This window comes from Steroidobacter cummioxidans (genome assembly GCF_003104955.1).
Window position 1 is genome coordinate 1 of record NZ_LSRW01000018.1, and the last position, 115,343, is coordinate 115,343.

At 62.0% G+C, this 115,343-nt stretch carries 105 protein-coding genes, 1 pseudogene and 3 riboswitches (1 of these 109 running past the window's edge); of the genes and pseudogenes, 41 read left to right on the plus strand and 65 right to left on the minus strand.

Annotated features, from left to right (window positions below):
- The first annotated feature begins 16 nt into the window (after nt 1-16).
- Both D0550_RS36815 and D0550_RS36660 read left to right on the plus strand, forming a co-directional pair.
- The gene (locus D0550_RS36815) at nt 17-175 is read left to right on the plus strand and encodes a lasso peptide biosynthesis B2 protein (RefSeq protein WP_349770714.1); all 159 of its coding nucleotides are present in this window, start codon (nt 17-19) and stop codon (nt 173-175) included.
- A gap of 12 nt (nt 176-187) precedes the next feature.
- Nucleotides 188-2,176, plus strand: a complete 1,989-nt coding sequence (locus tag D0550_RS36660; protein ID WP_116809329.1) for an asparagine synthase-related protein — start codon at nt 188-190, stop codon at nt 2,174-2,176.
- A 19-nt stretch (nt 2,177-2,195) separates the two neighbouring features.
- Here D0550_RS36660 and D0550_RS11455 read toward each other — a convergent pair.
- The 4 genes and pseudogenes from D0550_RS11455 to D0550_RS11470 form a co-directional block, all read right to left on the minus strand.
- Nucleotides 2,196-4,307: pseudogene (locus D0550_RS11455) on the minus strand (Atxe2 family lasso peptide isopeptidase); the annotation flags it as partial.
- The gene (locus D0550_RS11460; RefSeq protein WP_153067123.1) at nt 4,246-6,951 is read right to left on the minus strand and encodes a TonB-dependent receptor; all 2,706 of its coding nucleotides are present in this window, start codon (nt 6,949-6,951) and stop codon (nt 4,246-4,248) included. The pseudogene D0550_RS11455 and the gene D0550_RS11460, both read right to left, overlap by 62 nt.
- Nucleotides 6,952-7,049: 98 nt before the next feature.
- Nucleotides 7,050-8,102 (minus strand): FecR family protein, encoded by a 1,053-nt coding sequence (locus D0550_RS11465; protein ID WP_116809332.1) that lies wholly within the window; start codon nt 8,100-8,102, stop codon nt 7,050-7,052.
- On the minus strand, nt 8,099-8,581 hold the full coding sequence (locus D0550_RS11470) for an RNA polymerase sigma factor (RefSeq protein ID WP_116809333.1): 483 nt from the start codon (nt 8,579-8,581) through the stop codon (nt 8,099-8,101). The genes D0550_RS11465 and D0550_RS11470 overlap by 4 nt, the downstream gene beginning before the upstream one ends.
- 206 nt (nt 8,582-8,787) lie before the next feature.
- Between D0550_RS11470 and D0550_RS11475 the strand changes: the two genes are divergently transcribed.
- Both D0550_RS11475 and D0550_RS11480 read left to right on the plus strand, forming a co-directional pair.
- Entirely contained in the window at nt 8,788-10,905 is a 2,118-nt protein-coding gene (locus D0550_RS11475) for a S9 family peptidase (RefSeq protein WP_206606213.1), read from the plus strand.
- 31 nt (nt 10,906-10,936) lie between these two features.
- Nucleotides 10,937-11,866: an aldo/keto reductase gene (locus tag D0550_RS11480; protein WP_116809334.1), complete on the plus strand. Its 930-nt coding sequence runs from the start codon at nt 10,937-10,939 to the stop codon at nt 11,864-11,866.
- 58 nt (nt 11,867-11,924) lie between these two features.
- Here the strand turns inward: D0550_RS11480 and D0550_RS11485 are convergent, their stop codons facing one another.
- From D0550_RS11485 to D0550_RS11495, 3 genes are all read right to left on the minus strand, one after another.
- Complete coding sequence (locus D0550_RS11485) at nt 11,925-12,530, minus strand: hypothetical protein (RefSeq protein ID WP_116809335.1); 606 nt, start codon at nt 12,528-12,530, stop codon at nt 11,925-11,927.
- Between the two features lie 154 nt (nt 12,531-12,684).
- Nucleotides 12,685-13,941, minus strand: coding sequence for a type II toxin-antitoxin system HipA family toxin (locus tag D0550_RS11490; RefSeq protein ID WP_116809336.1), 1,257 nt, complete (start codon nt 13,939-13,941; stop codon nt 12,685-12,687).
- Complete coding sequence (locus D0550_RS11495; protein WP_206606214.1) at nt 13,938-14,300, minus strand: helix-turn-helix domain-containing protein; 363 nt, start codon at nt 14,298-14,300, stop codon at nt 13,938-13,940. Before D0550_RS11495 ends, D0550_RS11490 begins: the two co-directional genes overlap by 4 nt.
- A 151-nt stretch (nt 14,301-14,451) precedes the next feature.
- On the opposite strand from D0550_RS11495, the gene D0550_RS11500 reads away from it, so the two are divergent.
- The gene (locus D0550_RS11500; RefSeq protein WP_116809338.1) at nt 14,452-15,345 is read left to right on the plus strand and encodes a rhomboid family intramembrane serine protease; all 894 of its coding nucleotides are present in this window, start codon (nt 14,452-14,454) and stop codon (nt 15,343-15,345) included.
- A 2-nt stretch (nt 15,346-15,347) separates the two neighbouring features.
- On the opposite strand, the gene D0550_RS11505 is transcribed toward D0550_RS11500, so the two are convergent.
- Nucleotides 15,348-16,439 carry an energy transducer TonB gene (locus D0550_RS11505; protein WP_116809339.1) on the minus strand — a complete coding sequence of 364 codons (1,092 nt, stop codon included), beginning with the start codon at nt 16,437-16,439 and terminating at the stop codon, nt 15,348-15,350.
- Between the two features lie 148 nt (nt 16,440-16,587).
- On the opposite strand from D0550_RS11505, the gene D0550_RS11510 reads away from it, so the two are divergent.
- Both D0550_RS11510 and D0550_RS11515 read left to right on the plus strand, forming a co-directional pair.
- Complete coding sequence (locus D0550_RS11510; protein ID WP_116809340.1) at nt 16,588-17,232, plus strand: hypothetical protein; 645 nt, start codon at nt 16,588-16,590, stop codon at nt 17,230-17,232.
- A 21-nt stretch (nt 17,233-17,253) separates the two neighbouring features.
- Entirely contained in the window at nt 17,254-18,168 is a 915-nt protein-coding gene (locus D0550_RS11515; protein ID WP_153067124.1) for a hypothetical protein, read from the plus strand.
- A 2-nt stretch (nt 18,169-18,170) separates the two neighbouring features.
- Here the strand turns inward: D0550_RS11515 and folD (D0550_RS11520) are convergent, their stop codons facing one another.
- The 5 genes from folD (D0550_RS11520) to D0550_RS11540 all read right to left on the minus strand — a co-directional run bounded on the left by folD (D0550_RS11520) (nt 18,171) and on the right by D0550_RS11540 (nt 23,812).
- Nucleotides 18,171-19,055: a bifunctional methylenetetrahydrofolate dehydrogenase/methenyltetrahydrofolate cyclohydrolase FolD gene (folD, locus tag D0550_RS11520; protein WP_116809342.1), complete on the minus strand. Its 885-nt coding sequence runs from the start codon at nt 19,053-19,055 to the stop codon at nt 18,171-18,173.
- Entirely contained in the window at nt 19,052-19,900 is an 849-nt protein-coding gene (purU, locus tag D0550_RS11525) for a formyltetrahydrofolate deformylase (RefSeq protein ID WP_206606223.1), read from the minus strand. Before purU ends, folD (D0550_RS11520) begins: the two co-directional genes overlap by 4 nt.
- Before the next feature lie 121 nt (nt 19,901-20,021).
- Nucleotides 20,022-21,440 carry an adenosylhomocysteinase gene (ahcY, locus tag D0550_RS11530; protein WP_116809343.1) on the minus strand — a complete coding sequence of 473 codons (1,419 nt, stop codon included), beginning with the start codon at nt 21,438-21,440 and terminating at the stop codon, nt 20,022-20,024.
- A gap of 17 nt (nt 21,441-21,457) precedes the next feature.
- A riboswitch (S-adenosyl-L-homocysteine riboswitch) is annotated at nt 21,458-21,548 on the minus strand.
- 125 nt (nt 21,549-21,673) lie between these two features.
- A complete protein-coding gene (gene metK, locus D0550_RS11535; RefSeq protein WP_116809344.1) occupies nt 21,674-22,861 on the minus strand; it encodes a methionine adenosyltransferase in 1,188 nt (395 codons plus the stop codon).
- Nucleotides 22,862-22,906: 45 nt separating this feature from the next.
- A complete protein-coding gene (locus D0550_RS11540; protein ID WP_349770715.1) occupies nt 22,907-23,812 on the minus strand; it encodes a carbohydrate kinase family protein in 906 nt (301 codons plus the stop codon).
- A gap of 327 nt (nt 23,813-24,139) precedes the next feature.
- Here D0550_RS11540 and D0550_RS11545 point away from each other — a divergent pair, with 327 nt between their 5' ends.
- The 3 genes from D0550_RS11545 to folD (D0550_RS11555) all read left to right on the plus strand — a co-directional run bounded on the left by D0550_RS11545 (nt 24,140) and on the right by folD (D0550_RS11555) (nt 27,674).
- Nucleotides 24,140-25,165 (plus strand): diguanylate cyclase domain-containing protein, encoded by a 1,026-nt coding sequence (locus D0550_RS11545; RefSeq protein ID WP_153067125.1) that lies wholly within the window; start codon nt 24,140-24,142, stop codon nt 25,163-25,165.
- Nucleotides 25,166-25,238: 73 nt separating this feature from the next.
- A complete protein-coding gene (locus D0550_RS11550; protein WP_116809347.1) occupies nt 25,239-26,765 on the plus strand; it encodes a malonate--CoA ligase in 1,527 nt (508 codons plus the stop codon).
- A 15-nt stretch (nt 26,766-26,780) separates the two neighbouring features.
- Entirely contained in the window at nt 26,781-27,674 is an 894-nt protein-coding gene (gene folD / locus D0550_RS11555; RefSeq protein WP_116809348.1) for a bifunctional methylenetetrahydrofolate dehydrogenase/methenyltetrahydrofolate cyclohydrolase FolD, read from the plus strand.
- A 101-nt stretch (nt 27,675-27,775) separates the two neighbouring features.
- Here the strand turns inward: folD (D0550_RS11555) and D0550_RS11560 are convergent, their stop codons facing one another.
- A complete protein-coding gene (locus D0550_RS11560) occupies nt 27,776-28,336 on the minus strand; it encodes a MarR family winged helix-turn-helix transcriptional regulator (protein WP_161965775.1) in 561 nt (186 codons plus the stop codon).
- Nucleotides 28,337-28,734: 398 nt separating this feature from the next.
- Here D0550_RS11560 and D0550_RS34610 point away from each other — a divergent pair, with 398 nt between their 5' ends.
- On the plus strand, nt 28,735-28,947 hold the full coding sequence (locus D0550_RS34610; RefSeq protein WP_153067126.1) for a hypothetical protein: 213 nt from the start codon (nt 28,735-28,737) through the stop codon (nt 28,945-28,947).
- A gap of 6 nt (nt 28,948-28,953) precedes the next feature.
- Here D0550_RS34610 and D0550_RS11565 read toward each other — a convergent pair whose 3' ends face one another.
- Entirely contained in the window at nt 28,954-31,668 is a 2,715-nt protein-coding gene (locus D0550_RS11565) for a phosphoenolpyruvate carboxylase (protein ID WP_116809350.1), read from the minus strand.
- A 48-nt stretch (nt 31,669-31,716) separates the two neighbouring features.
- Nucleotides 31,717-32,289 carry a nitrogen regulation protein NR(II) gene (locus D0550_RS11570; RefSeq protein ID WP_116809351.1) on the minus strand — a complete coding sequence of 191 codons (573 nt, stop codon included), beginning with the start codon at nt 32,287-32,289 and terminating at the stop codon, nt 31,717-31,719.
- Nucleotides 32,290-32,512: 223 nt separating this feature from the next.
- Here D0550_RS11570 and D0550_RS11575 point away from each other — a divergent pair, with 223 nt between their 5' ends.
- Nucleotides 32,513-34,330 carry a monovalent cation:proton antiporter-2 (CPA2) family protein gene (locus tag D0550_RS11575; RefSeq protein ID WP_116809352.1) on the plus strand — a complete coding sequence of 606 codons (1,818 nt, stop codon included), beginning with the start codon at nt 32,513-32,515 and terminating at the stop codon, nt 34,328-34,330.
- Between the two features lie 6 nt (nt 34,331-34,336).
- On the opposite strand, the gene D0550_RS11580 is transcribed toward D0550_RS11575, so the two are convergent.
- Nucleotides 34,337-34,831 (minus strand): ClpX C4-type zinc finger protein, encoded by a 495-nt coding sequence (locus tag D0550_RS11580; protein WP_116809353.1) that lies wholly within the window; start codon nt 34,829-34,831, stop codon nt 34,337-34,339.
- Nucleotides 34,832-35,019: 188 nt separating this feature from the next.
- Between D0550_RS11580 and D0550_RS11585 the strand changes: the two genes are divergently transcribed.
- On the plus strand, nt 35,020-35,499 hold the full coding sequence (locus D0550_RS11585) for a GNAT family N-acetyltransferase (protein WP_116809354.1): 480 nt from the start codon (nt 35,020-35,022) through the stop codon (nt 35,497-35,499).
- 53 nt (nt 35,500-35,552) lie between these two features.
- Here D0550_RS11585 and D0550_RS11590 read toward each other — a convergent pair whose 3' ends face one another.
- From D0550_RS11590 to D0550_RS11645, 12 genes are all read right to left on the minus strand, one after another.
- Complete coding sequence (locus tag D0550_RS11590) at nt 35,553-36,470, minus strand: AgmX/PglI C-terminal domain-containing protein (protein ID WP_116809355.1); 918 nt, start codon at nt 36,468-36,470, stop codon at nt 35,553-35,555.
- A gap of 3 nt (nt 36,471-36,473) precedes the next feature.
- Nucleotides 36,474-37,034, minus strand: a complete 561-nt coding sequence (locus tag D0550_RS11595) for an ExbD/TolR family protein (protein WP_116809356.1) — start codon at nt 37,032-37,034, stop codon at nt 36,474-36,476.
- Nucleotides 37,031-37,537, minus strand: a complete 507-nt coding sequence (locus D0550_RS11600; protein ID WP_116809357.1) for an ExbD/TolR family protein — start codon at nt 37,535-37,537, stop codon at nt 37,031-37,033. The genes D0550_RS11595 and D0550_RS11600 overlap by 4 nt, the downstream gene beginning before the upstream one ends.
- 40 nt (nt 37,538-37,577) lie before the next feature.
- A complete protein-coding gene (locus D0550_RS11605; protein ID WP_116809358.1) occupies nt 37,578-38,282 on the minus strand; it encodes a MotA/TolQ/ExbB proton channel family protein in 705 nt (234 codons plus the stop codon).
- Between the two features lie 111 nt (nt 38,283-38,393).
- Nucleotides 38,394-38,813 (minus strand): hypothetical protein, encoded by a 420-nt coding sequence (locus D0550_RS35275; RefSeq protein ID WP_174842487.1) that lies wholly within the window; start codon nt 38,811-38,813, stop codon nt 38,394-38,396.
- 22 nt (nt 38,814-38,835) lie between these two features.
- Nucleotides 38,836-39,381 carry a tetratricopeptide repeat protein gene (locus D0550_RS11615; protein WP_161965776.1) on the minus strand — a complete coding sequence of 182 codons (546 nt, stop codon included), beginning with the start codon at nt 39,379-39,381 and terminating at the stop codon, nt 38,836-38,838.
- 118 nt (nt 39,382-39,499) lie between these two features.
- Nucleotides 39,500-42,325, minus strand: a complete 2,826-nt coding sequence (locus D0550_RS11620; RefSeq protein ID WP_116809360.1) for a tetratricopeptide repeat protein — start codon at nt 42,323-42,325, stop codon at nt 39,500-39,502.
- On the minus strand, nt 42,322-44,265 hold the full coding sequence (locus tag D0550_RS11625) for a tetratricopeptide repeat protein (protein ID WP_116809361.1): 1,944 nt from the start codon (nt 44,263-44,265) through the stop codon (nt 42,322-42,324). The genes D0550_RS11620 and D0550_RS11625 overlap by 4 nt, the downstream gene beginning before the upstream one ends.
- 3 nt (nt 44,266-44,268) lie before the next feature.
- Nucleotides 44,269-44,886 (minus strand): AraC family transcriptional regulator, encoded by a 618-nt coding sequence (locus tag D0550_RS11630; RefSeq protein WP_206606215.1) that lies wholly within the window; start codon nt 44,884-44,886, stop codon nt 44,269-44,271.
- An 87-nt stretch (nt 44,887-44,973) separates the two neighbouring features.
- Nucleotides 44,974-45,519: a TlpA family protein disulfide reductase gene (locus tag D0550_RS11635; protein WP_116809362.1), complete on the minus strand. Its 546-nt coding sequence runs from the start codon at nt 45,517-45,519 to the stop codon at nt 44,974-44,976.
- Between the two features lie 70 nt (nt 45,520-45,589).
- Nucleotides 45,590-45,675, minus strand: a riboswitch (cyclic di-GMP riboswitch).
- Nucleotides 45,676-45,931: 256 nt separating this feature from the next.
- Nucleotides 45,932-46,168, minus strand: coding sequence for a hypothetical protein (locus D0550_RS11640; RefSeq protein ID WP_153067127.1), 237 nt, complete (start codon nt 46,166-46,168; stop codon nt 45,932-45,934).
- A gap of 47 nt (nt 46,169-46,215) precedes the next feature.
- Nucleotides 46,216-46,983, minus strand: coding sequence for a hypothetical protein (locus tag D0550_RS11645; RefSeq protein WP_116809364.1), 768 nt, complete (start codon nt 46,981-46,983; stop codon nt 46,216-46,218).
- Nucleotides 46,984-47,382: 399 nt separating this feature from the next.
- On the opposite strand from D0550_RS11645, the gene D0550_RS11650 reads away from it, so the two are divergent.
- From D0550_RS11650 to D0550_RS11675, 6 genes are all read left to right on the plus strand, one after another.
- Nucleotides 47,383-47,964, plus strand: a complete 582-nt coding sequence (locus D0550_RS11650) for an ECF-type sigma factor (protein ID WP_206606216.1) — start codon at nt 47,383-47,385, stop codon at nt 47,962-47,964.
- Entirely contained in the window at nt 47,961-50,735 is a 2,775-nt protein-coding gene (locus D0550_RS11655; RefSeq protein WP_116809365.1) for a serine/threonine-protein kinase, read from the plus strand. Before D0550_RS11650 ends, D0550_RS11655 begins: the two co-directional genes overlap by 4 nt.
- 84 nt (nt 50,736-50,819) lie before the next feature.
- The gene (locus D0550_RS11660) at nt 50,820-51,659 is read left to right on the plus strand and encodes a lipid-binding SYLF domain-containing protein (protein WP_116809366.1); all 840 of its coding nucleotides are present in this window, start codon (nt 50,820-50,822) and stop codon (nt 51,657-51,659) included.
- A gap of 179 nt (nt 51,660-51,838) precedes the next feature.
- On the plus strand, nt 51,839-52,294 hold the full coding sequence (gene gspG, locus D0550_RS11665) for a type II secretion system major pseudopilin GspG (RefSeq protein ID WP_116809367.1): 456 nt from the start codon (nt 51,839-51,841) through the stop codon (nt 52,292-52,294).
- 54 nt (nt 52,295-52,348) lie between these two features.
- Nucleotides 52,349-52,669: a thioredoxin family protein gene (locus D0550_RS11670; RefSeq protein WP_116809368.1), complete on the plus strand. Its 321-nt coding sequence runs from the start codon at nt 52,349-52,351 to the stop codon at nt 52,667-52,669.
- Between the two features lie 81 nt (nt 52,670-52,750).
- A complete protein-coding gene (locus D0550_RS11675; RefSeq protein ID WP_116809438.1) occupies nt 52,751-54,130 on the plus strand; it encodes a DHA2 family efflux MFS transporter permease subunit in 1,380 nt (459 codons plus the stop codon).
- 19 nt (nt 54,131-54,149) lie between these two features.
- Here D0550_RS11675 and D0550_RS11680 read toward each other — a convergent pair whose 3' ends face one another.
- The 3 genes from D0550_RS11680 to D0550_RS11690 all read right to left on the minus strand — a co-directional run bounded on the left by D0550_RS11680 (nt 54,150) and on the right by D0550_RS11690 (nt 57,705).
- A complete protein-coding gene (locus D0550_RS11680) occupies nt 54,150-55,607 on the minus strand; it encodes a M20/M25/M40 family metallo-hydrolase (RefSeq protein ID WP_116809439.1) in 1,458 nt (485 codons plus the stop codon).
- Nucleotides 55,608-55,669: 62 nt separating this feature from the next.
- Nucleotides 55,670-56,728 carry an ATP-dependent DNA ligase gene (locus D0550_RS11685; protein ID WP_206606219.1) on the minus strand — a complete coding sequence of 353 codons (1,059 nt, stop codon included), beginning with the start codon at nt 56,726-56,728 and terminating at the stop codon, nt 55,670-55,672.
- Nucleotides 56,729-56,808: 80 nt separating this feature from the next.
- Complete coding sequence (locus tag D0550_RS11690; RefSeq protein ID WP_116809369.1) at nt 56,809-57,705, minus strand: LysR family transcriptional regulator; 897 nt, start codon at nt 57,703-57,705, stop codon at nt 56,809-56,811.
- Nucleotides 57,706-57,816: 111 nt separating this feature from the next.
- Here D0550_RS11690 and D0550_RS11695 point away from each other — a divergent pair, with 111 nt between their 5' ends.
- On the plus strand, nt 57,817-58,980 hold the full coding sequence (locus D0550_RS11695; RefSeq protein ID WP_116809370.1) for an MFS transporter: 1,164 nt from the start codon (nt 57,817-57,819) through the stop codon (nt 58,978-58,980).
- Here the strand turns inward: D0550_RS11695 and D0550_RS11700 are convergent.
- Complete coding sequence (locus tag D0550_RS11700; protein WP_116809371.1) at nt 58,977-59,837, minus strand: DMT family transporter; 861 nt, start codon at nt 59,835-59,837, stop codon at nt 58,977-58,979. The two genes, D0550_RS11695 and D0550_RS11700, sit on opposite strands and share 4 nt — an antisense overlap.
- On the opposite strand from D0550_RS11700, the gene D0550_RS11705 reads away from it, so the two are divergent.
- Nucleotides 59,832-60,416, plus strand: a complete 585-nt coding sequence (locus D0550_RS11705; protein WP_241520786.1) for a DUF1203 domain-containing protein — start codon at nt 59,832-59,834, stop codon at nt 60,414-60,416. The two genes, D0550_RS11700 and D0550_RS11705, sit on opposite strands and share 6 nt — an antisense overlap.
- A gap of 2 nt (nt 60,417-60,418) precedes the next feature.
- On the opposite strand, the gene D0550_RS11710 is transcribed toward D0550_RS11705, so the two are convergent.
- The gene (locus D0550_RS11710) at nt 60,419-60,814 is read right to left on the minus strand and encodes a hypothetical protein (protein ID WP_116809372.1); all 396 of its coding nucleotides are present in this window, start codon (nt 60,812-60,814) and stop codon (nt 60,419-60,421) included.
- Nucleotides 60,815-60,894: 80 nt separating this feature from the next.
- Between D0550_RS11710 and D0550_RS11715 the strand changes: the two genes are divergently transcribed.
- Nucleotides 60,895-61,296, plus strand: a complete 402-nt coding sequence (locus tag D0550_RS11715; protein ID WP_116809373.1) for a GFA family protein — start codon at nt 60,895-60,897, stop codon at nt 61,294-61,296.
- Between the two features lie 50 nt (nt 61,297-61,346).
- Here the strand turns inward: D0550_RS11715 and D0550_RS11720 are convergent, their stop codons facing one another.
- The 9 genes from D0550_RS11720 to D0550_RS11760 form a co-directional block, all read right to left on the minus strand.
- A complete protein-coding gene (locus tag D0550_RS11720; RefSeq protein ID WP_116809374.1) occupies nt 61,347-63,146 on the minus strand; it encodes an ABC transporter ATP-binding protein in 1,800 nt (599 codons plus the stop codon).
- 204 nt (nt 63,147-63,350) lie between these two features.
- On the minus strand, nt 63,351-64,130 hold the full coding sequence (locus D0550_RS11725) for an alpha/beta hydrolase (protein ID WP_206606220.1): 780 nt from the start codon (nt 64,128-64,130) through the stop codon (nt 63,351-63,353).
- 3 nt (nt 64,131-64,133) lie between these two features.
- Entirely contained in the window at nt 64,134-64,715 is a 582-nt protein-coding gene (locus D0550_RS11730) for an NnrU family protein (protein ID WP_116809375.1), read from the minus strand.
- Between the two features lie 21 nt (nt 64,716-64,736).
- Nucleotides 64,737-66,422, minus strand: coding sequence for a thiamine pyrophosphate-binding protein (locus D0550_RS11735; RefSeq protein WP_116809376.1), 1,686 nt, complete (start codon nt 66,420-66,422; stop codon nt 64,737-64,739).
- Nucleotides 66,423-66,472: 50 nt separating this feature from the next.
- Nucleotides 66,473-67,264: an HAD hydrolase family protein gene (locus D0550_RS11740; protein WP_116809377.1), complete on the minus strand. Its 792-nt coding sequence runs from the start codon at nt 67,262-67,264 to the stop codon at nt 66,473-66,475.
- 78 nt (nt 67,265-67,342) lie between these two features.
- Nucleotides 67,343-68,626, minus strand: a complete 1,284-nt coding sequence (locus D0550_RS11745; RefSeq protein ID WP_116809378.1) for an Hsp70 family protein — start codon at nt 68,624-68,626, stop codon at nt 67,343-67,345.
- A 66-nt stretch (nt 68,627-68,692) separates the two neighbouring features.
- Nucleotides 68,693-69,433 (minus strand): NIPSNAP family protein, encoded by a 741-nt coding sequence (locus D0550_RS11750; protein ID WP_161965777.1) that lies wholly within the window; start codon nt 69,431-69,433, stop codon nt 68,693-68,695.
- A 42-nt stretch (nt 69,434-69,475) separates the two neighbouring features.
- Nucleotides 69,476-69,955, minus strand: a complete 480-nt coding sequence (locus tag D0550_RS11755; protein ID WP_116809380.1) for a DUF1579 domain-containing protein — start codon at nt 69,953-69,955, stop codon at nt 69,476-69,478.
- Between the two features lie 494 nt (nt 69,956-70,449).
- Nucleotides 70,450-71,073, minus strand: coding sequence for a TetR/AcrR family transcriptional regulator (locus tag D0550_RS11760; RefSeq protein WP_241520787.1), 624 nt, complete (start codon nt 71,071-71,073; stop codon nt 70,450-70,452).
- A gap of 80 nt (nt 71,074-71,153) precedes the next feature.
- On the opposite strand from D0550_RS11760, the gene D0550_RS11765 reads away from it, so the two are divergent.
- Complete coding sequence (locus D0550_RS11765; protein ID WP_116809382.1) at nt 71,154-71,759, plus strand: DUF2946 family protein; 606 nt, start codon at nt 71,154-71,156, stop codon at nt 71,757-71,759.
- A gap of 18 nt (nt 71,760-71,777) precedes the next feature.
- On the opposite strand, the gene D0550_RS11770 is transcribed toward D0550_RS11765, so the two are convergent.
- Nucleotides 71,778-72,167: a VOC family protein gene (locus D0550_RS11770; protein ID WP_116809383.1), complete on the minus strand. Its 390-nt coding sequence runs from the start codon at nt 72,165-72,167 to the stop codon at nt 71,778-71,780.
- A gap of 376 nt (nt 72,168-72,543) precedes the next feature.
- On the opposite strand from D0550_RS11770, the gene D0550_RS11775 reads away from it, so the two are divergent.
- The gene (locus D0550_RS11775; protein WP_116809384.1) at nt 72,544-76,149 is read left to right on the plus strand and encodes a LysM peptidoglycan-binding domain-containing protein; all 3,606 of its coding nucleotides are present in this window, start codon (nt 72,544-72,546) and stop codon (nt 76,147-76,149) included.
- A gap of 85 nt (nt 76,150-76,234) precedes the next feature.
- Here D0550_RS11775 and D0550_RS11780 read toward each other — a convergent pair whose 3' ends face one another.
- Nucleotides 76,235-77,065, minus strand: a complete 831-nt coding sequence (locus D0550_RS11780) for an AraC family transcriptional regulator (protein ID WP_116809385.1) — start codon at nt 77,063-77,065, stop codon at nt 76,235-76,237.
- A 103-nt stretch (nt 77,066-77,168) separates the two neighbouring features.
- Here D0550_RS11780 and D0550_RS11785 point away from each other — a divergent pair, with 103 nt between their 5' ends.
- Nucleotides 77,169-77,597: an organic hydroperoxide resistance protein gene (locus D0550_RS11785; protein ID WP_116809386.1), complete on the plus strand. Its 429-nt coding sequence runs from the start codon at nt 77,169-77,171 to the stop codon at nt 77,595-77,597.
- A gap of 7 nt (nt 77,598-77,604) precedes the next feature.
- On the opposite strand, the gene D0550_RS11790 is transcribed toward D0550_RS11785, so the two are convergent.
- Nucleotides 77,605-78,060: a VOC family protein gene (locus D0550_RS11790; RefSeq protein WP_116809387.1), complete on the minus strand. Its 456-nt coding sequence runs from the start codon at nt 78,058-78,060 to the stop codon at nt 77,605-77,607.
- A 36-nt stretch (nt 78,061-78,096) separates the two neighbouring features.
- Nucleotides 78,097-78,948 (minus strand): helix-turn-helix domain-containing protein, encoded by an 852-nt coding sequence (locus tag D0550_RS11795; RefSeq protein WP_116809388.1) that lies wholly within the window; start codon nt 78,946-78,948, stop codon nt 78,097-78,099.
- 203 nt (nt 78,949-79,151) lie between these two features.
- Here D0550_RS11795 and D0550_RS11800 point away from each other — a divergent pair, with 203 nt between their 5' ends.
- From D0550_RS11800 to D0550_RS11810, 3 genes are all read left to right on the plus strand, one after another.
- Nucleotides 79,152-80,360, plus strand: a complete 1,209-nt coding sequence (locus D0550_RS11800) for a multidrug effflux MFS transporter (RefSeq protein WP_116809389.1) — start codon at nt 79,152-79,154, stop codon at nt 80,358-80,360.
- Between the two features lie 60 nt (nt 80,361-80,420).
- Nucleotides 80,421-82,412, plus strand: coding sequence for an alpha-amylase family glycosyl hydrolase (locus D0550_RS11805; protein ID WP_116809390.1), 1,992 nt, complete (start codon nt 80,421-80,423; stop codon nt 82,410-82,412).
- A gap of 65 nt (nt 82,413-82,477) precedes the next feature.
- Nucleotides 82,478-83,854 (plus strand): erythromycin esterase family protein, encoded by a 1,377-nt coding sequence (locus tag D0550_RS11810; protein WP_116809391.1) that lies wholly within the window; start codon nt 82,478-82,480, stop codon nt 83,852-83,854.
- Between the two features lie 15 nt (nt 83,855-83,869).
- Here D0550_RS11810 and D0550_RS11815 read toward each other — a convergent pair whose 3' ends face one another.
- On the minus strand, nt 83,870-84,610 hold the full coding sequence (locus D0550_RS11815; protein WP_161965779.1) for a carbon-nitrogen hydrolase family protein: 741 nt from the start codon (nt 84,608-84,610) through the stop codon (nt 83,870-83,872).
- Nucleotides 84,611-84,725: 115 nt separating this feature from the next.
- On the opposite strand from D0550_RS11815, the gene D0550_RS11820 reads away from it, so the two are divergent.
- Nucleotides 84,726-85,193 (plus strand): putative toxin-antitoxin system toxin component, PIN family, encoded by a 468-nt coding sequence (locus D0550_RS11820; RefSeq protein WP_161965780.1) that lies wholly within the window; start codon nt 84,726-84,728, stop codon nt 85,191-85,193.
- On the opposite strand, the gene D0550_RS11825 is transcribed toward D0550_RS11820, so the two are convergent.
- From D0550_RS11825 to D0550_RS11850, 6 genes are all read right to left on the minus strand, one after another.
- Complete coding sequence (locus D0550_RS11825) at nt 85,190-88,294, minus strand: response regulator (protein ID WP_116809394.1); 3,105 nt, start codon at nt 88,292-88,294, stop codon at nt 85,190-85,192. The genes D0550_RS11820 and D0550_RS11825 overlap by 4 nt on opposite strands.
- 5 nt (nt 88,295-88,299) lie before the next feature.
- The gene (locus D0550_RS11830) at nt 88,300-89,508 is read right to left on the minus strand and encodes a hypothetical protein (RefSeq protein ID WP_153067128.1); all 1,209 of its coding nucleotides are present in this window, start codon (nt 89,506-89,508) and stop codon (nt 88,300-88,302) included.
- The gene (locus D0550_RS11835) at nt 89,501-89,998 is read right to left on the minus strand and encodes a type 2 periplasmic-binding domain-containing protein (protein ID WP_174842488.1); all 498 of its coding nucleotides are present in this window, start codon (nt 89,996-89,998) and stop codon (nt 89,501-89,503) included. Before D0550_RS11835 ends, D0550_RS11830 begins: the two co-directional genes overlap by 8 nt.
- A gap of 7 nt (nt 89,999-90,005) precedes the next feature.
- The gene (locus D0550_RS11840; protein ID WP_116809396.1) at nt 90,006-90,392 is read right to left on the minus strand and encodes a response regulator; all 387 of its coding nucleotides are present in this window, start codon (nt 90,390-90,392) and stop codon (nt 90,006-90,008) included.
- Between the two features lie 8 nt (nt 90,393-90,400).
- Nucleotides 90,401-91,573: a sensor histidine kinase gene (locus D0550_RS11845; protein WP_116809397.1), complete on the minus strand. Its 1,173-nt coding sequence runs from the start codon at nt 91,571-91,573 to the stop codon at nt 90,401-90,403.
- A gap of 158 nt (nt 91,574-91,731) precedes the next feature.
- Nucleotides 91,732-92,286, minus strand: coding sequence for a mechanosensitive ion channel family protein (locus D0550_RS11850; RefSeq protein WP_116809398.1), 555 nt, complete (start codon nt 92,284-92,286; stop codon nt 91,732-91,734).
- Between the two features lie 125 nt (nt 92,287-92,411).
- On the opposite strand from D0550_RS11850, the gene D0550_RS11855 reads away from it, so the two are divergent.
- Together D0550_RS11855 and aqpZ are read left to right on the plus strand one after the other, a co-directional pair.
- Nucleotides 92,412-93,143, plus strand: coding sequence for an NADPH-dependent F420 reductase (locus tag D0550_RS11855; RefSeq protein ID WP_206606221.1), 732 nt, complete (start codon nt 92,412-92,414; stop codon nt 93,141-93,143).
- 96 nt (nt 93,144-93,239) lie between these two features.
- The gene (aqpZ, locus tag D0550_RS11860; protein ID WP_116809399.1) at nt 93,240-93,965 is read left to right on the plus strand and encodes an aquaporin Z; all 726 of its coding nucleotides are present in this window, start codon (nt 93,240-93,242) and stop codon (nt 93,963-93,965) included.
- A gap of 20 nt (nt 93,966-93,985) precedes the next feature.
- Here the strand turns inward: aqpZ and D0550_RS11865 are convergent, their stop codons facing one another.
- Entirely contained in the window at nt 93,986-94,588 is a 603-nt protein-coding gene (locus D0550_RS11865; protein WP_161965781.1) for an outer membrane beta-barrel protein, read from the minus strand.
- A 329-nt stretch (nt 94,589-94,917) separates the two neighbouring features.
- Here D0550_RS11865 and D0550_RS11870 point away from each other — a divergent pair, with 329 nt between their 5' ends.
- Complete coding sequence (locus D0550_RS11870) at nt 94,918-96,921, plus strand: hypothetical protein (RefSeq protein ID WP_116809401.1); 2,004 nt, start codon at nt 94,918-94,920, stop codon at nt 96,919-96,921.
- Nucleotides 96,922-97,014: 93 nt separating this feature from the next.
- Here the strand turns inward: D0550_RS11870 and crcB are convergent, their stop codons facing one another.
- Nucleotides 97,015-97,392, minus strand: a complete 378-nt coding sequence (gene crcB, locus D0550_RS11875) for a fluoride efflux transporter CrcB (protein WP_174842489.1) — start codon at nt 97,390-97,392, stop codon at nt 97,015-97,017.
- An 82-nt stretch (nt 97,393-97,474) separates the two neighbouring features.
- Nucleotides 97,475-97,537, minus strand: a riboswitch (Fluoride riboswitch).
- Between the two features lie 33 nt (nt 97,538-97,570).
- Nucleotides 97,571-98,032, minus strand: a complete 462-nt coding sequence (locus D0550_RS11880; protein WP_116809402.1) for a nucleoside deaminase — start codon at nt 98,030-98,032, stop codon at nt 97,571-97,573.
- A 163-nt stretch (nt 98,033-98,195) separates the two neighbouring features.
- Here D0550_RS11880 and D0550_RS11885 point away from each other — a divergent pair, with 163 nt between their 5' ends.
- From D0550_RS11885 to D0550_RS11905, 5 genes are all read left to right on the plus strand, one after another.
- Entirely contained in the window at nt 98,196-98,762 is a 567-nt protein-coding gene (locus tag D0550_RS11885; RefSeq protein WP_116809403.1) for a hypothetical protein, read from the plus strand.
- 10 nt (nt 98,763-98,772) lie between these two features.
- On the plus strand, nt 98,773-100,107 hold the full coding sequence (locus D0550_RS11890) for a Dyp-type peroxidase (protein WP_116809404.1): 1,335 nt from the start codon (nt 98,773-98,775) through the stop codon (nt 100,105-100,107).
- 18 nt (nt 100,108-100,125) lie between these two features.
- The gene (locus tag D0550_RS11895; RefSeq protein WP_116809405.1) at nt 100,126-101,175 is read left to right on the plus strand and encodes a hypothetical protein; all 1,050 of its coding nucleotides are present in this window, start codon (nt 100,126-100,128) and stop codon (nt 101,173-101,175) included.
- Between the two features lie 5 nt (nt 101,176-101,180).
- Nucleotides 101,181-102,587 carry a dihydrolipoyl dehydrogenase family protein gene (locus D0550_RS11900; protein ID WP_116809406.1) on the plus strand — a complete coding sequence of 469 codons (1,407 nt, stop codon included), beginning with the start codon at nt 101,181-101,183 and terminating at the stop codon, nt 102,585-102,587.
- Nucleotides 102,588-102,698: 111 nt separating this feature from the next.
- Complete coding sequence (locus tag D0550_RS11905) at nt 102,699-103,670, plus strand: nitrilase family protein (protein WP_116809407.1); 972 nt, start codon at nt 102,699-102,701, stop codon at nt 103,668-103,670.
- Nucleotides 103,671-103,701: 31 nt separating this feature from the next.
- On the opposite strand, the gene D0550_RS11910 is transcribed toward D0550_RS11905, so the two are convergent.
- Nucleotides 103,702-104,193, minus strand: a complete 492-nt coding sequence (locus tag D0550_RS11910; RefSeq protein ID WP_116809408.1) for a GNAT family N-acetyltransferase — start codon at nt 104,191-104,193, stop codon at nt 103,702-103,704.
- Nucleotides 104,194-104,326: 133 nt separating this feature from the next.
- A complete protein-coding gene (locus D0550_RS11915) occupies nt 104,327-104,944 on the minus strand; it encodes an HD domain-containing protein (protein ID WP_153067129.1) in 618 nt (205 codons plus the stop codon).
- Between the two features lie 185 nt (nt 104,945-105,129).
- On the opposite strand from D0550_RS11915, the gene D0550_RS11920 reads away from it, so the two are divergent.
- Nucleotides 105,130-107,145 (plus strand): LTA synthase family protein, encoded by a 2,016-nt coding sequence (locus tag D0550_RS11920; protein ID WP_116809410.1) that lies wholly within the window; start codon nt 105,130-105,132, stop codon nt 107,143-107,145.
- 86 nt (nt 107,146-107,231) lie between these two features.
- Complete coding sequence (locus D0550_RS11925; protein WP_116809411.1) at nt 107,232-108,473, plus strand: S41 family peptidase; 1,242 nt, start codon at nt 107,232-107,234, stop codon at nt 108,471-108,473.
- Nucleotides 108,474-108,519: 46 nt separating this feature from the next.
- On the opposite strand, the gene D0550_RS11930 is transcribed toward D0550_RS11925, so the two are convergent.
- The 4 genes from D0550_RS11930 to D0550_RS11945 all read right to left on the minus strand — a co-directional run bounded on the left by D0550_RS11930 (nt 108,520) and on the right by D0550_RS11945 (nt 111,090).
- Nucleotides 108,520-109,035, minus strand: a complete 516-nt coding sequence (locus D0550_RS11930; protein WP_153067130.1) for a hypothetical protein — start codon at nt 109,033-109,035, stop codon at nt 108,520-108,522.
- Nucleotides 109,022-109,657 carry a hypothetical protein gene (locus tag D0550_RS11935; RefSeq protein ID WP_116809413.1) on the minus strand — a complete coding sequence of 212 codons (636 nt, stop codon included), beginning with the start codon at nt 109,655-109,657 and terminating at the stop codon, nt 109,022-109,024. The genes D0550_RS11930 and D0550_RS11935 overlap by 14 nt, the downstream gene beginning before the upstream one ends.
- Nucleotides 109,658-109,803: 146 nt before the next feature.
- Nucleotides 109,804-110,475 (minus strand): DUF1345 domain-containing protein, encoded by a 672-nt coding sequence (locus D0550_RS11940; RefSeq protein WP_116809414.1) that lies wholly within the window; start codon nt 110,473-110,475, stop codon nt 109,804-109,806.
- A gap of 45 nt (nt 110,476-110,520) precedes the next feature.
- Complete coding sequence (locus D0550_RS11945) at nt 110,521-111,090, minus strand: lipid-binding SYLF domain-containing protein (protein WP_116809415.1); 570 nt, start codon at nt 111,088-111,090, stop codon at nt 110,521-110,523.
- 221 nt (nt 111,091-111,311) lie between these two features.
- Here D0550_RS11945 and D0550_RS11950 point away from each other — a divergent pair, with 221 nt between their 5' ends.
- Nucleotides 111,312-112,538 (plus strand): GNAT family N-acetyltransferase, encoded by a 1,227-nt coding sequence (locus D0550_RS11950; protein ID WP_116809416.1) that lies wholly within the window; start codon nt 111,312-111,314, stop codon nt 112,536-112,538.
- Between the two features lie 24 nt (nt 112,539-112,562).
- On the opposite strand, the gene D0550_RS11955 is transcribed toward D0550_RS11950, so the two are convergent.
- Nucleotides 112,563-113,570 carry an NADP-dependent oxidoreductase gene (locus D0550_RS11955; protein WP_116809417.1) on the minus strand — a complete coding sequence of 336 codons (1,008 nt, stop codon included), beginning with the start codon at nt 113,568-113,570 and terminating at the stop codon, nt 112,563-112,565.
- 359 nt (nt 113,571-113,929) lie between these two features.
- Here D0550_RS11955 and D0550_RS11960 point away from each other — a divergent pair, with 359 nt between their 5' ends.
- Complete coding sequence (locus D0550_RS11960; RefSeq protein WP_116809418.1) at nt 113,930-114,733, plus strand: outer membrane protein; 804 nt, start codon at nt 113,930-113,932, stop codon at nt 114,731-114,733.
- Nucleotides 114,734-114,799: 66 nt separating this feature from the next.
- On the opposite strand, the gene D0550_RS11965 is transcribed toward D0550_RS11960, so the two are convergent.
- Nucleotides 114,800-115,343, minus strand: partial view of a polysaccharide deacetylase family protein gene (locus D0550_RS11965; protein ID WP_116809419.1) — the 3' end only. 554 nt of this gene lie beyond the right edge of the window; 544 of the gene's 1,098 nt are visible here — the last part of the coding sequence; the start codon falls outside the window, past its right edge; the stop codon is at nt 114,800-114,802.

Below are 115,343 nucleotides of genomic sequence, written 5' to 3' on the forward strand. Positions count from 1 at the left end.
GTTCGACTCGCTGGCGCTGGTCGAATTCCTGGCCCGTTATGACGTCTTTCCGACCTGGGTGTTTGGCGTGCGGCTGGAGCCGTGGGGTGCACATTGCTGGATTCAGCATGGGCCCTTCACGTTCAACGAAGGCGTCGAGAAGGCAGCCAGCTACACCCCCATCATGGCGGTCTGAGAGAGAGCTCCCATGTATCGCTACATTGCTGCCGTTTGGCAGCCACGCGCTGTCGCGGGCCTGTGCGCCGCGGATTGCCTGCAGCGTCTGAATACGGCGCTGCGTCGCTGGTCAGTCGCATTCGACGAACCCGGCATTCTCGTTCTGCATTCCAGGTACAACCAGAGCGCGCCGGACAAGTATCCGTTGCACCGGGACGCCGGCGTGATCGTCGGTCGGTTGTTCGACCGACGCCAGGAGGACTACTCGCGCCCAGCCGACATCCGCTTCGGCGAGAGTGAAACGAGCAACCTCATCGCCACCGCCGGGCAACATCTGATCGATCACTACTGGGGCTCGTATCTGGCGATACTGCGTGATGGCAGCAGCGGTCGGCTGCACATCTTCCGCGATCCGATCGGCACTCTGCCGTGCTATCACGCGCGCCATGCGGGCATCGATCTGTTCTTCTCCCACTTGGAAGATTGTTTGCAGATCGCGCCGCTGCCCCTGGCAATCAATCAACTGCACATTGCTCAATGGCTGCTCTATAGCAGCGTACGGACCGACGCGACCGGATTGCAGGAGGTGACGCACCTGCCACGCGGCGAGCGCTTGACGATCTCGCACGCCGAGCGATCACGCACACTCATCTGGGATCCCATCGCGTTCGCTGGCGCCCCCAGGTTCCATGAGCCCGCCGCTGCCGCACGCGCGGTGCGTTCAACGGTCCAGCACACCGTCGATGCCTGGACGTCACGTTACCGACGAATCGCGCTGAAACTTTCCGGCGGCCTGGATTCCGCCATTCTCGCCGGGTGCCTGGCCCATGCACCTTCCGACGCTGAGCTCGTTTATCTGAACATGGCCAACCTCGATTCGGAGCGCCGAACGATTTACATGCCGGGCGTCGATGCCAGGTTGGCCGTGAAGCTGCGCTCCGTGGCTGCAAGTGGTGACGAGCGTTACTACGCGCAACTGATAGCACAACGATGGCACAGAGCACTCGTGATCCGACCGCGCAATGTTTCAATGGATCTGCAGCGTCTGCAGTTGCCGCCCCTCGGCGTCGCACCTTCGCTGTACTTCAGCGTATTGGAAATGGACGACGCGGCGTTGGAGTTGATCGCCAGCCACGGCACGGAAGCATTCTTCTCCGGTCAGGCGGGCGACTCCGTCCTGCTCGCGACGTTACAACCGCTGGGCGCAATCGATCACGCTTACAGGTACGGCGTAACTGGCGATCTGTGGCAACACATCACCACCAGCAGCGCGCTGAGTAAAGAATCGGTGTGGTCCGTGCTCGGCAAGAGCATCAAGCACGGACTGCTGCGTCGACCGTACCTGGAGCCCATCCGAATTCTCGATCGGCCGACGCTGCTGAGTCGGGATCTGATCGAGCGCTTGAGTGACGAAGACTTCGACAGCGGCGTGGCGCGCCTGGCGAGACGGTCGTCGCTGCCGCCCGGCAAGAAGAACCACGTGCGAGGCATCGCCAGTGCGTACTACAACTTTGTGTTCGCCGCCGGCGAGCGGGCCGAGCACATCGACCCGCTGAATTCACAACCCATCTGGGAGCTCATGCTGAGCATTCCTACTGAAACGCTGCTGATGAACGGCATGAATCGGGGACTTGCCCGGCACGCCTTCGCCGAGTTGCTGCCGCCAGCAATCCGTAAGCGTCAAAGCAAGGGCACGGGCACGCAGTTCTATCAAGACGTGGTCCGACGCAATCGACACCAGCTGCTGGAGCGACTGGAGAGCGGTTTGTTGGTACGCGAGGGTTTACTGGATCGTGCCCGGCTCACGACGTGTCTCAGCGCGGAGGAGCCTTCCGTCATGATCGCGCCGGCCATCATTCTCGCGTACCTGTCGGCGGAGATCTGGTTGCAGCAGGTGAAGAGCCAGCATCCCGCAGCTCGCGCAGTTTGCGCCAACGCGAATATTGTTCCGCTTTGCCCGGATCAGGATCCTCGTACGACTGCAGCCAGAAGCGAAACCAGTCCAGGTTACGGCGCATGATGGCGTCCAGGTGCGCCGCCTGCCATTTCAGATGGGTCTCCTCGGCAAACACATAGGCATCGTAGGGCTTGCCGGCCTCGGCCATGTGATTCAGCAGACGCGTGAGGCCGTACGTTTCCTTGGCGATCGCGTTGATGAGTAGCGGCGCTTCGATGCTCTGGACATGGTCCGCAAGATCGATCTGTTTCCAGAAGTCCAGACCGGCGCCGACCGGCTTCACCATCCAGCTGCCCATTGCCCCCAGCTGGGCCCGGCCCCGCGGCGTATAGGCATAGTATTCATCCTGACTCCAGCTGCCGCCGGAGACCGCGACGGCCGCGATCCGATCGTACTTCTGCACCAGATACAGAGGCACGAACGCGCCATGACTCACGCCGCCGATACCGACACGCTGCTGATCGATGAAACCTCTCGCTGCGGCGACATCGAGCGCGCGCACGGTCGATTCCATATACATAGAGAGGTGCGGAAATCCCAGCTCGGCCGAATACAGCGACTGTACATACTTGGCGCCGAGCCGGGCCGCGGCAGCGGGCGAGCCGCTCGGGAAATTCGTGCTCAGGACCACGAAGCCATTCGCCGCCAGCACCTGCAGCGCATACTCGCGATTGGTGCTGTTATCGAAGCCGGCCGCCGCGTACGGACTGATGAAAACCGGATACTGCCGTGTGGGATCGAAGTCGGGCGGATAGAGAATGTATCCATACGCCCGTGCCGGATAAGTGCCCGCCAATGCGCCGCCCGGCTCGTTCCAGGGAAACTTCGGCGTATCCCATTCGAAGCGCTCGACCTTGCCGAGCGCGATGTTTGCAAACTCCGGGTTCACGTCGCCCACGACCGCGACGACGCCGGTGTCGTTGTCGATCGCCGCCACGTGAGGTGGAAGACTGGGAGTTTCTCGCACGCATACCAATCGCTTGCCGGCCACGTCGCATGAGGTGAGCACGTCATCGAGCGTGCGTGCGACCACGGTCACTCGCCCGGTTTCAGGCGCCCAGGCGTACAGCCCGGTCGCTGCGCTGGCGAGCCCTTCGCGCCGCATGAACAGCACGGTGTTCTGATCGCTCCACCAGACGCTATCAATGAAGCCGCCGCACTCCGCTGCCTGACAAACGACGGGATCGGATCTATCTGGCAGCGAGAACTGCATACGCGAGAAGAAATTGCTCTCATCGATGGCCGCCTGTGCTCGCGCGCCATCCGCACGATCGGCAAACGCGCCCTTGCGCTGGCGCTCGAAACGCTCGATGGAGCTGCCACTGAGTCCCTGCGCTCGTTTGAATTCTTCGCTCTCGGCGTCGGTGGCCAGTCGCTCGCCGCGTCCTCGCGCGCCAACGATCCAGACAGCGACCTCTTTATCTCGCGGTGGCGCGCGCAACCCCATCAAGTCGGTGAAAACGCTGAGGTCGGTATCGTAGTGGTAGCCGCTACGTTCCTTCGCCTCCTCTTTCGCACGCAGCTCAGCACGCGCCGTACCTACGCTGAAGTACAACGACGCACCGTCCTTGCTCCATTCGAAGTTACGAATGTCGGCAGCATTGCGAGTGAGTTGCTCCTGCGCGCGCCCATCAACCCTGCTGCGCCACAGCTGCACCTCACCAGCACGGGAGACGGTATAAGCAATCCAGCGCCCATCGGGGGACCAGCGAACCGCAGGACGCTCGAACGCTCCGCCGTAGGACTGCGACACTCCAATGGCCAGCCTGGCATCGCCACCATCCCCGACCGGCAGCAACGTGCCTCCCGCAGTGCTGCCCACCAACCATTGCAAACGATAGCTGTTGGCAGGTACGTCGGCCTGACGCACGAGAATTGCGAACTTGCCTCGGTCCGGCGACAACCTCAGCGTGTCGATGCGGCGCAGGGCCGACATATCTGCGACGGTAACTGGTCGCGCAGCAGTAGCAACCGAGCAAACCATCACAGCTGCCATTGCCCAGACGCCGAGCAGCGCGCCACGACTCATAGCTCTTCCTTTCAAATAAAACGAGGGAGCCTTCGAATCGAAGGCTCCCTCTATGCCCCCTCCACGAGTGCTTGGTTCGCGGAGGATCCATGAGCTTATGTGATTACCAGCTCTTGCTGATCTCCAGCGAGATGAAGCGACCGAGCGGGTCGGCATTGGTGGCATCGAAGCCCACGTCGGTCGTGGTGACGAGCGCGACCGGCGGCGGGTCCTTATCTGCCAGATTCTGGGCACTCAACGCGACACTCAGGCCCGACAGGAAGCCGCGGTTGAAGCGAGCCGAGAAGTCATAAGCCACCCGAGCGTCGATGGTCGTATAGGAATCCACCGTCGGCCGCGTCACCAACCGATTGTCGATATATGCGTCGGTGTGGTTCACGAACACGTTCGCCGACCAGCCCTGCATCCGCCAGCCGACGAAGCCGCGGGCACGCCAGTCCGGCGGATTGTAGATCGTGTCCACAGTATCGATCTCCGGCGAGGTAGCGGTGACCTGCTGCTCCTGATTGAGGATGTATGTGCCATTCAAGCCGAAGAACAGGCTGCTGCTGCCGACCTTGAATTCATACTGAGTCGCCAGATCCACGCCTTCGGCCCGCACCAGGCTCAGATTGCGACGCCGCCCATCCACGATCACCGTCACCATCGACGGAGTGAAATTGGGATCGGGCATGCCAACGGCGTTCAAGGCCGCGAAGCCACGACCTTGCCGGCCGATCGCGATGAACTGATTCACCAGATCGACGCTGGGATTGTTGAATATGATGTCCTGGTAAGCAGCGGGGTTGGCCAGAATCACACCGGCGTTGCCGTTCGCAGGCGTCGCCACCAGGTTGTCATAGCGGATCTTGTAGTAGTTGAGCGAAGCGACGAAGCCCGGCAGGCTGACTGGCATCAGTTCCAGGCCGAACGAGGAGCTCTCCGACTCCTGCGGCCGCAGGCTGTCCACATCGATGCCGCCCACCTGCAGAAGGTAGGGCCGGCCGGGCAGATTGGTCGGACCCGCCTGCGCGAGGTTGCTCGAGAGCGTGTAGTCGACGAGGTTGGGCGCCTTGTATGAAGTGCCATACCGCGCGCGCAGCCGCAGGCCGCCCACCGGCTCCCACATCACGCCCGCCTGCGGATCGAATGACGATCCCGCCGACGAGTAATCGTCGTAACGTCCGGCCAGCGACAGCTCCAGAGCTTGTACACCCGTGATCGCGTTGTCCTTGCCGACGAACGGCACATACACTTCGCCGAACGCGCTCTTGATGTTCTGGTCCACGTCGATGGCGAAACTGGTCGCGCCGGTGCGCTGGAAAACGCTCAGCTCCTCATACGTCTCACTGCGATAGCCGACACCGATCGCCGCCCGGACGCTGCCGCCCGGCAGGCTGAACAACGAGCCGTCCGCCTTCATCTCGGCGCCTTCGATGGTGAACAACGTATTGCGCAGCACGTTGTTGTTCACGCCGGTCAAAGAGGAGTTGGACAGGAACTGATCGATCTCATTGCGCGCATAGCTGCCCGCCAGCTCGATCTGCCAATCGCCGGCCACGTTCCAGTCGACACCGAGCGTTGCGACCGCCTGATCGTTGTCGTTCTGCGTGGTTTCGTTGAGATCGATACGGCCGCCGCGATTGAACGAATCGCGCCGCGTGTACAACGCGTCGAGGAACATGCTCACCGAGCCCCCGAGCGTCTGCCGGCCAGTCAGCAGAGCCGAGTAATTCTCGTCCTCGGGCGCGATCGAGCCGAGCCGCACTGCATTTGGGATGAAGTCACGATCGGTGGCCAGCAACAGATCGCGCTGGTAGTACTCGACCGATGCGATGAAGTTGCCGCTGCCCCAGCTGTTGCCCACGGCCTGACTGGCGCGGTATTCATTGGTGCTGTCGGCCGTGCCGGCACGCAGTCGCGTTTCGGCGCCTTCGAAATCGTCCCTCAGGATGAAGTTCACGACACCGCCGACGGCGTCGGAGCCATACAAGGCCGACGCGCCGTCCGGCAGGATTTCGACCCGATCGATCGCCGACAATGGCAGCGCCGAGATATCGACCGCCGCGGAACGGTAGCCCGGCGCAAGACGCCGGCCATTCAACAGCACCAGCGTAGTGCCCTCACCGATGCCGCGCAGATTGATGCTGGAACCCTGCTCGCGATTGTTGCCGCTCACGCCTGGAGTGAGATAGCCGCTGCGATTCGCCAGCGCGAAGTTCTGCGTCACCGATTCCAGCAACTTGGCGGTCGTGCTGTAACCCGTCGCATCGATATAAGAGCGCGACAGGACGGTGACCGGCGCGGTGTTGTTTTCGATGCCGCGAATGTTGGTACCCGTGACGATGATCTCTTCGATGTCCTCCAGGGGTCGGCCTTCCACCAGGCGCCCTCGCCGCATTCCGCTGCTTTCGCCCATCTCCGCTTGCGCCAGACGGATGCGCCCATTGCTCGCGCCGTAGCTGGCGCTGGTCGTCGCCGCTGCGTTGGCGCTCGCGAGTTGAATCGTGACGGTCTTGTCGTCGAGATGACGGTAGGTGAGGCCGGTGCCTTCGAGCACTTGTTTCAACGCCTGTTCGGTGGTCGCCTTCATCTTCAGCGGCGGCGCCGACTGATCGTCGACCAGTTTCTTGTCGAACAGGATGTTGCTGTCGGTTTGCGCTGCGATCTCTCGCAACGACTTGGCCAGCGGCTGCTCCGGCAGATCCCATTCAGTCATTGCCTGCGCGTTGACCGCCGCAGCGAGAATCGTCAGCACACTCCCTGTCAGTGCCGCTGCGCGTGGCGCGAAGCGAACACTGCTACGAAACGTCCGATTGTTGGTGCTCAAAGTCGTCTCCTAACCGATGAATCCCCAATCCCCAGGTCCTGAACCATTGTCAGGATTTTTGACACACCGATAATCGACGTTGCAGCCTGCTGAAATCCTCACTGAATGGGTTTGCCAGATAGAACTATTTCCTCACCGCGCGTAACGACGGTGAGACCGTAGGCTTGTGCGACTGCATTAGCGAAGTGTGTGGAGTCACCTGCTTGGAAGAGCCCGTTGATGGTAAGTGCGGCCGCCTCCGGATCGACCACGACCAATTTGGTTTCGTTATATCTGTTCATCTCGGCGACCGCGGTTTGCAGCGGCGTGTCATCCAATATGATCTGGCCGCGGCGCCACGCAGTCGTCTTCTCAATTGAAGGTGTATCGAGCCGGGTGGCCGCACCACTATCGAACGTGAGTCGTTGACCTGCGGCGAGCCTGAACTCGCCCGCGCCGCGCCGAGCCTCCAGTGCGGGAGTTGCCGGTTCCTGTTCGATCGCACCCGGTGCGTCGATCGACGGTTGCACCGACTCGGTCGCCGCCGGCTGCACCGGCGACACCAGCACACTGCCTTCCACCAGCGTAACCGCCAGCCGTTCCGCATCTCTGCGCACTACGAATGAAGTGCCGAGCGCCTTCACCTGCCGATCGCCAGCCATGACGATGAAGGGCCAATCGCTGCGTTTGGCGACGTTGAACAACGCTTCGCCCCGACGCAGCTCGACCCGACGCACCCGCTCGTCATACTTCACGACGATGCGCGTGTCCGTGTTGAGAAATACGCGAGTGCCGTCTTGGAGTACCAACTGGCGCTGCTCCCCGACCGCAGTGGCAACGACACCCGCGTATTGAAACCAAACAATTCCGACGATGACGACCGCCAGCGCACCAGCCAGCGCGGCGAGCAACGCGCCCCGGTGCCGCCGTTGCTGGACCCGATTCAAAGGCCGAAACGGCACGACGCTGCGCAGCTTTTCCGATTCCTCCCAGACTTCGGTGGCCAGCTCGAACGCGAGTGCGTTCTCCGGATCGGCTTGCAGCCAGCGGCGCAACCCATCTTCGATGGCGCGGCCACGCGCATCGCCGTGAAGCTTCGCGATCCACACGCTGGCTTCGGCGAGTCGCTCCGGCGACACGTCCCGGGTGGTTGGCGCTTGCGTAGGAGTCATTCCCGTTGGCGTTCGATGGCGAGGATCGTCACGGCGCTGGCAACATGCTTCTCGACGGCACTCACGCTGATCTGCAAGCGGCGCGCGATCTCGGCGTGGCTGAAACCGTAGAGGCGATGCATGAAGAAAACTTCCCGTGTCCTGGGGTTGGCGCGATCGAGCGCCTCCCGCATCCTCATCAGACGTTGCTCAGCCGCAAAAACCTCATCCGGCGTGGGATCCAGGTCGGGCAGCTCCAGGGTCTCGATCGGATCGGTCTCGTAACTGTCCTGGCGGGCGTGTCGATGCTGATCGACGGACAGATTGATCGCAGTACGGGTCAGGAACGCTTCCTGATTCTGGACCTGGCCACCCTGGCGGGTATAGGCGTGCAGGCGCAGCACCGCCTCCTGCACCAGATCCTCTGCTTGCTCCGGCGTCGCGCCACGTCGGCGCAATAATTTCTTCAGGCCACGCAGCTGCCTCAAGATCACTTCCATATATAGGCGTCCTGTTGTTTCGAGCTCGTCCGCGAAACGCGCGGCATATTGCGTGTTCGGCACGCGCGTGACAACGGAGTCTTACCGAGACTTTCTTACTGCCGGAATAAACAAATGCCCGAGCAACTGCAGCATTGATTCGGTAATAATCGGCAACCGAAGTTATTGCACGGCACCGTGCCCGAACCGATAAGGAGTTGCTGCCAGTGAGAACTTGCTTCGTAGCACGAGCAATCGCATTGATTGCCATTGGCCTCGCGAGCGCATCGATCCACGCTGCCGAGCAGCGCGCGATCACGCATGAGGATGTCTGGCTATTGCCGCGAGTCGGCGCCCCGGCCGTCAGTCCCGACGGCAAGCTTGCGGTATTCAGCGTGACCGAGCCTGCATACACGAACGATCAGCAAGCGAGCGATCTGTGGCTGGTCGCCACCGACGGCAAAACCCCGCCGCGCCGGCTGACGCAAACGCGCGCGTCCGAGTCGGGCATGACCTGGAGCGCGGACAGCAAGCGCATCGCCTTCGCCTCGAAGCGCGATGGTGATGATGTCGCGCAGATCTATATCCTGGACGTCACGGGCGGCGGCGACGCGTTGCGTGCCACGACCATCAGCACAGGCGCCCGCTTGCCGAAGTTCTCGCCTGACGGCCGCATGATCGCATTCACCAGCGACGTGCCGCCGGACAGCCGCAACGACGAGGACAGCAAGCGCATCGTCGCGGAAGAAAAGGCGCGCAAATATAAAATGCGCGCCTACGACAGCTTCCCGATCCGCAATTGGGATACCTGGCTGCCGGAAAATCGCCGACCGCATGCTTTCGTGCAAACCATCGGTGTGAATGACGCACGCGATCTGTTCGCCGGTACACAAATGATCAAGCAGCCCGGCTTCGCTGGCCGCAGCACGCCGGGCGCGAGCGAACTGGATCTGCTCTGGGCACCCGATGGGGGCAGCCTGATCTTCTCGGCGAGTCGCAATGCCAATCGCGGCGCCTTCGACTACACCAACACCGAGCTGTGGCAAGTCGCGGTCAGCGGCGGAGAGCCAAAGCGCCTGACCGGCAGCGAAGATCTCAAAGGCGCCGACGGCTGGAGCCAACCTGGATTCAGCCCGGACGGCCGCACTCTGTATGCATTTCGAGATGTGCGCGGCAAGACGGTATTCACCCCGACGCATCTGGCGGCGTTGGATTGGCCCTCACTGCAACGGCGCGCCGATATCACGTTGCCCGCCGAGCGCGATCCGCTGAACTTCGTGATCGCGCCCAACAACCGCGATATCTATCTGCTCGCCGAAGACGCGGGCCATTCGAAGATCTATCGCGGCAAGAGCAGCGGCGGCGAAGCGACGCTTGCGTTCGACGTGAAGGCCGGCGGTTACGGCAATCTCGTTGGTGCGGATCGATCGAGCTCGCCCGTCCTGATTGCGAACTTCGACAGCGCGATCAGCCCGCCGGAAGTCGTGCGCATCGATCTGCAGCGTGGCAACCACCAGGCACTGACGCGCTTCACGGCAGATAAGATCGCGCAGCTCGATCTGGCACCGCTCGAACATTTCTGGTTCGACAGCAAGCGCGGCGCGCGCATCCACAACATGATCGTGCGTCCGCCGGGATTCGACCCGGCGAAGAAATATCCGCTACTGGTGCTGATGCACGGCGGTCCGCACACCATGTATCGCGACAGCTTCTCCCTGCGTTGGAACTATCACTTGCTCGCCGCCCCCGGTTACATAGTGCTGCTCACCAACTACACCGGGTCCACCGGTTTCGGCGCGGCGTTCTCGCAGGCCATTCAAGGCGACCCTTTGGAAGGCCCCGCATTGGAGATCAATCAAGCCGCCGACGAGGCGATCGCACGCTATTCATTCATCGACGGCACGCGGCAATGCGCCGGCGGCGCAAGTTATGGCGGACATCTGGCGAACTGGATGCAGGCGAGCACCGATCGCTATCGCTGCCTGATCAGTCACGCCGGCCTCATCAATCTCGAGAGCCAGTGGGCGACCAGCGATGTCACTTATTCGCGCGAGCAGAACATGGGCGGGCCGCCCTGGCAGCAAGGCGTCGACTGGAACACGCAGAATCCGATCCGCTATGCATCGAAGTGGCAAACGCCGGTGCTGGTGACTGTCGGCGAGCGCGATTTCCGCGTGCCCATGAACAACACGCTGGAGTATTGGAGTGTGCTGCAACGTCAGCAGGTCGAAAGTCGTCTGCTGGTGTTCCCGGACGAAAATCATTGGATCCTGCAAGGCGAGAACAGCCGACAGTTCTTCAATGAGGTCCACGACTGGCTGGCGCGCTGGCTGAAAGCTAAGTAACGTTGTTGATTCCATGACGGGAGAACGTGCAATGTCTACACGCCGCCAGTTCCTGGGCCAGTCGGCCGCGGTGCTCGCCGGATCTTCGCTGCTCGGCGCCTCCTGGCAATCGCTGGCCGCGGCAAGCGAGGGCAAGATGTTATTGAGACGAACCATTCCCTCCAGCGGCGAGAGCCTGCCCGCGATCGGCATGGGCACTTCGGGCAGTTTCGAAATCACTCAGGGCAGCCCGGAATACGATGCGCTCAAGGAAGTGCTGAAGCGTTTCTTCGCTGCCGGCGCAACGCTGATCGACACGGCGCCGACCTACAGCAATGCCGAAGACATCCTCGGCCCGCTGCTGGCCGAGGCGAAGCTGCGTCCAAAAGCGTTCATCGCTACTAAATTGTCCGGCGTCGTGGGCCGCGACAAGGGCCTGGCGCAGTTTCAGAGAACGCTCAAGTCACTACGCACCGACAAGGTCGAGCTGCTGCAGGTTCATAACCTGGGCGATTGGAAAACACAGCTGGCATTGGCGCGCGAACTGAAGCAGCAAGGCAAGGTGAAGTACACCGGCATCACGCACTATCTGGATTCCGCGCAGGATCAGCTGGCCGATGTCGTTCAGGAAACCAAGCCCGACTTCCTGCAGATCAATTATTCGGTGACCAATCGTGGCGCCGAGAAGCGGCTGTTCCCGATGGCCAGGGATCTGGGCATCGCCGTGCTCGCCAATCGCAACTTCAACGACGGCAAGCTGTTCAATCAGGTCAAGGACAAACAGCTGCCGGGCTGGGCCAGCGAAGTCGGCGTGACCTCGTGGGCGCAGATGTTTCTCAAGTTCTGCCTCAGCCACGAGGCCGTGACCGCGGTGATCCCGGCCACCGGCAAACCCGATCGCCAATCCGACAACCTCATGGCCGGTTATGGCCCGCTGCTGTCGGCGGCGCAAAAGCAGGAGCTGGTGCAGCTGGTCGGGTGATGTTTCGACTGCAGCTGCTGCGGGCGATGACAACATCCTCGCAGCAGCTGCATCGAGATCAGCTGGACTTATTGGCTGCGTCCGGCTTCGTCATCGGCACCAGCGCCGAGACGGTCAGCTCAGGGGTCTGTATCGACAACTGGCGCGGCACACACACGACGCGGTCGGCCTCGATCTTCACCGCGAGCTTGGGCAGCACGTGATCGCGCAGCCCTTCCATCAGCTCGCAGTCGCCGGGCTGCAGATCCAGCTTGCGATCGCGCGACAGCTCAACGGTTTTCCATTCGGCGGGGAATGTTTCATCGAGCTGATTGGAAGCCACGCCCAGGCGCTTGAGCAACTCGTTGCGACTGTCCTGCCCTGGCGCTTTGGTCAGGTCCGCGGCCGGCACGGGCGTCGCGGTCGTGATGGTGATGAAGAAATTCCGTGACGGCCTGTTGAGCATACAACCCTGTGCCGAAACACGCGTTTGTGGGTGCGCGCCCAAGGCCTTCAGAATCGCTTTGATTCGATCCTGGGCCGCGTCGCAGTCATACGCGGTGGTGAAACCGGTGTAGCTGTAACGAATCTCCTGGGTCTTCCAGCCCGCCTGAACCGGCGCTGAACTGTCGGCGGCGTGACTCGCCAACGGCAGCAGCAGGCTGCAACACGCCGCGAGAAACATACTTCGTGATCTATCGGCTGCATCGCGCATAGGGACTCTCCGAAACACCCGAACCTGGACGCGGGCCATACTGCTTGGACGAATGGCGCATCGTCATGTTCCCGCAGCGGGCCTGTACCGTCGTTAAATGTCGTTCATGATTGGGCCGGCGGTGTCATGAAAACCAGCTCGTGAACTCTTGACGCTGCTCCAGCAGGAACGGCCGATCGATCTGTTGGGCATACAGCTCGATATCTCCTGGCGTCACGCCGCACTCGGCGTAATGTTTCTGCCAGCGGTTCACGACGGTCACGACCTCACGTACCTGCTGGATCGCCGCAGCTTTTTTCAGCGAGAACAACGGCGCCATCGACAGCGCATTGGCGAGCGTAGAATCGGCCTCGTCCTCACCGACTCGCATCTGCTGAAAGCCCAACGCCTGCCCGGAAGGCAGCACGTCGTAGGCGGGCGACAAGCGGTACTGCTGAGCATCGGTGACGATCAGGGCGTGGTTCTTCTCATGGTCGTCGGTGTTGTCGATCAGGATGTTGAACACCATGCGGCGAAACAACTCCTGCATATCGAACTCGTTTTGATCCCGCTCGACCACGCCGCGGCGCCGCAGCAGCTGCGCCAGCTCGGGATAGCCGAAGCGCTCAGCCGCGGCTCGCAACGCCACGCTCGCGGACAAACAGTGCAATCTCGCCCCCTGGTCGCGATCGAAACGTTTGATCGCGACGGCATGACCATGAGTGAGCCGCACAGCCTGCGTCTGCGCGACGCGAATGCTTGCCTTCTGTGCGAGCAGCATGGTGGCATGCTCGACCAAAGGCGTATCCGCCGGCTCGCCATCGGAAAACTTGATCACCCACTGCTCGCCAGCGATATCCAGCAGCGCCTTGGGACGCGCGCCGCCGAGCGTCACTCCCGGAGAGATCAAACGCTTTTGCGAGTCGGGCACAGGCTCGTTGTCCTGCACTTTACGGATCAGTTCGTGGATGGTGTCGGTATCGCCCAGTGCCGGCAGCGGCCCGAGCCGCCTGGGCTGATACTCCTGCGCCGACGTGGAAACGCCGAGCGCGCCGAAACGGTCGTCACCGGCAAAATACAAATATTCGAGCAGCGACAAGCGCGGCGGCTTGTCGAGAAACCGAATGACGCGCTCGCCCCAACGATCCGGCCGCGCATCGTCCACCGCCCCGATCGCAATGTTGGGCTCGGTGGGCAGCAACTCCTCGCCGATCAGCGGCAGGTCCTCGCTCAGCGGAAAACCTCGCTCCAACCATTCGGGCGTGTAGCGCAACGACACGCCGCGCGTCGTTCTCACAAGATGCAGCTCGCCAATCAGAACCGGCCGCGCCGGCTGAGTCACGAGCCACAGATAAAGCTGGTCGCTCGGTTGATAAGGCGCCGGCTTGCGCGCATGACTCATGTCCGCACCTGTTTCTTCGCCCGCTTGCCACGAGCCAGACGCGCTTCGACCGAGGCGGCGGAACGAACGGCTCGGCGTTTTAGAGCGCTGCGCACGTCACTCTCCAGAGCGCCTTTATCCTCGGCTGGAGCCGCCACTGTGGGCAGGGCGCCGACACGCCCCATCAGCCATAGGGCGGTAGCGTAAATCCCCACGCTGACGCCGGCATCGCCGCGCTCCATCCGGATCAGCGTGGGCACCGAAATGCCCAGACGCTTGGCCCAGGCCCGCTGGGACTCCCGGCGCCGGATGCGGGCCACGGCCAGGTTTTCGCCCAGGGCACGCAGCGCCTGGCTGGCGGCGGGCGGCAGGGCCTGCAAGGCTTGGGGAGTGCTAGGCATAACATAGAGTTTATCGAAATGGCGATTTTGGTCAATTCTATGTTAGTTCAGGCTGGCCTCGGGTGGCGCCGCCTTGGAATCCCGACTGGCCGCCCCCACCCCTGCGGACCGGCCGGAAAAAACACGACATATGCCCCCCGAAGACGCGTCTCCCAATCTGGTCGAGGTGTTTCGCTCGCTGCGAATGCCCGAGTGCGACCAGCAGACTTTGATCCTGTCGGCGGTCGGGATCCATTCGTGGACTATCGTGCGTGGTGGCGTGTTCGTGGTCGTGGTCCCTGAGGAGTCGGCCGCCCTGGCCATTCGCCACCTGACCGAGGCGGCCCAGGAAATCAAAGCGCCCGCTCCCGTTCTCGAGCTGCCGAAGCATCGGCCGCACGCCTGGACCGGATCGATTCTGTACGCGCTGGTGATGATGGCGGTGGCCTACGCCGCAGGCATCGGCGCGTTCGGTTTCGACTGGCTCGAGGCAGGCGCATTGAACGGTGCGATTCCGGCGACCCACGAATGGTGGCGCGTGGTGACCGCACTCACCCTGCACGCCGACGTTGGCCACCTGCTCAGCAATCTGGCGTTTGGCTCCGTCTTCGGTTTTCTCGCGTCACGCGCCATGGGCGGCGGCGTCGCGTGGGCCAGCATTCTGATCGGCGCGATGCTGGGCAATGGGCTGGATGCGCTGGTGATGCCGCCGGAGCAACGTTCGATCGGCGCGTCGACGGCGGTGTTCGCAGCGCTCGGCATCCTCAGCGCGTATGCGTGGACGCTCGAAAGCGCCACCAATCTGCGTTGGGCGAAACGGCTCGGCCCATTGATCGCCGGTGTGATGCTGCTTGGTTTTCTCGGTGCCGGCGGCGAGCGCACCGACGTCGTCGCGCATGTGACCGGGTTTGTCAGCGGCTGCCTGCTCGGCCTTGCGCTCGGGAAAATTCCCGAGCGTCGTTTCGATTCGAGCGCCCTACAGCTCGCAGCCAGCGCCTTCACCCTCGCGACGCTGGCCGCCACGTGGCTGTTCGCAATGCGCTGAGGCTATTCCTCGAGCTGGAAATTCAAGCGCAATCGATAGCGCTGATTCTTGCACTGGCTGCTCATGATCATCGCGCTCACCGCTTGCACCGCGCCTTGATCCAGTCGAGCTGACAGGCTGCTCGCGACCACTTTGACATCGGTGGGGCTGGCGGCCTTGCCGGGCACGGTGAATTCCACGACCACCGGGCCCTGCTCATCGAGCTGGCGCGCCTCGTCGGGATAGAAGTCGGAAATATTCACCGGCTTCACGACTTCGTATTTGCAGTTCGCTTCGGTCTTGAGCGCCGGCAGGGGCTGGCGGGGCTTGCAGCTCGCTTCAAAGGTGGCGGCACCTACGCCCTCTTCCGCCATGCTCGCAGTTACGGCGCGAATCGACTTCTTCAGGACCACGGCCTGGGATCCGGGCTGCGGATTGCCCTTGGCGTCAGTGCCGTCGTATTTGATATAGGCCTTGCATTCCAGGTCCTGGTCGGAACCGTTGGTGACGAACACCGTGCGCCGCAGGCAATGCTTCTGTCCTTCCCCGCCGCAATAACGCGGCGTTTCGTCACGGATCAGCGTGTAGCTCCACGCACCGCCTTCCAGCTCGAAGGAATATCCATCCGCTTCCTTCACGATGCTGCTGGGCCTCGGCGTGCCGCCAGGAGCCGGCGCGTCGGTGCGAACTTTCGCGGCGGCCATCTGAGCGCTGCAATCCGCGGTCTTGCCGCCGGGGCCGCCCTTAGTGGTGCGAAACGCCTCCACCTGATCGTTGTAGCAGGCCGCCAGGCCGGCCAGCTCGTCGGTGGTCGAGTTGTGCGCGTCGACGTATGCCTGTACCAGCTTCTCGCGGGTCGCCTCGTCCTTGCCCACGGTCGACTGGCTCGCGTCGCCCTTGATACAGCGCAGGTATTCGCTCATCTCCTGATCGACCTTCACCAGCGCCTGGGCGGCCGTCTTCATCTCCGCTTCGGTCGCCGTGGCGCCGTCCGGAATGGTGATCTTGAAATTCGGCCGGGTGCAGGCCGCGTAGGCCGAGCTCAGTGGCAGAGCCGCGACCAGCCCGATGACCGAGAGCATGGCCGTCTTCGAAGCAATCACTGCGAATCGCATATCCCCGTCTCGAAGCTTTTGATGCACAGATTGTCCGCGATGCTTGGCAGCGGCGCCAGCGGTGCGCTCCCGACTGAACCTTCGCCACGCCCCCGCCTCTATTGGCTCGAGGATTGACCGCTACATTCAATGGACTATTGGGGAACCCGTGGCAGCGAGGGATTTTCTGCACGATGACCGCGCCATTCGACCGGCCATCTTCACGCTGGTCCTGGCCGCCCATCTGGCGGCGTTGCTCATCCCATTGAAGGAGAAGCATGAGCGTATTCGCGATCACTCCGCCCCGAGCCGGTTGATACTGATCCCGAGCGCCAGCGACGACCGGGGGCTATTGCGCATCCCGGATGCCCTGCCGCCCGCCGTAGCGGTGCAGCCACCGTCCCTGCCGCGCCTCGCTCCATTTCAGTCCGCCGACGAAGGCCTGCCGGCCTCCTCCGCCACAGCCACGGCCCTGCCCGATTGGAAACAATCCGGCGCGGACGCCGCCGCCGACGCCGCGCGAGACAACTATCGAGCACTCGGCCCGAAGCCCCAAGAGCCGCAAGTGAAATTGCCACCCTCCCCATTCGGCGCACCGCCGCGGCACAAGTTCGGCGACATGGACAAGGACGCGTTCAGCAATGCGATCATTTGGCTGGGCAAGAACTGCTTCATGCGCCCAGGGGATTCCAATGCGCAGCCGAGCGATCCGTTCGCCGGCGTTCCCATGTTCTTCTGCAGTGGCTCCATCGGCAAGGCGGAGCCGAGAGGCGATCTGTTCGAGCACCTGCGCAAGACGCCACCTGTGCCATAACTCGTGTACTCTCGGCCGATCATGAGCCGCACGGACCATGTATCCATCGACGAAACGCTGCGCCAGGCGTTGACGCAGGGCCTGGCCGCGACCGAGCTGTGGTCGTTATTACTGTCGGTGATCGAACAGCGAGCCGCGCAACGCACGGCTGCCCAAGTTCGCCAGCAGTGGCAAAGCGATCGTTTCGTCGAGCCGTGTGCGGTAAATCAGCGCACGCTGAATGAGCTCGACTCGCATCTGCTCGCGGCCGCCGCCGAGTTCGAAGCTCTCGAACTATCGCCACTTGCGCCGCTCGCAACCTGTTCCGCGGTCGCGCTCACCAGCCAGAACAGAGTTGTTTCGACCGCGCGCGGCACGGAAGTTGTTTCCGATCCAACCAACGTACTCGCACTGGAATGCGCCGAGCGACTACGAGAAGCGCCGGGCGCCGTGATCAAGCTCACTACCAGTCATCGTTGCGTGCGCGCGCAGGCAATACCGAAGCGGCCAGGATTTGCGGCGCATTTCAGAATGTTTTGTCTGGCCTCGGCCGCGCACGAGCGCAAGGATCATGGCTTCGTGACTGATGCCTTGATAGAGCACATTCGCACTCACATCGCGGCACTCGATCGGCTGGAGCAGCACGGCTACCGCTTCCCCGACCGCACCCTGCGCCTGCTCAGCACACCCGAGCGCTCGCATCTGGCCAAACGAATTGCCGCAGCTATCCCGGAGATGCCGGCGACGCTGGCCCCGCTGGAACACCAGTATTACGACGGTCTGAGATTCATGCTCGATGCGGGCACACCGGACGGCGCTGCCATTCCCCTGGTCGACGGCGGCGCGTTCGACTGGTTACGTAAGCTCACCGACAACAACAAAATGGTGTACGTGGCGAGCGGCATGGGCTCGCAGCTCGCGGCGCTGTTATTTCGCCGCGTGGCCCAAATCGCTTGAGATCAGGCGCGCCGACGGAACGGTGAAGTCGTCGCGGTCGCGGCGCGCTCGGCGGACAGAATGGTGTTGTGCAGGAGCATGGTGACCGTCATCTGCCCCACGCCGCCGGGCACCGGCGTGATGTACGAGGCCTTTTCTTTCACGCCCTCGAAATCGACGTCGCCGACGATGCGGCCATCCGGCAGGCGATTGAAGCCCACATCGATCACGACGGCGCCGGTCTTCACGATCTGCGGCACGATCAGATTCGGCACGCCCGCAGCAACCACCAGAATGTCCGCGAGCAATGTGAAATGCCCGAGGTCACGTGTCTTCTTGTGACAGATGACCACGGTTGCGTCCTGCTGCATCAACATCAGCGCGGTGGGCTTGCCGACAATGTTGCTGGCGCCGACCACGACCACGTTCTGACCTTCGACGCGAATGTTCTCGTGCTCGAGGATCTTCTGCACACCATACGGCGTGCACGGCGAGAACACGGTATTGCCGGTGACCAGGCCGCCCATGTTGTACAGATGGAAGCCGTCGACATCCTTTTCGACAGAAATCTTCTCCAGCACGCTCGACACCCTGATGTGCGCCGGCAGCGGCAACTGCACCAGAATGCCGTGCACGGTGACATCGTTGTTGAGGCGCTCGATGTGATCGAGTACCTGCTCCTCGGTGGTGCTGGCGGGCAACTCGACCAGCTCGGAGCGGATGCCAACTTCCTTGCAACCGGCGATCTTGTTACGAACGTAGGACTGTGAGGCCGGATTGTCGCCGACCAGAATGACGGCCAGCGCGGGCGTCACGTTATGGCGTGACCGCAGCACATCGACGCGCGAGTGATATTCCGCCCGCAGCTTCTTTGCAATCGCCTTGCCGTCGATGATCTTCGCAGTCACTTCAACACCACCGTCTTGCTGCCATTGGTGAACACGCGACGCTCGGCGTGCCACTTCACGGCGCGATTCAAAACCACGCTTTCCAGATCCGAGCCGATGCTCACCAATTCCTCTGGGGTCATGGTGTGATCCACCCGCGCCACTTCCTGCTCGATGATCGGACCTTCATCCAGATCCGTCGTCACATAGTGCGCCGTCGCTCCGATCAGCTTCACGCCGCGAGCATGCGCCTGGTGATAAGCCTTCGCGCCCTTGAAGCCGGGCAGAAACGAATGATGGATGTTGATGGCGCGACCGGCGAAATATTCGCAAGCCCTCGGCGTGAGGATCTGCATGTACCGCGCGAGCACCAGCAGCTCGCCATCGACCTTCTCGAACAGCTCGATGATGCGCTCTTCCTGCTCGACCTTGCGTCCGGCGAGTACCGGCAGATAGTGGTACGGCACGCCGTGCCACTCGCTCAGGCTGCGCATGTCCTGATGATTGGAGACGACCGCCACGACTTCAATGGGCAGGGTGCCGGTGCTCCAGCGATGCAGCATGCTGTTGAGACAGTGACCATGCTGAGATACGGCCAGCACCGCGCGACACTTGCGCTGTGCTTCGTGAAATTTCCAACGCATGCCGAAGCGTTGCGCGACTGCATTCGAGAACAGCTCGTCGAGCTTCTGCAGCGACGGCGCGCCATGGCCATTGTCATGAAACACGGTGCGCATGAACGACGTATCGGAAACCGGATCGTCGTAATGCTGAGCCTCGGTGATGAGGCAGTTGTTGGCCGCGAGGAAACTGGCCACGGCCGCCACGACACCGGTGGTGTCGGGACAGGCCGTGGTCAGGACCATGCTCGGCGGCTTCGCCACTCCCGGACCTCGAGCCGGCGCCACCGCGCCTGACACAGAGGTGGGACTGGCGGGAGTCGAGCCGTCGGACATGGTCATCTCCTAACTCGGGCAGGAGCCCCGATCAATAACGGTAGTGATCCGGCTTGTACGGGCCGGCCTTGTCGACGCCGATGTACCTGGCCTGCTCGTCGGTCAGCTGCGTGAGCTTGACGCCGAGCTTGGCCAGCTGCAGCCGCGCCACTTTCTCGTCCAGGTGCTTGGGCAGCACGTAGACGCCGATGGGGTACTGCGCCGTGTTGGCGAACAGCTCGATCTGCGCCAGAGTCTGATTGGCGAAGGAAGAGCTCATCACGTAGGACGGATGACCGGTGCCGCAGCCCAGGTTCACCAGGCGGCCTTCGGCCAGCAGGATGATGCGCTTGCCGTCCGGGAAGATGACGTGATCGACCTGCGGCTTGATGTTCTCCCAGGTGTACTTCTTCAGCGACGCCACATCGATCTCGTTGTCGAAGTGACCGATGTTGCAGACGATGGCGTTGTTCTTCATCGCCTTCATGTGATCGTGAGTGATCACGTGGAAGTTGCCGGTGGTGGTGACGAAGATGTCGCCCAGCGCAGCGGCGTCTTCCATGGTCACGACGCGATAACCTTCCATCGCCGCCTGCAGCGCGCAGATCGGATCGATCTCGGTGATCAGCACGGTGGCCGACAACGCACGCAGTGCCTGCGCCGAGCCCTTGCCCACGTCGCCGTAGCCGCACACGACCGCCACTTTGCCGGCGACCATCACGTCGGTGGCGCGCTTGATGCCGTCGACCAGCGACTCACGGCAGCCGTACAGGTTGTCGAACTTGCTCTTGGTGACCGAGTCGTTGACGTTGATGGCCGGGAACGCGAGCTTGCCGTCCTTCGCCATCTGATACAGACGCTTCACGCCGGTGGTGGTCTCTTCGGTCACACCCTTCACGGCCTTCAGGCGCACCGAATACCACTTCGGGTCGACCTTGAGCTTGGCCTTGATGGAGTTGAACAGGCAGATCTCTTCTTCGCTGCCCGGATTGTTCAGCACGCTGGCATCGCTTTCGGCGCGCGTGCCCAGATGCAGCAGCAGCGTCGCATCGCCGCCGTCGTCGAGGATCATGTTCGAGTAGCCGCCGTCCGCCCACTCGAAAATGCGATGGGTGTAATCCCAGTACTCATCCAGCGACTCGCCCTTGTATGCGAATACGGGCGTGCCCTTCACCGCGATGGCCGCGGCGGCGTGGTCCTGAGTCGAGAACACATTGCACGACGCCCAACGCACCTGGGCACCGAGCGCCTGCAGCGTCTCGATCAGCACGGCGGTCTGGATGGTCATGTGCAGGGAGCCGGTGATACGGGCTCCTTTCAAGGGCTGGGACTTCGCGAACTCTTCACGGATCGCCATCAGACCGGGCATTTCGGTCTCGGCAATCAGGATTTCCTTGCGGCCCCAATCGGCCAGGGACAGGTCGGCAACGTGAAAATCGCCCTGGGAAGCAGGCTTGGCGACTGCGCTCATACAGTTTCTCCGTCAATGGTTGGAGGGCGCCGTTGCCTTAAGGCGGTGCGAGCCGAGCCTGGCAGGTCTCGGAAGAACTCCGGAGCTGCTGCAGCGCCCCTCGGATCGCGGAAGGGGAAGTCTAACAAATCCTCAAGCAGCCGTCCCTGGAGCGTCGGCCAGCCGGCACTTCCGTGTACCGGCGTTCACGCGGTTCGAGGCGACGTTAAGTCGCCTCGAAAAGGCATCCGCGTTCACCCGTTAGCAGCGAGCTTCACGCCCGCTTCCGACGCCAGCAGCTCGGCCTTGTCGGTCTTTTCCCAGGTGAATTCCGGCTCGCTGCGGCCGAAATGGCCGTAGGCGGCGGTCTTCTGGTAGATCGGCCGCAGCAGGTCGAGCATCTGAATGATGCCTTTGGGCCGCAGGTCGAAATGTTTCGCGACCAGCTCTTCGAGGCGCTCATCGGACACTTTGCCGGTGCCGAACGTGGTGACCATGATGCTGGTGGGCTTGGCGACGCCGATCGCGTACGACACCTGCACCTGAGCCTTGGTGGCCAGACCCGACGCAACGATGTTCTTGGCGACGTAGCGCGCGGCGTACGCCGCCGAGCGATCCACCTTCGACGGATCCTTGCCCGAGAACGCGCCACCGCCGTGAGGAGCGGCGCCGCCGTAAGTGTCGACGATGATCTTGCGACCGGTCAGACCGCAATCGCCCTGCGGACCGCCGACCACGAAGCGGCCGGTGGGATTGATCAGATAGTTCACCTTCTTGCCGATCATTTCCTTCGGCAGCACCGGCTTCACGATCTCTTCGATCACCGCTTCGGCCAGCTTTTTGTGCTCGATGTCGGGATGGTGCTGGGTGGACAGCACGACCGTATCGATCTCTTTCGGCTTGCCGTCGACGTAACGAATCGTGACCTGCGACTTCGCATCCGGACGCAGCCAGGGCAGCTTGCCGTTCTTGCGCAGCTGCGCCTGACGCTCGACCAGGCGATGCGACAGATAAATCGGCAGCGGCATCAAGCCTTCCGTTTCATCGCACGCGTAACCGAACATCAGGCCCTGGTCGCCGGCGCCCTGATCCAGATCGATACCGCGGCCTTCATCGACGCCCTGCGCGATGTCCTGCGACTGTTTACCGTAAGCAACGAGCACCGAGCAGCCTTTGTAGTCGATGCCGTAATCGGTGTTGTCGTAGCCGATGCGCTGGATGGTGTCGCGCGCGACACCCTGAAAATCGACGACTGCGCCCGTGGTGATCTCGCCCGCCAGCACTACCAGACCGGTGGTGCACAGGGTTTCGGCCGCGACGCGCGAGTACTTGTCCTGCGCCAGGATGGCATCGAGCACGGCATCGGAAATCTGATCCGACACCTTGTCCGGATGACCTTCCGAAACCGATTCGGAGGTGAAAAGAAAGCTGCTGCTGCTCATTAAGAAGGTCCTTTAACTTGAAAGCGGATGCTAACCCGTCGGCGGTTACAGCGGGGTACCAAAATTTTCCCGATAGCGGGTAGCGAATTCGTCGCTCGTGAACCGATGGTTCTGCGTGCCGCGCGATTCGATCTTGATCGCGCCCAGCAGTGAGGCGATCCGTCCGGTGGTCTGCCAGTCGCGACCGTGAATCAGGCCATGCAGCAGACCGGCGCGATAGGCGTCGCCGCAGCCGGTGGGATCGACCACCGCCTTGGGTTTGGCCGCCGGGATGAGGATTTTGCCCTCGCGCGTATGAATCTCCGAGCCCTCCGCGCCCCGCGTGACGATCAGCGCCTGGACGTGGTTGAGTATTTGGGCTTCATTCCAGCCGGTGCGCTGCTGGACCACCTGCCACTCGTAGTCGTTCAATGCCAGATATGTGGCCTGCGCAATGAAGGTCTTCAAGTGCTCGCCGTCGAACAGCGGCATGGCCTGGCCCAGATCGAAAATAAAGGGAATGCCGGCCGCGGCGAACTGCGCAGCGTGCTGAATCATGCCGTCCCGGCCGTCGGGTGCGACGATGCCGACTTTGATGGGCTGATCGGCCTGTCGTGCGACCTGCGAAACTTCGTTGACATGCGAGTGCTGCATGGCGCCCGGATGAAAGGCCCAGATGTGATTGTCATCCAGATCGGTGGTCACGAAGCCTTGCGCGGTGTGCTCGCTTTCGAGCACGCGCACGTAGTCGGTCGGGATACCGTTCTGCTGCATCCAGTCCAGGTATAAGCCGGCATCGCGGCCGACCGTCGCCATGAGGTATCCAGTGTCGCCCAGCAGCTTGAGGTTGTAGGCGATGTTGCCGCCGCAGCCGCCGTACTCGCGGCGCATCTGTGGCACCAGGAAGGACACGTTCAGCATATGGATCTTGTCGGGCAGGATGTGATTCCTGAACCGGTCCTCGAACACCATGATGGTGTCGAATGCCACCGAGCCGCAGATCAGGGCCCGTCCACCGGCCTGTGCATGCTGAGTCAAAACGCTGTTCTCCTTCGGGCTGCCAAAGTATGTTGGCCAAGTTTGTTGGAAAAGGCGGGCATCGTCCGCGTCGGCCATTGGCGACGCGGCCTACTTGCGAGCCGCCGGGATTGTAGGCGCCCGCTGCCCGTCCTACTACCTGACAGTTCCATCGGCCCCGCGCGAGCGCCGAATGGATTACCGATGAACCCGTAGGTCGGTTCAAGCGTTAAGCGCTATCCAAGGCGGGGTCCGCCCCAGGGGAGTGACGGATTGATCAACGTGGAGCCTCGCAACCGCTTCGATCGCTCGACCAGGCACAGCGCGTCGCCGGATGACGACGGCTCGGCCGGTGCCGGCGCTGGCGCCGGGGCCGAGCCCCAGGCGGCGCCCGCAGGACCGGCCATTCTCATCGTCGAGGATGAGGGCATCGTGGCGCAGGACCTCATGGAAGCCCTCACCCGCCTCGGCTACCGCATCAGCGGCGTGGCCAGCGAAGGTACGCAGGCGGTGGCGATGGCGACCCAATTGCGGCCCGAACTGGTGGTCATGGATGTGAGCCTGCGAGGCGAGATCGATGGCATCCAGGCAGCGCGCATGATGCAGGAACGCTCGCATGTGCCCATCATCTTTCTCACCGGCCATCGCGACAGCGAGACGTTGCAGCGGGCGGTGCTGACCGGTCCGCTGGGTTACCTCATCAAGCCCTTCCAGGAAGACGAGCTGCGCTGTGCGATCGAGGTGGCCATCCACAAGCATCGCGCCGAACAGGCCATCCGCGAGCGCGAAGAGGAATTGCGCCGGAGCGCCGAGCTGCTGCAGAACCTCTCGCTGATCGACGAGCTCACCCAGCTGCGCAATCGCCGCGGCTTTTTCGAGTTGGCGCAGCAGGCGCTGAAAGTCGCCCAGCGCGAGCATTACTCGATGGGCGTGTTCTTCATGGATTTGAACGGCCTGAAGCGCATCAACGACACACTCGGCCACCAGGCTGGCGACCAGGCGCTGCGCGATACTGCCGAAGTATTGCGCGATACATTTCGCAGCTCGGACATCCTGGCGCGCATCGGCGGCGACGAGTTCGTCGCCATGGCTCACGTGCACTCCACTCCGGACCTGCACGCCCTGGCCAGCCGCCTGCGCGATCATCTGCAGATCTTCAACCAGACCCACCGTCGCCCCTACCCGCTGAACATCAGCGTGGGCATGACGCTGGTCGACATCCCCACCGACGAAGACCTCGAATCGCTGCTGGCGCGTGCCGACGCGGCCATGTACGAAGAAAAGCGCGCCGTCTCCAGCCGGGCCTGAGTCTCGCAACTGCCTCCCGCGAGGCAGCGGGCTATCATGAGCGCCTCGATCCGCGCCTCATGAGACCCCGCCGATGTCGAATGCCATTGCCACCGACGATCCCGCACGGTGGCTGGAAACCGTCGCCACTGCCGATCCAGAACGTGTCCTGCTGGAGACGGGCGAGGGGCGCCGTCTGAATTATGGTCAAATGGCCGCCCTCACCCGTCGGCTCGCGGGATCCCTCGCAACGCTGGACGTGAAGCCCGGCGATCGCGTCGTCGCCCAAGTCGAGAAATCCGCCGAAGCGATCGCGCTGTATCTGGCGTGCCTGCAGCTCGGCGCGACCTTCGTTCCTCTCAACACGGCATACACCTTCGCCGAGCTCGAATACTTTCTTGGCGACGCCGCGCCGACTGTCGCAGTCGTACGGCCGGCCGATCGACAGCACGTGCAGGCGATCGCGGCGGCGTGCGGCGTCAAGCATGTAGAAACATTGGACGATCGTGGCGGCGGCTCGCTGCTCGACATCACCGGCACGGCGCCGGAGAACTCGACGCACGATCCATCCACCCTGGCGGCACTGCTCTACACCTCCGGCACCACCGGCCGCTCCAAAGGCGCGATGCTCACCCGAGCCAATCTGGCCTCCAATGCAACGACATTGGCGCAGGCCTGGCGCTTCAGCGCCAGCGATGTGCTGTTACATGCGCTGCCCATCTTTCATGTGCACGGCTTGTTCGTCGCCATCAATACCGTGCTGGCATCGGGCAGCTCGATGCTGTTCCTGGCGAAGTTCGATGCGGATCAGATCGTCCGCCTGCTGCCTCGTGCCACTGTGATGATGGGCGTGCCGACGTTCTACACGCGCTTGTTGCAACATTCGGGGCTGACCCAGGACACGGTTCGCAACGTCCGCCTGTTTGTTTCGGGCTCGGCGCCGCTGCTGGCCGAGACGCATCGGGAATTCCAGGCGCGCACCGGCCACGCCATCCTGGAACGGTACGGCATGAGCGAGACCCTGATGAACACGTCCAATCCGCATGACGGCCGGCGGATTCCCGGATCGGTCGGGCCGGCGTTGCCCGGCATCGAAGTGCGTATCGCGGATCCGGAGAGTGGTGCGCCCTGCAACGAGCCGGACGCGATCGGCATGATCGAAGTGCGCGGCCCCAATGTGTTTTCCGGCTACTGGCGCATGCCGGAGAAAACCGCGGCCGAGTTTCGCAAGGATGGCTTCTTCATCACCGGCGACCTCGGCAAGCGCGATGCGCAGGGCTATGTTTTCATCGTCGGCCGCGGCAAGGACCTGATCATCACCGGCGGCTACAACGTCTATCCCATCGAGGTCGAGCTGGAAATCGATGCGCTGCCGGGCGTGACCGAAAGCGCCGTCATCGGCGTGCCGCATCCAGATTTTGGCGAAGGCGTCACCGCGGTGGTCGTGCCCGACAAGAACGCGCCGCTGGACGAAGCGACCCTGCGCGCGGCGCTCGAACCCAGACTCGCCAGGTTCAAACTGCCCAAGCGCATCGTGTTCGTCGCCGAGCTGCCCCGCAATACCATGGGCAAAGTACAAAAAAGCGCCCTGCGCGAACGCTATCGTGACCTTTATAACTAATCAGGAATTTTCAGCATGACCGCCACCTTGATCGATGGGCGCGCCGTCGCCGAACGACTGCGCGAACGCGTTGCCGCCCGTACCGCCGAGCTCGCCACGCAGGGCGTGATTCCAGGGCTGGCAGTGGTGCTGGTCGGCGACGATGCCGCCAGTCAGGTGTATGTCGGCAGCAAGACCAAACAAGCCGCCGCCGCCGGCCTGAAACACTTCGATCATCGCTTGCCGGCGACCACCAGCACGTCAGAGTTGATTGCCCTGGTTGACCAGCTGAATGCGCGCAGCGACGTGCACGGCATTCTGGTGCAGCTCCCCCTGCCGGCAGGTGTAGACAGCGCGGCGGTGCTCGCCGCCATCGACCCGGCCAAAGACGTCGACGGCTTTCATGCGGTCAACGCCGGCCGGCTGGCGCTCGGCCAGGACGCCACCGTGCCGTGCACGCCGCTCGGCTGTTTGATCCTGATTCGTGAAGTCACGCGCGACCTCGCCGGCAAACGCGCCGTCGTGGTGGGACGATCCAACATCGTCGGCAAGCCCATGGCGCAGCTGCTGTTACAAAACGACTGCACTGTAACGATTGCGCACTCGCGCACGCGCGATTTGCCACAGCTGTGCCGCGAGGCCGAGATTCTGGTGGCGGCGATCGGGCGACCGAAAGCCATTGCCGGCGACTGGATCCGCCCGGGCGCCATCGTCATCGACGTGGGCATCAATCGCATCACGGGCGCGGACGGCAAGAACAAGCTGGTGGGCGATGTCGATTTCGACGCGGCGCTGTCACATGCGGGTGCAATCACGCCCGTGCCCGGCGGCGTCGGGCCAATGACCATCGCCTGCCTGCTGATGAATACGGTGAACGCAGCCATCCGCTCACGAGCGGGCGCGCTCGGCCCGCTCATCGGCGTCAATTAATCCTGCGCTAACGTGGTGCGTGGCCGGGCGCCACGCATTTCCCAAGACTAGGTGCACAGGCTCGCCCGGCCGGGAGAGCCTGTGCCTTTATTAAAAGAAATTTATTCGACTTCGCCGGCGCTGTCGCCGTTGCCGATCGTGGCAGACAGCTTGTCGATGATTGAATAAAGCGACGCGCGCTCCGATTCGCTCAGCGTCAGCAACATGTCCGCCTGACGTTTGCGTGCCACGGGCAGCACCTCTTTGTACAAGGAGGTGCCTTTGGGCGTGATGGAGACCATCACCGGCGCGGCCAGCGCTTCGGTCGAGCGCGCACCGCGATCCTTGATGGTTTTGGTCTTGGTCAGCCCGCGCGTCGCCATGACTCGCAATGTCCTGCTCACCTGTCCTTTGTCCATGCCGCTGCGGACCGTCACTTCCGAGAAGCGCATCGGCGCAAAGCGCGCTACCAGCGCCAGCAGGCGCCACTCCGGCAAGCTCAAATCGAATTGTTCGAGATAGGGCTTGGTGAGATTGGTGCGCAAGGCGTTCGACAGCCGCGTCAATCGGAACGTGAGGAAGTCCTCCACGTTCAGATGCGAGCCACTGCGCGACACCGCGGCCCAGGGCGAGGATGTTTTGGTCGTTGACCGCTGACGCGGCTTCTTCTGCGAAGCTTTCACTGACGTGCCAATTCGGCGCTGGCCGAGAAAATTAGGAGGACGCGGATTCTGCCGCAAGCAATCGCGATTGAATAGAACATCGCACCAAACAATGTTGTAAACATGGCGTTCTCGACACTTTTCTCGCGTTATGCAATGACCAGCAAACGCTGAACGCGGCGAGAATGTTTCTGCGCGAGAATTTGCCGTGTTTTCTGGGTCGGTTCAGCAGTCGCACCCGGCGCGGACCTGACAAAATTTGTCCATTTGTTGCACGCCACACGCTATCTGCCTGTTTGCACGCCGCGAACCGCAAGTGACGTTTCACGGCCACGCACACAGCCGGGACACTTAGAAAAAAAACTGATGCGGCCATAAAAACGGGCTGCTATGTTCCGCCGCGCTCCGTGGAACGCTTCATGCAACAACCAGAAGCCCAAGCTCGCGTCATAGAAGAGTGGTTCCGATTGCCGGAATCGCGGCGGCTGCACGCGACCGATGCGGTCGTATTCGCGTTCAGGTTGTTACAGGACCAGCCGGAGATGTTTGCGCGCAACCGCGAGCGCGAGCCGGTCAATCACGACGTGATCGTCGGCTGGCTGATGCCTTATCTGAACAGGCAGCCGAACTGAACGGGTTCAGGCGCCCTGCAAGGCCTGACTGATCCCGCTCACCGTCGCCAGCAGCCCCGACAACAGCTCTCGATCTTCGCGCTTGCCGGCGCGCCAGCGCCGCAGCAGGTCGACCTGTGTCAGATGCATGGGATCGATGTACGGGTTACGCAGCACGATGGAGCGCTGGACCGTCGCGGCGCCCTCCAGCAACTGCTGGCAACAGCGAATATTCAGCACCTGCTGGCGGGCCAGCTCGTATTCGGCACGCAGGATGGGAATGAAGCGACGGTACTTTTCATCCACCAGCTGCTCATAAGCACGCGCGATATCCATATCGGCGCGCGCCAGCGACAGCTCGACATCGTCGATGAGATTGGTAAAGAAGAACCAGTTCTCGTGCATGTCGCGCAATACCGCGTCGCCGAGCGTGCGCGCTGCCAGCGCCAGCGCCGAGCCGGCGCCGAACCAGCCGGGCATCATGTAACGACACTGCGACCATGCATGCCACCAGGGAATGGAACGGATGGCGGCGATGCCGACTCGATCCAGCCGCGACACGGGGCGTGAGCCCAGCTGCATGCGCTCGATCACATCGATGGGCGTGAGCTGGCAGAAGAAGTCATGGAACTCGGGATCGTCGAACACCATGGCGCGATACACACGCGAGCTTTCCTTGCTCATCAGCTCCATGGCGTCGCGCCAGGCCGGCTCGACTCGTTCCGGCGGCATCACGCCCGCACGCGACAATGACAATGCATTGAACGCCTGCTCGAACACGCGTAGCGCGATCGGGCGCAAGCCATACTTCTCATTGATCAGCTCGCCCTGCTCGGTCATGCGCAGGCGGCCACGACGCGCATCGTTCGGAGCGCTTCTGACCAGCACTTCGGTGCGACCGCCGCCGCGATCGATGCCATCGGCCTGACCGTGAAACAGCGTCAAGTCGATATCAGCCGCGTCCGCGGCAGCAAATAGCGACTCCTGCGCCTGACGGATCAGCCAGCGCGCGCGCATGATGCCGCTTTCCTTGTTGCTCGCGGAATAACCAATCATCACGTACTGATGATTGGCGCGGCCCTTGAGGTGACGTTTGTATACCGGCTCCTCGAACAGCTGTTTCATCATCTCGCCGCAGCGTTGCAGCGATTCCGCCGATTCGAACATCGGCGCCACGTCGGTCGGCACATCGCCAGTGCGGCGATCGGCGGTGTCGGCCCAGCGGGCCAGCAACAGCACCGACAGGATGTCGTCGATACCCTGGGTCGAGCTGACGACATAGGCCCCGATCGCGTCGTCGCCGTAGCGATGGCGGCAATGGGCCAGCGCTTCGAGCACCCACAGACTGCGCTTGCCGCTCGCATCGAGCACGTTGGTGGGACCTTCATCGCGCTCGAGCGCATGCCGCAAGCGATCCGTGCGCTCGCCGCTAGGGCGAGTCGCCCATCCGGCATCGTTGAATCCCTGGCCGATGACGGCGCGATGCGCACTGGCGTTCTGACGAAGATCCAGCGTGGCCAGATGGAAACCAAACGTGCGGATACGTCGGATCAGTCGACGTACCTGGAACATTCCCGCGTGCTCGCCCTTGTTGGCGCGCAGGCTGTCGGAGATCAGATTGATGTCGCCGAGGAACTCGTTGACGCCCTCGTATTGATTGGCGCGCCCGTCGTATGTCGCGCGCAGCCGCTCCATCACCTGCCCCAGAAATACACGATAGGGCATGCGATCGTGGCGGACCGGCGACAGGCTGCCACCGGAGCGCAGCAGTACCGAATAATGCTCGACGCGCGCTATCAGCTCGGGCGCGACGCCAACGCGCGATGCGCTTTGTGACAACGCTTCCGAGAGGCTTTTGCACTCGAGGAAATAGTTGTTGACGATGATCTGCTGGTGGCGCGCGACGGTCTCGCGCAGCGCCTTGGCATGAATGTCCGGATTGCCGTCCATGTCGCCGCCGACCCAGGAGCCGAAGCGCAGGATCTCCGGCAATTCGCGATCGCGCGCTTCCGGACCGTAGGCCTGTTCGAGCGCGGTCTGGATCTCCTCGTAGAACGTCGGAACGATCTTGTAGAGCACTTCGGCGATGAAGAAGAGCACGTGCTCGCGCTCGTCGGCGACGGTCAGACGCTCGCGTGAATTTTCCGCCGTCTGCCAGCCCGAAGTGATCTCGTTACGAATGCGATCCCACAGTATGCGCGCCTCGTTCGCGTTGCGCGACAAGCCGAGCTGTTTCAACAACAGCTGCGCGATCTTCTGTTGCTTGCGCAGGATGGTGCGACGGGTGGATTCGGTGGGATGTGCCGTGAACACCGGCTCGATCCACATCTGCAGCATCAGGCGCCAGACGTCTTCCAGCGACAGGCCCTGCGCCTTGAGCTTGTTGACGGCCTCGATGATGCCGCCGGGCTGGGTCTTGCCTTCGTTGAAATACTGGCGACGGCGGCGGATGCGATGCACCTTCTCCGCCATATTGACCATCTCGAACCAGGTCGAGAACGCACGCACCAGATCGCGTGCCTGCCCCGGCGGCACATTGCGGGTGCGCTCGGTCAGTTCACGGCCGCTGGCGGTGTCGCCTTCCCGGCGGGCAATGGCCGATTGCCGGTCGCTCTCCACGGCTTCGTACAGAGCGTCGCCGCCCTGCTCGCGAATGACCTGGCCCACCAAGGCGCCGAGCATATGGACGTCTTCCCGCAGGTCGGCGTCTTTCTGCGGAAAACTGATGTCGGAGCGAGGCATAGGGGGCGCGGAGTTTAGCAGAGAGTGCCGCCGCACCGACTGTCGGCATCAGGCAACGCGCGCCGGAAATGTCTTCAGCAATGACTGTTTACAGGTGCTGCAGGCTCCCGGCTCGAGCCGCGGCAGGGTGCTGTCGGCAGGGATTGCCAGGGTCTGCTGGGCATCCTCGATCTCCTCCCATGCGCCGAGGCGGACTTGAATGCGCCGACACCACATACAACAGCGCAGGCTGCGCTCGTCGCGCGGATAGGCCGGATCGAGCAATGCCACCGCCGGCCTTGCCTCGCGCCACACCGGCTCGCATACGTGACGAATGGAGCCATCGGCGAGCCGACTGAGCTCGATATCGATGAGACGTCGCTCATCGACGCGATCGGCGCGCGTCGGCACGAACACACGGCCACCGACCGCCCGGACACGGTTGTAAAGCAATTCCCACAATTGGCGCACGACACCGTCGGGAATGCGATCCCAGATCGGGCGACCGATCACTTCGGACAAAGCCGGTCCCTCGCCGCGTGCCGGCGCCATGAAACGGCTCCAGGCAGGATTGACGAACACGACCTGGTCCAGTGCATCGATGATGTAAATGGGGCGGGGATCCGCGCAATCGTTGACCATAAACCATCACGACCGCGGGTAGCTGGACAAGTGGACGAAAACGCCGCCGTGACCAGTCCCATGATCGGCCCGGTGTCAGATTCGGCCCATGAGGCTCGCCCTGAATGCCGCCCCCGCCCGAGCGCGGTATGCGACTGATACGATCGCCAACACCCACCTCAAGCCGTGCCGCAGCCGCCTGATCTTTGCTGCGCCCCGAAGCGTTGTTTAGGACGAGAAGCCCATGACTCTGACAGGACAAATCGCTGTTTTTCTGGGTGCCACAGTGCTGGCCGTACCGATGTTTCGGCGTCTGCGGCTGAGTTCCATCCTGGCGTATCTGGCGGCCGGTGTCGCGATCGGGCCATTCGGGCTGGCAGTGATCGACGATATCGAAGGCGTGATGCACCTCGCCGAGTTTGGCATCGTGCTGCTGTTGTTCGTCATCGGCCTGGAATTACAGCCATCGCGACTGCGCGCGCTACGCCGCTCCATTTTCGGGCTCGGCGTGCTGCAGGTCGTCAGCACCACGATCGCTCTCACCTGCATCGCATATTTACTGGGCCTGCCGATGAATGCGGCGTTCGTCACAGGCTTCGCGCTGTCGCTCTCGTCCACGCCGCTGGTCCTGCAACTGCTGGCGGAGCGCCACGAGTTGAATACACAACACGGCCGCCCGGCTTTCGCCATCCTGCTGTTTCAAGATATTGCAGTGATGCCAATGCTTGCTGTGCTGCCGATGTTGGGCACGACCGGGGCCACGCAATCGCTCGGCGCCACGTTGCTGGGCACCGCCAAGGGCCTGGGCGTGCTCGCGTTGCTGATATTCGGCGGCCGTTACGTACTGCGTCCGCTGCTGAGATTCGTCGCTGAAACCAAAGTGTCCGAGGTGTTCACCGCGGCCGCTTTGCTCGTGGTCATCGGCACCGCACTGCTCGTGAATGCGGTTGGAATGTCCATGGCGCTCGGCGCGTTCGTCGCCGGCCTGCTGCTCGCCGAAAGCGAATATCGCCACGAGCTGGAGGCGGACATCGAGCCGTTCAAAGGACTGCTGCTCGGCCTGTTCTTCATTTCCGTGGGCATGACCACCAACATCAGCGTGCTGCTCGAGCAACCGCTGCTGATCGCGAGCCTGGTCATTGGCTTGCTCGCCATCAAGGCACTGTTGTTATGGGGTCTGGCGCGCCTCGCGGGACTGCCAGCGCGAAATGCCTCGCCGCTCGCCGTATCGCTGGCACAAGGAGGTGAATTCGGCTTCGTGCTGTTCGCGCTCGCCGTCGGCGATGGCGTCATGGAACGAAGTCTGGCGCAGACCCTGGTGATCGTCGTGACCATCTCGATGGCAATGACGCCGCTGCTCATCAAGCTGCACTCCGCACTCATCGAGCCGCTCTACACCAAGGGCGAAGCGGCGCGCGATTTTGACACCATCGACGATCCCAACAGCCGCGTACTGATCGCAGGCTTCGGTCGCGTCGGGCAGATCATCGCGCGCGTACTTCGCATGCGACGCATCTCCTTTACGGCGTTGGAAGCGAGCGTCTCACAAGTCGACTTCGTGCGTCGCTTCGGCAACAAGGTCTACTACGGCGATCCGTCGCGGCTGGAGTTGCTGCAAGCTGCCGGTGCCGCTCGTGCGGAGATCTTCGTCCTGGCGATGGACGACATCGAGGCGTCGGTGCGCACCGCCGAGCTCATCCAGAAACACTTCCCGCATCTGAAAATCTTCGCGCGCGCCCGCAACCGTCAGCACGCGATCCGGCTCATGGATCTGGGCGTGCGTTATTTCATGCGCGAGACCTACTACTCCAGTCTCGATATGGCGCAGAACACGCTCGAAGCATTGGGCCTGTCGCGCACCGAAGCACTGGAAAGCATCCGACGTTTCGATGTTCACGACCGCAAGCTGCTGGAACAGCAACGACAGGCCGGCGATGACGAGCAGAAATTGATTCAGACGGCGCAGCAGGCGGCGCACGAGTTGGAAGGTCTCTTCGAAGAGGATCTGCGTGGTGCCGATTCAGACGGCACGGACCGGGAGGAAACTCAGGCGACGGCTTGAACGGTTTCAGTTGCCGACTTCGTCGTCGACGTCGGCCTGGAAATCGCTGTAGAACTCTTCGACACAGCTGCGGCAGATGGTCGCCGCCGGCGCTTCGATCAGGCCTTCGACCTCGAACGGACGCTTGCCACAGAAGGAACATTTCAAGCCGGCCGTTTCCGAGTCGTAGTACGCCAGCGCTTCCTCGAGGCTGACATGGGTGTCGATCCAGCGCTCGCCGACGCCAGGATAGATCCGCTCGACGGCCTGCTTCGCCTGCTCGACGGTTTCCGCGTCCGAGATGCCGAGCGAAATCCAGTCCTCGTCGCAATGGAACACCAGCGGGCCGGGCTGCGCTCCCAAGCCCACCGCGATCGCCAGCCGCGGCACATGGGCGATCATCGCCTCGTCGGTGAACAGCGAGCTGGGATGGCAATAAGGAATGTCGTCCACGAACGCATACGACACCACTCGCGCTGCGTCGATCACGGGCGGAGGCGGATTTCGTCGGTCGTTGCTCATGCGTGTGGATATGGGGACGCGGTTCGAAATAGGAACGTCAGAAGCGCGAATAAGATCCGTGGATTCCTCACAGTACGCCACCGTCCTCGGGCTGTGATGCCCGCCTCCTGTCCAGAGTGTGCCTTCCGGCGCACCGAAGGGGTCCTTTAACCTTAAGACTTATCGATGGGTCATAGATTCCGGCAAGCATGCATTCTGGCAGCGTGGTAATTACCCAGGCCGATACTGCGGAACTCATCACGCTGGTCCGCGAGTTGTTCAAAGAATACGCGTACGCCCTCGGCATTGATCTCGAATATCAAGGATTTGCCGCCGAACTCGCGGCGTTGCCCGCGCCGTACGCGCCGCCGCTCGGAGCGTTGTTCATTGCATACGTGGATGGTGAAGTCGCCGGCTGTGCCGCGCTTCGCCCGTTGCGGGATGGCGTGGGAGAAATGAAGCGCCTGTATGTGCGCCCCAACCATCGCAAGGTAGGCCTGGGCAACCACCTGATCGATGCCGTCATCGCCGCCGCGCGGCAAGCAGGTTTCGATCAGCTGCGTCTGGACACCTTAGCCAGCATGACCTCGGCGCAAGCGCTCTATCGCAAGCTCGGCTTCGTCGAAACGCCGCCCTACAACGACAAGTATCTGCCCGGCACGCGCTTCTTTGCACTGGCCCTGAAATAAACAAGGCCTCTGCCATGACGGAAGAGGCCCTGGCTATCGATCGGCCGTGACTATTACGGGAGGTACTCGATCGGCTTGGTAACCGTGATCGTGCCGACGTCCTTCGCTTCGAAGCGGAACAGCTTCACGCGGGCCACCAGTTTGCGTTCCAGCTCAGGGTCGTTGAGGTCGCTGGAAACGACTTCGCAGCGTTGCACCGAACCGTCCGGCGCGATGGTCAGCTGAAGCACGACCTTGCCTTGCAGTTCCGGCTTGTCGCGCCGAGCGCGCTGGTACATCGTATCGATGGCGCCCTTGTTGCGGACAAAGACCAGCTCGATCTCCTCTTCGCTACGTGTCGGCTTGTTGCTGCCCGCGCCACGCTGCACTTTGTCCTCTGCCTGCTGAGTGAGCACGGCCGAGGTCACTTGCGTTGTGGTGTGACCTTCGAGAGCACCCTGACCGCCACCATAGCCGCGGCTCAGCGCCGCGGTGTTGATACCGCCGCTGCTCGCGCCGACTTTCGAGGTCAGCAGCGAACGTTCCGAACGCGTCGACTCACCCACTTTGCCAGTAAGATTCTTGGTCTGCGCGGCTTTGTCGATCACCGCCAGGTCACGCAGATCGGCGAGCTGATCCGCCACGTTCGCCATCTGCTTTTGGGCGCGCTCACGAGCGGTCGGCTGCGGCTTGGGCTCGGGCTTCGGCTGCTCCACCGGCTTGATCGGCTCGGGCTTCTTCTCTTCGACCTTGGGCGGCGGAGGCGGCGGTGGCGGCACCTTCTTCTCGATCACCAGCTTGACGATGCGATCCGGAATCTCCGGCGCCTTGATCAAGGACTTCTCCGGCACCGGCAGCAAAGGAATCAGGATCGCGAAGATGGCGAACACGATGAACGCGTTGCGCACCACCTTGCGGAAGCGAGCCTCGACTTCCTCGGTCGGCGACCAAGGCAAGTCATACAAGCGATAGTAAGGGGCGAGTGTGCTCATGAGTTAACTACCCGCCGCACCGGTGAACATCGCGGCGCGAGCACTCGCGTTCGGCCCGATTTTCGGACCTGCGCCTTCACGCTCCACGACTGCCAGCGACACCTTGCCGTAATCCGCATCGGTGCACGTCGCCATGATCTTGCGCAGCACGCTGTACGGCGTGCCGCGATCGCCCATGATGGTGACTTCGCGATCCTTGATCTCCTGCTTGGCCGCGTCCACCAGCACCGTGTCGGCCTGGCCCTGCAGCGCCTGCTTCAGCGGCTGAATGACCGCGTCCGGCGAGCTGATCACATCGGCAACCTTGGCGATGGCTTTGCCATCCACCAGCAGATCCTCCTTGGTGACCATCACCACCACGCTCGGTCGCGGCTTCTTGTCCGACAGCGATTGCGGGATGGCAATGGCCTTGGTGTTCGGCAGGATGTCCACGTCGGAGTTGTGCACGAGCAGGAACACCGTAAGGATCATCAGCATGTCGATGAACGGCACCAGCGTCATGTGGCCGGCCGCTTCGGCGCCGCCATGCTTGCGACTGCGGTGTCGTTTGATTCGATTGATCATGTCGGCGCGTCTCCCACGGACACATCCGGGAACAGCTCGCCATAACTGAAGCTGTTCTCGGCCACGCTGAAGACACGCACCGTGTCCATCACCTGCACCAGCGTGTCATAGGCAATATCCTGCTCCAGCAGGATGGTCGCGTCGGTCTTGTCGGGATACTTGGTCTTCACCAGCTTCAGGTAATCCTGCAGCCCGACCAGATCGTAGCTGCCGCCCGTGGTCGGCACGGTCCTGAGTAGTCCGGTGCCGCGATCGGCAATCTCGATCTTGTCCTTGCGAATGATCACTTCCAGATTCAACCCCTCGGGCAGGTCCGGCACCGCACTGTCGGCGCCCGGCAGGTTGAGCTCCAGAATATTCGTCTTGGTGAACACCGCGGTGAAGATCAGGAAGAACACCAGGATGATCATCATGTCGATCATCGGCACGACATTGATCTCGTGCCGGCCGCGATAGCGCGCATGGTTGCGCATCACGCGCCGCTGTGCCTTGGACTGAGCCATTGTCTATCCCTTTAACGCGGACCGGTGGCGTTCCAAACTATCAGGCGACGCCGTGAGCGGCGCGACCGCGCGGCTGCGCCGGCGCCATGTCGTCGTTGCCGACATCCACGTCCTGACGACGCTCCACCACCGAGTTCATGAACTTCACCGAGGCGATCTCCAGGCTGTCGATCATCTTGGTGGTCTTGGCTTCCAGGAACATGTGCGCCAGCAACAGCGTGATGGCGACGAACAGGCCCGAAGCGGTGTTGTTCATGGCGACCGAGATGCTGGCGGCCAGCAGGCTGGCCTTTTCCGCCGGGTTGGCCTGAGCGATCGAGGCGAACGCCGCGATCAGGCCGATGACGGTGCCGAGCAGACCGATGAGCATGCCGATGTTCGCCAGCGCCGACAGATAGTGAGTGCGCTTTTCGGCGCGCGGAATGATTTCGAGCAGGCTCTCGTCCATGGCCTTCTCGACGTCATCGCGACGACGGGCGCTCGCGAGGCGCGCGATGCCGTAGTTCAGCACGGTCGCGATCGACGACTTGGACTTGGAGGTGATGGCCACCACCTGCTTGAAGTTGCCGTTGTTGATCAGCGGCACCACCTGCGCCCACAGACGACGGTTCTGGGTCGTCTCGTTGGTCAGGTAGATGAAACGCTCGATGGTGATAGCGACGCCGATCACGAAGATGGCGGCCAGCGGATACAGGAAGAATCCTCCCTCGCGGAAGAAATTCACCATGAAATGTATCAATTCCATCGTCTTGAAACTCCTATGCGGTGCGGTACTCGAATCCGAAACGGGCGCAGCCGATGCTGAATGCGCAATGAGGCCGGCTTTATCGCCTTACATAAATACGTGTGCTGCGACCTACTTCTCAGTGCGCGGAGGTTGCGAAACGGCTGCATCGGCGCCGCCGTTGATTGCACCGTAGTAGGTCACTTCACGACGAAAAACGTCACGATCGACGGGCGTCAGTGCCTCATCCAGCAGCGTATTGAACGGCTGCGCGGGCAGGTCGCCGAGATCGGATTTCTTCCAGGGCACCACGTACATGACCTTTGGCAGCTCGCGGTTGCCGGTCACGGTCGTGGTATCCAGATCGAGTCGATCGTTGCGCACGATGGCTTGCGGGCCACTGGCACGCTGGGCCGGCGCTGCGGACTTGCTCGTGTCGACCGCGGGACCGGCCTGCGTCGCCTCTTCGGACAAGGTGGGCTGTTCGGCCGCGACTACGGCGGCGGAGCTGAAGATCAGTAGTAAAGGCAGAGTGAAACGCATTGTGCTCATCCCATGACTCGTTTCGATGGGCTCATTCGGCAGTCTGGGCACTTCGCGGCTCGGCGCCGATCCGTTTCTTCAGCTCGGTCACCCAGCCATTGACCTTCGCGTCCGGCGCGCTGGCCGTGGCCAGATAACGCTCATACGCTTCCAGCGCCCGCTGCGGCTCCTGCAAATACAGATCGCACAGCACGCCAAGATTCAACCAGGCGAGCGAGTAATTCGGATCGATCTGCACCGCCCGCGTATAGGCATCGCTCGCGTCCTGGAACTTGCCCAGCTTGCGCTGAACGATGCCGAGTTGATTGAACGCAGCCGCGTTGTTGCCGTTGCGCGCAATGGCATCCCGAATGACTTTTTCCGCTTCCTCCAGCTTGCCGGCCTTGGCGTGCAGGATGCCAAGATTCAGCAGCGGCCCGGAATACGATGGATACGCAGTCGCGAGCGCGCGGAATCCCTGCTCGGCCGCGGCGAGATCGCCGGAGCTCATCGCCGTCACCGCTCGCTCGAACTGTTGCACCGCTTCGGGAGGTAACACCGGCTCGACCGGCACGCCTGCTGCCGCTTCGGCAGCCATCTTGTCCTGCTTCGCCGAGCCGCTCGGCGTGGATCCGCAGCCGGATAGCAACAGACCGAGCAGCGCGCTGACCAACAGACCGCGGCCAATGTGGCTATGCCGTTGCGAGTGAGCGCTGTTAAGGCAACGTCGGCACATAGTCTTCACTGATCTCAGTCTTGGCGTAACGTGCCGGCTTCAACTTGGCCAGCACATCGAAGCTGCGTTGAATCCATTGGTCATAGATGCCATCGCCGGTGCGCCCGGCATTGGTCTCGTGCAACTCGATGGCCTTCTCCTCGAACGGGAACGCCTGTTCCTCGAGCAGCACGTCGTACTGCTCCCTGGCGTCCTCATCCAGGTTCTTCGGCCGCTCCGAAGCCATCAGGTCCGCGCCCAGCTGCCGATACAACTCGGCCATGCCATAGGTCGCCTGCGTGGTCACCTCGGCGACCCCGTAGTCGAGCGCCTGACCATAGACTGCGAGAGTTCGCTCCATCGCGTCGCGCTTGCTCTTCAGCGACTTGTTCAACGGCACCGTCAGCTTGATCGAATTGAACAACGCGACCGGTGGGTCGGCGGTTTCAATGGTCGCCTTCGCGGCCAGATACTTACTGCGATCGGTACGAGCCGCGCCGGCCGTTTTGTCGGCCCGAATGATTTCGTCGAGCCACTGCGAACGGACCTTCACATCGTTCTGCGCTTTCGCCATATCGGCGAGCTTCTGGCGCGCCTCCATCGCCGGATCGAGCGGCGACGGATATTGCTTCACATAGCTGGCATATAAACGGGCCGCATTGGTCGGCGACGCCGCTTTGTCATAGAGCTCGGCCGCCTGCCACAGCGCGGCGCGTCGCACTTCGACAGGCTCCTGGTCACGCGCAGCCACTCGCTCCAACTCGGCAGCGGCCTGCGTGCCACGACCCAATTCGAGATAAGCCACCGCGAGCGAGCGCGTCGCATCCGGCACCAGCTCGTGATTGGGATAGTTGCGACGGAAGGTCTCCAGGACCTGCGCAGCGCGATCCCATTCTTTGTTTTGCAACAGGATGCTGGCAGCGTCGTACTCCGCGTTCGAGCGCGCCTTCGAGTTCGGCGCCAGCGCGGCGACGCGCAGGAAGTCATCGACCGCCCCGGCCGAATCGCCCGCGGTGCGCTTGGCTTCCGCTTGTTTGTAAATCGATGCGGCGATGCGCTCTTCGATGTTGGCGCGATCCGGATCGTTGGCGGGCAAGAAGCCCTGTACCTTCACGTACGCCACTTCAGCTTCGCCGAAGCGACCGCGATCGAACAGCGAGTGCGCCAGCAGCGTGGTCGCCGTGCGCTGGAACTTGCGATCCACCGGCGGAGTGCGCTCGAGGATGCTGGTCGACACTTCGATCACCCGCTCGAAATCGTTCAGCGCGAACAAATCTTCGTCGGCCTTGGTCTGCACGCGCGCCGACTCAGGGTGCTCGGGGAAACTGGTCGCGAACATCAGCGCGCTTTCGATGCCCTGCTGATGCCATACCGCCTTCGGCTGACCCTGTAACGTCGGCTCATGCTTCTGATACGAGACCAGCGCGGCATAGCCGGCCGCCGAGGCTTTCGGATGCGTCGGATAGTCATACGCAGCCGTTTCGTATTCCTTGGCCGCTTCGGCGAAGCGCCCGGACTCGAACAACACTTCACCCAGGGTGAAGCGATTTGCCGGCGCTTCCGGATCCTGCGGGAACGAATCGAGCATCGCGCGATACCAGCGCGCCGCGGATGCGTAGCTCTCCGGTTTCTTGTCCTTCTGCGCCGTCGCGTAGTAGTACTCGGCGAGATCTTTCTGGTTCGCCTTCAACTGCGCGGCCACTTCGGGCGCATCGGCTACCGTACGCTCACGCCAGAACGCGGAGCCGAACGCGTAACGCTCGACGAAAGACTGCTTGGCTTCGATGACCAGCGACGCCAGGCGGCCCTTCTGATAGGCATCGATGGTGCGCACCTGCAATGACGGCGCATAGCGATCGTCGGGGCGCCGCTTGGCGAAGGCCTCGAACGCCACCGCCGCGTCCAGATAACGCTCCTTTTCCAGATAGAAATCGCCGAGCGCCTCATACAGCAGATGCGCATATGGCGGATCGCCTCGCTGTGCCAGCGTGCCATCGAGCGTCGCCGGCCCATCGAGATCCGAGAAGCTGATCGCCATGGCGCGCAGCGCGTCGGAGGTCAGCTCGCGTTCGGCACGGCTCAACGAATCCCGTGCGCGCACCTGCCCATCTCGCACCAGTACGCGGTCGAGCAGGCGCATGAATGCGGCGACGCTTTCCTCGCCGAGGGATTGCTTGAACATGGACCAGCCGAGCTTGTACAAGCCCTGCTCGAAGAAGCCGGTGTCCGCGCCCGGCGTGGTCACCGCCACATACGCATTCTCGGCTTCGCGGTAGCGCCCCAGAGTGAACAGAATCTCGCCGCGACGGAACTGCGATTCGACGAACCATTGGCTGCGCGGATACGTCGTCACCAACTGATCGAGCACGGTCAGCGATTTCTCGAGCTCGCCTTTCGCTTCATAAGCACGCGCCAGCTGATACATGACGACGTCGTTGCGCTCGTAGCTCGAATAGGACTTGAGCAGCCCCTCGTACAACTGCACGGCCTCATCGACGCCAAGCCCGCCGAACGAACCCTCGGCAGTGCGCTCGCTGTCGTCTTCAACCTGCAAGTCGCCGAGACGACGCATCGCTTCGGCGCGCATCTTCTCGTTCTGCGATTCCATTTCCAGGAAGCGGCGGTATTGCTCGATCGCCTGCTGCGTCTTTACGTCGCTGGGGGGATCGGGATTGACCTTGATCTCTTTCTTGTCGAGATCACGAATGGTTCGCGGCGGCAGCTTCGCTGCAGGTTCCGCAGCCAACGCCGGCATGGCAATCGCACTCGACAGGGTCAGCGCGATCAGCATGCGCAGCTTGTGAGACCTGGTGACTGAAGCGCTCATTGCGCGCCTCCCTTGTCAGTGGCGCGCTCGCCGGTAGCGCTGCCGCTCGTCGCCGCCTTGTCGTAGATCGATGCCAGCGCGAAGCGCGCTTGTAACGAATATGCCGCGAGGCGCTGCTTCTGCGACTCCAGTTCCTTGATCGCAACCGCCGCGAGATATCGGTTCTGGGCCTGGGCAGTCGCTTCCAATCGCGCGCTCAAGCCATCGATACGCGGCGGCAGCGTGGCTACGCGACGCGCAAACTCCTCCGTGCGAGCGGGATAGTCGGCGCGTGCACGATCGACGAGCACCGAACGGCGACGCGCCTCTTTGTACGCGACATCCAGCTCACGCAGTTCCTTGCGCGCGCGCCACAAGCGAGCTTTGTAGCTGCCATTGAAATCCCACAGCAGCTTGCCCTTGATCAGACGCGCCTTCTCGCGCATCTCCTGCACCATCGGATCGCTCTGGTCCGCTTTCGCCAGCACAGCTTCGATCTGCTGCACCTTGGTCCATTGTTCCTGTTCACGCGAGGTCGCCAGCGCGGTCACATCGTTGTCGCGCTCGGTCGCGGCCAGGCGCGATTCCAACTCGTTCTTGTGCGCTTCCATCGCATCCAGATCGACGCTGTCCAGCATGCCCTGCAGGGCGGGCACACGCCGATCGAATGCACGATGCCGCGTATCCACCATGTCGTCGAATGCCTGCACGCTCAACGCCCAGGTCGCGAGATTGCGTTGCATGAGCTTGAGGTCGCGATAGTTCTTCAACCCTTCCTGGAACTCATGCGTCGCCAGCAGGTGATACAGATAGCGGGTCTCAGGCGCGTCCGGCAGATTCTGCAGCTGCCAGTACCAGCCCACCTGATCGGCCTGGTCGTTGTCCACGATGGCATCGAGCAGCTTGCCGTCGCGAATGGCCTGAATGGATTGATCGATGCGCTTGGATTCCGCTGCGAACGCTTCAACCGCGTTCACATACTGTTCCGCCGCCTGCCCGGTCGCCGCCAGCTGCGCGTATGCATACGGAATGGCGAGATACGATTCCTGCACCGCTGCATCGAGCATGTCGCGATCGCGCAGCTCCATCCAGGGCGCCAACGCCTTGTTGAACTTCTTCTCTGCCGAATCCGCCCAGCCCACCGCGAGCAGGGCCTTGTTCGATTGCGGGCCGGTCAGCCGCACCCGTTGTAAAACTTTCTTGGCGTCTTCGGGACGATTGCCCTTGAGCCAGGCGAAGCCGAGCGCAAGGTTGGCCTTGTCACGCAGCGCTGCCAGCTCTTCGGTCGGTGCGGCGATCTGACCGACTTCATTCAACAGCTCGGCCGCTTCCTCGACGCGGTCCTGCCGCACCAGCGCCACACCGATATTGAAGCGCGCGTAAGACGACCAGACGTCGCCTTTGCCCACCGGCTGCCACCGCTCCAACGCGCGAATCGCTTCGTCATAGCGGTTCAAATACATCAACACCTGCGCTTGCAGCAGATGACGCTCGGGCTCCAGATCGCCCGGCAGTGCGCCATGAATCGAAGCCAGCGCGGTCGCGGCGTCTTCGAGATAGTTGCGCTGATACCAGACCTTCGCGAGATAGAACCAGGCGCGGTTGCGCACATCGAGCGGCACGTTGTCGTTCAGCAGCGCCTTGAAGATGCGACCCGCCTCTTCATGCTGACCGAGCGACAGGTACAAGCCGCCCTTGAGCAGCTCGGCCTCCACGCCGTGATGACTCACGCGATTGAAATCCTGCGCGGCACCAAGCCGCGTCAAGGCCTGCAGATAGTCGCCCTGATAGAAGTAGAACAGCACGTCGCCCCAATGCAGATCGCGCACGACCTGCGGGGTGCCGACCAGGGGTCGCGGCTCAGGAGGCTTCTTCTCCTTGGCGCCGGCGCCGGTCGCGGCCAGTCCCAGGACTGGCGCGAGCAGCATCGCGACCAGTAATTTGTAACGTCGCCCCGGCACGGGTTATTCCCATTCCTTGACGATGAATTCGGGTTGCGCCTTGAGCGCCTTGTCGCTGATCTTGAGCTCGACGTACTTGGCGCCGACGCCCTTGTCGAGCTTGATGGTCGCGCCGCGCCGATAGTCACGCTGATTCGGGCCCTGGCCGGTGAACAGCGCGATCAGCTCGTGCTCGCCAGCCTTGAGATTGCCGATGAACACGCGGTGCACGCCGCCTTTGAGCAGCGCCTGCGCCTCGCGCTCGGTGTACAGATAGTTGGCGACTTCCTTGTTGTCGAGCTTCAAGGTCACCGAGTCGAGCGCGAAGAACTCGCCCACGTCCATGGACACGAACACGGCCACCTGCGTGTTGGCGGGGAACAGCAGCTCCTCCTCCAGCACGAACAGCTCGCGGTTCAGATCCAGCACTTCTTTCTTCAGCGCCTGCACTTCTTCGTCGAGGCTCTTGAAGCTGTCACCGCCGCCCGCAGGGGCCGAAGGCGCCGGCGCACTCGTGTCGACGAGCGGCGCAGTCGTGGCCGAGGTTGCGGCGTCTTGTGCGCTTGCCAGTCCGGCCGCGAACAGCAGAGGCAACAGCGCGGCCAACCATGTGATTCGTGTTTTCAGCAGGCTCTGACGCATGGGGAGGTGTCCGGGAAATCCGTGAAGGGTGCTCGGGAGTTCGATACGAGTTCGATTGAGTTGGCGAGGCGGATCCGTTGCGCGCGGTCACTCGTTCAGCAGCTCACGCAGTTTTTCGGTGTAGCGCGTTTCATAACCGACTTTGTAGCCTTCGGAAACGTAGCGCACCACACCTTCGCGATCGATCAGCACGGTCAGCGGCATGGTGCCCGCCTGATAGGCGCGGCTCACTTCTTTGCGAGCATCGAACAGTACCGGATAACTGACGCGCAGCGTCTTTGCCATCTCACGCGCCGCCTGCAGCTCGTTTTCCTCGTCCAGATTGATGCTGAACAGCACCAGGCCGGCGCGGCGGTACTTGCCGTAGATCTCATCGAGCAATGGCATTTCCTGGCGACAAGGCCCGCACCAGGTTGCCCAGAAGTTGATCAACACCACTTCGCCGGAGTGCTCGGACAGGCGCACGTTCGCACCATCCAACGAGCGCAGCGCGAAATCGGGCGCGCGCTGGCCGACGAGCAGGGTCGCCGGCACACATACAGCAGGCCCGAGCAGCAACAGCGCCAGCAATGCAAAGCGTGGCAACCGTGCGGAAGCCCGGAGCGGCAGACGAGCTTGTGAGGACTGTGACATCAATCTTTTATTCGTCGCCGGACACGCGGTGAGGGCCGATCGGCGCCTCCATTGCGAAGCAGGAGGCCGCGCTGGCAACCCCGCTGTCCTAGGAAAATTTCCCTTAGACCGGTGGCTTTGCGTCCCCACCTTTCGGTGAGTTTGCCTGGGTGCGAGGCGGGCCTGCTGCTCCGTTAAGGAGCCGCGTGGCAAGACCTCTGACAACGCCAGCTAGGGTGCTATACGCAGCGCAAATATGTCAACGAACGAAGTGTGATGCCAGCGGCGCAAAACCGCGACGGGCCTGTGACTCACCGCACACTTCGAAGGTCTGTCGGTAGGCGACGACAACAACATCGACGCCTGTATCCGTCCACCGACGACCGCGGCGCGACCGGCGGGAGGGAGCCGGTCGCGCCATTGCACCTGTGAATTAGATAGGCGCTTTCAGACTTTCGTAATCAGTCGACGCGGCTTTTGCCTTCCACATCGCAATCATCTCCGGAGTCACGGTCTGCGCGGCCGGCAGATGATCGGAGGGCAACGTGATCTGCTGCTCCGTCATCCGCCCGACCAGCGACGCTTGCTCGTGGCCGTACAGGAACGTGCTGGCAACTGCGGTGCCGAGGGTGAGCAACATGGCGGCGCCAAGGGCGATACGCTTTTTCATCTTCATCTCCAAACTCGAATTCAAATCTGTTGCGATGGATTCATTTATTACGCGAGCACCGGACGCTTGCCGCCGGTATCGCCATCAGCCAGCGTCAACACCGGACGCTTGCCGCCTGTGTCACCGTCAGTGAAATTGAAAACCGGGCGCTTGCCGCCGGTGTCGCCATCGGCGAGCGTCAGCACCGGACGCTTGCCGCCCGTGTCGCCGTCAGTGAAATTGAAAACCGGGCGCTTGCCGCCGGTATCGCCATCGGCGAGCGTCAGCACCGGGCGCTTGCCGCCCGTGTCGCCGTCAGTGAAATTGAAAACTGGACGCTTGCCGCCGGTATCGCCATCGGCCAGCGTCAACACCGGACGCTTGCCGCCTGTGTCACCGTCAGTGAAATTGAGAACCGGGCGCTTGCCGCCGGTGTCACCATCGGCCAGCACCGGACGCTTGCCGCCCGTGTCGCCGTCAGTGAAATTGAAAACCGGGCGCTTGCCGCCGGTATCACCATCGGCGAGCACCGGACGCTTGCCGCCCGTGTCACCGTCGGTGAGATTGAATACAGGGCGCTTGCCGCCGGTATCGCCATCCGCCAGCACCGGACGCTTGCCGCCCGTGTCGCCATCGACAATGTTAAATACCGGACGCTTACCACCGGTATCGCCATCCGCGAGCACCGGACGCTTACCGCCCGTGTCGCCATCGACAATGTTAAATACCGGGCGCTTGCCACCGGTATCGCCGTCCACCAGCTGCGCGCCAGTGCTATTGCCAGCCGCAAACAGGACGCCCGCCACCACCGCCGAAATTGCAAATACGTTACGCATGACAACAAACCCTCCCAGGAAAAGTGCTAAAAATTCGAACCAGCAAGGCTCGATCACTGGGATAAGCGACGTCCCTTTGAGAAACCCGTCACAGCACCCTCTGGACAAGCGGAAGAAAAAGGGAACAATCAGTACATCGCTCGGCGATTGCTTGCGGAGATCCCTCCAAATCAATCGGTTGAGCCGGATTCAGGGACGGCCGTAGGGCGGTTTTGGCGGGCAGCTCGCGGTGCGGCCGGGGCACCAAGTGAGAAACTGTCGCACTCGAGCCCGTAAACTAGAGAACCCGACGGAAGCGCCCATGCGTTTAGCGTGGGAAGAACAGACAGGCCCCGAATCGGAGACCCGCAACTGAGCAACACAATCGCAGCGGCCATTCCACCGCCCGACCGGCAGGCAGTGACACGGCTGTTGTCTGCGTGGCAGTCAGGGGATACCCGCGCCCTGGAACGACTGACGCCGCTCATATACGAGGAGCTGCGTAACCGGGCTCGCCGCTACATGAAACGCGAGCGGCCTGGCCACACACTGCAGGCCACTGCCGTCGTGCACGAGGCATTCGTCAAGCTCGTCGAGATGAATGTCTCGTGGCAGGACCGTGCGCACTTCTTTGCGGTTGCCGCGCGGCAGATGCGACGTATTCTGGTGGACCATGCCAAGACGCGGTTTCGCGAGAAGCGCGGCGGCACGACCACCGGCTCGCTCAATGACTTCGACATGGATGTGCTCGATCTCGGCCCAGCCACTGCGGGCGATATCGACGTGCTGGAAATCGACGAGGCGTTGCAGCGCCTGTCCGGCAACAATCCCCGCCTCGCGGAGATGGTGGAGCTGCATTATTTCGGCGGCCTCACCTATCAGGAGCTGTCCGAGACCCTGAAAGTGTCCGAGGCCACCGTCGATCGGGAGATCCGGCTCGCCAAGGCCTGGATCCTGCGCCAGATCCGACCGAACCGGAATCGCGAACCCGAACCTTCATGACGACGGGACAACCAGGGAAGATTGTCGACGACCGTTGGGAGCGCCTGCAGGATCTGTTCTCCCGCGCTGTCGAGTTGCCGGAACGCGAGCGCGAAGCCTTCGTCAGCGCGCAGACCGGCGACGACAAGGAACTGAAAGACGAGCTGCTCGAATTGCTGGCGTGCGACGTCGGCCAGTCCACCGGCCCGCTGACGCACGCGCTCGGCGCGGCCATCGATGCCACCACCCGCGACCGACGCAAGGCGCTGGTCGGGCGCGTGATCGGAAACTACAAGCTCGCGTCCATCCTCGGCCACGGCGGCACCGGCACGGTTTATCTGGGCGAGCGCGCCGACCGTCAGTATTCGGCGCAGGTCGCGGTCAAGATCGTCGACAACGCGACCATCCATGGCGACCTCGGGCAGCGCTTTCGTGCCGAACGGCAAATTCTCGCCAGCCTGAATCACGCCAACATCGCCCGGCTGCTCGACGCCGGCGAGACCCAGGAAGGCCAGCCGTATCTGGTCATGGAATATGTGCACGGCGAGCCCGTCGATCGTTATTGCGACCGGCAGCAGCTCGATCTCACGGCACGGCTGAAACTGTTTCTGGAAATATGTAACGCCGTCCAGTACGCGCACCAGAACCTGATCGTGCATCGCGACCTGAAGCCCGCCAACATCCTGGTGACGGCTGAAGGCTCGCCCAAACTGCTGGACTTCGGTATTGCGAAACTGCTCGACACCGGCGACGCGGCAGCCATGCTGGCGCTGACGCGCATGAACGACCGGCTGCTCACGCCGGAATATGCCAGCCCGGAACAGATTCTCGGCCGTCAGGTCACGACCGCCAGCGACGTGTATGCACTCGGTGTCGTTTTATATGAACTGCTCACCGGGCTGCGGCCGTACACCGTGCCCTCCTCGGCCAGCCAGCTCGAGCTGGAACGTTCCATCTGTATCAGCGATCCGCAGCGCCCGAGCACCGCGGTCAAGAAAGCGGTCGATGCGGCCCAGGCCACCGAAGGCGAATCGCCCATCGCCGCCATCGCGCTGGCTCGCGGACTGCAGCCGGACCGGTTGCAGAAACGCTTGCTCGGCGACATCGACTCGATCGTCATGCGCGCGCTTCGCAAGGAGCCGCAGCATCGCTATGGCTCGGTCGAACAGCTGGCGGCCGACGTGCGTCGTTATTTGTCGGCCGAACCGGTGGTCGCGCGCCAGGGCAACTGGCTGTACTACTCACAACGGTTCGTGAGCCGCCATGCGTTCGGCGTGTCGGCCGGCGCATTCCTGATGGTGGTCATCGTGGCGTTCGCGGTCGCGATGTCGGTGCAGAACCAGCGCATCGCCGCCGAGCGCGACCGCGCCACCAACGAAAGCAAATCGGCGCAGGCCGTCTCCGAATTCATGCTGGATGTGTTCTCCGCGGCCGAGCCTTTCAAAGCGCAAGGCAAAGAGATCACCGCACGGCAGCTGCTCGAACAGTCGGGCTTGCAGGTGCGAGCCGATAAAGGCATGCGTCCGGAAGTGCGAGCCCGATTGCTCGCTTCCATCGGTCGCGCGTTCCGCCGCAGCGGCGATCCGGAACGTTCGCTGAGTTATCTCGAGGACGCCGTGCATCTGCGCCGGCAAATGGCGAACGGCGGCGGCTTGCCAGCTGCCGACGACATGTCGGAACTGGCCATTACGCTGCGCGCACTGGGCGATATGGAGGGCTCGGCGCGCGTGATCAAAGAGGCGATGACGCTTTGTGATCGCATCGGCGGCCAGCGCACGCCCACCTACGCAACCTTGCTGACCAATCGCGGCCGTGTCGAATTTGCCAGCGGTGACGTGACACGCTCGCGGCAGTCGTTCGAGCAAGCGTTGGCATTGAATCGCCAGGTACGCGGACCGAACGATCAGGAAGTCGCAGTGGTGCTGCTCGACCTGTCGCTGGTGTTCATGTGGATGGACGACATTCCTTCGGTGGAACGCGTGACCCGTCAGGCCGTGGACATCTTCCGCCTCACCGCGAATCCGCTGCACCCGGATCGCGTGCTGGCCGAGACCCGGCTCGGTGAAGCGCTGCTGATGCAGAATCACATCAACGAGGCCGGCGAGCTGTTCGAAAGCACGCTCGAGAGCCAGCGTGTCCTGTTCGGCAACAACAGCCGGCAGGTCGCCGAAGTGCTCGACTCGTTGTCACAGATTCGTCGCGCGCAGGGCCAGCTGGGCGAATCGGAGCAGTTCGCCTCCGAAGCACTCAACTCTGCAGTGAATGCGATGGGCGCCGAGCACGCGTACACGCCGTACTTCCGCACGGCCTACGCCTCGGTGCTCATGCGTCGCGCGAAATACAACGACGCAGAGCGCGAGTTGCGGCATTCGCTGGACACGCTGGCAAAGACGCGACCGGCCGATCATCAATACGTGTGCTCGGCGGAGCATCTGCTTGGCGAGGTGCTGCTCGAGACCAATCGCCTGGCGGACGCCGAAGGGATGCTGACAGCAGCAATGAATCGCTGGAAGCGCACCGACGCGCCGGCCTGGCGCGCAGCCCGTTCGGCGAGCGCGCTTGGCGAAGTGTTCTTCAAGCAGGGCCGTATGCGTGAAGCAGAAACGTATTTGACGCGCGCCTACACCGAGCTGGCCGCCGACGACAGCGCAGATCGCGACGTGCGCATCAAGGCTCGGCAACGCATCGAGCACTTCTATATCGCCAATGGCCAGCGCGAAAAACTCAACGATCTGATGCTCGCCACCAGCGGCGCCGCTCCGGCCAACACGCCGCAGGCCCGACCGAATTAGCCAGCTGAACGAGCGTCGGGCTTGAACCCGGAGCTTCTGCTACAGTCTCAAGTACGAGACTCACTTGTAGGAGTGACGGCAACGATGCTCACACGATCCAACCTGTTCGCGACGCGGCTCGCGGTACTGCTGCTTTCCTGCGCCATTACGACGGGAGCGGTCGCCGGCGAGCGGCAGGATGGACGCTTGCTCACCTCGACACAGGTGCTGAGCGAGCTGATGCAGATGCCCGAGCAGAATATTCCGACCTGGCTCATGGAGCGCGCTTACGCGGTTGCCGTGATCCCCGGGGTCATCAAGGTCGGCCTGGGCATCGGCGGCCGTCGCGGTAAAGGCGTGCTGGTCGTGCGCAAGGACAGTGGCGCGTGGAGCAATCCGGTCTTCATCAATCTGACCGGCGGCAGCTTCGGCTTCCAGGTCGGCGTGCAGTCCACCGACGTCGTGCTAGTTTTCACCTCAAAGCAGAGCATCGAAGGCATCGTCGGCGGCAAGGTGACGTTGGGCGCAGACGCATCGGTTGCGGCAGGCCCGGTCGGCCGGCAGAGCTCGGCGGCCACCGACATCGGCCTCACCGCGCAGGTGTATTCATATTCGCGCGCCAGCGGCCTGTTCGCCGGCGTGGCGCTGGACGGCTCGGCCATCACCATCGACGGCTCCTCGAACGAGTCGTTCTATAAGAAGCCCGGCATCCTCGCCAGCGAGATCATCCGCGCCGACGCGCCGGCCGCACCGGCCCCGGCGGATCAATTCGTCGGAGCTGTGCAGCGCTCGGCGAGCCGCACGGCGCCGCCCGCCCCGGTCAGCGCTCCGCCGCCGGTCGCCCCGACCGAAGGGCCGTCCTCTACTGTGAACAGCTCTGATCCGAGCGGCGTGCAGACCTACCCCATGGAAGATCCACACCCGGGTCAGGAACCGCCGCAGTAAGAATGCATCGAATCTGGGGCGTGAGCCGAGTCGAACTCGCGGCAAGATGCCCCATCTAAACCCGCTCGGAATAGCGGCGCCGATGGTCCCCAGTTTGCTGACACGAGCCATCCGGATATGATCCGCGCGGCCCCCGACACGGCAGTCGGCACCTGTAAATACAGCGCAACGAGATTGCAATGAAATCGACTCATAAGTTCCAGCGCAGCGGCGGCTTCACGCTGATCGAAATCATGGTCGTGGTGGTGATCCTCGGCATTCTGGCCGCGATCGTCGCTCCGAATGTCATGCGCCGCATCGATGACGCGCAGCTGACCAAGGTGTCCAGCGACATCCGCACCATCGAGACTGCGTTGAACCTGTATCGCATGGATAACTTCCGTTATCCGACCACCGAGCAGGGCATCAAGGCGCTGTACGAGAAGCCCAACGACTCGAGCGTGCGCAACTGGAAGCAAGGCGGCTATCTCGACCCGAGCGCTCGCAAGGATCCCTGGGGTAATGACTATCGCTACGTCTACCCGGGCACGCACGGCAAGGAGTTCGACCTGTTCACCTACGGCGCCGACAACCAGGAGGGCGGCGAAGGCCTGGACGCCGACGTCGGTAACTGGATCAGCGACCGTCAGCAGTAACTCACCCAAAAGCCGACTTACGAGGGCGTAGTCGGCTCGTTAGAATTTGGCGCCATGAGCGCCTATACCGAAAACTCGCCGTCGCGCGCTGAAGTCGACGCCCTGCCGGGCGCGACGGTGATCGAGTTCGGCACCAACTGGTGCGGTTTCTGTGCCGCCGCCCAACCCCACATCGAGCAGGGCCTGGCCGCGCATCCCGAGCTGCGGCATTTCAAAGTCGAAGATGGCCCGGGCCGGCCGCTCGGCCGCTCCTTCCGCGTCAAGTTGTGGCCGACGCTGATCTTCATGAAGGACGGTGCCGAAGTCGCGCGCGTGGTGCGCCCAAGCTCGGCGCAAGCGATCCGCGACGCCGTCAACCAGATCGACCCTCCCTGAGCCGATCCGGCGCATGTGACCACAGCGTCCTCATTCGCCGTCCAACGCTACCTGCCCTGGCTGGTCGGCATCGTGCTGTTCATGGAACAGCTCGACTCGACCATCGTGAACACTGCCGTGCCGGCCATGGCACGCAGCCTCGAGGTCACGCCTCTCAGCCTCAAAGCCATCGTCGCCAGTTACATCCTGGCGCTCGCCGTCGGCATTCCCGTGAGCGGCTGGCTGGCCGATCGCTTCGGCACGCGCAAGTTATTCACTGCGGCCGTCGCAATTTTCACTTCGGCGTCGGTGCTGTGCGGCCTGTCGTTGAACGCGCCGATGCTGGTCGCCGCCCGCATCCTGCAAGGACTCGGCGCGGCGATGATGACGCCGGTCGGGCGGCTCGCCATCGTGCGGACGTTTCCAAAGTCACAACTGCTCGACAAGATGAATTTCGTCATCATTCCCGCGCTGATCGGCCCGCTGCTGGGCCCGACGGTGGGCGGATTGATCGTGCACTGGTGGTCGTGGCGCGAGATCTTTTTCGTCAACGTGCCGGTGGGGCTGGTCGCGCTGTGGATGAGTCGCCGTTATATGCCGGAGTATCGCAGCGACTCGCCACGGCCGCTGGATGTGATCGGGCTGGTGCTGTTCAGCTCGGGTGCAGCGCTGCTGTCGTGGCTGCTGGAAGTCTTCGGCGAGCATCGGCTCGATGTCACTTCTGCCGCTATTCTTTTCCTGGTGGCGTTCGCACTGCTCGGCACCTATGTCTTGCACGCGGTTCGCACCGAATATCCGCTCCTGAATCTGCGATTGTTCAAGGGACGCACGTTTCGAGTCTCGGTGCTCGGCGGCCTCATCACGCGGCTGGGTATCGGCGGTCTGCCATTTCTGTTGCCGCTGTTCTACCAGCTCGGCATGGGCATGCCGGCGTGGCAGTCCGGCCTGATGATGATGCCTTCGGCGATCGCGGCGATGACGGTGAAGGCGCTCGCGCCTCATCTGCTGCGCCGCTTCGGCTATCGACGCGTCCTGATCGTCAACACTTGCCTGATCGGCGTGGTGATCGGCCTGTTCGCGCTGGCGGACAAGAACACGCCCATCGCCGCCATCGTGCTGCTGAGCTTCCTGGTGGGATCGGGCAACTCGATGCAATTCTCCAGCATGAACTCACTGGCGTTCGCGGATATCGATGCGCGCAACACGAGCATGGCGAACACCATCGCCAGCTCCATGCAACAACTGTCGATGAGCTTCGGTCTGGCGTGCGGCTCGCTGCTGGCGGGCTGGTATCTGGGAAATCTGCCGCAGACCGATCAGATCGCGGTGACCAATGCGCTGCACGCGTCGTTCATTACGCTGGGCATCGCAACCATCGTTTCTTCGCTCAGCTTCTGGACGTTGCGCCCGGGGGATGGGCATGCGCTCACGGCGAAATCGGCAGCGCCGGTGTCGACGCGCGAGCCCGTCACTGACCAGTGACGAGCTCGCCCGTTTGCTATTAGCGAGCCAGATCCTTCAGCAAGCTGTTCCAATGCGCCAGCGCGCCGTCGATGGACGACACGGGCACCCGCTCATTCAAACCATGTGAGAACTCATCCGAGTCCTTCATGAACAAGCCCGACACACCGTAGCTCGGCACACCGAACGCCCGGAAATGCATGCTGTCGGTGGCACCAGCCGACATCGACGGCACGATCGACAAACCCGGGTAGTTGGCGTGCACCGCTTTGGTCACAGCGGCCATCACATCCTTGCGCAACGGCGATGCGTCGCTCGCGACCGAGCCGGTGATCTCCTGCGTTATCTTCACTTCCGGATCGGCTGCGACTTCGGCGAGCGTCTTCTGCACCTCCGCTATGGGCGTGCCCGGGAAGATACGGCAGTTGATGTTGGCAACGACCTTCTGCGGGAGCGCATTGGTCGCGTGACCGCCATCGATCATAGTGGCCACGCAAGTGGTGCGAATCTGGCCGATGTAGCTCGGATCATCGGACAAGGTCGCGATGGCCTGTTGATCTTCGGGATTCGCGACATAGCGCTTCACGGCCTGCGCCGTCGGCCCGGACAACTTCGGCAAGCTCTCGCGGAAGTACGCGAGCGTCAGCTCGTTATTCTTGGCAGGGAACTGATACGCGCCGATCCGCTCCAGCGCGGCGGCCAGCTGATTGATCGCATTCACTTTGCCCGGACGGCTGGAATGGCCGCCCGGATTGGTGACAGTGAGCTTGAAGTCCGCATAGGTTTTCTCGCCCGCCTGCAAGCCATAGACGACCGGCTGACCTTCTTCGGACAACAAACCGCCGCCGGCATCGCCGTTCAACGCCAGCTCGGCGTCTTTGAACTGCTCGGCGAGCTTGCGCGTACTGACCATCGCGGTTTCTTCGTCGCCCGACAGCGCGAGAATCACGTCGCGCTTGGGTTTCCAGCCATCGCGTTTGAGCTTGGCCAGCGTCGCGGTAATCATGGAAACATCGAACTTGTTGTCCGCCGAACCACGACCGAACACATAGCCGTTCTCGACCACCGGCGTGAACGGATCGCGCTCCCAGTCCTCGCGCTTGGCTGCGACGACGTCCATGTGACCGATGACGAGCAGCGGCTTCTTCTTGCTGTCCGTGCCTTTGAAGCGAGCGACCAGCGTCGCGGTGTTCGCGACCGGCTCGACGGCGATGTCGCCAGGCGAGTAACCGGCTTCGACCAGCACGCTCTTCAGATACTCCGCATAGGCCGGCACCTGACCCGCGCCGTCCACGGTCTGGAAACTGATCGACTTCTGCAGGATGGCCAACGCCTGATCGTGCAAAGCTTGATCGACCGCCGGCTTGCCGGCCGCCATGCCGCCAACGGCAACACTCATCGCGGCACAGCCGATGAGCGCGGCAACAGAGTGTCTAAGGCGCGAGCTGTATTTCACTGGAACCTCATGCGATACGCCATGGCCATGGCAAGCGCGCATTGTGGCATGACGCAGCAGTTTAGAAACAGGTTTGCCCGCCGTCGGCAGGCGCAACCAGCGCATCACTTTTTCTTTCGTAACAACGTCGCGATCAGCTTCGCCGGCCTGGCCTCCCGCTCGATCTGTTCGAACGTGCATTGACTCGGCGCCTTGTCCGGCCGCCAGCGCAGCAGTTTGGTACCGTGACGAAAGCGATCACCGGTGACATGGTCATAGCACACTTCGACCACCAGCTTCGGCTGCAGCGGCTCCCATTCCGTGGAGCGTTCGGTACTCCAGCGACTCGGCCCGCCGGGCGCATTGCCGGTGAAGCCCGAGCCGCCGCGCAATTTTTCCAGCCGCTGCGTCACCGCCTTGCGCTCGGCATTGGGAATGGATGAAGTAAATCCAACGTGATCGAGCAACCCCGCCTCGGTATACAACCCCAGCAGCAGCGAGCCGACCAGCCGGCTGTTGGTACCGTAGCGAAATCCACCGACGACGCAGTCGGCCGTCCGCAAGCGCTTTACCTTCAACATGGCGCGCTCGCCGCAGACATACGGAAGATCGAGCTGCTTCGCGATCACGCCATCCAGCGAGCCGCCGGCTGCGTTCAACCATTGCTGCGCAACCCGACGCTCGCGGGTGTACGGCGTAAGAACCAGCCCATCCGTCAGCGGCAACGACGCAAAGAATCGCTCTAGCTCTGCGCGACGCTTCTCGAACGGCTCGTCCAGCAAGCTGCGCCCTTGCGCGTCGTACAGCAAATCGAACAACATCAAAGTCGCCGGTGTTTCATTCGACAACTTGCGAACGCGGCTTGCGGCGGGATGCAAGCGCATCTGTAACGCATCGAACGAGAGCGATGTGCCGACGGGAATCGCGAGCTCGCCATCAAGGACGAACTGTCGTGGGCGCAGGGCTCGCACACGCTCCACCACTTCGGGAAAGTATCTCGCCAGCGGTTTACCCGACTTTGCCTGCAAATCGACGCGATCGCCGCTGCGGAACACGACGCATCGAAAGCCATCCCACTTCGGCTCGAACTGCCATCCCGTGCTCGTCGGCAACTCACTGACCAGCCGCGCCTCCATCGGCTCCAGACTGGCCGGAATCGACGCTTTGCTCACGGCCTTGGGCACAACAACTCCTGTAGCGGTATGCCCGAACTCAACGCGGGAAGCACACGCAAGTTCAGCCGCACGGAATTCATCGTTCCGCGCTATTCCGCTATCGCAACCCGCTCCGCCAGGAAATCCATGAACACGCGAACTCGTGTCGCGAGTCGGGCGTGCCCGATATACAACGCATGTATATCTTCGCTGTCTTCCTTGATGTAAGGCTGCAACAACGGCACCAGCCGCCCGGCCCTGACATCCTCCCCCACCAGAAAATCCGCCAGCCGCGCCACACCCGCGCCACCGATGCACATCAACCGCAAGGACTCGCCGGAGTTCGCCAGAAAATTCCCCGCGACATGAAACTGTTTGCTCCGATTGCCGGTTCGGAACGACCAGCCTTCGATCGAGCGGCGGTAGCTGAAGTTCAGGCAGTTGTGCCGATCGAGATCCGCCGGTATCCGCGGCGTGCCATGACGTTGCAAATAGTCCGGAGCCGCGACAACGAGCCATCGACTGCTGCCCAGTTTGCGCGCCCGAAGCGACGAGTCTCGCAACGCGCCGTGACGGATCGCGACATCCGTGCGCTCGCTGACCAGATCGACCAATGCATCGGTCAGCGACAGGTCCAGCGTGATCTTCGGATACCGCTGCAGGAACTCCGGCAACACCGGCAACAGCCGATGAATCCCAAACGGCGTCGACGCGCTCACCCGCAAGCGCCCGCGCGGCTCGCTCTTGTCGGTCGTGAACGAGCGCTCCAGCTCATCCAGCTCCATCAGCAGCTTTTGCGCCTGGCTGCGAAACTTCTCTCCCTCCGGCGTCACCGATAGCGAGCGCGTCGTGCGCGTCAGCAGTCGCACTCCCAGGCGGGCTTCGAGCCGGGCGACGCTACGGCTCACTGCGGACGGAGTCTGGCGCAACGCCTTGGCGGCTGCGGCGAAACTGCCGCGCTCGACACTGCGCAAAAAAGCCTCGATTTCGCCGGTTCTGTTGTCCATGGAGTCGCCCCGATTCGTTCATTCAATGCACGACGATCGTGTAGATGGACATTCTTATCAGCAATCGAGCTGGCCCGCATCATAGCCTTCCCTCCACCCTCGGGACTGGCCATGCCTCTTGCCTTGTATGCGCTCGCGGTCGGCGCCTTCGGAATCGGCGTCACCGAATTCGTCATCATGGGACTGCTGCTGGAAGTCAGCGGCGATCTCAATGTATCTATCTCCGCCGCCGGCATGTTGATTTCGGGCTATGCGCTCGGCGTCATGGCTGGTGCGCCGATCATGACTGTGGTGACGGCACGCTGGCCGCGCAAGGCGACGCTGCTCGCACTGATGGCGATCTTCACGATCGGCAACCTTGCTTGTGCCCTCGCGCCCAGCTACTTCGGATTGTTAGCGGCTCGCATACTGACGGCCTTCGCGCATGGCACGTTCTTCGGCGTCGGCTCGGTCGTCGCGACGCAACTGGTCGCGCCTCAACAGCGCGCGTCGGCCATCGCGATCATGTTCACAGGACTGACGATCGCTACGGTGCTCGGCGTTCCGTTCGGCACATGGCTCGGTCAGTTGGCCGGATGGCGCGCGACGTTCTGGGCAGTGGTTGGCATCGGCGCTTTTGCGCTGGCAGTCATTGCCGTGCTTGTGCCGCGTGACGCCGGAAAAATCGAAGAGGGCGACTGGCGCAGCGATCTTCGTGCGCTCGCTCGCGCTCCCGTCGCGCTGGCGTTGCTGACAACGGTGTTCGGCTTCGGCGGCATGTTCGTGGTGTTCACTTACATCGCGCCGATGCTGACTCAGCTCACGCATGTGGGCGAGCGGGCCGTGTCGCTGGTGATGCTGGTCTTCGGCGGCGGCCTGGTCGTCGGCAACATCGTTGGCGGCAAACTTGCGGATCGATATCTGGAAGCGACGCTCATCGGTTCGCTGCTGATGCTGGCGGCCGTACTGGGGCTGATGACGTTTGCCGTTCATGATGGCATCGCCATGGTGGTGTTTGTCGCCTTGCTCGGCGCGGCCGCTTTCGCGACGGTGCCACCGCTGCAGATGTGGGTGCTGGAAAAATCCAAGGGCGCGGGCCAGAGCCTGGCGTCGAGCTTCAACATCGGCGCGTTCAATCTCGGCAACGCACTCGGCGCCTGGCTGGGTGGCACAGTCATCGATCATGGCCCTGGCTTGCCCGCACTGCCCTGGGTCGCGGCGCTGCTGCCACTGCTTGCGGCCGCATTGGCGCTCAAAGGACTGCGCGCCTCGCGAGTTGCGACGGCTACGTGTTAGCCAGTAACGGCTAGAGCAATGACGCCGATCACGATGAGCACGGCTCCCGTCAATCGTATCGGCGTCACTTGTTCCTTGAGCAGACGCGCACCGAAGTAGGTTCCGATCAGCGTCGCCAGCTCTCGCATGGGCGCGACGTGACCGATGGGCGCATGTTTCATCGCGTACAGCACGAGGATGTAGCCCAGCGGACCCAGCACGGCGACGATGAGAATCGGCCCGCGATACAGTCGCCATTCAGCGAGCAATGCAGGCGGATCTCGCAACGCCAGTGGCGCAAGCACCGTGAGGCGCAACAGATTGCCGGTGAAGTCGATGAGGAACGGCGACAGCATCAGCGTCTTTACCGCCCAACCATCATTGATCGTATAGCCGGCGATGAACACTCCCGTGAGCAAGCCCAGCGCGATACCCGCGCGCGGTGCCTTGTGAGCTTCATTCGCAAGACCCGACACCATCAGAATGCCACCCACGATCAGCAATACGCCCAGCACCGAGAATAGATTGGCCGGCTCGTGCAACAGGAATGTCGCGGCAAGGAAAGACAACAACGGCCCGGTGCCACGAGCGAGTGGATACACCAGCGACAAATCGGAAACTCTGTAACCCGCCTGCAGCGTGAGCGAGTAGCCCATGTGCAAGATGCCGGTCATCAGCAGCGCTACCCAGTGCGCGGTCTCGAATTGCAGTCGCGAGTTCGCGAGCACCCATAGCACCGCGGGAGCGTACAGAATCACCGAGCCGAGCGAATACAACCAAACAAAATGACGCGATCCCGAAGCGCGCTTGGCGGCGAGATTCCATGTGGCATGAGTAAACGCCGCCAACAGGACGGCCGCGATCGCAAGGGGATGCATGCCGCGATTTTAACAGGCAGCCGCCGAGGAAACGGCGGCAAGAAGCGGAGTGCCAGCCGCGGGCCGCAGCGGCAAGGTAGGCCCCTCGACTCAATGATCCTGGAATCCGCCATGAGCTTTCAAATCACTGGACTGCCTCTCAGTCAGTTCTCGCCGCTGTTCGCGCTATCCGATGAAGAATTGGCGCGCCGTGGTGCTATTCGCGTGACCGCCGATCAAAGCCTCGGCTTTCCCTGTCGAGTCAGCCTGCAGGATGCCGCGGTCGGCGAGCGACTGATCCTGCTGAACTACGAGCACCTGCCCGTCGCCACACCTTACCGTTCACGCCACGCCATCTACGTCCGCCAGTCCGCAACCGAAGCGCAGCTCGCCATCGACGAAGTTCCTCAGCTACTCCGCCCTCGCCTGCTTTCCGTCCGGGCCTTCGACGCACAAGGCATGATGAAGGCCGCGGATGTGGCCCCCGGCACCGCCATCGAAAACCTCATCGAGCAAATGTTCAGCCACGCAGCGGTCGCATTCCTGCATGTTCACAATGCCAAGTGGGGCTGCTACGCCGCCCGGGTGGATCGGGCCTAGACTCAGGTCGTATCGAACGCGTTGGGCGAGGAGCCCCGGGCGCCACAGAAGGGACAGACCACCGCAGTGTTGAGATGAAGACGGTCGCACTGGCGGCACTTGATCAGCTCCTTGCTCAAGTCCACCGCGCCGTCAGCGAGACCATCCAGCAGATCGGTGCTCGCCACATATTTCTCGAGCTCCGCGTCCGACAAGTCGACCTTGTCTTTGAGCAGACGCCACAACGACAGAGTGACCAGCTTGAGCTGCTCGTGCCGCCGCTCCAGCTCGAGCAGCCGCGCTTCGGTCGAGCCTGCCTGCGCTTGCAACGAACTCGATAGTTGTTCGCGTCGTTCAGCTTCGGCCCGCAGGCGCTGGATGTCGGAGTCTTGGAACAGGTTCCAGATGAAGTCGATCATGGGCTGTCCTTGGCAGTGACGGGGCGATTGTTAGAACAGCTTAATACTTTGAGCTGACACCGCCATGCTATCGTCGAGGCATGCTCAAAACATACTCCGGCAGTTGCCATTGCGGCGCGGTGCGGTTCGAGGCGGAGATCGATCTCACGCAGCCGACATATCGCTGTAATTGCTCGATTTGTGCCAGGAACCGGTTCTGGCCGGCGATCGTGATGCCGGAGCAGTTTCGCCTGCTGGCGGGCGAGGCAGAGCTGACCAGGTATTTGTTCAACACGCGACGCAACGAGCATTACTTCTGCAAACATTGCGGCGTGCGCTCGTTCGGTATCGGCAATACGCCGGATGGGCAGCGAATTTATGGCGTAAACCTGGGCTGCCTGGAAAACGCCACGCCCGACGAATTGGCGGCAGCGCCGATCGTGTACGTCGACGGTAAGCACGACAACTGGAACAACGCGCCAGCCGTCACCAGCTATCTTTGAAACGGCACAAAAATACCCCCCTCTCTCAGTGAGAGAGGGGGGTGTGGGTCTTACGCGCCGATAGCCTGAGGGACCTCGGCAACCCCACCCGACTGCCGCTCGAACAACCGCCGGTAGTGACCATGCGACCGGCGCAGCAGCGCCTCGTGCGAGCCCTCCTCGACGATGCGGCCGTGCTCGAATACCAGGATGCGATCCATCGCCATCACCGTCGACAAGCGATGCGCGATCACAATGGACGTGCGGCCCGACATCAAGCGATCCATCGCCTGCTGAATCAGCGCCTCCGATTCCGAGTCGAGGCTCGAGGTCGCCTCGTCGAGAATCAGAATCGGCGCGTCCGCCAGGAACGCTCGCGCCAACGCCACACGTTGCCGCTCGCCACCGGACAGCTTCACACCGCGCTCGCCGACCAACGTCTGATAACCACGCGGCAACCGCGCGATGAAGTCGTGAGCATTCGCCAGTCGGGCAGCGCGCTCGATCTCCTCCATCGTCGCCTCCGGCCGGGCATACGAAATGTTCTCTGCCAGGCTGCGATGAAACAGGATGGGCTCCTGCTGCACGATCGCGATCTGCGACCGCAACGATTCCTGCGTGGCATGCGACACATCCTGACCGTCGATCAACACGCGACCTTCGGTCACGTCGTACAACCGCTGGATCAGTTTCACGAACGTGGTCTTACCCGAGCCCGAGTGCCCGACCAGGCCGATACGCTCGCCCGGTGCGATCCGCACGTTCAAGTCTCGATACAGCGGGGTGTGCTGACCGGCGTAACAGAACGTCACGTGGTCGAACCGCACCTCACCCGCATCGATGCGCAGCGGCCGCGCACCCGGCGAATCCGCCACGCCCATGGGCTCGGCGTGCAGCTGAACCATTTCTTCCATTTCGTTCACGGAGCGCTGCAAGTGATGAACGTGCTGACCGATATCACGCAGATACCCGTGCACGACGAAGTAAGTCGTCAGCACATAGGTGATCTCGCCCGGCGTCGCTCGTCCCTGCCACCACAACCACAGAGCGGTCCCGGTGACGGCCGAGCGAACGAACCAAAGCAGCGCGAGCTGACCCGAGCCGCTCCACGTATGCAACATCCAGGTGCGATGCGTCCGACGCGACCATTTGTTGACGACCCGGCTCAGCCGCGCATCCTCGCGCGCTTCCGCACCGAAGGACTTCACGACGGCATTCGCACCGAGTGCGTCCGCGAGCACGCCACCCATGCGCGTGTCCTGCGCATTGGAAAGACGCGAAGCCGGCGCGATGAGGCGAGTAGCGAGTGTCACCGTCAGCAGCACATAGGCAATCGAGCCTAGCGCCATCACGACACCCATGATCGGCCACCGCTGACCGAGCAGAAACACCGTGCCGACCAGCACGACCAACGACGGCAACAGTGCCAACAGCAGCACGTCATTGATCATGTCGAGCGCCCACATACCGCGCGTGATCTTTCGCACGATCGAACCGGCAAAACTGTTGTTGTGCCAATCCGTCGAGAAGCGCTGCACCCGATGAAACGCACCCTGCGAAACATTGCGCATCATGCCCAGCGTGAGCGGCACGATGGACCACCAGGCCAGATGCCGCAGCACCACCATGGTCAATCCCAATCCCATCATGACCAGAAAGGAATCGAGTGCGACGTGAGCAAACTCGCGACCCTGCGCGAGCGCATCGACCAGCCGGCCCGCATAGACGGGCACGATCACTTCAGTGACCGTCGCCAGCATCATGGCCGCAGCCACGACGACGACCAGCCACTTGCGCTGCGCCCAATGGCGGAGCGTGAAAACAAGTACATTACGGAGGACCTGCGAGCCCTCGACGCGAGATTTGACCATGATGAGCGAGCGCGTTACCGCGCCGTCCTTGCGAAGCCGATGGAGTCGGGAAGGCGGCGAACACCCCGATCTGGGGTTGAGCCGCGGTTTTTCTACCGGGAGCCCGGATTTACCGGAAACTGACCGATGGGAGGTGCAGGCTGAATAGCTTCATGGGTGCCCTCCTTGCTTCGCGACGGGCCAATGGGAAGAGCCCTCATTCAATCATTGTTCGCTGTTTTGAGCAAGCGCCGATTGCAGCGCTGCTACATACATCGGTGTAGCAGAGATTGTGTTATGGCCGGTCTCGGGAATGACATGCAAACGCGCCACCCCCTGCCGGAAGCGAGCATACAAAGCGTTGCTGCTGGCGCGCGGAATGATTTGATCGTGCTCGGCGACCACAAAAAGCGTTGGCACACCGATGAGTGGCGCATAACGCCAGGATTCATATCGGTCACGGATCAACCACTTCACCGGAAACATCGGGAATTGACTGGCCCCCAGCTCGACGATGCTCGAGTAGGGAGTAATCAGCACCAGGCCCGTTGCGGGCCGCTGACTGGCAAGGCGAATGGCCACGCCCGAGCCCAGACTGCGCCCCATCACGAGCACGTTTGGATGCCTGGCGTGCACATAGTCGAACAAGGCCAGCGCATCCTGCGAAATGCCAGCCTCACTTGGACTCCCCGAGCTGCCGCCATAGCCCCGATAGTTCATGAGATACAGCGCATGCTCGGGGAACGCTGCAGAAAAGGACGGCAGGTTGAACGTCACATCCTCGCCGTTACCGCCGAAGTACACGATGGCGTTCGGACCATCGTGCGCACGGACGCTGATGACCAGCTCCGCTCCCTCCACTGACAATGGCAGCGTCGCCGACCTCTCACCCCGCGGCCGCGGCTGCGGGTAGTAGAGCATCGAGCGCTGAAAAAAGAACAGCGCGGCACACAGGCCGACATAAACGATCGCGACGAAGACGACGAAGCTGAGCAACTGCCTCACGACTTACCTTGCCGGCAACGGTGACACTCCGATCAGCAACAGATGCAACCATAAGACAAAGATCACATACAACGCCAGACCGCCAGCCACGGCGATGAGATCGTTGTACTTGCCCGGCGGCGGCCCCGGCACCGGACGGACCACGGCGCGACGCTTCACTGAAATTCGATCAGCCACGGCCCAGATCAGAAAGCCGCCGAACAACAGCACGTCCGCCAGCATGCCGTTGGCCAGCAAGTGGGCGAATGCCCATAACTTCACCGAAGCCAGCATTGGATGTTTCACCGCCGCCTTGATGCGCCCGGGCAGATAGGCTGCGAGCAGCAACGGGAACACTGGCAACATCAACAACAGGGTGAGATGCCGCATCCACAGCGGTGGCGCGTACACGAGGACGGGGTGCTGGCGAGCGACACCGTACCCCCACACCAACAGCACGAAACCGAAAATCGACAGCAGCGAGTAGATGGCTTTGTAGGGCCGCTCGCCGAGCCGCGCGACCGCCCCGCTCCGGAACGTCGGCGACACGATCTCTACCGAGTGCACGCCGAGAAAGATCACCAGCCCCAGAATCAGGTAAAGCATCGTGGCTCCTCATGCAAACAGCTAGGATTTTTGCGCAGCCTGACGAATCGACTCCAGTGTGGCGTTCGGCGTGATCGCTTCGGGATCGATGCGAATCTCGATCAGCGCCGGCTTGCCCGCCTTCATCGCCCGCTCCAGTGCCGGCGCAAATTGCTCGGTGGTCTCCACCAGCTCACCGTGAGCGCCAAACGCAGTGGCGAACGCGGCGAAGTTGGGATTGACCAGCGACGTGCCATACACCCGAGCCGGATAGTCGCGCTCCTGATGCATTCGGATCGTGCCATACATGTTGTTGTTGACGACGATGATGATGACGTTGAGCTGATATTGAACTGCGGTCGCCAGCTCCTGGCCCGTCATCAGGAAACAGCCGTCGCCGGCAAGCGAGATCACCGTACGCTGCGGATACAGCGCCTTCGCCGCAATACCAGCCGGCACGCCATACCCCATCGCACCCGATGTTGGCGCGAGCTGCGTCCGGAAGCCACGATAGCGATGGAACCGATGCGCCCAGGTCGTGTAGTTGCCGGCGCCATTGGTGACGATGACATCCGACGGTAGCACGCGGTCGATGTGCTGAATCACATCCCACATCTGCACCTTGCCTGGAATCTCTTTGCGCCCTTGCCACGCGTGATACTCCGCATTGGCAGCCACGACCTGCGATTTCGCTTCTTCGCGCGTGACCTTGGGAAGAGCGGCCAACGCATTCGTCATCGCCGGCATGGTCGCGTTGATCATCAGCTCAGCGTGATAGAACCGTCCCAGCTCTTCGGCTTCAGGATAGATGTGCACCAGTCGCTGCGTCGGCACGGGACCTGCGATCAGGCCGTAGCCACTGGTCGTGATCTCGCCGAGTCGCGCGCCGAGCACGATCAGCAGATCCGACGCTTTGACTCGCTCGGCCAGCTTTGGATTGATGCCGATACCCACATCGCCGGCGTAGTTGGGATGCGCGTTGTCGAACAAGTCCTGCGAGCGAAACTCACATCCCACCGGAATGTGTTGCGTCTCGGCGAAGCGTTGCAACTGATTGCAAGCCGCTTCATCCCAGCCACTGCCGCCGACCAACAGGAAAGGTCGATGCGCCTCGCCGAGCATTCGAGATAACTGGGTGAGCGCCTCCGGTGAAGGCGCAGACTCGATTCGCTGCCACGGCCGCGCATCGGCGACGTCCGCAGTTCCCGTCAACACATCCTCAGGGAGTGCGAGCACCACTGGCCCCATGCGTCCGCTGGTCGCGACTTGATAGGCGCGCGCGATGAACTCAGGAATGCGATCGGTACGATCGATCTGCGCGACCCACTTCGACATGGGACCAAACATGCGTCGATAGTCGATCTCCTGGAACGCCTCGCGCTCCATGAAGTCCGTGCCCACCTGACCGATGAGCAGGATCATCGGCGTCGAATCCTGGAAGGCAGTGTGTACACCGATCGACGCATTGGTGGCACCGGGGCCGCGCGTCACCAGACAGATGCCGGGCTTGCCGGTCAGCTTTCCGTAGGCCTCGGCCATGTTGGCCGCGCCATTTTCATGACGGCACGTAATCAGCCGGATGCGATCGCGCACGGTATACAGCGCATCGAGCACCGGCAGATAGCTCTCGCCGGGCACGCAGAAAGCAAGCTCGGCTCCATGCGTCAGCAGTTGATCGACAATGAGTTGCCCGCCCGTGCGCTGCGGACGGCTCGAGCTCGAAGTCATGGCGCTCACCTAACCTCAACGAAAGCGCCAATCTTACCGCGAGCGTTATGTCATCGGCTGCTTATAGCGATCCTCAGAGCGTCCGCCAGCCCGGCCTCATCGACCCGCCCGACGGTGCGCTGCGCTGCCTTGATGACCTCAGGCTCGGCGTTACCCATCGCAATCGGATGGCCGACGACACGCAAAGCCGACAGATCGTTGCCCGAGTCGCCGACGTACATAACGTCACGCATGTCGACGCGATAGGCGGCGGCGATCTCGCGCATCGCACTGCCCTTGCTCACGCCTTGCCGGGTAAGACCGACGAATCGCACGTCGCGCATCAGCGGCGACGACGAATCAGCCATTTCTAGACCGGCAGGCACGACGACTCGTTTGGCATCTTCCGGCGAGAGCAACCACTGTGCGCGCACCAGTGGCGGCGACAATGTTTCGTACGGCCTCGGCTTGAAGGGCAGACCGAGCAGTTCTGCATGTTCGCTCGCCCAAGGCGCTTCGCTCTCGACGACGTAGTCGTCATCACCATACAACTCGAGCACCTGACCGGTCTCGCGCGCATGCGAGATCAGGCCGCGAACGGATCCTTCAGGCAGTGGCGTGGAACGCGACTCGTGAGTGGCGAGGTTCACGACGCTCGCGCCGTTTTGAAAGATGTGCCAACCATCATCGTCCAGATGACGCGCATAGTCCGCAGCCAGGCCGAATGCTGGCCGTCCCGAGCACAATGCCAGATGAATTCCTGCGGCACGCGCCTCAGCGGCAAGCTGCCAGATCACATCGGGCACCTGGCCGGAGCTGCCGACCAAGGTGCCATCGACATCGATGCCAATCAACGCAATCAAGGGTGTCTTCCCAGCGCGAGCACAGGTCACGAGTGTAGCGTGACCGCGGGATGCTCGCGCCGTCAGATTTAGCTCACTTCAGCGAGGCACGCCCATCAACGCCAGGCCTTGCGCGACCGAAGAAAATTCATCGCCGCCCACGAGCTTGTCCGCTCCAAACTTCCTCGCGAACAACTCGCGCACCGCCGGCACCAGCGCGGTGCCGCCGGTCATGAAAACGCGGGTAAGGTTTGCAGGATTCACACCTGCGGTGCGAACTGCTTCATCCGCAGTTGCCTCGATGCGTGACAAATCGTCAGCAATCCATCGCTCGAACTCGCCGCGCGCGACCGTGCGATCAATCTCGATCGGGCCTGCATTGAAGCTGAGCTTCGCGGTGCCCTGCATCGTCAGCGCCTGCTTCACGCGCGACACGGCCTGAAACAACGTGAACCCTTCCTCGTTGCGAATGACATGCACCAGGCCTTCGAACGCTTCCTGATCCACAGCCGTGCGCAGAATGTCAGTGATGTGCCGCAACGTCTGACGGTTGTTCATCATCGACAGCTGATGCCAGCTGGAGAAGTTCGCGTAGATCCACAACGGAATCGGCAGCTTCTTGCTTTCCGGCTGAAACTGCGAGCCCATGCCGAGCGCCGGGCAACAACCGCGTTTGTAAAAAACGATCTGNTGATAATCGAAGCGGTCGCCGGCGATGCCGATACCAGTCTGTGCCAGCGGCGTGAGCTTCGGCTGCGCGCCTTCGGCATTGACTTCAACGATCGAGAAGTCACTCGTGCCACCGCCAAGATCGGCAACGAGCACTAGATGACGACCTCGCGCTCTGCTCGCAAACGCGTACGCAGCCGCTTCAGGCTCCGTTCCAATTCGATCCGCTTCGCGCCCTGCGTGAGCAAACGCAGCCTTCAGCCGCGCTTGCGCCAACTCGTCGTCAGGCGATGCGCCAGCAAACTCGATGGGCCGACCGATGACGAGCGGCGCCTGACCCAGCAACTCACGAGCACCGGTCGAGTCATATAGATGCTGCAGCAATGTTCCGATCAACGACTCCAGCGTGTAGGTGTGAGTAAACACCTTCGTGTCGACAAACGCGCGGCTGCCGAGAAACGATTTCATCGATTGCACGAGCCGCGCCGGCCCGGTGCGCGCAATGTAGTCGGCGATTGCGTCCGCACCCGCGCTGCTGATCGGCCGATCTCGCGGATTCGGCTCGGCCGGCCGGAAACAGAGAATCGAAGGCAGCGCGGCGCCTTCGCCGGCTCGCGATGACACCTTGAGCACGGCGGAGCCGAGATCTGCGCCCACCATGGCAATAACGGTATTGCTGGTGCCGAAATCGACACCAATGGAAATGGGCTGCATGGAAAATCGCCGGGGGAGTGGCCGGCTATTGTAGCAGCTCGACGGGGCGATGCCGCTCCTGAAACCTCAGCGCAACAGTGATCGCGCCGTCGGGGCAAGCCTCAAGACCTGTGCGGCTCGCTCTTGATAATCAGTCAGCTCGCGCCCGACGGCAGTGCCCGCGAGTCGCGTGCGCAGCTGATCGTAACTCGTCGCATCTTGCGTGCGAGCAAACCAGACGAACACCTTCTCATGCTGCCTCACCGGCAGTGCCGGGAAATTGTTCGGCGTCGACTCCGTTACATAGCCGCCGAGTACAGGCACGCCCGCTTCTGTCAGTTCCGGGGCGAGCTTCTCGGTGAAGAACTGAGTAAAGCCCTCGGCAGGATCCTTCCATAGATAGTAGATCGTCACGATGACCACCCCTGCCGTCTTTTGCGTATCGCCGACCGAAGCGCGCTCGCTCGCCGGCGGCACCTTCATCGCCAACTCCGCCGTCGCAGGCCTCAACAACAAGACGTTGTCGTTGTCCTCCAGTAACGGATTCGCTTCACCGCGATGCGCCTTCCACACTGCCCCAGTGTAAAACTCAGTCAACGCCTTACCGCGCAACTCCATGCTCGGAAACTCGCGCATCCACGTGAACCGATTTGGATCGTCGAGATCGCGGAACTGCCCGAGCAGACGCATGCCCACCTGCTCCTGCCCTTCAATCAGCTTGCCGTCGAACACCGCGATCATCGCGTCGCGCTTGCCCGCAAAGATCTTGTACTGACGCAGCTCGAGCACACTCGATGTCGCGACGGATGTCTGTGCCTGCGAGGTCATTGCGAAAATTACCGATAGTGCTGCCAACCAAGCTCGCATGGATCAGACTCGCGTGAACTCCATGATCCAATTCGCCTCCCAGGTCGCACCCGAATCGACGGAGAACGCCTGCTCCCAACGCGCGCTGTTCGCCTTGATCTGCGACCACAGAAAACGAATCCGAATCGGCCGCCCTTCGAACGTGTCTTCACCGAAGAACGTGCCCACGCCATCACTGAAGGTGCCATGCACCGGCTGGTCGAGCTTCGGATCGCGACCATCGATCCAATAAATGCTCCAGCGCCCTTGCTCGGGATTGAACAAACGCACCGTGCACGCTTGATACGTTCCCTGCGGCAGCTCGATCACGTTCTCATCGAAGTTGCCGCAACCACCGAGGATGGGCTTGGCAGTCATGGTTCCGCCAAAGCGAACCCAATCCGTACTGCCTTTCAAGCGCGCAGCCAGACGCTGGTGTGATACGCGCCAGCTGCCGTGAAGAAAATCGAAGTCAGCTGCACCCGAAACAGAAGCTGTCGTCATGCGTACTCTCCCTTAAATACCATTACCCAATCCGTTTTCCATCAACATCCTCAGGCGGGGTCAGGGGCGCGCCCCTTCCCGCGCGCGAAGCGCGCTGCCTCGAGTCGCGCATCTTCGAGCTGGGGAAAGGTGGAGGGTCTCGGGAAGTTCGCAACCACCGTGACTCCAAGCCCGCCGCCATTCGAGCAAACCGTTGCACGCTCGCAGTACCGATGACGACGCGCGTTGCAGCTCGCAGCGCGTTAGCGCGTTAAGGGCGAGCGACACTGAGCGTCACGCGGCCACTGCCCAAATCATGCGGCAGCCATCAACGCAAAGCCCGCCAACAGTAAAGACGCTCGCGAGTCAGACCCCCACTTAATCTTACGCCCCAGCTCTGCCGACAGGCTGCGCGCAACGCGCGTCAGCGCCACCGCGAAGCGAAAAGCGCCAGCCAAAAACCAGCGAGCGACCATTCCATAACGATCGTTCGGTTCTGTCAATGACCGCAGCAGTCAGGACGACAGCCGATCCCGCAATTCGGGCAAGCATTGCAACAGCGGCGCGGGCGATTGTTGAACTTTGCACAGAGCCATCGCGCCTGAGTAAACCGCAACGATGTAAGCCGCCAGCGCTCCCGGCTTGGATCGCGGCAGCACTCGCTCATTCATGTCATGTTTCAGCTTCGCCTCGAGCTCACTTTGCCAATGCGCGAACACTCGCGCGAGGCTCTCCTGAAAATCCGGATCAGCGAACGCAAGCTCCAGGGTGAGATTGTTGAGCGGACACCCTCGCACCGCCTGTCGTGCGGCCAACTGTGTCGCGATGCTCTTGAACACCGCCGTGATCCCATCGAGCGTCGTCTTCGCCGCTCGCACCGGCGCGATCCACGTCTGCTCGACCTCCGCCGCCACTCGTTCCTCGATGACCGCCAACGCCAGATCTTTCTTGCCTTCGAAGTGGTGATAGAACGCACCCGCCGTCACGCCCGCAGCCTCGAAGATCGCTTGCATCCCTGTCGCGCTGTACCCACGACTCTGGAACAACTCGGCCGCGACATCGAGAAAGCGTGCCCTCACGCCCTCGGGATCGTTTTTACGTGCGGGCGCATGTCCCGCCCGCTTCTTCTTCGCCGCCACCGCCCACCTCACTGAAGCAACGCTCGCGTCGCAAATCATAGCAAGTTGAGATCACCGCTCTGCGACGGCACACTGCCCCGATGGATGAATGGGTACTCAATGCGTTGCAGCGCTGGCCGAACGTGCCGGCATTGTTCGGCTGGCTCGGCCTGGACCGTCGCGGCCGCTGGCTCGTGCAAGGCGAAGCGATCAGCCATGCTCGCATCATCGAAGTGATCAATCGGAACTACGCCGCGGACCAGCATGGCCGCTGGTATTTTCAGAACGGTCCGCAACGCGGCTACATGCAGCTCGAATCGACGCCGTTCATCGTGCTTGTCGCCGAAGACGGCGAGCATCTCGTCACTCACACCGGGCTGCCAGTCGCACAGCTTCGCGCCGCCTACTTAGACGAAGCGGGCTCGCTGGTACTCGCAACCGAACACGGCCCCGGCGAGCTGCGCGGCACCGATCTGCAGTGGGCCTTGGACAGATTGTCCATTGCGGGCAAACCCGTAGATGACGATGCGCTTGCTGCCGCGCTCGAACTGCCTTCTCAATCACGCACCGACATCGCACTCACCATCGGCACATCTCAATTGCCGCTGCAACGCCTCGACTTCGCTCAAGCACCCTCAGTGTTGAGCTTCGAGCGCGTTCCCGCACCTCGCGACGGCGAAAAAGTCGCGACCCGCGCGATGGACTAGCACGCCGGGTGAATCCAATCAGACCGTGATTTCGATTCGATTTCCGTCGGGATCGAGCACCACGCTCTCGTAGTAACCGTCGCCGGTGCGACGGGGGCCATCGAGTACCGGGTAGCCATCATCCTTCAGACCCTGCGTGAGGGCATCGACGCGCTCTTCGGAGCCGACCGAGATGGCGAAGTGCGTCAAGCCCATGCGCTGCGCGCCCGCTTCAATGACGACTGGCGAGAGCGTCGTGGTCCGCATGAACTCCAGACGCGCGCCAGTGCTGAAGCTGAGGAAAACGGATTCAAATCCCTTGGCGGGATTGCGATAGCCGCTGCCCGCCACAGCGTCGAAATACGTGACGTAAAAATTCCTGACACGCGTCAGGTCGTCGGTCCACAGAGCCAGATGTTCGATGCGCATGAGTGTCGAAATTGAAGACAGTGACAAGTAGGGACTGGCGTCGAGTTGGAAAGTTTCCCGTCACTTCGATGTGAGTGTCAGCAACGCTTACAGCCGGGCCGGTCGCTTTGTGAAGTCAATCCATTTTCGTGCGCGACAATGTGTGTTCCGATGGATCCACGCAGACACGACGCGCGTTGGTCGGCGGCACAAGAAAACTCGGCGCAAATGTGTAAAAGAATCGGACACATCGAGCTTCAGTCAGTGCAGCCAGGATTAACAATCGTTCATCCGACCACTCAAGCGCCGCGAAGCAGACGAGACTAGCGATAGAGAACGAACCTGTGACCACTGTCGGTCGCAGGTGGCAAACGAACCTTCAGATAAGGATCAAAACATGGCACGGGTCATTGGCGGAATCGGGCACACCCTACTGAGTCTTTCGGTGTTGGCGGTGCTGGCGGGTTGCGGCGGCGGCCCAGGCGTCACACAGAACGCGCTGCCTTCCGGCGGCTCTTCCGGTTCACCTGGCTCCGGCGGCAGCGGCGGTAACGCCAATCCGGGTCCGACCGCGCCGACGCCGGGCGGCGGCACTACGAATCCGGGCACTACCGATCCGGGCACGACCAATCCGGGCGGCGGCACGAATCCGACCACTCCGCCAGTCAACGAAGCGATCGGCGATCTCGCCACCGCAACCGCGAACTCGGCCGTGCTCACCACTACTCGCACCGACGTTTACAACCTCAACACCGTGGCGCTCGGCTCCAGCGGCTGGCGTCCGACCGCCTTGCTCGAGCACGACACCGTGAATCTCGGCGGCGAACGCATCAACACCAGCCCGCGCGTCGCATTCGATGCCGCTGGCAATGGCTTTGCTGTGTGGGCCCTGCGTGACATTTTCGTGAGCCGCTACACCGCGAGCACCGCGAGCTGGTCTACGCCGACTGTGCTCGATGTGGGCATCGACATCGCTCACCAGCCGCGCATCGCGATCGACCGCCCCACCGGCAATGCGATCGTGACCTGGACCGAGAGCGATGGCGTCGCGGAATCGATCTACGCCACCCGCTTCACCGCCGCGACCAATGCCTGGAGCACCCCTGAGGTGCTGGAGAACTCGAACAACCCGGTCTCCGGCGAAGACGAGAACTCGTCGGTCTCCGTGGCTGGCTCTCAGGCCGCAGTGGCGTGGCGTCAGTCCGATGGCACGACCCTGCACGTCTATCTGTCACGCCTGGAGAACGGCAGCTGGAGCGTGCCGGTCCAGGTCGATACCGGCGTCAACCAGGCACTGCATCCTGAAGTCGCCGTCGATCTGAACGGCAACGTGACTGTCGCCTGGCGCCAGCAGGATCCGCTGACCGGCTTTCGCATCAACACCCGCCGCTGGGACAACACCACGCAGTCGTTCGGCCCGGTGATGCCGATGAACGGCGCCGGCGATCGTCAACATCGTCTGCAGTTCGATGGCGCCGGCAATGCCTTCCTGGTCTGGCGCAATGGCGGCGTGTTCGTCCGTCAGTTCAACGTGACTACCGGTCAGTGGACCAATCAGATCGACATCAGCGCCGGCATCGGCGGCACCATGGACGCCCAGTTGTCGGTGGACGCCGCCGGCAATGCGATGGTCGCCTGGATCGAAAACGCCGGCGGCATCCCTTCCATGTACGCACGCCGTTACAGCGCAGCGTCCGGCACCTGGGGCAATTACGAGCTGCTGGAAAACAGCAATACACCGGTCAACCTCGACCTCTTTGTCACGGTCAGCATGGTCGGCAATGAAGCCGTCGTGGCGTGGGTGGAGCAGGGTGCGCACAACGATTTGTACGGCATCAAGATGACGGATGGCGTTTGGGGCCCGGTCACGCTGCTCGAGACTCGCGACGAAATGGCTAGCCAGGTGACCTCCGCCGTCAACGCCGCGGGCAATGCCGCGGTGCTGTGGCAGCAAGCCGATGGTCTGCAGCCCTCCGTTTATCAGGCGATGTTCCAGACCTCGAACTTCATCGTGCCGAACGGCGCGACCTGGCAGTCCGTCGCCAACGCGCTGTACGGCGTCAACAACGTCGAGGCTGGCAATGCGCTGCAGGCTGCGATGGGTGGCGGCACGCTGAGCGCCGGCGCGATCCTGAGCGGCTTCCCGTCCACGCTGACCGTGACGACGACCATCCCGGGTTACTACACCGTGCTCTCCACTGATACGTGGGCGCATGTCGCGCAGCGCGTGTATGGCGTGACTGATGTCGCCGCCATCACTCAGTTGCAGACACTGTTGGGCACCACCACGCTGACCGCGGGTCAGCACCTGGTCGTTCCAAGCAGCTTCCAGTACACCACGTCTGCGAACTTCCGCGCACCGCTGGATTGGACTCGCGTCAACACGACGTCGACGACCTATCACCCGCTCAACAACAGTGCGTTGACGGTGCCGCTGACCGACTGGACGCCGCAGCAGTTGCTGGAAACGAACCCTGTCGAAACCTTCGAGCCGCGGGTCGCATTCGACCATGCCGGCAACGGCATTGCTGTGTGGCTGCAGGGCGGCGACGTGGTGATGAGCCGTTTCACGATCAGCAATGGTCAGTGGTCGACGGCCACGGTGCTCGATGCAAACCCCAACGAAGCGTTCTCCCCACGCGTCACGATCGAGCAGACCACGGGTAATGCTTTCGTGTCTTGGGCGCAGAGCGACGGCGCAGCTGTCTCCATGTATGTCAGCAGCTTCAACGCCAGCACCAACACCTGGAGCGCGGCGCAGCTGCTCGAGACGAGCAACTTTGCCGTGACTCCTTCTACGGGTACCAGCAGCTCGAGCACGGGTGAGCACGCCGCGATCGCGTGGGTGCAGTCCGACGGCACGCTGGGCCACCTGTATGTGTCGCGCCTCGTCGCCGGGACTTGGACCGCGCCGGTGCGCGTCGATACCGGCACCGCTTACGGCGTCGGCGATCATCCCGAGGTGAAGATCGATAGCAACGGTAACGCGATGCTCGCGTGGCGCCAGCGCGATCCGAATGAAGGCTTCCGCATTTACGCGCGCCGCTGGGATAACACCACGCAGTCGTTCGGTCCGGTTGTCGGCCTCAACGGCCCGGGTGAGCGTCATCCCCGCCTCGGCATGGATGCGGCTGGCAATGCCATCGTTCTGTGGCGTGGCGGTGGTGTGTACTCCCGTCGCTACGACGTGACCACCGGGCAGTGGAGCCCGCAGGTGCAGCTGAACGTCGGCTCGGGCCCTGGCACGACCGGCGAGATCTCGGTAGATGCGAACGGCGATGCCTTGGCTGCCTTCGTCGATACCGACAGCACCGGTCCGTCGCAGTACGCACGTCGGTACGATGCCGCCACCGGAACGTGGGGCAGCGCCGTGGCTCTGGAAAACAGCAGCGAAGCCGTCAACGTCGATATGGAAGCGGCCGTGTCGCTCGTCAACGGCAACGCCGTCGTCGCGTGGGCCCAGCAGAACGGTCAGCTCTACGCCGCCCGCTTCAGCAACGGCGTATGGGGCGATCCGGTCAACATTGAATCGCGTACAGAAGCCGCCTCGATGCCGGTGGTGGCGATGGATGGCGCGAGCAACGCGACGGCGCTGTGGATCCAGGCCGATGGCGTCCGACGCTCGATCTACTCGGCTCGCTCCAGTGCCACGCCGTACTACGTCGTGCCGGCTGGCGCGACCTGGCAGTCACTCGCCAACACGCTGTACGGCATCGACTCGGTGTCCGCAGCGACGGCGTTGCAGACTGCTATGTCGAATCCGACGCTGACGACGGGCCTGCATCTGCAGCCGCTGCCGACGACGCTGACCGTGACTCCGCCGGTGCCGACGCACTACATCGTGCAGAGCGGTGACACCTGGCAGAGCATCGCGCTGGCGCTGTACGGCACGAGCCGCAGCGAAGCGGCGACGGCGCTGTGGGACTACCTCGGCCGTCCGACGCTGACCGTGGGCCAGCAGCTGCTGATCCCGGCCGAGCTCGCCTACACCATCACCGAATAACAAACGTTTCCAAAACGTTTCTAGGGCGAACCAACCTGGGCCCCGTCGCAAGACGGGGCCCATTTCTTTTGTATCGAGGCTGCCTTCAGCCGTTCGCCTGCGCCTGTTTCCATTCGCGCGGCGTCAGGCCGCTCTGCGTTTTGAACGCTCGCGACAGCGCCGCCTCGCTACCATAGCCAACTTCCACAGCGATCATCTTGAGCGAACGCCCCTGACGTAGCGCCTGCTGCGCCAGACTCACGCGCCAGTTCTGAAGATAAGCACCCGGTGTCAGGCCGACGGTGTCGCGAAAGGCATTCGCGAACACGCTACGAGACATGCCCGCCCTTTCTACCAGCTCTTCCAGCGACCACTCATACGCGGGCTGCTCATGCATGGCCACCAACGCATTGCGCAGCTTGGGATGCCCCATGCCGGCAAGCATGCCGCTGCGGATCTGGCCGCTCTCCATCAAGTGACGCAGCACTTGAATCAACACCACTTCAAACAAGCGGTTCACCAGCGCCTGACGACCGCAGCGTTGATTGAATGCTTCATCGAACAGCAACGACAGTACGCCGTCCGCGCCGTCGATTTGCGCCAACGGCACGCAGATCACAGACGGCAACGCTGCGGCAATCGGATTGGCGACGCCTCCGTCGAAATGCAAATTCGCACAAGCCAGGTCGGCGCCGCGTTTCGCGTCCGTAGTGAAGCGATGCTTCAGCGGTCGCGGATACAGCAGCAAACTGGGCTCGACGACCCGCAGCGGACTTTCGCCGTCATGTGCAACCTCGACCGGTCCCAGCTTGATCAGATGCAGCTGCCCCGTATCAGGCAATGTCGGCACTTCGTTCAGTCCGCAGAGCGCGCCGGAGTGGAACATGCGGGCATGCACCGCGAAATGCGTCAGTAAGGACTCCAGTCGGTCGACCATTCCCATATTCCCGATCAAGTTTTTCGGATTTTAAGTGACCTGGAGTCCGGCAGGCACGCGTACAGTCTCTTCCACAGACACACACCCACCCAAGGAGCACGTCATGTCGATCGAGAAAGTTTTATACACCGCACAGGCTACTGCCACCGGAGGCCGCGACGGCCGCGCCAAGTCATCCGACAATGTCCTCGATATCCAGCTGTCCACGCCGCGGGAGCTGGGTGGCGCTGGCGGTCCGGGGACGAATCCGGAGCAGCTGTTCGCCGCCGGCTATTCGGCGTGTTTCCTGGGTGCGCTGAAGTTCGTGGCCGGTAAGGAAAAGGTCGCTCTGCCGGCCGACACGACCGTGACCGGACGCGTCGGCATCGGCGCCATTCCGACCGGCTTCGGCATCGAAGCCGAGTTGCGCATCCAGGTCCCCGGCGTGCCGAAGGCTCAGGTGCAACAGCTGGTCGAAAAGGCGCACATCGTTTGTCCGTATTCGAATGCCACTCGCGGCAACATCGATGTGAAGCTGGTCGTGGTCGACTGACCTCGAGCTAAGTGAACAGCGCGGTATAACGACGCTGCATCTCCTCGGCGGTCATATCCTCGATGTGGCCGCCGAGGAGCCATTCGTGACCGAACGGATCGCGCACGGTGCCGGAACGCTCGCCGTAGAACTGATTCTGCAAAGGGCGCACGACGGTTGCACCCGCCGCCACCGCCTGCTCGAACAGAGCATCCACGTCACTGGCGTGAATATGAATCGACACGCTGGTGCCGCCGATCGAATGCGGTCCGCGAATGCCGATCTCCGGATACTCATCCGACAGCATGACGGTCACGGGCCCGAGTTTCACCTCGGCATGGCCCACTCTGCCGCTGGGCTCGACCAGCCGGAACAATTCCTTCGCGCCGAAGGCCCGCGCATAGAAATCGATGGCCGCCTTGGTGTCATGCACCCGCAAGTAGGAATACACCTCGTGGATGGTCTGCTCGCCCTTATCGCTCATGGCCGCTCCTGAAGTCTCTAGCGTGAGAGCATAGTGTCAGGTTCGGCGGCGCACGAGTCTTGAAGCTTTTTTACCTGAGGCACTGACCACGTGGTGATGCTCGCTATTCACGGCGGGCGGACAATAAGCGGACGGCGCAACGCCGGCGAGCTCGCGAAACTCCCGGGAAAAGTGTGCCTGGTCTGCATAGCCGGCGGCGAGCGCCACCTCAGCGAGCCCTCCACCATCGCTCTGACGTTGCGCCAGGCGAGTGAGCGCGCTCGAGAAACGCTGCACACGATAGAAGTGCTTCGGCGTGAGGCCCACGGCCGAGTGAAATAAGTCGATGAAATGCCGCGGGCTGTAACCGGTGCGCCGTTGAATCTGGTCCACGCGAGTGCCGAGTCCATCGGGCCGCAATGCGTAGGCAACGGCGGGATGAATCAACAACGGCCGGCGCATCCTCGCAATCAATTCGGCTTCCAAAGCTCGACAAATCGCCATCGGTTCCTGCAGCGACGCCAGTCGTTCATGCAGCTGAAGTCCGCGATAGCCCCACAGCTCCTCGATGGAAACGTGACGATCGCGCAGCTCATCCAACGATGCGTCGAGAACCGCGGCGGCCATGCCGACGCGAAACGACGCGCCGACCACGACACCCGGCGGCTTCGGCCCGGCGACATAATAACGGGATTGGGGGCCGTGAATGACTCCCCGCGTCCACGAATGCCATTCGACCTTGCTGCCCGGCGCAGCCCAGTGAATGGGCGAATTGTGTAAAGCAATGACGAGATGTGCCTTACCGGAAGGCAGCATGTGCTCCCAATTCGGGCAATGCTCGCGGCGGTGATTGAGCCAGATACAGTCAATCACAGCATCCAGCGGCGGGGCAGGACGGTATCGGATCATCACTCCTTATACCCCGGACAGCTCGTGCGCGCGATGATGGACACGCCGGCCCCTGCAGTTGTACTCTGCCGGCCTGGGCGCAATCTTCAGCGCTGCGAATCCGCCAGCCGGCCCTCAAAAACCCGCGCTCCGCCCGGAACCTCCTGCAATTTTCCATTTGTTAGCTCCGTTCGACGGCGCAGCGATGCGTCGCCATTTGCTGTATGCGAAGACATCCTACGTTCCTGATCATCGTGCTCGGCTTTTTGAATGCGCTGACACCGTTCACCATCGACCTGTATCTGCCGGCGTTCCCGCAGATTGCAGCCGATCTGCACGTCCCGGTGTCACGTATGTCGCTCAGCGTGTCGGTGTACTTCATCGGCTTTGCGCTCGGCCAGGTCATCTACGGCCCATTGCTCGATCGCTTCGGTCGGCAGCGGCCGATTTACGCAGGCTTGGCGATCTATGTGCTCGCCACGCTCGGCTGCATGACGACGACGTCGTTCGAAGGCCTGCTGGTGTACCGATTCATTTCGGCGCTCGGCGGCAGCGCTGCGTCGGTCGGTGCGATCGCATTGGTGCGCGATCATGTTCCCGCGGAGAAGGCGGCTCGTGCCTTCGCCACGCTGATGCTCGTTTTGAGCGTGTCGCCGCTGCTCGCGCCAAGCATCGGCAGCTTGATCGCGACCATCGCGAGTTGGCGGGTAATCTTCGCCACGCTGGCCGCGCTTGCCATTCTCGATCTCGCGCTCGTGATGTTCGCAATACCACGCACGTATTCACCCGACCCGTCGGTGAGTTTGCGACCCGCGCCAATTCTTCGAACGTTTCGCGATGCCCTGGCGCAGCCACAGTTCAGGACTTACACGATCGCCGGCTCCTTGTCGTTTGCAGGCTTGTTCGTGTTCGTGTCCGGCTCGCCGGCGGTATTCATGGACGGTTTCGGCGTCGGACCCGGTGGCTTCGGCGCGATCTTCGCCATTCTCGCCGGCGGGATGATTCTCGGCGGTCAGCTGAATCATCTGCTATTGAAACATTTCGCCAGCGAGCAGGTGTTTCGGCGCGCATTGCTGTTCCAGGTGATCGCTGGCGTCAGCTTCCTGGTGCTGTCTTTGACGCTGGATCTGGGCAAGTGGTCGACCGTGATGCTGCTGTTCGCGTTCCTGCATTGCGCCGGCATCACGTATCCGAACGCAGCGGCGCTGGCGCTGAAACCTTTCACCAAGAACATCGGCAGCGCCTCCTCGTTGCTGGGCTTCCTGCAATTGGGCACGGGCGCTATTGCTGCCGCGCTGGTCGGTGTACTGGATTTGACGGGTCCCCTACCCATGGCATTCGTCATGGCGATCTGCTCCACCGCGGGCTGGATCGTTTTGACCTCGGCGCGCGAGACGACGAACGAGCCAGTTGGCGAACATGCGTCGAAATAAGCAGTCGTCCTAACGGAATTCCCAGATGCAGGCGGGCGGCCGCTGGTTATTCTGCCGCTCATGCAGACACGCTGGCTCCGCACATTGATCGTGGCGCTGTGCGCGCTCGCTTGCGCATCGCATGCAACCGATGGCCCGGTGGAGTTCGACACGACGGGAGGTGACGCGTGGACCCTCGTCAAGCGCATCGAAGGCCGCGTCGACCCATCGGCCTGCGACCAAGTGCTGATTCGAGGTCCCGCCGGGACTGCGATTGCGACCCTCCAGGATCATCGATTCTGGGCTTCAGTCCCCTTGCGCAGCGGCGACAACGAAATTCGCGCGCGCTGTAATCGGCACGGCCGCGACATCGCGCATTCCTCCACTCAACATTGGCTAGCTCGCATCGAGGATCGGCCACGCGCATGGATCCGCACTCGCATCGATGGTCAAACCATTTTGATGGATGCAGGAGGCAGCCGAATGGCCGCGGGCATCAGTGCGCCGATCACACGTTACGAATGGCGGTCGCAGCGAGGCAATGCGGCGCCGCTGATTCTCACGACTCAATCCCTACTCGACATCACACCGGCAACTACAAAAAACATCCAGATCAAGACACCGGATGCGGACGGCGAATACTACGTCACGCTGCGAGTCAGCGATGCGCTCGGCCGCAGCGATGAGGGCACCACGGTCTTCGAAGTCGTTGACGGCTCGCCAAAAGAGGTCGATCCCGACCGCCACCGGCCTGCATGGATCTCGCAGAGTGTTCTGTATGGCGTGGCGCCGTTTGCCTTTGGTCACAACGGTTATGACGACGTTCGCAAACGGCTGCCGGAGATTGCCGCATTGGGCGTCACCGCCATCTGGCTCTCGCCCGTCACCGGTGCACCGCCTGAAGACTTCGGTTATGCGGTGACGGATCATTTTCAATCGCGAGCCGAGTTCGGGACAAAGCTGCAGCTGAAAGCGCTGATCGAGGCCGCGCACGCGCACGGGCTACGCGTACTCATCGATTTCATTCCAAATCATCTGGCAACCGCGCACCCCTATTACATCGATGCCGCCCGTCAGCTGCAGCGCTCGCCCTACTTCAACTGGTTCGAGCGCGACGCCAGTGGCCAGACCATGAACTATTTCGACTGGTCGCACTTGAAGAATCTCGAGTACGACAACCCGGAAGTGCAACGCTACATGATCGAAGCATTCAGCTACTGGGTACGCGAGCTGAATATCGACGGCTTCCGAGTGGATGTTAGTTGGGGCGTGCGCGAGCGGGCACCGGAGTTCTGGCCTCGTTGGCGACAGGAGCTCAAGCGCATCGATCCCGACATGCTGCTGATTGCCGAAGCGTCGGCCCTGGACGGCTATTACTTCCAACACGGCTTCGATGCCGCTTACGACTGGACCGGCAAACTCGGCGAATGGGCCTGGAATGATGCGTTCGCCGGCACAACCCCAGACCTGACTAAATTGCGTGCGGCGCTATTGAACAGCAGCCGCGATCTTCCGGAACCCGGCCTCGTGCTGCGCTTTCTGAACAACAACGACACTGGCGCCCGATTCATCACCCGACACGGCGCGGCTCTCACGCGAGTCGCTGCGACCCTGCTGCTCACCTTGCCGGGCTTGCCACTCATATATAACGGCGACGAAGTCGGCGCGCAGTTTCTCCCCTACGATGAGCAACCCCTGTCGTGGGACGACCGTCATCATCTGCTGCAGCACTACACCAAGCTGGTTCGGCTTCGAAAAGAGGTCGCAGCATTGCGCTCGCCAGAAATAGAGCTGATTGCGACCAATCGCGACGACGCCGTGCTGGCGTACATCCGTCGCCCGAGCAAGCCAGCCGCGGACTGTCATGACTCTGAAAACGCACTGGTTCTGCTCAACTTCAGCGCGGAGAATATCGATCTCAAACTGTCGCCTGTGACCGCACTCTCCAGCTCGTGGTGGGAGAAGCGGCTGCAAGATCGCCTGACAGGCGAGTACTTCACTCACCTTGCCTCGCAATCGCTGCGCCTCGAGCCTTTCGATGCTCGGGTTCTCACGGCTGACGCCTGCAACTGAGCCGACATCGGAACCATTCCCCCAGTCAGGGATTGCTCGGGCATCGAAGCCGACCCGGTGTCGCCATGAGTTCGCATGCGGTTGATTATTCCAGCTCCCTGCGCCAGGCCCGCACGCGAAGTGCACATGAGCTGCGTGCCAGTCTGCAACGTAAGAGTGAGGCGTTGCCGGAGCTGCACAGCGCTGAATTCGCGGAGCGTTTCGATCGCTTCGGCACTGCCAAGCTGGTGCTGCTCGGCGAAGCCACCCACGGTACGTCGGAGTTCTATCGCGCCCGTGCCGCGATTACACGGCGGCTGATCGAGAATCACGGCTTTTCCTTCGTGGCCATCGAAGGCGACTGGCCCGACGTCGCGCAGCTCGACAGCTATGTTCGTCATCTGACGCCCCGACCGAACCGAGAGCAGGCCTTTGCCCGCTTTCCGCAATGGATGTGGCGCAACGAGGAGTTCGCCGCATTCATCGACTGGCTGCGCACATACAACCGTGACCTCGATCCAAAGGCACGCGTCGCGTTGCATGGGCTCGACATATACAGCTTGCAATCGTCTATTGCCGCAGTACTGGAATTTCTGGATCGACGCGACCCCGCGCAAGCTACCGCGGCTCGGCAGCGCTACTCGTGCCTGACTCCGTGGCAGAACGAGCCTGCCCTGTACGGCCACCAGATACTGTCGGGTGGTGACACATGCGAGGATGAAGCTGTCGAACAGCTCCGCGCACTGTTGCTGCGTCGCCTCGGTTACTTGAACGAAGACGGCGAGACGTTCTTCAACGCCGCTCAGAATGCGCGGGTGGTTCGCAGTGCTGAACAGTACTACCGCCTGATGTATCGCAGTTCCGCCGAATCGTGGAATCTTCGCGATCGTCACATGTTCGATACGTTGCAAGCCCTGCTCGCGGGTGCTGCGGATACGGCACGCGTGAGATCCAACGGCGTCGCACGAGCCGTCGTCTGGGCACACAACTCTCATGTCGGCAATGCCGCCGCGACGGCGATGGGCTGGGCCGGGGAATTCAACATTGGCGAGCTGTGTCGCAAGGCCTATGGCAACAGCTGCGCTCTGATCGGCTTTGGCACCGATCGCGGCACGGTCGCTGCCGCAAGCGACTGGGGCGAGCCGATGCAAGTCAAAACCGTGCTTCCGGCCCGCGACGACAGCTATGAACACGCATTTCGCGAAGCTGGCCTGCCCCGCTCACTGACAGACTGGCGGGCGGATGCGGATCGAGCGCTTGCCGAGCAGTTGTCACATTCGCTGCTCGAGCGTGCCATCGGCGTGATCTACCGGCCGGAGACCGAGCTGCAAAGTCACTACTTTGAATCGATGCTCGGCGATCAGTTCGATGCCTGGGTGTGGTTCGAGCAAACCACGGCGATCAAGCCGCTGCCTGCGGGACACGGCACAGGCATGCCCGAAACGTATCCTTTTGGCGTGTGACAGGGATGGGCGCGCTCATTGAGCGAACATGTCGAAGTAACGTTCCTCGGTCCCGCGCATGCATAAGGCTACCTCCATGGAAAGAAATGGCTCGTCGGCGCTCGTCTTGCCCAGCACCTGACCTTCTGGCGAAATGATCCACGCCTGGCCCCCGAAAGCTCCCGAGCGATTCGACGACACCGCAAAGGCGTGTGCATGCTGGGCGAGCGAGCAGGCGCGCTGCAAACAGTCGCCGTTCTTTGCCATGTCGCCGGCCCGCGGGATTGCCAGGACATCGACAGTCTCCGCCTCGTAACCTCCCGGCGCCCAAATCTCGCTGCCGATCAACATCGCGATGCGCAACCCGCGCACTTCCACCGGAGTGAACTCAGCCGTCGCGCTGTCGTACCACGAGCCTTCGCGGGCGCCTTTCGTATCTGGCAGGAAGGACTTGGCGTGCAAGGAGAGCACACCGAGCGGTTCCTCCCAAAGAAATCCCTCGTCATAGCGCTCGTTACCAAAATCGACCGGCCGTGACGCCATCACCATCGCAGGGCTCAGTTCCCGCAGCCGATGCTCCCCTTCGTCGTGCGCTCGCACCGCCGCTGCCCACACTCCCCGATCGAAACGATCCGAGCTCGCGAACCAGCTGCTGAAAGGCATGTCCGGCAACACCACCAAGTCGCTATGCGCGCCGCGCACATGCTCGACGAGATCGCCCCAGGCCGAGTCGAACGGCTTGCGCGGGTCCGGCAGCTCACAGACGGTGATTTTCATGGGGCACCCCGGTCTAGAAAGGCCCGATCTAACAGGACGGGGCGCTACCGGCCTTTGTTCCAGCCCGGTGCTTCTATTCTGCTACCCTTTCGGCCACTCAGGCCCGACCGATCCCATGAGACTAGTGCTCGACACCAACATCGTTCTCGACTGGCTCCTCTTCGAGGACGCGCGCCTGTCCGAGCTGCAGCGCGCTTGGGATGAGCAACGAGTAGAGCTCGTTACTCACATGCCAGCGCTGGAGGAGTTGCGGCGCGTGCTGACGTATCCGCAGTTCAAGCTTGCGCAGAGCGAGCAAACAGCCTTGCTGGAGTGCTACGAATCGCGAGTTCGAATCGTTTCGTTACCGGCGGGGGTCACGCTGGAGAATCTCGGCATGCCCGCCGGCTTTCCTCGCTGCAAGGACCGCGACGACGATCATTTCCTCGCCCTCGCCTACCATCATCGCGCAGACGCCGTCGTCAGCAAGGATCGTGCAGTTCTGGATCTGGCGAAGCGCGCTCGAAAGTTTGGCGTGACGGTGCTTGGTCCGCAGCAGTTAACAGCGAAACTCACGGACACGAGCAGTCGGCTGATTTCTTAGCTGCTGAGCTTCTTGCGCAGGTCATCGATCGACGCAACCAGACTGCGGTAGGCTTGCTCCGCCGACGAGGTCTCATCAGCGGCATGCAACAGGTCTCCAGCGGAACCCAGGTCTTCCAACTCCTGGAACTTCCGGGCCAGAGCGTCAGCCCCAACAGTCGCCGCATTGGTCTTCAGCGTATGGGCGTGGCGTCTGAACTCCTTCGCATCGCCTTCAGTTAGCGATCCCCGCAGTCCATCGAGCAGTCGAGGTGCGCTGTCGACCATTGCTCCCAATACCAGGCGCGCACCCTTCTCACCGGCAGCTGAAATCAGCCGATCGATAGTCTCCTGTTGAAAGTCCGCCGCCGACTCGTTGTTTGCTGTGCCAGCATCGGCGCTGGTCGATGCCTCCACCTGCAGTTGTTGCCATAGCAGGACCTTTGCCAGCTGGTCGAGTTGCACCGGCTTGCTGATGTAATCGTCCATGCCAGCGGCCAGGCACAGCTCTCGATCGCCCGTCAGCGCGTTGGCCGTCATCGCGACGATGCGTGGCTGACGGTCCTTCGGCAAGCGCTCGCGGATCTGCCGAGTCGCATCGAGGCCATCCAACTCCGGCATCAAAACATCCATCAGGATGAGGTCATACGGCAATCGCATCGCAGCCTCGACTGCCTCGATGCCATTCGACACGATATCCGCCGTCTGCGACAACCGCTCCAGCAGCAACTGCGCCAGGCGCTGGTTCACGACATTGTCTTCGGCCAGCAGGATACGCAACGGTGACTGAAGTTGTGAGTGGCTGGCGCGCTGCAGATTGAGCTGATATTCCAGTGAATCGACCGAGCCCGTCAGCACAGCCGCCAGTGCATCGAAGACCTGGGATTGATGCAGCGGCTTGGTCAACACTCCTTTGACATTCGACCCGGCCGCGCGTGCTGCTTCATGCGCCGGGCCATGACTCGCCACCATCAGAATCTTTACCGAATGGTCGGCATCCAGCGTCGCAATTTCCGTGGCGAGCTGCGCTGCGTCCATGGTTGATGACGTGTAGTCGATGAGCGCTACGTCGAACTGTTGGCCGCTGCGAATCAGGTCCAGCGCCTGCGCAGGCGATGAAGTATCGACAACAGCCATGCCCCACGAGTCGCAGTACTGTCGCAACACGCCGCGGGTGGTTTCGTTCTCTGCCACGATGAGCACATGCCGGCCGTTCAGTTGCGTCGGATCCAGCGCTCCCGGCCGCGTCGGCAGGCGCTCAGCGGGCGCGGCTTCCAGCGGCAGTGTGACGGTGAATGTCGAGCCGACGCCGACGGTACTGTCTACCTGGATATCGCCGTTCATGGCCTCCGCCAGACGCTTGGAGATCGCCAGGCCCAGGCCCGTGCCGCCGTACACCCGAGTGGTGGAAACATCCACCTGGCTGAACATTTCGAACAAGCGGTGGCGGAGCTCCGGTGGAATCCCGATGCCGGTATCACGAATCGCGATCCGTATCGTGTAGCGATCATGCTGCTCGCGTGTCCCAGTGATCTCGGCAACGACTTCGCCGCCGGCCGTGAACTTCACTGCATTCGACAACAGATTGACCAGCACCTGGCGGATGCGCGCCGTATCGCCGATGAAATAATCGGGCAACTGTGGATCGTAGTTGTAAGCCAGCTCCAGGCCTTTTTCCTGGGCCCGATTCGCCAGCAGATCCAGTGACTCCTCCACGCACACGCGCAGATTGAACGCCTGCTGCTCCAGATCGAGCCGCCCGGCTTCGATCTTGGAGAAATCCAGGATGTCATTGATCAGGTCCAGCAGCACGCCGCCGCTCAAACGCGCCATTTCGACGTACTCGCGCTGACGCTCGTCGAGCTGCGTGTCCTTGAGCAGACTGGTGGCCCCGATGATGGCGTTGAGCGGCGTGCGAATCTCGTGACTCATGGTCGCCAGGAAGCTCGATTTCGCCGCGCTCGCCGATTCCACTTGATTCAATCGTTCGAGCCTGGTGGCCAGCAACGCCGCGCTGTGGCGCAGTACGTCGACCTCATCGGAAAAGCGCGAATCGATCCGGTCCTCGCCCAACAAACCGCGCGCTTCCGCGAACTTCTGTTCGGCCACCACCGGCAGTGCTCGCGTGACGCGAACCAGCCGACGCAGCACCGGCCACGCTACGATCAACAAAGCCAGCGATGAAAAGGCCAGACCACCAGCGATCGCCAAGGTGCTTTTCTTCGTATCCGCCCGAATGCGGGCTTGCGCGGCCGTATCGTCGACGATGAACAGCGCCTCGGGCCCACCATCATCGCCGAGCAGGCGCGCCGGCAATGTATGAATCTGGAGCAGATAGCTGCGCTCGCCAACGACCTTCGCCACTCTGGTGTTGGCAGCGGGCGTCGGCCGCTCATAGTTCAATTCGGCCAACACCGGCACCAGCGTGGGCGCATTGGTGAGCACGCGCAGATGCCGTCCCCACAGCTGTGGCAATGACTGGTCGCTGGAAGTGTCGCCGGACTCCATCAGCGCGACATCCGCGCCCGCCACCCGCTGAAACGCCTGCAGCTGATCCGACGCGAGCTGGCTCACTATCATCGAGATCTCGCGACCATCGCGATCGAACGCGGGCACGAAAGCGTGGAGTACACACTCGCGGACACAGGTGAGACGCGCCATCGGCCGATGTGTCTGACGCAAGCTGCTCAGCACATCGCTAACATTGAACGGCAAGGCAGTGCCCGAGGCAGTGCTGGCCCAGCGCGCGATCAGCTGCCCCTCCGCGGTGTAATACTCGATGCGAGTCAACGCCGACAACAACCCTGCGGCCGGCGAGAGATCGGCCAGGTCGCTCGACTGCAACTCGCGCGTGCTGGTCACCGCCGCCATGTTGGTGGCAAGCCGAGTCAACTCGTCGCTGGCGCGCTCGAGCAGCGCGTTGAGCGACATGCCGAAGCGATCCATCTCCTCCTGGCGATTGCGCTCGTTCTGCTCCTGCAGGCTGTGGTAGCCGAGATAGCCGAGGAAGGGATAGGTCGTGCCAAGCAGGATGATGAGCAGCAGCAGCGCCTTCCACATCAAGCTCAGGCGTGGCCGCATCCGATGGGACGATTCGGGAGGTGGCAACGCCGTGGAATTCATGCCGCTCAGAACTTGTAGCCCGCCATCAGCATGAGCATCGACCAGCGCTGGTGGCGCACGGGCGGCGGATTCTCCAGCCGCTGCAGCGTCGCCGTGCCATTGATCCAATGGTGCTCGGCCCAGAAGCCCCAGTGCTGATCGGGGCGCCAGTTGATACCAATGGTGAAATCGTGACTGAACTGCGTCCGGCGGTCGACTCCGGGATTCGCCGCGGCAAAGTCACGGCCACTGCGATCGTGGCGATCCCGATAGGAACTGTCGAGTCGCGTCATTACCGCCCAACTGGAGTTGAGCCGATACTCGGCCTGCAGATACCCGGCGTCCGCCGCGACGCGCTGATGCAGGAACGGCGCTCCCATGAATGTCAGTCGGTTGTCATTGTCGATCAACACATACTCGGCGGTGAGCGTGACGCGCTCAGCGTTGAAGCGAGCCGAGAACACATTCAGATCGACATCGAAACGGCCGCTGAGATCGATCTCTGGAGCCGTGGACAGGCGGAACTGCCCACCGAAATGGCTATACGCAAACTGCCATCTGCCACCGTCGATCGAATCCATGATCTGGATGTTCCAGGAGTCGCCGACGCGCAGATCGAACGGCACGGTGAGTTCCACCAGCAAGCGCTCGTCGTTCCTCCGCACGTCTCGCTCCGCGTTGAGGGTGGCCGTGAACGACAGCTCATGCATCCCCATGACGGTGGCGCCGTAAGCCTGTGCACCTGGCGATGTGAAGATCAGACTGCGCTGATTCTGATTGTCGCTGTAAACGGAAGGCAGCAAGATGCTCGGCCGCGTGAACACCACGTCACGGGTTTCATTGTAGAAACCGAGAGCGTTCTTCACTTTGCCGGCGCGCAAGCCCGCTTGAATGCCTGCTTCGGACAGCACGCGATAGTCGGCAACCGCGTAGTCCAGACGTACCGAACCGTCATCGCTGATGCCCGCATCGCGGACCGCCGCCTGGACCGCGAACGAAAGGTTCGGTTGCACGCGCACCGCTGCGTTGATGCCCGCCTCGTAATAGTCGAAGCTGCCGCCGGAGCTGTCGCCAAAGAAATCATTGTGACTGCTCAGCACAAAGCCTTGCGCCGCATAGCCATGAATCTGATAGTCGAGCGCGCTCGCGGAGCCGCTGCAAAAAATCGCGGCGAGTGCGGCCGCAAGGCGCACACGGCAGCACTGTTCTGCTGTCTTGTTCAATCCGTCAGCCATGGCCATCTGCCGTCAACACCACGATGGTCCAGCGCGGCGGCGCTGGGCGATTTTGCGATGAGGTTTCGCGCTTGCGCACGAATCCGATCGCACCCGGCGTCGAGCGCACACGCTCGACCATTTCCGCTTCCGAGCGCACCACGGTAGGAGCAAAGCCGGTGCCGGTAAAAACCATGCGATCCCAGGCCCGGCGCAGCACGTACGAGTACATGCCGAGTCGCTCGCGATAAAACCGATCGCTGAGCGGATTGTCGTCCGGCAGTACGAACACGCGAATGGGCGTGCCATCGGGCCATTCGCGCACTCGCATCGTGAACACCGCACGCAACAGGTTGCGATCCAATGTGACTTTCGCCAGCGATGGACTGACGATGACCTCGACCGCAAGGTCGCTGTTCTGCGAGCTCGCGGTAAACGAGAGCATCAAGAGCAGCGCGCTCAGCAAGCAGCGCAACCGGCGCAGCATCGGCATGTGGACGGGAAAATTCACTAACGCTCTATCCTTGAGAATGCAGCTCGGATGCCAGGTGCTGGCCAATGGTGGCGGCGAACGATACCGGATCGACGGGCTTGACGATGCATCCATCGAAGTCCGCAGCAAGCTCTTGCCGTTGCTCCTCGCGCATCGAGGCCGCGGTGAAGGCCAACACCGGCACCTTGTGCCAATCGTTGTTGGCTCGTAGTGCCTGCACCAGTTGCGGCCCCTCGATCACGGGTAAGTCGAGATCGCAGAGAATGAGATCGGCGGTGTTCTCCAGCGCCAGGCGCATGCCACTGCCGCCATCGGTCGCACTACTGACGGTGTAGCCAGCGTCGCGCAACAGATACTCGGCGAGCGCCAGGCTCATTTCATTGTCTTCAATGATTAGGACGTGCGCGCTCATGGGAAGCGTCACGCGGGCAGCGTGAACCGAAACTCCGCGCCACGGCCTTTCTCAGCCTCTGCCCAGATCGTACCGCCATGCCGCTCGATCAGCTGCTTCGCCATCGCCAGCCCCGTTCCCAGTCCTTCGAACTCTTCCTCAGTGTGCATGCGCTGGAAGATTCCAAACAAGCGACGCGCATACTTGGGATCGAAGCCGACGCCGTTGTCCTTGACGCAATAAACGATGTGATGCCCCTGTTGCTTGCCGCTGACTTCGATGCGTGGCTGCGCAGCGTGCCGGGTGAACTTGAATGCATTTGTCAGCAGGTTGTGACACACCAGGCGCAGCAGCTCGAAGTCGGCTCGAGCAGGAGGCAACTCTTCGACCACAACTTCGATCTGACGATCCGGTGTCGCAGCACGCAGCTCCGCGATGATCTTGCTGGTCAGTGCCGCGACATCGACGCTTTGTCGATGCAGCGGACGTTGGCTGAGCGTATCGAAACGCGTCAACGCCTCGACTCGCATCGCCAACTTCGCCGCGCCGCTGCCAATATGATCGAGCAGGCCCGTGGTCCGCGGCGGCAGCTGTTCGGCGTGATCGGTGACGAGGATCTTCGACATCTGTTCGAGCATCCGCAGCGGCGCGCGAAAATCGTGAGAGAGGACGTGTCCGCGCTGCTCGAGCGCCGCCTGGCTTCGCCTCAGTTCCTCACGCAGCTCCGTCGAGCTCGCCTCGAACAAGGTAATGAGCACACCGCCGATTCCGCCTGAGTCATCGTGCACGGGAACAAACGAAAGCGTTACGACGACCAGTTCGCTGCCGCCGTCGCGATCGAGCGATACCTGTTGATTCTCCAGTCGTGCCGACTCGCCGCGAGTCGCACGTTCGAAGCACGCATGCATGGCGGGCCACGATTGCACCCAACTGTGAGCGAAATCCACGCCGAGCGCCTCGCCATGAATGAGCGACACTCGAGAATAGGCGTCGTTATAGAGCTGCGAGCGTTGTTCGCCCCAGGCAATGCACGAGGGCGCAGGGAACCCGAGACAAATGCCAAGTGCGGTTCGTAAACTCAGCGGCCACTTGTCGATCGTCCCCAGCGCATGGCTCGTCCAGTCTTTTGCAATGATCGCCTCACCCATGGCGCTGCCCGCAAACATCGGGCCGGCACCGGTGCGATCTTCCTGCCGCTTCATCGTGACACTCTGCTGTTGCCGTCGGCGTTTAGCAGCAACGACGACGTGGAATCGGATGATCTGAGATTCGTTGCGGTGTGTCCAGCTGCAAACGCCGTGGTCGATGCACGATCAACGGCATCGACCGTGGTTAATACGTACAGTCGCTCGCTCCGGCGTCAACCTGTCGCCCGGAACCGCCGCACGGCGCGCTGAAAGAACAGGCTGTTCGGAATTTGCAGCGTCGGGCCGGGCTGGCCGTCATCGGTGCCCTCTTCCTGTAACGTCGTGTAGATCAGATTGATATCGATCACTCGTCCCTGCAAGCCGGCCTTCTCGCCGTTCTCCAGCACCTCGATGCGGTCATACAGTCGGAACGGACGCGTCGTGAAGATCAACACCGAGCAAAAGATGTTGGAGAGCACGCTCCACACGGCGAAGAACGCCACCGCCGCGACGGCCGCAAAACCGGTGAAAGCGCCCCACAGCACCGACGCGGATACGCCCACTCGCTCGAGCACGAACAGCAGCGCCGCACCGTAAATCAAAAAGGCCGAGATCCGGCGCCCGATGGTCAGTATCTCGGGTGGCAGATTGTGCTCGCCCAGACGACGCATCACTCGACGTGCCAGCCGCTGCGTCAGCCACGCCGCCAGAATGATCAACAACACCTGAACAGCGGGAACGATCACGTCCAACCACTGCCGGGCCCATGACGGCCAGAATTCACTCATCGCTCGAAAACACCTTCGCTGCTTGCACACCCCACGATTGCTGAATCATGGGACCGTGAAGAATACGACAGTAGCCTTATCCCGTCACAGCGCTAGGATAGCGTTCGGCAAGAAAGGAGCCTGTCATGAAATCTGGTATCGACGCAGATCGACGGTTGTTGATCAAGCTCGCGGCGGCGGCTGCCGCCGTCGGCTCGGGCGCGTTGCCTGCCCTGGCAGCTACAGCAACGAGCACCCGCATCGGCGTCATCGGCTCCGGCAAGGTCGGCAGCGCCATCGGCGGCAGCTGGATCAAGAGTGGGCACGAAGTGATATTCTCCTCGCGCAATCTCGCTCATGACAAGGCGCTTGCAGCAGAGCTCGGCGCAAAAGCGCGAGCGGGCTCGCCCGCAGAAGCCGCCGCATTCGGCGAGGCTGTATTGATCGCGGTTCCCTATGGCTCTCTGCCGGAACTAGGCAAAAGCCTCGGTGACACAATCAAAGGCAAGGTCGTCATCGACGCGTGCAACCCCTTCCCAGCACGCGACGGCGAGATCGCCACCCGCGCCCGCGAACAAGGCGTCGGACTCACTTCCGCCGAGTTGCTTCCTGGCGCCCGCATCGTTCGCGCATTCAACGCAATTGGTGCTGCGCGCATGGGCAGTGCCATCGAATCGCCGGGCAAAATTGGAATGCCCATTGCCGGCGATGACGCGCAAGCCATTGCCCTCGCCTCGCGCCTGATTCGTGACGTCGGTTATGAGCCCGTGCTCATCGGCGGACTGGATATGGGCAAGTACCTCATGCCTGGAACGCCGCTCGCGGGCGAACATACGCCGGCTGAAATTCGTGACATCGTCGCGAAGCTCAAAGCTTGAGTGGCGTTGCCCTCATTGCGGCTGGTTTTCTGACTCGCAGGCGAGCAAAGTGCCGATTGTCACGCTGGCGCTAATAACAATCGGGAGTGATCTCGTATGTTTGCCAAGCTCGCGGCCGAGTTCGTTGGCACCTTCTGGCTGGTGCTTGGCGGCTGTGGCAGCGCCGTGCTGGCCGCGGCCTTTCCGGAACTGGGGATCGGACTGGCCGGCGTGTCGCTCGCTTTCGGCCTGACTGTCCTCACGGGCGCTTATTCGCTCGGCCCGATCTCGGGCGGCCACTTCAATCCGGCAGTCACCGTCGGGCTCTGGGCCGGCGGCAGGTTTCCTGCGAGCCAGATCCTTTCATATGTCGTGGCGCAGGTCGCAGGCGCGATCGTCGCCGCAGCCGTCCTGTATGTCATCGCTTCTGGTGCACCGGATTTCACTGTCACGAAAGGATTCGCCAGCAACGGCTACGGCGAACACTCGCCCGGCGGCTATTCCATGCTGGCGAGCGCGGTCAGCGAAATCGTGATGACGTTCATGTTCCTGATCGTCATTCTCGGCGCCACTCATAAACGCGCGCCAGTCGGCTTCGCAGGCCTCGCAATCGGTCTGGCATTGACGCTCATTCATCTCATCAGTATTCCGGTCACCAACACTTCGGTGAATCCGGCGCGCAGCACCGGCCCGGCATTGTTCGTGGGTGACTGGGCAGTCGGTCAGCTGTGGTTTTTCTGGGTGATGCCCATCATCGGCGCGGTGCTCGCGGGCGTCGTGTACAAGAACGTGTTCGAAGCAGAGGAAGTCAGTCCGCCGCCGATTACTGGCCGCACCACCTAGCGGCACGCGCCACAGCCTCGCTACATGGTGAAGCGGAACAAGGTACCGACGGTCCACAGGTGAACCGGCTCGCCGGCGATGTCATAACGCGTCCACCCCAGCGTTGCGGTGATTTCTTCGAGCAATGCGACCTCTATGCCGGCGCCGAAGAAAACATCCGAGCCGCGACGGGAGAAGCCATATTCCTCGCCCTGCAAGCTGGTCCCGTGAGTGCGCGACCGCCAGTAATACTTGCCACCCCGCAACTCCATCGCGACCCGTTCGCTGAGCGGCAATTTCAGCTGCATGCCGAGATCGGTGCCGCGGATCCTCTGCGTACTGTCGTCGCCGGAATACTCCCCGAGATCGGTGTAGCCGAGATGAACAGCCAGATAGTCGGTGAAGCGATAACCGGTGAACACGCGCCAACCCGGCCGGCTCTTATCGCCAAAAGTGGCGGACGCATCGAGGCTGTACGTGCTCAAGTCGCCCGTCGGTGGGACGGACTCGCCTTTGCCTTGCGCCCAGCCCACTTGCGTACCGAGCGACCAGCGAGAGGCCGCCTGGTCCGCCGACGCGGTGGCAGCCGCCAGGCAAGCTAGCGGAATCAGGACTGAATGAAATAGCGCTCTGATCGCAGGCACGCCACCTACTCCTTGACATCGCCGGGATTTTTCCAGAAGCCGGCACAGCCAAGCGCCGCTTCTTCCCCAGTTCTCGGGCCCGAACCATAACACCGCATCGCCTGCCCCGCACGTACTTGCCAAACAGGACATTCAGGGTCCCCTTTTCGACCGCCGCCACTTTATTTTTTTAATCGCGCTTCGAGCATTGCAGATCGCGATTCGCCCACCTACTGTATATCCACACAGCTCGCAGCCTCCCTCGCAGCGGCCTGTGCAGGAAACATTGAGGTGTTATCGAGTCGCACGAGGCGGCAGTTCCCGTCCACGGCGGTTTCAAAGGAGTAGTCATGACGCAGTTTATTGCAAACAAATGGGTGGACGGCGCCGCCACCGGCACGGGTGACGGGTCGCAGACGAATCCGTGGACCATGGCACAGGCGATCGCCAACGCCAGCCCGGGAGATGTCATCCAGCTCAACGCCGGCACCATTGCCGGTTCGAATACGGCTCAGCCCAAATCGGCTTGCTTTCCGATCACGCGGGCGGGCACGTCCACCCAGCCCATCATCTGGTTCGCCGAAAACTATGCGGCGCTGAGCAGCACTGGCCGCACCACATTCACGCATCCCGGCACGACCACGGGCAATCCCGTCATCGGACTGACTGCGCCGTACAACTATGTTTACGGCGTGCACGTGTACGAGCCGAACGCGATGCCAGGACGGGACACGGGCTCGATCATCATCGAGGCACCGCATGTGAAGCTGTGCTACTGCCACCTGGATCGAGCGCAGGCCGAATGGCCGACCTACACCAGCGGCAGCGCGGCGACCAATCTCGCCGGCGTCTATATCGAGCCGACCGAAGCAGCTGACGTGTTCGACGTGCAGCTCACCGACAATCTGTTCACGAACTATACGGCTGACAGTAACGTGCTCTATGGCTGTGCCGCCGTGATGATGTTTTCCATCACCACACGCTTTTGTCATGACATCACGTTCGAGAACAACACCTTCGACTACGTCAACGTCGCGGTGTACGTCAAAGGCGCCGGCACGTCCCGCCCGGTGCGCGGCGGCCTGGTATTTCGCCGGAATCTGAGCCGCGTCAACGACGATGGCTATGGCGTGAACATCTATCACTACAATCTCTCGGACACCGACGACACCTACGGCCCGAACGTGTTCGTGCAGAACCTCAGCTATGGCGGACGCATGTTTGTCCGGCCGCACTTTCAAGGCGGCGGCGTCGACACCCGCTCGGTCTATTTGATCAACAACACGTCTATCAACATGACCGGCACCGGTGAGGACGGCTGGCTGCGCGATTCCTTTCAGGGCAACCAATCCACCCCGACCTGGCGGATTCACAACAACATTCTGCACACGGGCACGAGGTTCTATTGCATGCCGTATTTCGGCTCCAACGGCAGCGACAGCTCCGTGCTGTCACGCGACCGGAATACCGCCTATAACTTCAGCAACTCGTACTCGTATGTGGGCAACGCGACGCCGGCCATCGGCGCCGAGACATTGAGCCAGCTGCAATCGCGAACCGGTCAAGACCTGAACTCGCAGGTTCGTGATCCGCTGCTGGCGTCGACGACGTGGGGCAATGCGCAGTTCGGCCAGTTGCAGAGCACCTCCAGCGAACGCAATTCAGGCGTCGACATCCTCGATCTGCTCGGCGGCGGCACCAGCGGCTCTATCAACCGCGGCTGCTTCATCACCTCGAACATGTCGGATCTGATCGGTGTCCGTCCGTTGTCGTCCGGCATCGAGTTCAACGCAGCGAGCCAAGCCGCGGCGGAAACCGCCACGATCTCTGTTTCTCACACAGCAGCAGGAGCCAACCGCCATGTGCTGATCGGCGTGATGAACGACGGCACCGTGCCTTCGTCTGTCACGTACGGCACTCAGACGCCGACGCTGCTGCGAACAGAGGGTCGTCTGCATCTGTATAGCCTGTTGAATCCTGACACGGGCGCGCAAACCGTATCCGCGGTCAGCGCGATCGGTGTCACGAATCAGGTGATCGCAGTCGTTTCGCGAACGGGTGTCGCCAGCGTGGGTACCGCCGTCGGCGCGCAGAACGATGAGGAGTCATACATCGACGTGAACGTGTCGTCCGCGCCAGGCAATTTAGTCGCAGACTTCTGCTTGATGGTGCGACTGGAGATGGAAGCGGCGTCGGGACAAACCGAGAGAGTGTCGTACGACGACCCCGGCGTGGGCTACCTGTCGATCGGCATGTCCGACAAGCCGGGCGCATCTTCGGTCACGATGCAGTGGCTGACGGATGAAACATTCGGCGACAACGCCATCATCGCGGTTCCGCTCATCGCTGCGTGACGCACAGGCGTCGATTGATCGGTAGGTAGTGCGGTTACGGTGGCGCGGAGTTGGATATGGATGTCTGCTCCGCGCTACCGGATTCAGGATCACTTACGCAAAGTGACGGAGTGCGTACATGCCACCAAACATCGCGCCCACAGCACACACGACCGAGGCAACGGCGTAGAGCGCCGCAGCGGCGGTGTCGCCTCGCTCATGAAGCAGGCCGACCTCCAGCGAGAAGGCGGAGAAGGTGGTGAAGCCACCGAGGATGCCCGTCACGAGGAACAGGCGAAGGTTTGCGGACAGATGCGAGCGTAGCGCAAACCACTCGGCCAACACCCCGATGAGCAACGAACCGAGCACGTTGATGACAAAGGTGCCGAAAGGATAACGAGCACCGACGAGGTGGGTGGCAAGAACATTCATTCCATGCCGGCACGCCGCACCGAGCCCACCGCCCATGAAAACGATCAGAAAGCCATTCATCGACAGACCCTCCAATGACAAAGTGAAGGGTCGACGTCGGTTTCTTGAGGCGTACTCCTACCGCAAGAAGGTGATGACCCTCAGTACAGCAGGAGCTATCAGCCTTATTGGCGGTTATTCGGGAAGCCCCATTCCCTAATCGAGTCGCAAGAATACACGTTCGCGTCGCTGCGCGCGCCTAGGATCTGCCCTGCCAGGCTTCGTAAAGATCCACACGCGACTGCAGACGAACCGGCAGGTAGGCGATCTTCATGGCTTGTTCCGAGAAGGGCTTGGCCAGATCGGCATAGATCGCAGCGGTGGACAGGCCGTAAGGCGCACCGTCGTCGTTGGAATACGCATACGTGATCTCGGTAACGCCGGCCAGGCGCATCGCCGCCATGCACATAGGACAGGGGTGACCACTGGCGAACACTGCGCAACCGGCAAGATTGGGCGAGCCGAGCTTCTGACTGGCAGCGCGGATCGCCATCAGCTCTGCGTGTGCTGTGGGATCGTTCGTACGGATCACCTCGTTCACGCCCGTCGCCAGCACTTCGCCATTCTTCACGACGACAGCGCCGAAGGGCCGAGCACCGCGCTCGACGTTCGCATATGCAAGCTCGATCGCCGTACGAAGGAAAGTGTCTGGAGTACTCATGGCCGCGCCTCTGCGATGGTCGACGCGATTGTATGCGCTCCCGCCTACAAACGCGCGCGTCACTCCATGAGGTAAGTATTTGGACGTGAGCCGGCAGTTCCAAATCATTGTAAGCTCAACAACCTCTCCTCTCGTTCTCGCACACTCACAGCGAGGATCGGCTATGTCGCAAGCATCGCAGTCGCATGACTGGACGAAACCGGCGGCCGTCGCGATTCCCAAGGAAGGCTTCTTCACGCCCGAACGGGGCCGCTACGGGCCAGTCTTTCCCCAGACACCGGCAAACTATGGATTCTCGATCGTCGCCAAGGTCAAGCCCGGTCGTGAGCAGGCCATCCGCGAATACGGCAAGACCATCGAGGAGGCGGTGAAAGCGGATCCTACAGTGCTGGCACCGCTGAAACTCCACTACCTGCGCTGGCTGCTGTTCGATATCGGCTCGGGCCTGCACTTCATGTATCAGGGCATTTTCGACACCGATTTCGACAAGTACGTCGAGGATGCGCTGGTGCTGTTCGCGAAGACCGGCATCACCACAGTGTTCGTCAATCTGGAGGGCTGGCCGGAGGACTGGAAGACCAATGCGCCGGCCGTGATCCAGTTCTTCCGCGATCACCAGTGTCCGAGTTTCCTGGAGTACGGCGAGTATCCGTACGTCAGTGCCGACGAGATCAAGAAGGCGCTGCGAGTGAAGGCCCTGTTCTCCCAGATGCTGGATCAAATGCAATGAGCCGGCCGGCATGCTCGAGCTCGACGACATACAGCACTTCCTGGTGACTCGACCGCACGCATTGGCGGCCCGTTACGAGTTCCTTTCGTTCCGCACACCGGGCAGCGCTCAGCTCTGGCTGAATGGCATTGTGGACAAAGTCGGCACTGCCCAGAAAGTCAAAGCAGCCGACGCGCACGACATGCGCTGGGTCACGATTGCGTTTACCTGGAATGGCCTGCTCGCGACAGGAGTCGAGCATTCGTCGCTGGCAACTTTCCCCGATGAGTTTCGCGAAGGCATGGCTGCTCGTGCGGAGATTCTGGGCGACGTGGGGCGCAATGACCCGAAGCACTGGGTCGGTGACCTGGCGAGCAACGAGTTGCATGCCATCCTCGTATTGTTCGCTCGCGACATCGAGCAGCGCGATCGGTCCGTGCGCGATTACGAGAAGTTCCTGGCTCAGTGCGCTGGAGTGGAGCGACTTTCATTCCTGAACCTGGCAGCCATTCCTCCCTATGAGTATTCGCACGATCACTTCGGCTACCGGGACCGACTGTCACAATGCGTCGTGGCAGGCACGGACGAGGTTGCCAATCCGGGCTCAGGGGCGCCGCTCAAGGCAGGCGAGTTCTTCCTCGGTTATCCCGACGAAGACGGCGACGGTCCGCGTCTACCAAGTCCGGAGATTCTCTCGCGCAATGGCAGCTATCTCGCGTACCGACGTCTGCAGGAGCACGTGGGCACGTTCCGCGAATTCCTCGAACAGCATGGCAAGACTCGAGAAGAACAGGAACTGGTCGCCGCGAAATTGATGGGACGCTGGCGCAGTGGAGCCCCGCTCGTGCTGGCGCCTGAGCGCGACGACCCAGCACTCGGCGCGGATCCATTGCGCAACAACGATTTCAACTACAAGACCATGGATCCACACGGCTATGCAGTTCCGCTCGGGTCGCACATTCGCCGCATGAATCCGCGCGATACGGCCGTGAATATGAATCGCCGCAGGATGATACGCCGCGGCGGTACGTACGGCCCGCACCTTCCTGAAGGCGCTCCCGAAGATGGCGTAGAACGCGGCATAGCTGCATTCATCGGCTGCGCGAGTCTGGTTCGCCAGTTCGAGTTCGCACAGAACGTGTGGGTGAACGATCCGAAGTTTCACGAGCTCGACCACGAACGCGATCCCATCATCGGTACGCATGACGGCACGTTTCAAATGACGATACCGAAGCGGCCGGTGCGCCGGAAACTCACTGGGCTGCCCTCCTTCACCACCGTCAGGGGCGGTGCCTATTTCTTTCTTCCCGGCATCCGCGCGCTGCGGTTCCTCGCTTCAGGAGCGCGGGCACAGTCGTCAACGTAATTCGGGCTGGAGACTGCCATGGCAGAAGCAAAGATCCATGTGCCGACGACCGAGGCGCGGAGCCCAGCGCGGAGCTACAACCAGTCGCATCTCGCACGCAAGCAAACATCCACAGGCCGGCGGGTCAGCATCTATGTGTCCTGGAGTTTTCCAGGCGAGGCGAACCGCAATCTCGCGGAGCTGGACAATCGTTTCTCGACCATGACCGAAGTGCGCCGCGTGGAATGGCCTGCCTGGGAAGGTGCCGAGTGGTCGAGTCCAACGATGTTTCAACAAGGCATCGCGGGCGCGCTCGAACTGTTCTTTCGGGCCTGGATCCCGTTCCAGCAACTGGTCGGGGAAGTGACTGGCCACACGGTCCCTGTGTTTCAACGTGTGGACCAGGCCGGTTACCGACTGCCACTCGATGAACGCGTGCTGGGAGACGCCGATACTCTGTTTGTATTCGGCCTCGATCATAATTTGACGCAACAGGAAGCCTCGGCGGAAGAAATCGAGGCGCTGCGGCTATGGCTCAGCCGCGAGGGAACCTGCCTGGTGCTCGGCCCGCATCACGATGTTGGAGCTTCCGAGGACCTCAACGAGCGCGAAATGGAATATACGCACCATGGCGATGCTCTGGTGCCACGCCAGCAACGATTCGGCCAATACGTGCGCTCGTTGATGCAGGGCTTGGGCGTGCCGGTCGAGAACCGATATGGATTGCGCCCCGGTGTCATCGAAGGCACGAAACAGATCGCTCCGCTGACCGTGGCTCGCGATCTGGACACACGGGGCTGGCTCGCAGGCGTCACGAACTTCAGCTTCCACAAACATCTGCCTCACTATGAAGTGACCTCCAATGACGCGAAGGCCGTGCGCGTGCTCGCTCGGCAGCCCATCGATCTATCCAAACCGCATCCTTTCACGGCCACCGGCAAGCGCGAGTTCAACACGCTCGTATGGATGCCTCCCGCGGGCAGCCGCGCCGGAGACGTCCTGATCGTCGATTCAACTGTGTTCAGCACGCTGTTTGGCGCGGATGACAGTGTGAAGTCGTTCTGGAAGAACCTTGTAACGGCGCAGTGAGCCCGATGAACGCGAGTGACGTCATCGTAATTGGAGCGGGGCCTTCCGGCGTGATCGCCGCGCTCCGTGCGGCGGAACTTGGAGCTCGGACCACGCTCGTCACTCGCAGCGAGTTCGGCGGCATGGCTGCGAATGACGGACCGGTGCCAGTGAGAACCCTCGCCCAAGCTGCTCGACTGTTGCGTGGAGCACGCACCCTCGATCGCTTCGGAATATCTGTCGGCACCCCCGTGCTCGACTATTCGAGATTGCTCGAGCGCGTACGCATCGTCGTCGAGGAGACCCGCTGCCATTCGGCGTTTCGCAGCGAGATCGATCGGCTTGGTGTCACCCTCATCGAGCACGCGGGCGATGCGCGTTTCGTCGATGCTCACACGATCGAAACGCAGAGCGGCCTGCAGATGCAGGCTGAGAAGATCATCCTGTGTGCCGGAGGAACGAGCCGGCGGCTGTCCGTTCCCGGCGCTGAGTTGACCGCCACGCACAGTGACGCCTGGGCTTTAAAAGAAATTCCGCGATCGATCCTGGTCATCGGCGGCGGCATGACTGGTGCTCAGGTCGCCTCGATCTTCCACGCCTTCGGCTCACGGATACTTTTGTTTCAGAGGGCAGCACGAATCCTTCCGGACGAGGACGAAGACGTCTCGACCGCGGTCGCTACGGCCTTCCGCGACGCGGGCATGGTTGTGCGGGAAAGCTTCGGCGATATCGATTCGTTCGAACGAACGAGCAGTGGGGTCCGAATGAATTTCTCGCGAGGCGCGGAGCAAGAAAGCGTACATGCCGAGCTGATCGTACTGGCGATCGGCTGGGTCGCCGACGTTCGTGGGCTGAATCTGCCGGCCGCCGGCGTCCAGACCGACGCTCGAGGATACATCGCCGTCGACGCCTCGCAGCGAACCTCCACTTCGCACATCTTCGCTGCCGGTGACATTACGGGACGGTGGATGCTGGTCCCTCAGGCCATCCAGGACGGCTGGGTCGCAGCCACGAACGCGGTCCGAGGAACGTTCGAAGTGCTGGACAACGTCGTATGCCCGACCGGTGGTTTTACGGATCCGGAATACGCGAGCGTTGGACTGACAGAACGGCAGGCTCGCGAGTCACACGATGTCGTTTCGGCGGTAGTGCGTTTCGATGCAACGACGAGAACCATCATCGACGACCGCACGGCCGGGTTCTGCAAGCTGCTCGTCGAACGCGGCACCCGCCAGATTCTCGGCTGCCACGTCGTCGGCGAGCGAGCGGTGGAAATCGTTCAAATCGTGGCAGTTGTCATGTCGAGTCGGTTGCGAGTGGATGAGCTCGTTCGCGTTCCGCTGTCCTTCCCTACGTACACCGGCATTCTCGCGCGTACTGCGTATCGCGCGGTTGACCAGCTTGGGCTACCCGCGCGATGGATACCGACTTAACCGCTGTCCATGCCCACGATCCGAACCCTTGTTCTCATCTTTGTCGAGACGCCGCTCGGACGATGGGTTTAGGATACTGAAAAATGGATCTGACCCCTTTGCCACTCGAACATGCCACAGAACCTGAAAATCGCCACCGCTCAATTCGAAGCTCGCAGCGGCGACAAACATTTCAACCTGCGCATGATCGACGACCTTTCCGCCAGGGCAGCCTCGGCAGGAGCGGACGTCGTCGCTTTCCACGAATGCTCCGTCACCGGCTACAGCTTTGCTCGCTCCTTGTCGAAGGAGCAGATGTGGGAGCTCGCGGAAGCCATCCCGAACGGCGAGAGCACGGCTGCACTCGTCGAGATCGCGAGCCGTCACCGCATCAACGTGCTGGCGGGCCTGTTCGAGCGAGGCGACGACAGCGAGATCTACAAGGCGCAGGTCTGCGTCGGTGCGGACGGCATCAAGGCCAAATTTCGCAAGCTCCATCCCTTCATCAATCCGCACATCAAGCCTGGCAGCGAGTACACGGTGTTCGAGCTCGGCGGCTGGAAATGCAGCATCCTGACCTGCTACGACAACAACATCATCGAGAATGTCCGCGCGACTGCCCTGCTGGGCGCGGAGATCATCTTCATGCCGCACGTGACGATGTGTACACCGTCGACGCGCCCTGGCGCCGGCTTTGTGGATCCAAAGTTGTGGGCGAATCGGCAAGTCGATCCGACCTCGCTGCGCGCCGAGTTCGACGGCCTCAAGGGTCGTGCGTGGCTGATGAAATGGTTGCCAGCCCGGGCATACGACAACGGCGTGTACGTCGTTTTTTCGAATGCCATCGGCATGGATGACGACCAACTGAAGAATGGCTGCTCGATGGTCGTCGATCCCTTCGGCGATGTCCTGGCCGAATGCCGCGCTCTCGGCAACGACATTGCGATCGCAACTTGTTCGCACGAGAAGCTCGCGAAATCCGGCGGCCATCGTTACCGCGAAGCACGCCGGCCGGAACTGTATCGACACATCCTCGGCGCCGATCACCAATCGCGACAGCAGATCGCATGGATGCCCGCACCGCCAACGAAGTCGCGCGACTGAGGCGCCCGATCGAACGACGACTCCTCAAGCCTCAGAGCAGGAGCGCCATCGCATACGCATCGTGATAGCGACCATCGATGCGCATTGCCCGTCGTTGGACTCCTTCCAGCACGAAACCAAACCGTTCGTACAGCACTTTGGCGTTGCTGTTGTCGGCACGGACGGTGAGCTCGATACGCGTGAGACCCTTGATACGCGCTTTGGCTATCGCCGCCTGCATCAGCAGCGAGCCGAGCCCCTGATGGCGCGCCTCGGGCACCAGACCGATGCCGAGGTGACCGACGTGGGCTCGCGCTTCGCCGTGCGTCGGCAGCACGTCGCACCAACCAACGACAGTTGCATCGTTCACTGCCACGAAATGGCAGGCATCGTTGGCGATGATGTCACGATAGAAGCTGATCGCCGCCTCGAGGGGCGGTGCCTGAGTGAATGCCAGAAAGCGCTTCTCGCGGGCAACGATATCCAGGGCGCGGTGCAGCCCGACAAAGTGGATTTCTGCCAGGGGCAGGACCGAGTAGCTCATAGTCGAGATCAATGGTGATCAATCTTTGTCGGATACTATCACCCATCGAGTATGTGATTTTCCGCCATGTACTTGATTGTCATCAGAGACATGCACGCTCGGCTTGCGCCCTCGCCGCCGGCGGCATGGCCAGTCACCCGCCGCGTAGAGCTGCGATAGCAGCGATGAGATTGCGGCGCGCCGGGGTTTCGTATTTCGTACGAAATGGTATCGTGCTGTAGATGGTCGGACGCGCTAGAAACGATTCCAGGATCTCGGCGCGCTTGCGCCGGAACAGCGGCCCCGGCACCCAGCGATACTCCTCGCGAACATCGGCCTCGAACCGCGCGTAGTCCTCCTCGTCTACGCCGAGAATCGACAGATCGACATCGACGACCAGCCTGGAATCCTCGATTGTCGCCGGCGCCTCATGACGTGTGGCCATGATGTGAGCGCGCACGCGCTCCACGCGCTCACTGCTGACGCCATGTCGATTCAGCAGCTCACACGCCAGATCGGCACTCTTCTTTTCGTTGTCCGAGGAGTACGGATCGTAAACGGCGTCGTGAAACCACAATGCCAGCTCCACCTCTGCTGGTTCGCTAGCTAGCCCGGACGCGGCATCGAGCTGGCGCAGGCAATGCTCGATATGCACGCCTGTGTGGTAATGCCGATGCTTCTGCGAGTATGCATTCAGCAGCAGCTCGAACGTTTCGTTGGATTCCGGCAACGCGAAGGCCGCCATCAGGCGCTGCCATCTTTCTCGGTTCATGCCAAAAGCATGCCCCTGTCGGCGCGCCGAACCAGCCTTGAGCTTTTCCCTGATTTTGTCACATGGAGCATTGGTCGCTCGGATAACGGAGTATCGTGCTGACAAAGCGACTACAGATCGCTGACAACCAGCACTTCGGGATTCCAATTAGCGCGTGGCCAACGCGTCAGGGCGGACCAACAACAATGACAACCCTCGTCCAGCCGCGGGTCGCGCTCGCGCTCGCCACTTTGCGCTCCATGCGGTGGCCGATCGGTCGCCTCGGACCGTATTCGTGCGTGCTCGGCTTCCTCTTGATCGGATCGGCTTCGCTGGCGCTGTCGCGGGTCGTGCTGATCGGCTGGCAGTGGGAGCGGGTCGACGTGACAGATTCCCTGTGGAGCATGCTCCTGCAAGGGCTGCGCAGCGATCTGATTACGCTGAGCCTGTTCGCGGCGCCCACCATCGTGCTGCTGCCATTGATGCTGGCCGTGAACCGGCTGAACTGGTGGGTGCGCCTCGCCAGCGGCTGGCTGAGTTTCAGCCTGCTCGTGATTCTGTTGCTGGAATTTGCGACTCCGCAGTTCCTGTACGAATACGACAGTCGCCCGAATCGCCTGTTCATCGAGTACCTGGTTTATCCGCAAGAAGTCTCGGCCATGTTGTGGACGGGTTATCGCGGCACCTTGGCGCTGGTGACGGTGGGCCTGGTCGCAGCGGGTTGGTTGACCGTTCGCCACTTCAACAAATATCGGGAGTGCAGCGACCGCTGGACCGCCCGAACCATCATGCTGGTGTGGCCCATCGTGGTGATCGTGCTGTTCGTCATGATCCGATCCAGCTTCCAGCACCGGCCGGCCAATCTCGCGAGCTTCGCGTTCTGCGACGACGCCATGGTCAATAGCCTGGTGACCAATTCGGCTTACTCGGTGCTCTCCGCGATTTGGGGGCTGAAGAACGAAGCCCAGAGCGAGATCTACGGACAGATGCCGGCGCAGGAAATCGTCTCGCGGGTACGCAATGGCATGGCCGTAGGTATGGGAAGCTTCACCTCCGACCAGTTCCCGACCCTGCACCGACAGGTCGCCAGCGTGCGTCGCGAACGACCGCTCAATCTGGTGATCGTGCTCGAAGAAAGCCTGGGCGCGGGCTTCGTGGAACGGCTTGGCGGAATACCGATCACACCGCATCTCAGCGGCCTGGCCGATCAAGGCATCTGGTTCGAGCAACTCTATGCCACCGGCACTCGCTCCGTGCGTGGCATCGAAGCCGTGATCGCTGGATTCCCACCGACGCCGGCACTCAGCGTCGTCAAGCTCGATAAGTCACAACGCGATTTCGAGACCCTCGCGTCGGTACTGCGTCGCGCGGGTTATCGCAGCGAATTTGTCTATGGCGGCGAATCGCACTTCGACAACATGCGCGGCTTCTTCCTAGGCAACGGCTTTCATGACATCGTCGACCGCGAAGATATTGTCGCGCCCAAGTTCGTCGGCAGCTGGGGTGCGTCGGATGAAGACCTGTTCGACAAGGCGCACGAGCGCCTGGTGTCGCTGCACGAGTCGCGGCAACCTTACTTCCTGCTGGTGTTCTCCTCGAGCAATCACACGCCGTTCGAATTTCCAGACGGACGCATCGAGTTGCACGAGCAGCCCAAGCAGACGGTACACAACGCCGTGAAATATGCCGACCATGCGCTCGGCGGTTTCTTGAAACAGGCACGCGCCAGCAAATATTGGGCAGACACCCTGATAATGGTCGTGGCGGACCACGACACCCGCGTCTATGGCGACGAACTGGTGCCGGTCAACAAATTTCATATTCCAGGCGTGATTCTCGGCGCCGATACGCAGCCGCGGCGTATCGAGTCCACTGTCAGCCAGATCGATCTTGCGCCGACCCTGCTATCGCTCATGGGCATTGACAGCGAACACCCCTTCCCAGGCCGCGATCTCACCCGGACGCTCGCGGAGTTCGGCAATCAGCCGCCGCTCCCGGCGCCCCGCGCCATGATGCAATTCGACCAGAACTTCGCCTGGCTGCAGGACAATCGAGTTACCGTGCTGGTCCCCGACGGTGAGGTTCGATATTTCTCCTACGATCGACGCGCCAAGGAGCTGCAGCCCGCGCCGGCGCAGGACCCCGAGGTGGCGCGAAATGCGCTGGCGAATGTGCTGATGCCGGCGTGGCTGTATCGAGACCGGTTGTATCGGGTGAGGTGACGAGGGTTACTGCAGCGAACGTTGCGGCCGCCCGGATTTGAGAGCGATCATCCGCACCTTGCGCATTGAAGCGGAAGGTGCGATCGATGAACAGACTTTCCCTCAGCCTCGCAGCCATCACCCTCGCCTGCCTGTCGTCGGCTACAGCGCCAGCAGAAGACCGCGGTGCCTCCTTCGACTGGGTCTGGCAAACCGTCAACGAGAAGTTCTATAGCGCAAAGTTCAACGGCGTCGATTGGAACGCGATGCGGACCAAATATCGCGATCGAGCGAATCGTGCCGGCACGCGAGAGGAACGCGCTGCCGTCATCAACGAGATGCTCGCCGAACTGCATACCTCGCACACTGCTTTCTATACACCGGACACGCCGGAGTACTTTCACCTGCTGGGCCTGTTCCTGCCGCTGAACGAGTGGCTGGCAGAAGCGACGACCAGTGCACTGACCGACGGCAAAGCGCGTTACAGCGGTATCGGAATATTCACCCAAACCGTCAATGGGCAGCATTTCGTGACAGGTGTGCATGATGGACTGCCAGCACAACAGGCCGGGGTTCTGCTCGGCGACCGACTGATTTCCGTCGACGGCACGCCCTTTCACCCGATCCGCTCATTCCAAGGGAAGGCCGGCAAGTCCGTCGCCATCATCGTGGAGCGCACTGCCGGGGCCAGCAAGACGGTGACCGTGACCCCGGTCATGCTCGACGGCAGCACAATGTTCGTCGATGCAATGAAAGCCAGCATGCAGATCGTTGCACGTGACGGAAGAAACATCGGCTACATCCATGCCTGGTCGTACGCTGGGGGCCAGTATCAGGACATTCTGGAAGGCGCCTTGCTCTTCGGCCCACTGAAGGACGCCGATGCGCTGGTTCTGGATGTCCGCGACGGATTGGGCGGCGCCTCGCCGTCGAACTTGAATATCTTTACTCAGCGCTGCCTGGCATGGACTGCACGCTCTCGATCCGGCGCCGAAGATACCCACGATTCCTGCTGGGCCAAGCCGGTAGTACTGCTCACCGACAACCGCAGCACCAGTGGCAAGGAGCTGCTGGCCTACGCCTTTAAACGCGGACGCGTCGGCTCGATCGTGGGCGCCCGCACCGCTGGAGCAGTGATGGCGGGAACGATTTTCGCGAACGCAGTCGACGCGAGCCTGCTCTATCTCGCAACCAAGGACGTACGCATGGATGACGGCACACGTCTCGAGGGCCGGGGCGTCGAACCTGACATCGATGTACCGTTTGAGGTGCCCTATGCCCAAGGCCGGGACTCGCGAAAAGAACGCGCGTTTGACGAAGCGGCGCGACTCGTCAAGCAGAAGGGCTAAGGGCTGGGAAACCCACCGCTAAAAGGATCGGCGGTGGGCTGGCTCATTACTTCCCTGCCTTGGGCGCTCCGGAGTCCTTCAATTTTCCTTTCACCGCATTGAACGTCGCCTCGTCGGAAGGCGCGAGGTTCGGGCGGCCGACCATGATGCCTATCGAGACGGAGCCCTGGATGTAATAGGTCTCTCCGGGCTCGACCTCGATATTCAACACATCCTTCGCCTCGGAATGAACTGTGAACTCGTGCGCACCGACTGGAAGATTGGCGACAAAGTAGCTGCCATTCGACAGCTTACCGAGCTCGGTCTGGCCCTCGCGCACTTTGAAACTGACGGCCATACCCGTGAACTTGCTCTCGCGAAAGAAGACAACCGTGCCCGTGCCGCCGCCAGCATTCGCTGCCGGAGCGCTCGTAGGCTTCGGCGCCGGCGCGGGCGCCGCGACTGGTGCTGCCGGAGGCGAGCTCTTTTTCTCCGGCGCGCTTCCGCCGGTGCTGGCACAACCCGCCAACGCCAACATGACTAACGATGCCGCGACCCCCAAACCATTCCTAATCCGCTTCATTGGAATTGATCTCCGTTGACGACTCCGTAATGGCAGGCTGCGAGACCTCCCCCGCTCCCACCTCCAAAACCGAAGGCAATTGCGTATCCGCTGCCACTTTCGCATATACATCGGTGCCCGCGGGCAAGAGCAGATTCTTGCCAACGACGAACAGCGCCGGGATGCCGAGCGTGGCCGCCAATCCCGTCGCGAGCGCCAGCCGATTCTCGCCATTGCCCGCGGTAAACGAACGCAGCCTTACTTCGCGCTCGCCGACGCTGAGCAAGCGCGTGGCCAGGATCAGCTCACCGGCCTTGCCTGACATGCCCGATTTCGCTGCGTGGACGACTTCGCCGATCGCAGGCGAGCCTGCGGGTACGATGATGGCTTCACCGACGGCAATGGGCTGCGCCACTTCGAGTTTGAATCGGTCGCCACGTTTGTGAGTATGAGAGGCGACAGGCTCCAGCAGCCTTAGATGAATTTCCGTGCCGGCGATCAACGTGTAAAGGCGTGCGACACCCGCTTGCTCGGAATCTGTCAAAGGCAGGGTTGCTTCGGGCTGCGGCTCTTCGCCAAGCGCGGCAATCGGACTGATACAGATCAATGAGAACACGCATAACAGCCAGCGGATGCTATGCATACAACGGCTGATGCCAGCGCGCGCAGCCGGCGTCCCATGACCTCCCATTCCTTGCTCCCGATCTTTCTAGTTCTTGATCCGCGCGCAGAGGATTGGCAATTCCTCTAGGGTTGTCAATATCGACGGGTTGGTAGCGTCCTTTTTTTCTAATGATTGCCGATCAGCCCGGCAGTGACGTTGATGGCGAATCCCAAAATGGAAACGTTGAAGAGGAACGACAGCACGCTGTGCACGATCAGTACCTTGCGGACTGCGGCCGACGTAGTCGAGACGTCCGCTGTCTGGCAGGCCGCGGCGATCGTGAATGAAAAGTACGCGAAGTCCCAGAACGCGGGCGCCTGCGTATCCGGGAAATGCAGTGGACGCGCGTCGGGTGCGGTGCTGTAGAACATGTCCGCGTAGTGCATGGTGAACATCGTCGGAATGAGCATCCATGCATTGATCACAGTGAATGCCGACAGCACGAAGCGCAGGGACTTTTCCGCATCGCTGACCTGTTCGATCATGGCAAGAAAGGCCACGATCGAGACCATGGAGAGCATGGCTGCAACGATACTGATGATCAGGATAACCGGCGCACTCTCATCCTCGTCCTGGTAACGCTCGCTCAACTGCGCGGCGCTCATGCTCGTCATCAACCGGAACACGAGGATCAGGAACATCAGCACGCCGACGTTCCAGCTCACCAGCACGCGAGTGATCGTCGCCCACTGTGCCGGCAACGCGAAGAACAGGACGATCGCCGTGACGGTGGCGATCAGCAGCCGCGAGTGGCGAGAGACGAACTTGATCCTTTGCGGGCCGACGTCTTCCGCCATAGGATTGGTCAACTTCCTACTGGGGCCTGCCGCTCCGACGTTACATTACGAGCCGCGCGGCTTGTACGTAAACTTCTGCCCTCCTACCGACGCTTCATACATCGCGCCACCCTTCACGATGACGAACACAGCAATTCCCTTGTGGTAATTCCCCGCCGTGGCGGCATCTTTCTTGCCACCGCTCGCTCCGGCACCCGCACCCGTCGTGCCTGCCGTGGCGCCAGCCGCGGCGGTGATGGCAACCGCACTGATATCGGCGCTGAACTCGAAGTTACCTTTGGTGAATTCATCGAACGCGCGCTTGTCCTCAAAGAACACAATCTGACTGAAAGCCTGACCGCCCGCCTGGAATCCCACACTGACTTGCGTGACTGTGGTATCGCCTACGTAGGCCCCGCCTCGATAAACACGCCCCTCGCCGTGCGCGCCGCCGACCACCAGGCCGCCCTTACCGATGGTAGGAAAGACAGCGTAACCATAGCTCTTGGAGAAGAAATCCGCGCTTTCGCCGGCATTCTTGAACAGAGCGATGGTATCGGCGTATTTATCGGCGGCAGCCATCCCTGCCCATAACATCATCGACAATCCCAGTAGTGCAGTAATGATGCGTCGCATGGCAGCCCCCACGACCCGTTCGAGTAGCGTTTCAACGCGTCACGTGTCGGAGTTGTTTCTTTCCGGCCCAACCACTTCATCGGTCGGCAAACCATTCTGCCTGAGCCCAACACGGCCACTCGTCGGAGACTGGATTCACGTCACGTTTTAGACCGACCTGTTCCAGCACACTCGCCTAACATGCAAAATGCGCGGCCAGGGACTTTCAGCGGGACAAAAGCATGAAGCAACTCAAGGGAACCCTCGCCACGATGCTCGACGAGCGCAAGCGGCTACGCAGCCGGTCACCGTTGCAGCTGGCGATTGCGGATCGTTTCTCTCAGTTGAATGTGGAGCAATGGCGGACGGTGACCGCCGGCCAAAGCTTGTTCTATTCCACCGAGTATCAGAGGGCGTTCGAGCAGTTCCGGCCCGCGAATCTCGAGGCACGTTATGCACTGATCAGCGACGGCGACACGCCGCTCGCGGCCGTATGCATGCAGATCGCGCGAGTGGATCTGACGCAAGTGGGAAATGGGAAGCAAAAGTCGGCCTTCCAGAAGCTCGGCAGCAAGGTGAGCCAGCGCGTTCTCGTGTGCGGCAACCTGCTGGTATACGGACTGCATGGCGTGTGTTTCGCGCCGGGCGCCGACCGAGAGCTGGTTTGGCGCGCCGTCACCGAGGTGCTATATCGAGTGCGACGGGCGGAAAAACTGGCCGGTCATACGGACATGGTCCTCATCAAGGATCTCGACGATGCGGCGGCCGCGGAGAGCCGCGCGCTCGAGGGGCTCAGCTATGGCAGCGTACCGACCGAGCCAAATATGGTGCTGACGCTGGACCCGGCTTGGCGAACGCACGACGACTATCTGAACAGCCTCACCTCCAAATATCGCGGTGACATCAAGAACCGCGTGTTCAAGAAGTTCAACGAGTCCGGCGCGACGATCGAGGCGATCGCCGATGTCGCCTCGCATGCGGAGACGCTGCAACGGTTGTATCTGGACGTCCATAGCAATGCGACGCTTCGGCCCTTCACACTGCCGAGCGCCTATTGGCCAGGGCTGGCGAGCCTCGGCGCTGGAAACGTCGTGATTCATGTGGCTCGCCAGGGAGATCGAGTCCTCGGCTTCATCGTGAGCTTGAAAGATGGCGACACCGCCTTTGCGTATCACATCGGCTTTGATCGGGAGGCAGCGAACACCGGTGTGCCGATTTATCTACGCTTACTGCACGCGTCGCTAGCCCAGGCAATCGCATTCGGTTGCCGGCGTGTCTCCTTCGGTCGCACAGCCCTCGAGCCCAAAGCGCGGCTCGGCTGCACGCCCGAGCCGCTGTACGTCTGGGCGAGACATCGTCACCCCTTCCTCAATCAACTTCTGCAGCCGCTACTGCGATTCGTCGAGAACGAGGAACCACCCGAATTCACGCCATTCAAGGCGGCACCGAGCGACGCCGGCGCAAAGTAATAGCGCCGGATAGCCATCGGTCAGCTAGTCGATCACCCGCACGATGATCTTGCCGCGAGCCCGCTCGGTCTCGCTCAACTCCAACGCCTTGGCCGCCTGCTCCAGCGGAAATTCGGCTTCGATGCTGATCTTCAGCGCGCCGCTGTCGAATAGCTGCGCCAGTTTGGTCAGCTCCTCGCCGGGCTGTTCCTGCGTCGCCGTGCTCGGATCCGGGCAATGAAGCTTGCGCTCGCTGCATGCCTGAGCCGGCAGCCTGGCGACGATGCTGAGCAATGTGCCACCCTCGCGTAGCACCGCAGGCGAGCGTTGCAACGTATCGCCACCGACGGTATCGAGCACGACGTCGACGTTCTTTGCGACTTCCTCGAAACGCGTGGTGCGGTAGTCGATCACTTCATCGGCACCTATGGCTTTGAGATATTCGTGATTGCGTGCCGAAGCGGTTGCAATCACATGCGCGCCACGCCAGTGAGCGAGTTGAACTGCCGTGCTGCCGACGCCGCCGGCACCGCCGTGAATCAACACGCGTTGGCCTGGCTTGATATCCGCGTTGCCGATCAGCGTGCGCCACGCCGCAAGCGATGCTGTTGGAATGCCGGCCGCTGCCTCGAAGCTGAGCCTGGCCGGCTTCAGCGCCACGCTCTCGGCCGGGGCGTTGACGTACTCCGCGAGGCCACCGCCATCGAGCAAGGCGATCACGTCGTCACCCGCTTTCCAACGCGTAACGTTGGGGCCGACCGCATCGATGGTGCCGGCAACGTCGCGGCTGGGAATGTATGGCAGCGAAACCGGAAAGCTCTTTTGCAGTAGTCCCGAGCGAATCTTCCAGTCGATGGGATTGATGCTTGCGGCGTGAACGCGAATCCGCACTTCACCGGCAGCGGGCGCCGGCACAGGTATCCGGTCGAGACGCAGCACATCCGACGAGCCGTAGCCAGTCATGAGGAGCGCTCGCATCTGCGCCGGCGCAGCTCCCGATGCAAAGGGAGCGAACAAAAACAGGAAGAGACCAAGCACAAAGGTCAGTTGCATGATGGCGTTCGTTTTCTCTAGGTGGAGGAGCCGGATCGTCTCGGTGTTCGCATTTCAATGCGCCCCTCTCTGACCGCGGCTTGGCATGAAATTACGCCGTCATGTGAGACGAACCGTTGATCTGGCGCGACGAACGCCGCCAGGCACGCCGTAGATGTCGCAATAGTTGTCCGATTGCTCCTCCCACGCTTCGATCCACGGCTCAGCAGTACTTTGTCGCAAAACCCTGATAGCCCCGCGTATATCCTCGCGCGCGCTGGATGAATGCGCGGGAGCGACCCGCACCGTTCGTCCTGCGCTGTCTGGCAGCCCTAGTGGGTGTCAGACGTCAATTGCTGAAGACCGAAGGAGAAGACTGGATGAAGTTGATCGCAGATAAAGTTCGGGTATCGCGTACTGGCATCGTTGTATCGATCATCGCAATCACGGCGACCTGGGCCCAGACCGGCCAGGCGCAAGCAAACACCGGGGGTGTCTACGGCGGCGTTTTCGCCGGTGTCGGCAGCTCCAGCAACGATGCCGTCAAGCAGATGGGCATGGCGCATCGACCTGTCGGCCCGCTATACGTGAATGCGGCCGGTGATCCTGAATCCACGTCTGCGCGCATCGGCGGTATCCATGTCGGTTACGAATGGGCCGTCGACTGGGCCATCAAGCCAGCGGTGGAGCTGGAAGGTTTCTATCTGGGCAACACGCAGCGGGGGCAACTGGTGAACCCCACGCCGGAGATCGACGATCATCGGTTCAGAGACACGTTTCCCATGGATATGGGCGTACTGCTGATCAACTCGGTCTGGTCTCACAGCTTCGCGCAGGGGCGGATCACACCTTATGCCGGCATCGGTGCCGGTACTGCGGTGATCTCGATCTCGGGCGCCGATTCCACGCAGTTGAATCCGGCAGAACCTGGCATCAACCACTTCAATTCGAATCCGGACGCGACAGCATCAACATTGGCAGTGCAGGCCAAGCTGGGATTGCGCGGCCGGCTCACCGACACGCTGGATTGGTTCGCAGAGTATCGGCATCTACGCCTGCGCTCCACCAACTACACCTTCGGATCCACCGTGTACGACAGCCACGTGCCGACCTCGCCGTGGAACGTCAATCTCGGCGACATGGAGTACAACCTGGGTACCGTGGGAGTCCGCTACGCTTTTTGAGCGCCCGCGCGGCTTCTGCGAGAGCCAACGAACGACGCGCATCGGTGTACTGCCGATGCGCGTCCGCTAATTCAGCCCTGCAATCCGGGCCAACAACATTCGCTGACTGGCAGCGGCGTACTCGAACATATTGATACGCCTGAGCAACCAGGGGCTGCAACGCTTCGAAACGAAGCCGAGCTCCGTCGTAAACGCGAATGCGTAGCCAGCGTCGCGGACGCGCTCCGCGATCTGCGCGTTGACGTCGCCATTCGGATATGCAAACAACGTTGGCTCCACTCCCAGGCGACGCTGAATCTCGGCCTTCGAGCGGACCAGCTCATCGCTGACAGTCTGCAGATCGATTTCGGTCATCGGCGTGTGCGTTACCGCGTGCGAGCCGATAAAGAAAACGTCGCTCTTCGACAATGTGGCGAGCTGTTGCCAGGTCAAGAAATAATCTTCGCCCCGCAGACACAAGTCGGGTCGAGTGCGCGTCAACGCCGTTTCCAACTCCTGGATCGCGTCGTCGACAGCGGCATCGCGTGAATTTCTGAGCTTGATGATGAGCGCTCGAATCGCCTGTCGCGCGCCATGCTCGTCCATGGTCAGAATGTCGCCAGCCCCCATG

Coding starts and splice junctions, on each gene's coding strand:
- D0550_RS36660 (WP_116809329.1), top strand. CDS start 188: ATGTATCGCTACATTGCTGCCGTTTGGCAGCCACGCGCTGTCGCGGGC.
- D0550_RS11465 (WP_116809332.1), bottom strand. CDS start 8,102: ATGACTCCTACGCAAGCGCCAACCACCCGGGACGTGTCGCCGGAGCGA.
- D0550_RS11470 (WP_116809333.1), bottom strand. CDS start 8,581: ATGGAAGTGATCTTGAGGCAGCTGCGTGGCCTGAAGAAATTATTGCGC.
- D0550_RS11480 (WP_116809334.1), top strand. CDS start 10,937: ATGTCTACACGCCGCCAGTTCCTGGGCCAGTCGGCCGCGGTGCTCGCC.
- D0550_RS11485 (WP_116809335.1), bottom strand. CDS start 12,530: ATGTTTCTCGCGGCGTGTTGCAGCCTGCTGCTGCCGTTGGCGAGTCAC.
- D0550_RS11490 (WP_116809336.1), bottom strand. CDS start 13,941: ATGAGTCATGCGCGCAAGCCGGCGCCTTATCAACCGAGCGACCAGCTT.
- D0550_RS11500 (WP_116809338.1), top strand. CDS start 14,452: ATGCCCCCCGAAGACGCGTCTCCCAATCTGGTCGAGGTGTTTCGCTCG.
- D0550_RS11505 (WP_116809339.1), bottom strand. CDS start 16,439: ATGCGATTCGCAGTGATTGCTTCGAAGACGGCCATGCTCTCGGTCATC.
- D0550_RS11515 (WP_153067124.1), top strand. CDS start 17,254: ATGAGCCGCACGGACCATGTATCCATCGACGAAACGCTGCGCCAGGCG.
- purU (WP_206606223.1), bottom strand. CDS start 19,900: ATGGTCCTGACCACGGCCTGTCCCGACACCACCGGTGTCGTGGCGGCC.
- ahcY (WP_116809343.1), bottom strand. CDS start 21,440: ATGAGCGCAGTCGCCAAGCCTGCTTCCCAGGGCGATTTTCACGTTGCC.
- metK (WP_116809344.1), bottom strand. CDS start 22,861: ATGAGCAGCAGCAGCTTTCTTTTCACCTCCGAATCGGTTTCGGAAGGT.
- D0550_RS11540 (WP_349770715.1), bottom strand. CDS start 23,812: ATGGTGTTCGAGGACCGGTTCAGGAATCACATCCTGCCCGACAAGATC.
- D0550_RS11550 (WP_116809347.1), top strand. CDS start 25,239: ATGTCGAATGCCATTGCCACCGACGATCCCGCACGGTGGCTGGAAACC.
- folD (WP_116809348.1), top strand. CDS start 26,781: ATGACCGCCACCTTGATCGATGGGCGCGCCGTCGCCGAACGACTGCGC.
- D0550_RS34610 (WP_153067126.1), top strand. CDS start 28,735: ATGCAACAACCAGAAGCCCAAGCTCGCGTCATAGAAGAGTGGTTCCGA.
- D0550_RS11565 (WP_116809350.1), bottom strand. CDS start 31,668: ATGCCTCGCTCCGACATCAGTTTTCCGCAGAAAGACGCCGACCTGCGG.
- D0550_RS11570 (WP_116809351.1), bottom strand. CDS start 32,289: ATGGTCAACGATTGCGCGGATCCCCGCCCCATTTACATCATCGATGCA.
- D0550_RS11575 (WP_116809352.1), top strand. CDS start 32,513: ATGACTCTGACAGGACAAATCGCTGTTTTTCTGGGTGCCACAGTGCTG.
- D0550_RS11580 (WP_116809353.1), bottom strand. CDS start 34,831: ATGAGCAACGACCGACGAAATCCGCCTCCGCCCGTGATCGACGCAGCG.
- D0550_RS11585 (WP_116809354.1), top strand. CDS start 35,020: ATGCATTCTGGCAGCGTGGTAATTACCCAGGCCGATACTGCGGAACTC.
- D0550_RS11590 (WP_116809355.1), bottom strand. CDS start 36,470: ATGAGCACACTCGCCCCTTACTATCGCTTGTATGACTTGCCTTGGTCG.
- D0550_RS11595 (WP_116809356.1), bottom strand. CDS start 37,034: ATGATCAATCGAATCAAACGACACCGCAGTCGCAAGCATGGCGGCGCC.
- D0550_RS11600 (WP_116809357.1), bottom strand. CDS start 37,537: ATGGCTCAGTCCAAGGCACAGCGGCGCGTGATGCGCAACCATGCGCGC.
- D0550_RS11605 (WP_116809358.1), bottom strand. CDS start 38,282: ATGGAATTGATACATTTCATGGTGAATTTCTTCCGCGAGGGAGGATTC.
- D0550_RS35275 (WP_174842487.1), bottom strand. CDS start 38,813: ATGAGCACAATGCGTTTCACTCTGCCTTTACTACTGATCTTCAGCTCC.
- D0550_RS11615 (WP_161965776.1), bottom strand. CDS start 39,381: ATGGCTGCCGAAGCGGCAGCAGGCGTGCCGGTCGAGCCGGTGTTACCT.
- D0550_RS11620 (WP_116809360.1), bottom strand. CDS start 42,325: ATGAGCGCTTCAGTCACCAGGTCTCACAAGCTGCGCATGCTGATCGCG.
- D0550_RS11630 (WP_206606215.1), bottom strand. CDS start 44,886: ATGCGTCAGAGCCTGCTGAAAACACGAATCACATGGTTGGCCGCGCTG.
- D0550_RS11635 (WP_116809362.1), bottom strand. CDS start 45,519: ATGTCACAGTCCTCACAAGCTCGTCTGCCGCTCCGGGCTTCCGCACGG.
- D0550_RS11640 (WP_153067127.1), bottom strand. CDS start 46,168: ATGAAAAAGCGTATCGCCCTTGGCGCCGCCATGTTGCTCACCCTCGGC.
- D0550_RS11645 (WP_116809364.1), bottom strand. CDS start 46,983: ATGCGTAACGTATTTGCAATTTCGGCGGTGGTGGCGGGCGTCCTGTTT.
- D0550_RS11655 (WP_116809365.1), top strand. CDS start 47,961: ATGACGACGGGACAACCAGGGAAGATTGTCGACGACCGTTGGGAGCGC.
- D0550_RS11660 (WP_116809366.1), top strand. CDS start 50,820: ATGCTCACACGATCCAACCTGTTCGCGACGCGGCTCGCGGTACTGCTG.
- gspG (WP_116809367.1), top strand. CDS start 51,839: ATGAAATCGACTCATAAGTTCCAGCGCAGCGGCGGCTTCACGCTGATC.
- D0550_RS11670 (WP_116809368.1), top strand. CDS start 52,349: ATGAGCGCCTATACCGAAAACTCGCCGTCGCGCGCTGAAGTCGACGCC.
- D0550_RS11675 (WP_116809438.1), top strand. CDS start 52,751: ATGGAACAGCTCGACTCGACCATCGTGAACACTGCCGTGCCGGCCATG.
- D0550_RS11680 (WP_116809439.1), bottom strand. CDS start 55,607: ATGCGCGCTTGCCATGGCCATGGCGTATCGCATGAGGTTCCAGTGAAA.
- D0550_RS11690 (WP_116809369.1), bottom strand. CDS start 57,705: ATGGACAACAGAACCGGCGAAATCGAGGCTTTTTTGCGCAGTGTCGAG.
- D0550_RS11695 (WP_116809370.1), top strand. CDS start 57,817: ATGCCTCTTGCCTTGTATGCGCTCGCGGTCGGCGCCTTCGGAATCGGC.
- D0550_RS11705 (WP_241520786.1), top strand. CDS start 59,832: ATGCATGCCGCGATTTTAACAGGCAGCCGCCGAGGAAACGGCGGCAAG.
- D0550_RS11700 (WP_116809371.1), bottom strand. CDS start 59,837: ATGCATCCCCTTGCGATCGCGGCCGTCCTGTTGGCGGCGTTTACTCAT.
- D0550_RS11710 (WP_116809372.1), bottom strand. CDS start 60,814: ATGATCGACTTCATCTGGAACCTGTTCCAAGACTCCGACATCCAGCGC.
- D0550_RS11715 (WP_116809373.1), top strand. CDS start 60,895: ATGCTCAAAACATACTCCGGCAGTTGCCATTGCGGCGCGGTGCGGTTC.
- D0550_RS11720 (WP_116809374.1), bottom strand. CDS start 63,146: ATGGTCAAATCTCGCGTCGAGGGCTCGCAGGTCCTCCGTAATGTACTT.
- D0550_RS11730 (WP_116809375.1), bottom strand. CDS start 64,715: ATGCTTTACCTGATTCTGGGGCTGGTGATCTTTCTCGGCGTGCACTCG.
- D0550_RS11735 (WP_116809376.1), bottom strand. CDS start 66,422: ATGACTTCGAGCTCGAGCCGTCCGCAGCGCACGGGCGGGCAACTCATT.
- D0550_RS11750 (WP_161965777.1), bottom strand. CDS start 69,433: ATGACCTCGCAGGCACAGACATCCGTCGCGACATCGAGTGTGCTCGAG.
- D0550_RS11755 (WP_116809380.1), bottom strand. CDS start 69,955: ATGACGACAGCTTCTGTTTCGGGTGCAGCTGACTTCGATTTTCTTCAC.
- D0550_RS11765 (WP_116809382.1), top strand. CDS start 71,154: ATGGATGAATGGGTACTCAATGCGTTGCAGCGCTGGCCGAACGTGCCG.
- D0550_RS11770 (WP_116809383.1), bottom strand. CDS start 72,167: ATGCGCATCGAACATCTGGCTCTGTGGACCGACGACCTGACGCGTGTC.
- D0550_RS11775 (WP_116809384.1), top strand. CDS start 72,544: ATGGCACGGGTCATTGGCGGAATCGGGCACACCCTACTGAGTCTTTCG.
- D0550_RS11780 (WP_116809385.1), bottom strand. CDS start 77,065: ATGGTCGACCGACTGGAGTCCTTACTGACGCATTTCGCGGTGCATGCC.
- D0550_RS11785 (WP_116809386.1), top strand. CDS start 77,169: ATGTCGATCGAGAAAGTTTTATACACCGCACAGGCTACTGCCACCGGA.
- D0550_RS11790 (WP_116809387.1), bottom strand. CDS start 78,060: ATGAGCGATAAGGGCGAGCAGACCATCCACGAGGTGTATTCCTACTTG.
- D0550_RS11795 (WP_116809388.1), bottom strand. CDS start 78,948: ATGATCCGATACCGTCCTGCCCCGCCGCTGGATGCTGTGATTGACTGT.
- D0550_RS11800 (WP_116809389.1), top strand. CDS start 79,152: ATGCGAAGACATCCTACGTTCCTGATCATCGTGCTCGGCTTTTTGAAT.
- D0550_RS11805 (WP_116809390.1), top strand. CDS start 80,421: ATGCAGACACGCTGGCTCCGCACATTGATCGTGGCGCTGTGCGCGCTC.
- D0550_RS11810 (WP_116809391.1), top strand. CDS start 82,478: ATGAGTTCGCATGCGGTTGATTATTCCAGCTCCCTGCGCCAGGCCCGC.
- D0550_RS11815 (WP_161965779.1), bottom strand. CDS start 84,610: ATGAAAATCACCGTCTGTGAGCTGCCGGACCCGCGCAAGCCGTTCGAC.
- D0550_RS11820 (WP_161965780.1), top strand. CDS start 84,726: ATGAGACTAGTGCTCGACACCAACATCGTTCTCGACTGGCTCCTCTTC.
- D0550_RS11825 (WP_116809394.1), bottom strand. CDS start 88,294: ATGAATTCCACGGCGTTGCCACCTCCCGAATCGTCCCATCGGATGCGG.
- D0550_RS11830 (WP_153067128.1), bottom strand. CDS start 89,508: ATGGCTGACGGATTGAACAAGACAGCAGAACAGTGCTGCCGTGTGCGC.
- D0550_RS11840 (WP_116809396.1), bottom strand. CDS start 90,392: ATGAGCGCGCACGTCCTAATCATTGAAGACAATGAAATGAGCCTGGCG.
- D0550_RS11845 (WP_116809397.1), bottom strand. CDS start 91,573: ATGAAGCGGCAGGAAGATCGCACCGGTGCCGGCCCGATGTTTGCGGGC.
- D0550_RS11850 (WP_116809398.1), bottom strand. CDS start 92,286: ATGAGTGAATTCTGGCCGTCATGGGCCCGGCAGTGGTTGGACGTGATC.
- D0550_RS11855 (WP_206606221.1), top strand. CDS start 92,412: ATGAAATCTGGTATCGACGCAGATCGACGGTTGTTGATCAAGCTCGCG.
- aqpZ (WP_116809399.1), top strand. CDS start 93,240: ATGTTTGCCAAGCTCGCGGCCGAGTTCGTTGGCACCTTCTGGCTGGTG.
- D0550_RS11870 (WP_116809401.1), top strand. CDS start 94,918: ATGACGCAGTTTATTGCAAACAAATGGGTGGACGGCGCCGCCACCGGC.
- crcB (WP_174842489.1), bottom strand. CDS start 97,392: ATGAATGGCTTTCTGATCGTTTTCATGGGCGGTGGGCTCGGTGCGGCG.
- D0550_RS11880 (WP_116809402.1), bottom strand. CDS start 98,032: ATGAGTACTCCAGACACTTTCCTTCGTACGGCGATCGAGCTTGCATAT.
- D0550_RS11885 (WP_116809403.1), top strand. CDS start 98,196: ATGTCGCAAGCATCGCAGTCGCATGACTGGACGAAACCGGCGGCCGTC.
- D0550_RS11890 (WP_116809404.1), top strand. CDS start 98,773: ATGCTCGAGCTCGACGACATACAGCACTTCCTGGTGACTCGACCGCAC.
- D0550_RS11895 (WP_116809405.1), top strand. CDS start 100,126: ATGGCAGAAGCAAAGATCCATGTGCCGACGACCGAGGCGCGGAGCCCA.
- D0550_RS11900 (WP_116809406.1), top strand. CDS start 101,181: ATGAACGCGAGTGACGTCATCGTAATTGGAGCGGGGCCTTCCGGCGTG.
- D0550_RS11905 (WP_116809407.1), top strand. CDS start 102,699: ATGCCACAGAACCTGAAAATCGCCACCGCTCAATTCGAAGCTCGCAGC.
- D0550_RS11910 (WP_116809408.1), bottom strand. CDS start 104,193: ATGAGCTACTCGGTCCTGCCCCTGGCAGAAATCCACTTTGTCGGGCTG.
- D0550_RS11915 (WP_153067129.1), bottom strand. CDS start 104,944: ATGAACCGAGAAAGATGGCAGCGCCTGATGGCGGCCTTCGCGTTGCCG.
- D0550_RS11920 (WP_116809410.1), top strand. CDS start 105,130: ATGACAACCCTCGTCCAGCCGCGGGTCGCGCTCGCGCTCGCCACTTTG.
- D0550_RS11925 (WP_116809411.1), top strand. CDS start 107,232: ATGAACAGACTTTCCCTCAGCCTCGCAGCCATCACCCTCGCCTGCCTG.
- D0550_RS11930 (WP_153067130.1), bottom strand. CDS start 109,035: ATGAAGCGGATTAGGAATGGTTTGGGGGTCGCGGCATCGTTAGTCATG.
- D0550_RS11935 (WP_116809413.1), bottom strand. CDS start 109,657: ATGCATAGCATCCGCTGGCTGTTATGCGTGTTCTCATTGATCTGTATC.
- D0550_RS11940 (WP_116809414.1), bottom strand. CDS start 110,475: ATGGCGGAAGACGTCGGCCCGCAAAGGATCAAGTTCGTCTCTCGCCAC.
- D0550_RS11945 (WP_116809415.1), bottom strand. CDS start 111,090: ATGCGACGCATCATTACTGCACTACTGGGATTGTCGATGATGTTATGG.
- D0550_RS11950 (WP_116809416.1), top strand. CDS start 111,312: ATGAAGCAACTCAAGGGAACCCTCGCCACGATGCTCGACGAGCGCAAG.
- D0550_RS11955 (WP_116809417.1), bottom strand. CDS start 113,570: ATGCAACTGACCTTTGTGCTTGGTCTCTTCCTGTTTTTGTTCGCTCCC.
- D0550_RS11960 (WP_116809418.1), top strand. CDS start 113,930: ATGAAGTTGATCGCAGATAAAGTTCGGGTATCGCGTACTGGCATCGTT.